This window comes from Hyalangium sp., from assembly GCF_045802625.1.
GTDB lineage: Bacteria > Myxococcota > Myxococcia > Myxococcales > Myxococcaceae > Hyalangium.
Genome location: NZ_JBJMQP010000007.1, coordinates 1 through 115,343, shown reverse-complemented (window position 1 = coordinate 115,343; position 115,343 = coordinate 1). Strand labels below are relative to the sequence as shown.

At 68.1% G+C, this 115,343-nt stretch carries 85 protein-coding genes, 2 tRNA genes and 3 pseudogenes (1 of these 90 running past the window's edge); 58 read left to right on the top strand and 32 right to left on the bottom strand.

Features of this window, described 5'->3' with window-relative positions:
* Positions 1-394 carry the 5' portion of a serine/threonine protein kinase gene (locus tag ACJ8AT_RS01240; RefSeq protein WP_407735667.1) on the bottom strand. The gene continues 623 nt to the left of window position 1, outside the view, so only the first 394 of its 1,017 coding nucleotides appear in the window; it begins with the start codon at positions 392-394; its stop codon lies off the left edge, out of view.
* 181 nt (positions 395-575) lie between these two features.
* Here ACJ8AT_RS01240 and ACJ8AT_RS01235 point away from each other — a divergent pair, with 181 nt between their 5' ends.
* Entirely contained in the window at positions 576-1,661 is a 1,086-nt protein-coding gene (locus ACJ8AT_RS01235) for a hypothetical protein (protein WP_407735666.1), read from the top strand.
* An 18-nt stretch (positions 1,662-1,679) separates the two neighbouring features.
* On the opposite strand, the gene ACJ8AT_RS01230 is transcribed toward ACJ8AT_RS01235, so the two are convergent.
* The 3 genes from ACJ8AT_RS01230 to ACJ8AT_RS01220 all read right to left on the bottom strand — a co-directional run bounded on the left by ACJ8AT_RS01230 (position 1,680) and on the right by ACJ8AT_RS01220 (position 4,458).
* The gene (locus ACJ8AT_RS01230) at positions 1,680-2,708 is read right to left on the bottom strand and encodes a methyltransferase (RefSeq protein WP_407735665.1); all 1,029 of its coding nucleotides are present in this window, start codon (positions 2,706-2,708) and stop codon (positions 1,680-1,682) included.
* A 24-nt stretch (positions 2,709-2,732) separates the two neighbouring features.
* Positions 2,733-3,122 carry a hypothetical protein gene (locus tag ACJ8AT_RS01225; protein WP_407735664.1) on the bottom strand — a complete coding sequence of 130 codons (390 nt, stop codon included), beginning with the start codon at positions 3,120-3,122 and terminating at the stop codon, positions 2,733-2,735.
* A gap of 235 nt (positions 3,123-3,357) precedes the next feature.
* Positions 3,358-4,458, bottom strand: coding sequence for a hypothetical protein (locus tag ACJ8AT_RS01220; RefSeq protein ID WP_407735663.1), 1,101 nt, complete (start codon positions 4,456-4,458; stop codon positions 3,358-3,360).
* Positions 4,459-4,627: 169 nt separating this feature from the next.
* On the opposite strand from ACJ8AT_RS01220, the gene ACJ8AT_RS01215 reads away from it, so the two are divergent.
* The 5 genes from ACJ8AT_RS01215 (at position 4,628) to ACJ8AT_RS01195 (ending at position 14,941) form a co-directional block, all read left to right on the top strand.
* Entirely contained in the window at positions 4,628-6,487 is a 1,860-nt protein-coding gene (locus tag ACJ8AT_RS01215) for a M2 family metallopeptidase (protein WP_407735662.1), read from the top strand.
* Positions 6,488-6,607: 120 nt separating this feature from the next.
* The gene (locus ACJ8AT_RS01210) at positions 6,608-6,811 is read left to right on the top strand and encodes a cold-shock protein (RefSeq protein ID WP_321550266.1); all 204 of its coding nucleotides are present in this window, start codon (positions 6,608-6,610) and stop codon (positions 6,809-6,811) included.
* A 218-nt stretch (positions 6,812-7,029) separates the two neighbouring features.
* Positions 7,030-9,048 carry a hypothetical protein gene (locus tag ACJ8AT_RS01205; protein WP_407735661.1) on the top strand — a complete coding sequence of 673 codons (2,019 nt, stop codon included), beginning with the start codon at positions 7,030-7,032 and terminating at the stop codon, positions 9,046-9,048.
* Positions 9,049-9,155: 107 nt separating this feature from the next.
* Positions 9,156-12,161 (top strand): hypothetical protein, encoded by a 3,006-nt coding sequence (locus tag ACJ8AT_RS01200; RefSeq protein WP_407735660.1) that lies wholly within the window; start codon positions 9,156-9,158, stop codon positions 12,159-12,161.
* 32 nt (positions 12,162-12,193) lie between these two features.
* Positions 12,194-14,941, top strand: coding sequence for a hypothetical protein (locus tag ACJ8AT_RS01195; RefSeq protein WP_407735659.1), 2,748 nt, complete (start codon positions 12,194-12,196; stop codon positions 14,939-14,941).
* Between the two features lie 76 nt (positions 14,942-15,017).
* Here ACJ8AT_RS01195 and ACJ8AT_RS01190 read toward each other — a convergent pair whose 3' ends face one another.
* Complete coding sequence (locus tag ACJ8AT_RS01190; protein ID WP_407735658.1) at positions 15,018-15,767, bottom strand: hypothetical protein; 750 nt, start codon at positions 15,765-15,767, stop codon at positions 15,018-15,020.
* Between the two features lie 91 nt (positions 15,768-15,858).
* On the bottom strand, positions 15,859-16,581 hold the full coding sequence (locus tag ACJ8AT_RS01185) for an FKBP-type peptidyl-prolyl cis-trans isomerase (protein WP_407735657.1): 723 nt from the start codon (positions 16,579-16,581) through the stop codon (positions 15,859-15,861).
* 146 nt (positions 16,582-16,727) lie between these two features.
* Between ACJ8AT_RS01185 and ACJ8AT_RS01180 the strand changes: the two genes are divergently transcribed.
* The 18 genes and pseudogenes from ACJ8AT_RS01180 (at position 16,728) to ACJ8AT_RS01095 (ending at position 37,183) form a co-directional block, all read left to right on the top strand.
* A complete protein-coding gene (locus ACJ8AT_RS01180) occupies positions 16,728-17,066 on the top strand; it encodes a PilZ domain-containing protein (protein WP_407735656.1) in 339 nt (112 codons plus the stop codon).
* A gap of 156 nt (positions 17,067-17,222) precedes the next feature.
* Positions 17,223-18,032: an LPP20 family lipoprotein gene (locus ACJ8AT_RS01175; protein WP_407735655.1), complete on the top strand. Its 810-nt coding sequence runs from the start codon at positions 17,223-17,225 to the stop codon at positions 18,030-18,032.
* Positions 18,033-18,045: 13 nt separating this feature from the next.
* Positions 18,046-19,209 (top strand): flagellar assembly protein T N-terminal domain-containing protein, encoded by a 1,164-nt coding sequence (locus ACJ8AT_RS01170; protein ID WP_407735654.1) that lies wholly within the window; start codon positions 18,046-18,048, stop codon positions 19,207-19,209.
* A complete protein-coding gene (locus tag ACJ8AT_RS01165) occupies positions 19,209-19,583 on the top strand; it encodes a PEGA domain-containing protein (protein WP_407735653.1) in 375 nt (124 codons plus the stop codon). The genes ACJ8AT_RS01170 and ACJ8AT_RS01165 overlap by 1 nt, the downstream gene beginning before the upstream one ends.
* Positions 19,580-20,335 carry a FecR domain-containing protein gene (locus tag ACJ8AT_RS01160; protein ID WP_407735652.1) on the top strand — a complete coding sequence of 252 codons (756 nt, stop codon included), beginning with the start codon at positions 19,580-19,582 and terminating at the stop codon, positions 20,333-20,335. The genes ACJ8AT_RS01165 and ACJ8AT_RS01160 overlap by 4 nt, the downstream gene beginning before the upstream one ends.
* A 94-nt stretch (positions 20,336-20,429) precedes the next feature.
* Entirely contained in the window at positions 20,430-21,578 is a 1,149-nt protein-coding gene (locus tag ACJ8AT_RS01155) for an AI-2E family transporter (protein ID WP_407735651.1), read from the top strand.
* A gap of 82 nt (positions 21,579-21,660) precedes the next feature.
* Positions 21,661-22,350 carry a uracil-DNA glycosylase gene (locus ACJ8AT_RS01150; protein ID WP_407735650.1) on the top strand — a complete coding sequence of 230 codons (690 nt, stop codon included), beginning with the start codon at positions 21,661-21,663 and terminating at the stop codon, positions 22,348-22,350.
* A gap of 93 nt (positions 22,351-22,443) precedes the next feature.
* Positions 22,444-22,515, top strand: a tRNA-Val gene (locus tag ACJ8AT_RS01145).
* A gap of 74 nt (positions 22,516-22,589) precedes the next feature.
* Positions 22,590-24,518, top strand: coding sequence for a threonine--tRNA ligase (thrS, locus tag ACJ8AT_RS01140; protein WP_407735649.1), 1,929 nt, complete (start codon positions 22,590-22,592; stop codon positions 24,516-24,518).
* 116 nt (positions 24,519-24,634) lie between these two features.
* Positions 24,635-25,429: a translation initiation factor IF-3 gene (gene infC / locus ACJ8AT_RS01135; RefSeq protein WP_407735648.1), complete on the top strand. Its 795-nt coding sequence runs from the start codon at positions 24,635-24,637 to the stop codon at positions 25,427-25,429.
* 93 nt (positions 25,430-25,522) lie between these two features.
* Entirely contained in the window at positions 25,523-25,732 is a 210-nt protein-coding gene (rpmI, locus tag ACJ8AT_RS01130) for a 50S ribosomal protein L35 (protein WP_407735647.1), read from the top strand.
* 82 nt (positions 25,733-25,814) lie between these two features.
* Entirely contained in the window at positions 25,815-26,162 is a 348-nt protein-coding gene (gene rplT, locus ACJ8AT_RS01125; protein WP_407735646.1) for a 50S ribosomal protein L20, read from the top strand.
* A gap of 156 nt (positions 26,163-26,318) precedes the next feature.
* Complete coding sequence (pheS, locus tag ACJ8AT_RS01120; protein WP_407735645.1) at positions 26,319-27,368, top strand: phenylalanine--tRNA ligase subunit alpha; 1,050 nt, start codon at positions 26,319-26,321, stop codon at positions 27,366-27,368.
* A gap of 75 nt (positions 27,369-27,443) precedes the next feature.
* The gene (gene pheT / locus ACJ8AT_RS01115) at positions 27,444-29,855 is read left to right on the top strand and encodes a phenylalanine--tRNA ligase subunit beta (RefSeq protein WP_407735644.1); all 2,412 of its coding nucleotides are present in this window, start codon (positions 27,444-27,446) and stop codon (positions 29,853-29,855) included.
* A 93-nt stretch (positions 29,856-29,948) separates the two neighbouring features.
* Positions 29,949-30,227, top strand: a pseudogene (locus tag ACJ8AT_RS01110) (integration host factor subunit alpha); the annotation flags it as partial.
* Between the two features lie 204 nt (positions 30,228-30,431).
* A tRNA-Pro gene (locus tag ACJ8AT_RS01105) sits at positions 30,432-30,508 on the top strand.
* 83 nt (positions 30,509-30,591) lie between these two features.
* Positions 30,592-31,716, top strand: a complete 1,125-nt coding sequence (locus tag ACJ8AT_RS01100) for a hypothetical protein (protein WP_407735643.1) — start codon at positions 30,592-30,594, stop codon at positions 31,714-31,716.
* 172 nt (positions 31,717-31,888) lie between these two features.
* Positions 31,889-37,183, top strand: a complete 5,295-nt coding sequence (locus ACJ8AT_RS01095; protein WP_407735642.1) for an AAA family ATPase — start codon at positions 31,889-31,891, stop codon at positions 37,181-37,183.
* Between the two features lie 4 nt (positions 37,184-37,187).
* Here the strand turns inward: ACJ8AT_RS01095 and ACJ8AT_RS01090 are convergent, their stop codons facing one another.
* A complete protein-coding gene (locus ACJ8AT_RS01090) occupies positions 37,188-39,254 on the bottom strand; it encodes an OPT family oligopeptide transporter (protein ID WP_407735641.1) in 2,067 nt (688 codons plus the stop codon).
* Positions 39,255-39,373: 119 nt separating this feature from the next.
* Between ACJ8AT_RS01090 and ACJ8AT_RS01085 the strand changes: the two genes are divergently transcribed.
* Together ACJ8AT_RS01085 and ACJ8AT_RS01080 are read left to right on the top strand one after the other, a co-directional pair.
* A complete protein-coding gene (locus ACJ8AT_RS01085) occupies positions 39,374-40,126 on the top strand; it encodes a hypothetical protein (protein ID WP_407735640.1) in 753 nt (250 codons plus the stop codon).
* Between the two features lie 186 nt (positions 40,127-40,312).
* Positions 40,313-41,848: a methyl-accepting chemotaxis protein gene (locus tag ACJ8AT_RS01080; protein WP_407735639.1), complete on the top strand. Its 1,536-nt coding sequence runs from the start codon at positions 40,313-40,315 to the stop codon at positions 41,846-41,848.
* A 33-nt stretch (positions 41,849-41,881) separates the two neighbouring features.
* Here the strand turns inward: ACJ8AT_RS01080 and ACJ8AT_RS01075 are convergent, their stop codons facing one another.
* Positions 41,882-43,390, bottom strand: coding sequence for an MFS transporter (locus ACJ8AT_RS01075; RefSeq protein WP_407735638.1), 1,509 nt, complete (start codon positions 43,388-43,390; stop codon positions 41,882-41,884).
* Between the two features lie 244 nt (positions 43,391-43,634).
* Here ACJ8AT_RS01075 and ACJ8AT_RS01070 point away from each other — a divergent pair, with 244 nt between their 5' ends.
* Positions 43,635-44,633 carry a polyprenyl synthetase family protein gene (locus ACJ8AT_RS01070; RefSeq protein ID WP_407735637.1) on the top strand — a complete coding sequence of 333 codons (999 nt, stop codon included), beginning with the start codon at positions 43,635-43,637 and terminating at the stop codon, positions 44,631-44,633.
* Complete coding sequence (locus ACJ8AT_RS01065) at positions 44,630-45,226, top strand: GbsR/MarR family transcriptional regulator (protein ID WP_407735636.1); 597 nt, start codon at positions 44,630-44,632, stop codon at positions 45,224-45,226. Before ACJ8AT_RS01070 ends, ACJ8AT_RS01065 begins: the two co-directional genes overlap by 4 nt.
* 13 nt (positions 45,227-45,239) lie before the next feature.
* On the opposite strand, the gene ACJ8AT_RS01060 is transcribed toward ACJ8AT_RS01065, so the two are convergent.
* A complete protein-coding gene (locus ACJ8AT_RS01060) occupies positions 45,240-46,946 on the bottom strand; it encodes a serine/threonine-protein kinase (protein ID WP_407735635.1) in 1,707 nt (568 codons plus the stop codon).
* Positions 46,947-47,139: 193 nt separating this feature from the next.
* Positions 47,140-53,082: a S8 family serine peptidase gene (locus ACJ8AT_RS01055; RefSeq protein WP_407735634.1), complete on the bottom strand. Its 5,943-nt coding sequence runs from the start codon at positions 53,080-53,082 to the stop codon at positions 47,140-47,142.
* 285 nt (positions 53,083-53,367) lie between these two features.
* Here ACJ8AT_RS01055 and ACJ8AT_RS01050 point away from each other — a divergent pair, with 285 nt between their 5' ends.
* Positions 53,368-53,889, top strand: a complete 522-nt coding sequence (locus ACJ8AT_RS01050; protein ID WP_407735633.1) for a gamma-glutamylcyclotransferase — start codon at positions 53,368-53,370, stop codon at positions 53,887-53,889.
* A gap of 9 nt (positions 53,890-53,898) precedes the next feature.
* On the opposite strand, the gene glgB is transcribed toward ACJ8AT_RS01050, so the two are convergent.
* Genes glgB through ACJ8AT_RS01030 form a run of 4 tightly spaced genes read right to left on the bottom strand, consistent with a single transcriptional unit; the run spans position 53,899 to position 61,102 of the window.
* Positions 53,899-56,100 carry a 1,4-alpha-glucan branching protein GlgB gene (gene glgB, locus ACJ8AT_RS01045; protein WP_407735632.1) on the bottom strand — a complete coding sequence of 734 codons (2,202 nt, stop codon included), beginning with the start codon at positions 56,098-56,100 and terminating at the stop codon, positions 53,899-53,901.
* Positions 56,097-57,440 (bottom strand): phosphotransferase, encoded by a 1,344-nt coding sequence (locus tag ACJ8AT_RS01040; protein ID WP_407735631.1) that lies wholly within the window; start codon positions 57,438-57,440, stop codon positions 56,097-56,099. The genes glgB and ACJ8AT_RS01040 overlap by 4 nt, the downstream gene beginning before the upstream one ends.
* Positions 57,437-59,092 carry a maltose alpha-D-glucosyltransferase gene (gene treS / locus ACJ8AT_RS01035; RefSeq protein WP_407735630.1) on the bottom strand — a complete coding sequence of 552 codons (1,656 nt, stop codon included), beginning with the start codon at positions 59,090-59,092 and terminating at the stop codon, positions 57,437-57,439. Before treS ends, ACJ8AT_RS01040 begins: the two co-directional genes overlap by 4 nt.
* Before the next feature lie 15 nt (positions 59,093-59,107).
* On the bottom strand, positions 59,108-61,102 hold the full coding sequence (locus ACJ8AT_RS01030; protein ID WP_407735629.1) for an alpha-1,4-glucan--maltose-1-phosphate maltosyltransferase: 1,995 nt from the start codon (positions 61,100-61,102) through the stop codon (positions 59,108-59,110).
* A gap of 208 nt (positions 61,103-61,310) precedes the next feature.
* On the opposite strand from ACJ8AT_RS01030, the gene ACJ8AT_RS01025 reads away from it, so the two are divergent.
* Positions 61,311-61,916, top strand: coding sequence for a sigma-70 family RNA polymerase sigma factor (locus tag ACJ8AT_RS01025; protein WP_407735628.1), 606 nt, complete (start codon positions 61,311-61,313; stop codon positions 61,914-61,916).
* 51 nt (positions 61,917-61,967) lie between these two features.
* Here the strand turns inward: ACJ8AT_RS01025 and ACJ8AT_RS01020 are convergent, their stop codons facing one another.
* On the bottom strand, positions 61,968-64,316 hold the full coding sequence (locus tag ACJ8AT_RS01020) for an RTX toxin (RefSeq protein ID WP_407735627.1): 2,349 nt from the start codon (positions 64,314-64,316) through the stop codon (positions 61,968-61,970).
* Positions 64,317-64,814: 498 nt separating this feature from the next.
* Between ACJ8AT_RS01020 and ACJ8AT_RS01015 the strand changes: the two genes are divergently transcribed.
* Genes ACJ8AT_RS01015 through ACJ8AT_RS01005 form a run of 3 tightly spaced genes read left to right on the top strand, consistent with a single transcriptional unit; the run spans position 64,815 to position 70,012 of the window.
* The gene (locus ACJ8AT_RS01015) at positions 64,815-67,778 is read left to right on the top strand and encodes a sigma 54-interacting transcriptional regulator (protein ID WP_407735626.1); all 2,964 of its coding nucleotides are present in this window, start codon (positions 64,815-64,817) and stop codon (positions 67,776-67,778) included.
* Positions 67,779-67,826: 48 nt separating this feature from the next.
* Complete coding sequence (locus ACJ8AT_RS01010) at positions 67,827-68,696, top strand: RnfABCDGE type electron transport complex subunit D (RefSeq protein ID WP_407735625.1); 870 nt, start codon at positions 67,827-67,829, stop codon at positions 68,694-68,696.
* Positions 68,660-70,012, top strand: coding sequence for a DUF2330 domain-containing protein (locus tag ACJ8AT_RS01005; RefSeq protein WP_407735624.1), 1,353 nt, complete (start codon positions 68,660-68,662; stop codon positions 70,010-70,012). Before ACJ8AT_RS01010 ends, ACJ8AT_RS01005 begins: the two co-directional genes overlap by 37 nt.
* On the opposite strand, the gene ACJ8AT_RS01000 is transcribed toward ACJ8AT_RS01005, so the two are convergent.
* Both ACJ8AT_RS01000 and ACJ8AT_RS00995 read right to left on the bottom strand, forming a co-directional pair.
* On the bottom strand, positions 70,001-71,158 hold the full coding sequence (locus ACJ8AT_RS01000; protein WP_407735623.1) for a pyridoxal phosphate-dependent aminotransferase: 1,158 nt from the start codon (positions 71,156-71,158) through the stop codon (positions 70,001-70,003). The genes ACJ8AT_RS01005 and ACJ8AT_RS01000 overlap by 12 nt on opposite strands.
* Before the next feature lie 332 nt (positions 71,159-71,490).
* Positions 71,491-71,646 (bottom strand): hypothetical protein, encoded by a 156-nt coding sequence (locus ACJ8AT_RS00995; protein ID WP_407735622.1) that lies wholly within the window; start codon positions 71,644-71,646, stop codon positions 71,491-71,493.
* Positions 71,647-71,851: 205 nt separating this feature from the next.
* On the opposite strand from ACJ8AT_RS00995, the gene ACJ8AT_RS00990 reads away from it, so the two are divergent.
* Together ACJ8AT_RS00990 and ACJ8AT_RS00985 are read left to right on the top strand one after the other, a co-directional pair.
* Entirely contained in the window at positions 71,852-72,391 is a 540-nt protein-coding gene (locus ACJ8AT_RS00990; RefSeq protein WP_407735621.1) for a hypothetical protein, read from the top strand.
* 34 nt (positions 72,392-72,425) lie between these two features.
* Complete coding sequence (locus ACJ8AT_RS00985; protein ID WP_407735620.1) at positions 72,426-73,376, top strand: hypothetical protein; 951 nt, start codon at positions 72,426-72,428, stop codon at positions 73,374-73,376.
* Positions 73,377-73,385: 9 nt separating this feature from the next.
* On the opposite strand, the gene ACJ8AT_RS00980 is transcribed toward ACJ8AT_RS00985, so the two are convergent.
* The 5 genes from ACJ8AT_RS00980 to ACJ8AT_RS00960 are packed head-to-tail and all read right to left on the bottom strand — an operon-like array spanning position 73,386 to position 79,180.
* Positions 73,386-73,736 (bottom strand): hypothetical protein, encoded by a 351-nt coding sequence (locus tag ACJ8AT_RS00980; protein WP_407735619.1) that lies wholly within the window; start codon positions 73,734-73,736, stop codon positions 73,386-73,388.
* 8 nt (positions 73,737-73,744) lie between these two features.
* Positions 73,745-74,524: a hypothetical protein gene (locus ACJ8AT_RS00975; protein WP_407735618.1), complete on the bottom strand. Its 780-nt coding sequence runs from the start codon at positions 74,522-74,524 to the stop codon at positions 73,745-73,747.
* A gap of 25 nt (positions 74,525-74,549) precedes the next feature.
* Positions 74,550-75,854, bottom strand: a complete 1,305-nt coding sequence (locus ACJ8AT_RS00970) for a hypothetical protein (RefSeq protein WP_407735617.1) — start codon at positions 75,852-75,854, stop codon at positions 74,550-74,552.
* Positions 75,855-75,862: 8 nt separating this feature from the next.
* On the bottom strand, positions 75,863-77,125 hold the full coding sequence (locus ACJ8AT_RS00965; protein ID WP_407735616.1) for a hypothetical protein: 1,263 nt from the start codon (positions 77,123-77,125) through the stop codon (positions 75,863-75,865).
* A gap of 51 nt (positions 77,126-77,176) precedes the next feature.
* On the bottom strand, positions 77,177-79,180 hold the full coding sequence (locus ACJ8AT_RS00960; protein WP_407735615.1) for a serine/threonine-protein kinase: 2,004 nt from the start codon (positions 79,178-79,180) through the stop codon (positions 77,177-77,179).
* A 290-nt stretch (positions 79,181-79,470) separates the two neighbouring features.
* Here ACJ8AT_RS00960 and ACJ8AT_RS00955 point away from each other — a divergent pair, with 290 nt between their 5' ends.
* Positions 79,471-80,796 (top strand): hypothetical protein, encoded by a 1,326-nt coding sequence (locus ACJ8AT_RS00955; RefSeq protein ID WP_407735614.1) that lies wholly within the window; start codon positions 79,471-79,473, stop codon positions 80,794-80,796.
* Between the two features lie 79 nt (positions 80,797-80,875).
* On the opposite strand, the gene ACJ8AT_RS00950 is transcribed toward ACJ8AT_RS00955, so the two are convergent.
* Positions 80,876-81,070: a hypothetical protein gene (locus tag ACJ8AT_RS00950; RefSeq protein ID WP_407735613.1), complete on the bottom strand. Its 195-nt coding sequence runs from the start codon at positions 81,068-81,070 to the stop codon at positions 80,876-80,878.
* A 194-nt stretch (positions 81,071-81,264) separates the two neighbouring features.
* Here ACJ8AT_RS00950 and ACJ8AT_RS00945 point away from each other — a divergent pair, with 194 nt between their 5' ends.
* Both ACJ8AT_RS00945 and ACJ8AT_RS00940 read left to right on the top strand, forming a co-directional pair.
* Complete coding sequence (locus tag ACJ8AT_RS00945; RefSeq protein WP_407735612.1) at positions 81,265-81,540, top strand: hypothetical protein; 276 nt, start codon at positions 81,265-81,267, stop codon at positions 81,538-81,540.
* 63 nt (positions 81,541-81,603) lie between these two features.
* The gene (locus ACJ8AT_RS00940) at positions 81,604-82,335 is read left to right on the top strand and encodes a PHP-associated domain-containing protein (RefSeq protein WP_407735611.1); all 732 of its coding nucleotides are present in this window, start codon (positions 81,604-81,606) and stop codon (positions 82,333-82,335) included.
* A gap of 3 nt (positions 82,336-82,338) precedes the next feature.
* Here the strand turns inward: ACJ8AT_RS00940 and ACJ8AT_RS00935 are convergent, their stop codons facing one another.
* From ACJ8AT_RS00935 to ACJ8AT_RS00925, 3 genes are all read right to left on the bottom strand, one after another.
* Positions 82,339-83,085 carry a hypothetical protein gene (locus ACJ8AT_RS00935; protein WP_407735610.1) on the bottom strand — a complete coding sequence of 249 codons (747 nt, stop codon included), beginning with the start codon at positions 83,083-83,085 and terminating at the stop codon, positions 82,339-82,341.
* A 283-nt stretch (positions 83,086-83,368) separates the two neighbouring features.
* Positions 83,369-83,728: an FmdB family zinc ribbon protein gene (locus ACJ8AT_RS00930; RefSeq protein ID WP_407735609.1), complete on the bottom strand. Its 360-nt coding sequence runs from the start codon at positions 83,726-83,728 to the stop codon at positions 83,369-83,371.
* 12 nt (positions 83,729-83,740) lie between these two features.
* Positions 83,741-84,880: a hypothetical protein gene (locus ACJ8AT_RS00925; protein ID WP_407735608.1), complete on the bottom strand. Its 1,140-nt coding sequence runs from the start codon at positions 84,878-84,880 to the stop codon at positions 83,741-83,743.
* 377 nt (positions 84,881-85,257) lie between these two features.
* Here ACJ8AT_RS00925 and ACJ8AT_RS00920 point away from each other — a divergent pair, with 377 nt between their 5' ends.
* The gene (locus ACJ8AT_RS00920; RefSeq protein ID WP_407735734.1) at positions 85,258-85,680 is read left to right on the top strand and encodes a Fur family transcriptional regulator; all 423 of its coding nucleotides are present in this window, start codon (positions 85,258-85,260) and stop codon (positions 85,678-85,680) included.
* 2 nt (positions 85,681-85,682) lie between these two features.
* Entirely contained in the window at positions 85,683-86,192 is a 510-nt protein-coding gene (locus ACJ8AT_RS00915) for a TlpA family protein disulfide reductase (protein ID WP_407735607.1), read from the top strand.
* A gap of 6 nt (positions 86,193-86,198) precedes the next feature.
* Here the strand turns inward: ACJ8AT_RS00915 and ACJ8AT_RS00910 are convergent, their stop codons facing one another.
* Complete coding sequence (locus tag ACJ8AT_RS00910; RefSeq protein WP_407735606.1) at positions 86,199-86,894, bottom strand: RNA polymerase sigma factor; 696 nt, start codon at positions 86,892-86,894, stop codon at positions 86,199-86,201.
* 279 nt (positions 86,895-87,173) lie between these two features.
* Between ACJ8AT_RS00910 and ACJ8AT_RS00905 the strand changes: the two genes are divergently transcribed.
* From ACJ8AT_RS00905 to ACJ8AT_RS00860, 10 genes are all read left to right on the top strand, one after another.
* Positions 87,174-90,092, top strand: a complete 2,919-nt coding sequence (locus ACJ8AT_RS00905) for a YncE family protein (protein ID WP_407735605.1) — start codon at positions 87,174-87,176, stop codon at positions 90,090-90,092.
* A gap of 119 nt (positions 90,093-90,211) precedes the next feature.
* Positions 90,212-90,499 carry an FtsB family cell division protein gene (locus ACJ8AT_RS00900; RefSeq protein WP_407735604.1) on the top strand — a complete coding sequence of 96 codons (288 nt, stop codon included), beginning with the start codon at positions 90,212-90,214 and terminating at the stop codon, positions 90,497-90,499.
* Positions 90,496-92,661 (top strand): diguanylate cyclase, encoded by a 2,166-nt coding sequence (locus tag ACJ8AT_RS00895; RefSeq protein WP_407735603.1) that lies wholly within the window; start codon positions 90,496-90,498, stop codon positions 92,659-92,661. Before ACJ8AT_RS00900 ends, ACJ8AT_RS00895 begins: the two co-directional genes overlap by 4 nt.
* Positions 92,662-92,762: 101 nt before the next feature.
* Positions 92,763-95,261, top strand: coding sequence for a WD40/YVTN/BNR-like repeat-containing protein (locus ACJ8AT_RS00890; protein WP_407735602.1), 2,499 nt, complete (start codon positions 92,763-92,765; stop codon positions 95,259-95,261).
* Positions 95,262-95,349: 88 nt separating this feature from the next.
* The gene (locus tag ACJ8AT_RS00885; RefSeq protein WP_407735601.1) at positions 95,350-96,123 is read left to right on the top strand and encodes a class I SAM-dependent methyltransferase; all 774 of its coding nucleotides are present in this window, start codon (positions 95,350-95,352) and stop codon (positions 96,121-96,123) included.
* An 852-nt stretch (positions 96,124-96,975) separates the two neighbouring features.
* Positions 96,976-97,449, top strand: a complete 474-nt coding sequence (locus ACJ8AT_RS00880; RefSeq protein WP_407735600.1) for an SMI1/KNR4 family protein — start codon at positions 96,976-96,978, stop codon at positions 97,447-97,449.
* Between the two features lie 29 nt (positions 97,450-97,478).
* Entirely contained in the window at positions 97,479-100,025 is a 2,547-nt protein-coding gene (locus tag ACJ8AT_RS00875; protein ID WP_407735599.1) for a fused MFS/spermidine synthase, read from the top strand.
* 81 nt (positions 100,026-100,106) lie between these two features.
* Entirely contained in the window at positions 100,107-101,048 is a 942-nt protein-coding gene (locus ACJ8AT_RS00870; protein WP_407735598.1) for a hypothetical protein, read from the top strand.
* 53 nt (positions 101,049-101,101) lie between these two features.
* Positions 101,102-101,461 carry a DUF1304 domain-containing protein gene (locus ACJ8AT_RS00865; RefSeq protein WP_407735597.1) on the top strand — a complete coding sequence of 120 codons (360 nt, stop codon included), beginning with the start codon at positions 101,102-101,104 and terminating at the stop codon, positions 101,459-101,461.
* A gap of 119 nt (positions 101,462-101,580) precedes the next feature.
* Complete coding sequence (locus ACJ8AT_RS00860; protein WP_407735596.1) at positions 101,581-102,144, top strand: regulatory protein RecX; 564 nt, start codon at positions 101,581-101,583, stop codon at positions 102,142-102,144.
* A 235-nt stretch (positions 102,145-102,379) separates the two neighbouring features.
* Here the strand turns inward: ACJ8AT_RS00860 and infC (ACJ8AT_RS00855) are convergent.
* From infC (ACJ8AT_RS00855) to ACJ8AT_RS00845, 3 genes and pseudogenes are all read right to left on the bottom strand, one after another.
* Positions 102,380-102,916, bottom strand: a pseudogene (infC, locus tag ACJ8AT_RS00855) (translation initiation factor IF-3); the annotation flags it as partial.
* 264 nt (positions 102,917-103,180) lie between these two features.
* A complete protein-coding gene (locus ACJ8AT_RS00850; RefSeq protein ID WP_407735595.1) occupies positions 103,181-103,459 on the bottom strand; it encodes a mersacidin/lichenicidin family type 2 lantibiotic in 279 nt (92 codons plus the stop codon).
* A gap of 107 nt (positions 103,460-103,566) precedes the next feature.
* Positions 103,567-104,154, bottom strand: coding sequence for a hypothetical protein (locus ACJ8AT_RS00845; protein WP_407735594.1), 588 nt, complete (start codon positions 104,152-104,154; stop codon positions 103,567-103,569).
* Positions 104,155-104,250: 96 nt separating this feature from the next.
* Here ACJ8AT_RS00845 and ACJ8AT_RS00840 point away from each other — a divergent pair, with 96 nt between their 5' ends.
* The 4 genes from ACJ8AT_RS00840 (at position 104,251) to ACJ8AT_RS00825 (ending at position 108,737) form a co-directional block, all read left to right on the top strand.
* A complete protein-coding gene (locus tag ACJ8AT_RS00840; RefSeq protein ID WP_407735593.1) occupies positions 104,251-104,712 on the top strand; it encodes a tetratricopeptide repeat protein in 462 nt (153 codons plus the stop codon).
* A 196-nt stretch (positions 104,713-104,908) separates the two neighbouring features.
* A complete protein-coding gene (locus ACJ8AT_RS00835; protein ID WP_407735592.1) occupies positions 104,909-105,991 on the top strand; it encodes a hypothetical protein in 1,083 nt (360 codons plus the stop codon).
* Positions 105,992-106,007: 16 nt separating this feature from the next.
* A complete protein-coding gene (locus ACJ8AT_RS00830) occupies positions 106,008-107,480 on the top strand; it encodes a PKD domain-containing protein (protein ID WP_407735591.1) in 1,473 nt (490 codons plus the stop codon).
* 9 nt (positions 107,481-107,489) lie between these two features.
* Positions 107,490-108,737 carry a hypothetical protein gene (locus ACJ8AT_RS00825; protein WP_407735590.1) on the top strand — a complete coding sequence of 416 codons (1,248 nt, stop codon included), beginning with the start codon at positions 107,490-107,492 and terminating at the stop codon, positions 108,735-108,737.
* 4 nt (positions 108,738-108,741) lie between these two features.
* Here ACJ8AT_RS00825 and ACJ8AT_RS00820 read toward each other — a convergent pair whose 3' ends face one another.
* Positions 108,742-109,473 (bottom strand): CsgG/HfaB family protein, encoded by a 732-nt coding sequence (locus ACJ8AT_RS00820; RefSeq protein WP_407735589.1) that lies wholly within the window; start codon positions 109,471-109,473, stop codon positions 108,742-108,744.
* A gap of 42 nt (positions 109,474-109,515) precedes the next feature.
* Here ACJ8AT_RS00820 and ACJ8AT_RS00815 point away from each other — a divergent pair, with 42 nt between their 5' ends.
* The 3 genes from ACJ8AT_RS00815 to ACJ8AT_RS00805 all read left to right on the top strand — a co-directional run bounded on the left by ACJ8AT_RS00815 (position 109,516) and on the right by ACJ8AT_RS00805 (position 113,020).
* The gene (locus ACJ8AT_RS00815) at positions 109,516-111,846 is read left to right on the top strand and encodes a hypothetical protein (protein WP_407735588.1); all 2,331 of its coding nucleotides are present in this window, start codon (positions 109,516-109,518) and stop codon (positions 111,844-111,846) included.
* 204 nt (positions 111,847-112,050) lie between these two features.
* Positions 112,051-112,443, top strand: a complete 393-nt coding sequence (locus ACJ8AT_RS00810) for a hypothetical protein (RefSeq protein WP_407735587.1) — start codon at positions 112,051-112,053, stop codon at positions 112,441-112,443.
* A 4-nt stretch (positions 112,444-112,447) separates the two neighbouring features.
* Positions 112,448-113,020, top strand: coding sequence for a hypothetical protein (locus ACJ8AT_RS00805; protein ID WP_407735586.1), 573 nt, complete (start codon positions 112,448-112,450; stop codon positions 113,018-113,020).
* Between the two features lie 721 nt (positions 113,021-113,741).
* Here ACJ8AT_RS00805 and ACJ8AT_RS00800 read toward each other — a convergent pair.
* A complete protein-coding gene (locus ACJ8AT_RS00800; RefSeq protein ID WP_407735585.1) occupies positions 113,742-115,127 on the bottom strand; it encodes a serine/threonine-protein kinase in 1,386 nt (461 codons plus the stop codon).
* Between the two features lie 97 nt (positions 115,128-115,224).
* Between ACJ8AT_RS00800 and ACJ8AT_RS00795 the strand changes: the two are divergent.
* Positions 115,225-115,343: pseudogene (locus tag ACJ8AT_RS00795) on the top strand (glutathione S-transferase family protein); the annotation flags it as partial.

Below are 115,343 nucleotides of genomic sequence, written 5' to 3'. Positions count from 1 at the left end.
ACATCCGCGAGATGCAGTAGCAGGCCAGCGGCAGCGGCACCGGCTCGGAGGCCCGGCGGAAGTGGGCCAGCAGATCGCCCAGGGACTTGCCCGGGATGTACTCCTGCGAGAGGAACGGGTAGGGGCCGATCTGTCCCAGCTCGAAGGCCTGCGCCACGTTCGTGTGCAGCAGCTGCAGGCCAATGCGCCCCTCGTCCAGGAACATGGAGACGAACTCATCGTCATCCGCGAAGTGCGGAAGGATCCGCTTCAAGGCCACCAGCCGTCCGAGCCCCTCCGCGCCGAACATCTTCGCGCGCCACACCTCGGCCATGCCGCCAATGCCTACACGGTCCAGCAGGAGGTAGTCGCCAAAGGGGAGAGGCTGCCGCTTCTGCGCTTGCATCATCGTCATTGGAGTCTTGCCGCGATGAAAAAATGCACCCTTGATATCCTCTTCTATCTTGGAAAACAGAGATTTCGCAAGAAGAGAGAATCATTTTCCAGCAGAGCTGTAACCCGAAACATCCCCCTCCCTTTTTCGCCACAGAGTCGCTCCGGGAAGCGGCTCGTCTACACTGGGTGAAGGAGGAGATATGCGCACATTGCTGGTCCTCGGAGTCCTGCTCGTGGCCCATTCAGCGCTGGCGCAGATCGAGCCGCCGGATGCGCCCAAGGTCCAGGACGACAATGGAGCCCCGCGCGTCTACTACGCCCACTCGTACTTCGAAGAGCACTGGACCACGGCCGGTCTGGATGACCTGTTCTCCGTGCACGTGCAGAACTTCCCGGCCCTGCTGAAGCAGGCGAACGACATGTGCAGCGGGATCGTCCTCTTCATCGATGGGATGGCGATCAAGGGGCTCCAGCCCAGCTCGTGCGACGCGGCGGGTGGCCATGTGCGGTATCGGTTGCTGCGGACGCAGCAGTCGGACGATGTCTGGCGCCTGCTCCTGGGCAGCCCCTCCCATTACTTGCGCCCGGTCAGCATCAGCGTCGGCGCCACCGATCAGTTCTCGGTCCCGAGCAACGTCACCGCTTTCCAGCTCGAGATCATCCCCCGCTCGCGGCTGTTCCTCTTCGTGGGGATCTCGGTCGGAGGGGCGCTGCTCTTCCTCTGGCTCTGCCGCAAGGGCGGGTTGATCCGCTCGGGGCCCGCGACGCTGCCTGTGTTGAAGCAGCCCTATAACCTCTCGCTGTTCCAGATGGCCTTCTGGTTCTTCCTCGTGGTCACGGCGTACCTCTTCATCTGGATGATCAACGACGAGCTGGACACGATCACCGACTCGGTGCTGGCACTGCTCGGGATCGGCGCGGGCACGGCGCTGGGGTCGGCGCTGATTGATCAGTCCAAGCAGACCGCGGGCGACCAGCCCTCGGCCGCTGTGCCCCCGGAGGCGGGCAAGCCGCTGGAGTCTCGTGGCTTCATCCGGGATCTGCTGACGGACGCCAGCGGCACGATCAGCCTGCACCGCTTCCAGCTCTTCGTGTGGACACTGGTGCTCGGCGTCATCTTCTGCGCCTCGGTCTACCGCCAGCTCGAGATGCCAAACTTCAGCGCCACGCTGCTGGGCCTGATGGGCATCAGCTCCGGGACGTACCTGGGCTTCAAGGTGCCGGAGGGCAAGAAGGCTCCCGAGCCGGCGCCCGCTCCCGCGAGCGGCGGCAGCGGAACGCCATAGGCCCTCACGGGAGGGCGCTCAGACCGGGGCTGCCTCCACGATGGACAGCGGCAGGCGGGTGTTCACCACGCGCACCAGGGAGAAGCCGCTGGCGGCCAGCAGCCCGCGGAACTCCTCTTCGGTGCGCTCGCGTCCTCCCACCAGCACGAGCATCTCCACGTCCAGCAGCCGCACCGGATCCGGCGCATTGCCGGGCTGCACGAGCTGCTCCACCAGCAGCAGCCGGGCCGAGGGCTTCATGGCGCGCCGGCAGCTCTGGAGGATGGCGCTGACGCGCGCGTCGTCCCAGTTATGGAGGACGTACTTGATCAGATAGGCATCGCCGCCGGAGGGGACGGACTCGAAGAAGTCTCCGCCCACGCGCTCGCAGCGCCCATCGAGGCCCCGCTCGCGGATGGCGTCCCGCGCGCCCGCGACGACCGAGGGCCTGTCGAAGAGGATGCCGCGCAGGCCGGGATGAGCGCCCAGCAGCTCCGCCAGCAGGTGCCCGCGTCCACCGCCCACGTCCACCAGCGTCCCCGAGGTGGTGAAGTCCCAGGCCTGACGGATAGCCTCGTGCTCCACGGAGGAGAAGCTCGTCATCGCCTGATCGAAGAGCTGCTCCTGCTCCGGGTTCTGCCCGAGGAAGGAGTAGAGGCTCTGGCCGCCCATGCCCTCCGTGGTTGGCTGGCCAGTGCGCACGCTGGAGAGGATCCCCTCGAAGGTGCGCCAGTGCCAGCTCGCCCCCATCATCCGGATGAAGGCGCGCATGGAGCCGGGCACGTTGCTGCGCAGGTACTCGCCCAGCGGGGCGAGGGCGAAGTGGCGCGGATCCGTCTCGGTGAAGAGGCCCAGGCCGGACAGGGCGCGCAGCACGCGGTACAGCGCCGAGGAGTCCGCTCCGCAGGCCGCCGCGAGCTCCTCACAGGAGCGAGGCCCCGAGGCGAGCTGGTCCGCGACGCCCAGCTCCGCGGCGACGTAGAGGGACCGCGTGGTCCAGAGTCCAAAGATCATGCGCCGCAGGACAGCAGGATCCGCGGGCGGGGAGCCGGTGGGGGGGACGGCCATGGTGACTGCTCCTGCGAGGGGGGTTCAGCGTTTGCCGGACAGCTCGCGGATCTCCTTGAGGACGGCGGCCGCGGTCTCGAGGTCCGGCATGATGTTGGAAGGGTACTGGTTGAGGCTGGCCTGCAGGCGGATGGCCGCGCGGGTCGTGTTCTCCGCGGAGCCGAAGCGGACCGTGCCCAGCGTGTAGCGGGTGACGATCTCCTTGGCGAGCGGGCCGTACGCGGGCGCCATCTGCGCCGAGAGGTGGAAGTCCCGGATGTCGATGGCCAGGTAGATCTTCTTCGGCAGGGGATTGAGCAGCTCGCGGATCTGAGTGGACCACTCCTGGAGCGACGTCACGCTGTCGATTCGCACTTCAACGCACGTCAGCAGGTAGATGTCGTTGGCCGCGTCGTACTGCAGGGTCATCTTCATGGTGCACCTTCTCTGCCGCTCGGCTCAGCGAAGGTGGGCACCATAACAGGTGACCGATCGCGCCCACGAGATGAGTCAGTCCCACTCCAGGAGCACGGCCTGACTCAGGTGGACAAAAGGGAAGAGCCCGGGACTCACTCCGAGGACTTCCTCGGAATCCAGGCTCTTCCTCTTGCAGGCCCGCGCCGATCTCTCCCGCGTCCACCTTGTCATTGCTGAAGTCGCGGTCAGCGGCTCAGCCTGGAGCGACGCCGCGCCGCTCCACGTCGTTCGCCTGGAGGCCTCGGAAGCCGAGCGCCTCGGTGAAGCGGAGGAACTCGCGCGCGGAGAGGCTCCCACCGGTGGCGTGGGCATGGCCGTGGGCGAACTCTCCCTGGAAGGGGGGCAGGTTGAGCCCTCGCAGGAACTCGATCAGATCCCTGGGCTCGCGGCTGCGCAGGGAGAAGTTCACGCGCCCGGGCAGGTAGCCCGCATTGGCGGCGACGACGATGTGCTCCGGCAGCCGCTGGGCCCAGCGGACGGCCACCAGCGGGTGGACCTGGGCGCCCGAGCTGAACAGCAGCAGCGCCACCTTGCCCGAGAAGCGGGGCGGCGCCTTCGCGCAGCGGGCCACCTCTCGCTGGACCTCGAGGCGGCAGTCTCGGAGCGCATCCACGCCAGGGATGCGGCCCTCGCTGATGTCCGAGGCGCTCCCGGCTCGCATCAGCACCTCGAGCGCCAGGGGCGCGGCGAAGCGGGAGGAGCGCCGAGCGGCGTTCAGCAGCGCCACGGCCTCGGTGATGGCCTTGCGGCCCGCGCGCCGCAGCGCGTCCTTGAGAGAGGGCAGGGCTGTCTCCGCGCCGAGATCCGCCACCGTCCCGAGCACCGCCAGCCACTCCAGCGGACCGGGGACGATCAGCGGTGAGACGAGCGCATAGGTCAGCAAGCTGGTGGGAGCGACGGGCTCATGGCCGGAGCTGGAGAGCACCAGCGCGCCCTCGGGGAACTCGGTGGACGGGTGGTGATCGACGACGAGCGTCGGCAGGCCCGGGACGATGGGAGCGGGACGGCTCCCCATATCAAGCACCACGAGCGCCTCGGCACCCGCGCCGCGCAGGCGCTCCTGAAAGGCGGGCGAGTGGGCATGCTCCCCCTTGCCGGGGAGCCGGGGCGTGGTGCGGGCCCCCAAGGTCCGGAGCGCCCGCAGGGCGAGCACACCGGAGGACAGGCCATCCACATCCGTGTGAGGGGCCACCACGACGTGCCGGTCCTTCTGGCGCTCGAGGAAGCAACGCGCCTCCACGAGGGCCTCGGCGGGCACGGGCCATCGGGGATCCCCTGTCAGTCCCAGCAGCATGACTCCAAGCTGCAACGCCGAGCAGTCCAGCGCGAGGGCGCCCGGATTGTGCCCGCCCGGCCTCCGAGCAGACATGTTGTAGAGCCGTGGGCTTTTCGCGCTGCGTCACCCATGGGGACCCAACGTTTCAGGGTGCCTTCGGGGAGCGGTTCCTCTAGGGTCGCGCGCCATGATTCGACACCTCTCCCCGCTGTCCACCCTGCGTGCGGCCTGTGCGGTCGCGCTGCTGTCCGCCCTGCCTGCGGCGGCTCAGGGGCAAGGCCCCGCGAGTCCTTCCAAGCAGGCGAAGCCCACCGTCGAAGAGGCGAAGAAGTTCGTGGAGCGCATCAACACCGAGCTCAAGCGCCTCATGGTGAAGCAGGCCACCGCCGAGTGGATCAAGTCCACGTACATCACCGACGACACCGAGCAGAACGCCGCTTGGATCAACGAGGACGTGCTGGCCTATATGAACCAGGCCATCAAGGACTCGCGCCGCTTCGACGGGCTGAAGCTGGATCCGGACACGGCTCGCACGCTGCACCTGCTGCGGGTCAACTCGTCCATCGCCGCGCCCTCGGATCCTCAGAAGCGCGCCGAGATGGCCTCCATCGCCGCCAAGCTCGAGGGCGCCTACGGTAAGGGCAAGTACTGCAAGAAGGATCAGGCCGGGAAGGAGACCTGCAAGGATCTCGGCGAGCTGGAGGATGTGATGGCCGCCAGCCGCGACTACAACGAGCTGCTCGACGCGTGGACCGGCTGGCACAGCATCTCTCCGCCCATGCGCCCGCTCTACGAGCGCTTCGTCACCCTGGGCAATGAGGGCTCCAAGGAGATCGGCTTCTCCAACACGGGCGACCTCTGGAAGTCCGCCTATGACATGTCCCCGGACGCCTTCGAGAAGGATGTCCAGCGCCTGTGGATGCAGGTGAAGCCGCTGTACGACGATCTCCACTGCTACGTGCGCGCCCGGCTCGCCCAGAAGTACGGCGCGGACAAGGTGCCCATGGGCAAGCCCATCCCGGCGCACCTGCTGGGCAACATGTGGGCCCAGGAGTGGAACAACATCTATCCCCTGGTGGAGCCGTACCCCGGGCAGGCGAACCTGGACGTGACGGCGTCGATCAAGGCGCAGAGCTATGACGCCATCAAGATGGTGAAGACGGGCGAGGGCTTCTTCACCTCGCTCGGGCTCAAGCCGCTGCCGGCCAGCTTCTGGGAGCACTCGATGCTCACCAAGCCGCGCGACCGCGAGGTCGTCTGCCACGCCAGCGCCTGGGACGTCACCTTCAACAACGATCTGCGCATCAAGATGTGCATCAAGCCCACCGAGGAGGATCTCGTCACCATCCACCACGAGCTCGGGCACGACTACTACTACACCTACTATTACAACCTCCCGGTGCTCTATCAGGCCGGTGCCAACGACGGCTTCCACGAGGCCATCGGTGACGCGATCACGCTCTCCATCACCCCGGCCTACCTCAAGCAGATCGGCCTGCTGAAGGACGTGGAGAAGAACGACAAGAACCTCATCAACCTGCAGATGAAGGACGCGCTGGACAAGGTGGCGTTCCTGCCCTTCGGTCTGCTGATCGATCAGTGGCGCTGGGACATCTTCGCGGGGAAGACCTCGCCCAAGGACTACAACAAGGCGTGGTGGGCGCTGCGCGAGAAGTACCAGGGCGTCTCCGCTCCGGTGGCGCGCTCCGAGCAGGACTTCGATCCGGGCGCCAAGTACCACGTGCCGGCCAACGTGCCGTACACGCGCTACTTCCTGGCCCGCATCCTCCAGTTCCAGTTCCACAAGGCCATGTGCGAGGCCGCGGGCTACAAGGGCCCGCTGCACGAGTGCTCCGTCTACGGGAACAAGGAGGCCGGCAAGCGGCTGCAGGCCATGCTGGAGCTGGGCGCCAGCAAGCCGTGGCAGGACGCGCTCTTCGTCATGACGGGCAAGCGCGAGATGGATGCCTCGCCCCTCATCGAGTACTTCGCTCCGCTCCACCAGTGGCTGAAGGCGCAGAACAAGGGCCAGACGTGTGGCTGGTAGCTTTCCCGTGTGGACACGGGTGGCGCGCCCGCTTACATTCTGAGGTGCTCTAACGGGTTTTCTCGTAGGGACCGGACGGCGATTTCCGCGTCCGTGAAGAACAAAGAAGAGAAGAGAGCAATGGCTACTGGAACTGTGAAGTGGTTCAACGATGCAAAGGGGTTCGGTTTCATCACTCAGGACGGCGGTGGCGAGGACGTGTTCTGCCACCACACCGCCATCAACATGGATGGCTTCCGCACCCTCCAGGAGGGGCAGAAGGTCCAGTTCGAGGTGACGCGAGGCCCCAAGGGCCTGCAGGCCCAGAACGTGCGCGCGGCCTAGCCAGCTCTCGTTCTTCGTTGCACTGGAGGGTCCGATCCGAGAGGGTCGGGCCCTCTTCGCTTTTCTGGAGGCTGTGCTTGCGTACGTTCCTGCCCCGCTCCGCTCGACTGCTCCCCCTGCTGACGATGCTCGGTTGTGCCACCGCGCAGACAGGCGCTCCCTCGGCGCCGACTGAGTCTTCGGCGCAGCCAGCGCCCGCTTCCCCGGAGGCCTCACCCATGACGTCCTCACCGAGCAAGGCTGCTCCCTCGCCCTCGCAGAAGCCGGACACCGGGGCGCTGAAGGCGGAGCTGGTGGTGAAGCACGGCGAGGCTCAGCGGGCGCGGATCGAGCGCGGCGTGGAGCAGGTGGCGGGGCTGTGGCGCCCGGAGGATGGGGATCTGGCGGCGTTTGCTCGCGAGAACTTCATCTCGGATCAGAAGGTCCTCGACGCCACTTTCGAGCGCTTCGAGCGGATCTTCGAGCAGCTCGATGGCCACTTCAACGAGCTGGGCCGTGAGCTGCGGTGGGCCTCGGACGTGGACGTGGGGCCGCTGCTGCCGGTGGACCCGGTGATGGCCGCGTACGATCCGAGCGCGCACCTCACCGATGACCTGTTCCAGTCGAAGCTCGGCTTCGTGGTGCTGCTGAACTTCCCGCTCACCACGCTGGCCGAGCGCACCGCGCACGCCCAGGACTACTCGCGCCGCCAGTGGGCCGAGATGCGGCTGGCCGGGCGCTTCTACCGGCGGGTCCCCGCCGACGTGCAGCAGGAGGTCTCCAGCGCGGGCGCGGCGGCGGATCTCTACATCGCCGAGTACAACATCTGGATGCACCACGTGCTGGACGGGAAGGAGCGGCGGCGGCCCTTCCCCAAGGGCCTGCGCCTCATCAGCCACTGGAACCTGCGCGACGAGCTCAAGGCGGACTACGCGGACAAGGAGCAGGGTCCCGCCAAGCAGCGGCTGATCATCAAGGTGATGGAGCGCATCGTCACCCAGACGATCCCGGCGATCGTCATCAACAACCCTCGGGTGGACTGGGATCCGTTCACCAACTCCGTCTCGGTGACTCCGCCGGAGGAGCTAGAGGCGGACGCCCCGGCGAAGCCGGCCACGGAGGAGCCCGCGCCCGAGCCGGACACGCGGTACGCGCGGCTGCTGGCGCACTTCCACGCCGCGCGCCACGTGGATCCCTACGTGCCGGTGGCGCCGACGCAGATCGCCCGCACCTTCGAGTTCCAGCGGGAGATCCCCGAGGAGCGGGTGAAGGCGCTGCTGACGCAGGTGCTCACCTCGCCGCTGGTGCCTCGGGTGGCGCAGCTGATCGAGCAGCGGCTGGGGCGCAAGCTGGAGCCGCAGGACTTGTGGTTCAACGGGTTCCGGCCGGGCTCCTCTCGCTCCGAGGCCGACCTGGACAAGCTGACCCGCCAGCGCTACCCGACGCCCGAGGCCTTCGCGAAGGACATCCCCCGCATCCTCCAGGGGCTGGGCTTCTCGAAGGAGCGGGCCTCGTACCTGGCCGAGCACATCCGGGTGGATCCCTCGCGCGGCGCGGGCCACGCCATGCAGGCGATGCGGCGCGGCGACTTCCCCCACCTGCGCACCCGGGTGGAGAAGGACGGGATGAACTACAAGGGCTACAACATCGCCGTGCACGAGCTGGGGCACAACGTGGAGCAGGTGTTCTCGCTCTACGACGTGGACCACACGCTGCTGTCCGGAGTGCCCAACAACGCCTTCACCGAGGCGCTGGCCTTCGTCTTCCAGGCGCGGGATCAGGAGCTGCTCGGGCTGGGCAAGCCGGACGCGGTGGCCGAGCGCGAGCGGGTGCTCAACGACTTCTGGTCCACGTGGGAGATCGCGGGCGTCGCTCTCGTGGACACCGCGGTGTGGCACTGGATGTATGACCATCCGGATGCCACGCCCGCGCAGCTCCGCGACGCGACGGCGGCGATCGCGAAGGAGATCTGGGATCGCTACTACGCGCCGGTGCTGGGAGGGCAGGGCACGCCGCTGCTGGGCATCTACAGCCACATGATCGCCTATCCCATGTACCTGCCGGACTACCCGCTGGGCCACCTGATCGCCTTCCAGATCGAGGAGCAGATGAGGCGCAAGGGCCCCCTGGGCGCGGAGTTCGAGCGCATGGCCCGCTACGGCTCGGTGACGCCGGACCAGTGGATGGTGAACGCCACGGGCTCGCCCGTGAGCGCCGAGCCGCTGCTGCGCGCCACCGAGGCCGCGCTCGGGAAATAACCGCAAGTCCGGACGGGCTGCGGGGTTTCGGCTCCGCTTTGCCATCCAGACAACGGATTCGTTACTCTGCCGGGCCTTCCCCCTCTGGATCTCCGAGGAGATTCGATTTGGCCCTGCAGAAACGAGTCCTGGTAGGAGCCATCATTGGTATTGGCCTCTCAGCCGCCCTGGTCCCCACGGGCGTGAGTGCCTACCGACGGTGGCGCAACGTCAACCACCGCGCGCAGCTCGCTGACTTCATCAAGACGGACGACAAGGAGAGCCCCTACGTCCTCACCCCGCAGGCCTCCGAGGAGCTCGAGGAGAACGAGGCCGAGGGCGCCGAGGACGAGGTCTGGGACGAGGCGATGCTGCGCAAGATGGCGCGGCGCAACTACTACGGCGAGACGACCTCCGAGTCGGCCGACGCGGTAGCCCGGATTGCTCGGCAGGAGGCGGCTCGGTGGCAGGACCTGATGCCGAAGAACCAGGCCGCGGGCCCCGATAAGAACCTGGTCTCGCCCTCGGCGATGAACGCGCCCGGCAAGACGTGGGTCAACCTGGGCCCGACGGACGCGCGCTACCAGTTCAACGGCACCGAGTACCTGCAGGTGGACTCCGGCCGCACCACGGGCATCGCGGTCAACCCCGCCAACCCGAACGTCGCCTACACCTCCACCTCGGGCGGCGGTATCTGGAAGACGTTCTCCTTCAACGAGAAGAACCCGATCTGGTACCCGATCACCGAGACGACGGGAAACCTGGCCGTCGGCGCGATCGCCATGGATCCGAACGATCCGGAGACGATCTACGCGGGCCTCGGTGACTTCACGGACTCGCCCAGCGGACACATGATGAAGAGCACCAACGGCGGCATCACCTGGTCGCCGATGGTGCGGCTGACCGGCACCTATCCCCCGGCGGGGGGCGGCGCCTCGGTGGAGGCGTTGAGCGTGCGCGCCATCGCGGTGGATCCCTCCAACTCCAACACGGTCCTGGTGGGCACCGACGTGGGCATGTTCCGCTCGGTGGATGGCGGGCAGACCTATGCGCTGGTGGACCTGCCCAACGCCACCCCGGCGATCGATGCCATCTGGTCGATTGTCTATGCTGGCACCGTCAATGGCATGAGCCGCTGGGTCGCCAGCGGCGAGGCGGGCCCGGGCGACATCTGGACCTCCAGTGACGCGGGCGCTACCTGGAGCTCGCGTGCGGTGGCCGGCGCGCTGCCCAGCACGAGCGTGGCGCGCATCGACATCGCGGGTGGCACCCCTGCCGCGGACGGGACGACGGTCATCTACGCCCAGGTGGCCGCCACCGACACGACGAGCGGCGCGGGCATCTGGCGCTCCACGGACTCCGGCGCCACGTTCGTGAGCGCCCTGGGGACGCTGCGCAACCCCACCACCTCCAGCACGAACTGCCGGAGCCAGAACGTGCAGACGGGCCAGGCCTGGTACGACCAGGTCGTCGCGGTGGATCCGGCCAACAGCAACAACGTGCTCATCGGCGGCTCGCTGTGCGCGATCCGGACGACTACTGGGACGAACTCCTCGCCCACCTGGGAGCTGGTCACCCACTGGCTGCCCTCCGGCAACGGCGGGCAGACGGCGGATGGGCGGCTGCCGTACGCGCATGCGGACTGGCATGTGCTGAAGATCGTGCGTCCGTCGACGGGTGGCTACATCGCCATCGCCGGCACGGACGGCGGCCTCTTCGTGTCGCGCAACGTCTTCACGACCAGCGCCCCCTCCGATCGCACCGTCCGGTGGGACTACCCCAACCGGGGCATCGTCTCCCATCTGTTCTACAACATCGCCTCGGGAGACGAGGCCACGGGCAACCCCTTCCTCGTCTACGGCGGCCTCCAGGACAACGGCACGCGCTACCGCGACAGCCCGGAGTTCCCGACGACGTTCAACCAGATCATCGGCGGTGACGGCATCGGCGCCGCGGCCGCGGAGTCCCCGGGCGACCGGATCTTGTATGGCTCCGTCTACAACGTGTCGATTCGCCTGTGCGATCCCGACACGATGGACTGCAACCGAGGCGAGAACTGGTTCCTCTACGGGCCCCCGCAGGACTACCCGACGCTGCCCTGCTCGGGTGACGGGACGGCCAACCAGTTCCTCACGCGCCTGCAGCCCATTCGCACCACCACGGCGGAGACCGGGCCCGCGGTCCTCACCGTCACGGACAAGGGCGTGTGGCGCTACGTGGGTGATCCGTTCTTCTCCAGCAACTCCTGGGAGATGCTCGGGGACCCGGCGGGCCCGCCCGATACCGGGGCGTGCTCCTCTGGCATCCACCGCAACCTCTTCCCGTCGACCGTGTGGGACGGTCTGATCGGCGTGGCCACCAGCGGCGGCCGCTTCCGCGTGACGAGCAACTGCACGCTGACCACTCCGGCCAGCCAGTGCACCTGGACGCGCAGCAATCTGCTCGGGGTTGACCTCAACAACGACGGTACGCTCTCCACGGACGAGCGGATGCTGAGCACCTCCAGCATCGACTTCCCGCCGGGCCCCTCGGGCAAGCCGCTGGGGGATGTCTTCGTCGTGGCGAGCGTGGCCACGACGACCAGCGCGGGCACTCCGATTCCGGACGCCCTGGGCCACCTGTTCATCACCCAGGATCGCGGCCAGACGTTCCAGCCGCTCAAGGGCAACGGCACCAGCGACCTGCCCAACCTGCCGGTGGACGTGGTCCGCTACGATCCCAGCGACACCACGAACCAGACGATCTACGTGGGCAACTTCATCGGCGTGTACCGCACCACGGACGGTGGCCAGACGTGGCAGCGCTTCGGCGCGGGCATGCCCATGGTCTGGGTGGATGACCTCTTCCTCAGCAAGACGGGCGCCTTCGTGCGCGCGGCCACCTTCGGCCGAGGCCTCTGGGAGATCTACCCGTCCGCCACGGCGGAGAAGGGTGTCAACGGCAACGGGGACTGGGATCGCAACCTGCAGATCGACTTCCAGGACATCCTGGCCACCTCCAGCCGCCTGGGCACTTCGCCGGCCACCACCGAGACTCCCTTCTACGAGTGGAACCAGGACATGACGGGCCAGGTAAACGGTATCGATGACGCTGACCTCTCCGCGCTGCTGCAGCACTTCGGAGGCCGGCCGTGAACAGCCACTCTCTTTTCTCGGAGCAGACGACCTTGCGGTTCAAGACACTCTTTTCCGTGCTCCTCGTCGGGCTGACGGTGCTCGCCGGGTGCGGGGAGGACACCTCCAAGCGGACGCTGGCCTTCACCACCCAGCCCTCGGACGGTACGGCGGATCAGGCGCTGAGCAGCTTCCAGATCACCCTGCGCAACGAGGACGGCAAGACCGTCACGGACGCCAAGGGTGAGGTGGAGCTGTCGCTCTACGCGGGGCCCGAGGGCGCGACGCTGGAGGGAACCCTCCGCCAGCCGCTCTCGAAGGGGCAGGCCACGTTCTCGGACATCTCGGTGCCCAAGGTGGGCAGCGGGTTCGTCCTCAAGGCCGCCTTCTCGGGCAAGGAGGCCGTCAGCACGCCGTTCGCGGTGTCGCACGGCGCCGCGAAGGGCCTCGAGATCGTCGTGGGCCCGAGCGAGGCGACGGTGGGGCAGCCCATCGCGCCGACCGTCCAGGTGCGCGTGGTGGATGCTCACGGCAACGCGGCGACTGGCGCCTCGGGTGAGGTGTCCGCCACGCTCGTGGATCCGGCGAACACGGGCGCGCAGATCCTGGGTGCTCGCACGGCGACGGTCTCCCAGGGGGTCGCCACGTTCAGCGATCTCATGGTCGACAAGGTGGGTGACTTCACCCTGAAGTTCAGCGCCGCGAGCCTCAAGGTGGCGGAGAGCACCCCCTTCAAGGTCAAGCCCGGCAACGGCTTGTGGCTGGCCTTCACCAGCCAGCCGGCCAGCGCCACCGCGGGCGAGCTGCTGGGCACGGTGAAGGTGGAGGCGCGTGACTCGCATGGCAACGTGGACGACAGGGCCACGGGCGAGGTGCTGGTGAAGCTCGGCAGTGCCAACGGCGCCAGCCTCTCCGGGACGCAGCATGCCTCGTTCACCCAGGGCGTGGCGACGTTCGCGGATCTCAAGGTGGTGAAGGCCGGCAGCGGCTACACCCTCGAGGCGTCCTCCGGGCAGCAGCGGATCCCCGCGACCAGCCAGGAGTTCGTCATCTCGCCGGCGGCCGCCGCGAAGGTGTCGTTCGCCGCGGCTCCCTCCGCCGCCACCGCGGGCGTGGGGTTCAGCCCGGCTCCCAGCGTGCATGTGGAGGATGCGTTCGGCAATGCGACCAGCGGCACGGTCCACGTCGATCTGGTCTCTCCGCCCGCGGGCGTGACGCTCCAGGGCACCACGCAGGCGGACGCCACCAGCGGGGATGTCACCTTCAGCGGCCTGAGCCTCCAGAAGGCGGGCAGCTACACCCTGCGGGCCACGGTGGGCGCCAGCGGGCCCAGCGCGACGAGCGGGGCGTTCAGCGTGACCGCGGCTGCGGCGTCCTCCGTGCAGTTCACGGCGTCGCCCACCTCCGCCGTGGCGGGCAAGGGCTTCTCGCCCGCGGTGAGCGTGCAGGTGACGGATGCGTTCGGCAACGCGGCTCAGGGCACCGTCCACGTGGGGTTGCTCTCCGCGCCCACGGGCGTGACGCTCCAGGGCCTCACGGATGTGGAGGCCACCAACGGTCAGGCCACCTTCAGCGGCCTGAGCCTCCAGAAGGCGGGCAGCTACACCCTGCAGGCCACGGTGGGCGCCAGCGGTCCCTCCGGGGCCAGCCAGTCTCTGAACGTGAGCGCCGCCCCCGCGGAGCATGTGTCGTTCACCGCCGGCCCCACCGCGGCCGTGGCGGGCTCGGCGTTCTCTCCCGCCGTGAGCGTGCAGGTGACGGATGCGTTCGGCAACCTGGCCGATGGCACCGTCCGGCTCGAGCTGGCCGCTGCGCCCACGAGCGCGGCGCTGCAGGGCACCACGGAGCTGGCGGTCACCAACGGCCTGGCCACCTTCGACGGGCTGAGCGCTCAGCGCGCGGGCTCGTACCGGCTGCGGTCCGTGGTCGTGGGAGGCGGCAGCGCGACGGGTGACGCCTTCACCGTGACGCACGCGGCCCCCGCGCAGCTGGCGTTCGCGACCCAGCCCCAGGGTGGACCGTCCAACCTGCCGCTGAGCCAGGCCCCCGTCGTCGAGGTCTCCGATGCCTACGGCAACCTGGCGTCCACGGCCTCGGGGACTGTCACGGTCGCCCTGGGCAACAACCCCGCCTCCGCGGCCCTGAAGGGCACGCTCTCGGTGCCGGTGGCGAACGGCCGGGCTGCCTTCAAGGACCTGGGCGTGGATCAGGCCGGTACGGGCTACACCCTGCGCGCCTCCCTGGATGTGATCACGGCGGACAGCGCGGGCTTCGACGTCGGGGCCGCCATCACGGCGCTCGTCTACACCGATCCCACGGGGGGCGATCTCCGCCTCGTGCGCAACCCGGCCTCGACCCCCACGCTGCTGGTCCTGGATCTGGTGGCGTCGAAGGAGCTGAAGGGCTTCGGCGTGGGCTTCAACCTGCCGGCGGATGCGTCCCGCGTGCGCCTGGCCACCGATGGGTTCGTGCCCGGCTCGGCGCTGCCTCCGGGGCATAACCCCATGGCCGCCAAGGCCGTGCTGCCCGCCAGCGGGCCGATGCAGGGCGTGCTCGTCACCGCTCAGAGCCAGAAGGCGGATGGGGCGGGCGCGGTGCCTACCGATTCGACCATCGCCCAGGGCACCGTGCTGTACACGCTGAAGCTCGAGCTGGCGCCGGGAGCCACGCCGGGCACCGTCTTTGACGGGACCACCGGCCCCATCGCCGCGTTCAACGGCGCGCTGCGCACCCGCGCCGGGGTGGACGTGGTGAGCCGCAACGGCTTCGGGATCGGCCGCCTCATCGTCATCGGGCCGTAATCGGCTCCGAGCGCGACGAGGCATGGAAGGACCTCGCCGCCCCAGCACCGGGGCGGCGAGGAGCAGCAGGGGAGCGCTAGAAGTTGACGCCCAGGCGCAGCATGGCCAGCGGCCCGCTGCTGTTGGAGGCGCGCGGCATGTACCAGCCTCCCATCAGCGACAGATCCACCACGTCCCAGGTGTAGCCCACCACGCCGCCGCTGAGCAGCTCGAACTCGCGGCCCGTGTGCCCCAGCTCTCCCTCCTCGTCCTCCACCTCCTGCTGGATGCGCGCGTTGGCGCCGACCATCAGGCGCTCGGTGAGCAGGTAGCCCACGCCCGCGTGGCCCTCGATGTCCATGCCGCCGTGGCTCAGCTCCCGGCCCGCCACCAGGTTGCCCGTGGCCAGCAGCTTGCCGAAGCGCCGCCCCACCGCGAAGAAGCTCTCCACCTCGCCGCCGTCGGACTGGAAGCCCACCTGCTTGTAGCGCAGGCCTCCCGAGGCGTTCAGCCCGTGCTCGCTCTGGCGCAGGAACTGGTACTTGCCCTGGGCGATCGGCGTGAAGCCATGGGAGCCATTGCGCAGCTCCGCGCCAGCCCGCAGGGCCAGGTGCTTCACCAGCACCACCTCCACCTGCTGAGTCACTCCGTAGCCCTGCTCCGAGTCGCTCGAGGTGGCCTGGCCCGTCGTCTCCGCGCGCACATCCGTGGGCGGAGTGGCCGCGCTCTCGGACAGCGGGAAGAAGCGGTCCATGCTGTCGAGGCGCTGCTCCAAGGGAGACGGCTCATCGGCGAAGGCCACGGGTGCCAGAAGCACCCCTGCGGCTACGAGGAGGGATTTGTTCATGGGGGGCGATATTACCGCCATCGCCCCGCCAGACCATGGCTGTTCCCAGGCCGCTCTGAAGCCCCTGCCTCTTTCCCGGGGGCCTTCCGGGCTAGTGCTTGGACGTGTCGCCGGGGAGGCTCACCAGCTCCACGTCGAACACGAGGACGGAGTTCGGGATGATCTTGGAGCTCGGGGGAGGGCGGTCGCCGTAGGCGGTCTTGGCGGGGCACACGAGCCTGGCCTGCCCGCCGACCTTCATCTTCTGGATGCCCTCCGTCCAGCAGGGGATGACCCCGTTGAGGGGGAACTCGGCGATCTGGCCGTGCTTGTACGAGCTGTCGAACTCATCACCACTGATGAGCGTGCCCCGGTAGTTGACGCCCACGGTGTCCGTGGACTTGGGGCTGGGACCGGTGCCCGCCTTCACCTCCTTGTAGACGACGCCCGAGGGGAGCTTCACCGCGCCCTTCTCCTGCGCGGCCCTCTGCAGGAAGGCCTCGTTGGCCTTGTCCTGCCTGCCCTGGGTCAGCGCCTGCATCGCGCGGGGAGCACCATAGCGATCCACGTCCACGGCGGGAGGGGCGCCAGTGTTGCCCTCCGTGAGGCCTCTCTTGAAGAGCTCCAGCTCGGAGGGGCTCATGCCGAGCAGGGTGAGGCTCTTTCCGTAGTTGTACCCAAATGAATAGAGGGTCTTCTCGTCATCCGTCTGCGGCTGGGCGGCGCTGGACGCCGGGGGCTGCGTCGCGGTGGACGCTGGCTTCGCCTTGCCCTGGGCTCGCGCCTGGGAGGCCATGAGGCCGATGACCATCGTCGCCAACAACATCGTTCGCATGCTGTCTCCTCTCGCAAGAGCGGCGAAACTATAGGGCTCCCCTCGAGCCAGCCGGCCGTTTTCTTGCCAGCGCTCTGTTTGCTTCTACCCTGCGCAACAGCCTGCTTCACGGTGGGAGCAGGTTGTTGCAACACGCGAGGGACCAGATGAGCGAACAGCGGAAGGCGAAGCGGGCTCCAATCGACATTTATCTGAACAAGTACATGGGCGGAGTGCCCTACCTGACCCGCGCCTCCGACATCAGCCAGGAGGGCCTCAGCCTGGCGCAGCTCATCGAGCCGCAGCACCACGCGCGGCGGGTGGGCCTCCAGTTCCAGCTGCCGGGCTCGGAAGAGGTCATCTACGCGGAGGGCGAGGTGGTGCGCGAGTGGGCCGAGCTGGATCTGGCTCGCCGCGAGCACTCCGGTATCCGCTTCACGCTCCTCACCGAGCGGCACCGCCGGATGATCGACGCCTACGTCAGCAAGAACGCCCAGGGAAACTGACGCGTCGCGTCGCGGTTTGGGGCTTCCAGAGCGGGGACTGGCAGCAAGCGGGCGTGCTCCGGTGGGAGCGCGCCTTGACTTGGTGGAGAGCCGGTCTGTTGAATGGCTCGCCATTCAGTCGCGTCGACTCACCGTATGTGAGGACGGAGGCCCCCCGTGAAGCGCTCGTTGTGGATGCTGGCCCTGGTCGTGCCGCTGTCGGCTGCCGCCCAGGGCAAGGATGCGAAGCCTGCTGCCCCCGTGGCCGCCCCCGCCGCGAAGCCCGAGGCGGGCGTCAACTGGGAGGGACAGATCCTCCGGGCCACCGGGGCGGGCGCTCCGGACCTGAAGGCCTCCAACCCGGCCCAGGCGCGGCTGGGCGCCGAGCGCGCGGCGAAGATGGACGCGTTCCGCAACCTGCTGGAGCAGGCCAAGGGCGTGCAGATCAGCGCCGGCCACACGGTAGGTGACGCCATGGCCAGCGACGAGGTTCGCGGCCGCGTCGAGGGCGTCGTCCGCGGCTTCAAGGTCGTCAACAAGCGCTACTACTCGGACAGCGGCGTGGAGATGGACGTGGAGGTGCCGCTGTCGGCGCTCACGTCCGCGCTCACGCCGGCGCCGGCCACGGACGCGGCCATTGCTGTGAACACGCAGGGCCCGCAGAAGTACACCGGGCTGGTGGTGGACGCTCGGGGGCTGGGCGCCAGGCCCGTGCTCGCGCCGCGCCTGCTGGATGCGGCCGGCAAGCCCGTCTACGGCCCGGAGGCCCTCTCCGCCGACGCCCGCAAGTCCTCGGCGGTGGCGGCCTGGTACAAGAGCCTCGAGGATGCGCAGAAGAGCGTGCTGGTGGGCGAGAAGCCCCTGGTCGTGAAGGCGTCACAGCTGCAGGGCTCGGATCTGGTGCTGACCGAGGACGCGCTGAAGAAGCTCACTGAAGCCAATGCCGCGTTCCTGGCCGAGGGCCGGGTGGCGATCGTCACGCAGTAACGTGAGGGCGGACATGAAGGCGCTGAAGCTGACGGTACTCTCTTGTCTGCTGGCCGCGGTGGCGCTGGCTGCCGACGCACAGCCTGAGCTCGTCACCCAGGAGGCCACGGGTGAGGCCGCCATCGTGGACAACAACCGCGACAAGGCCGTCCAGGACGCGAAGAACGCCGCGCTTCGGGAGGCGGTGGAGAAGGTGGCGGGGGTGATGCTGTCGTCGGACACGGTGACGGCCAACAACCAGCTCGTCAGCGACCGGATCTTCACGAACAGCGCGGGCTACGTCCGCAGGTACGACATCCTCGAGAAGAAGGAGGAGGGCGGGGTGATGAAGGTCACCGTCCGCGCGGAGGTGGGTACCGCCCAGCTCGACAAGGATCTGCAGGCGGTGAAGGCGCTCGTCCGCCGGCTGTCGAGCAGCCGCCTGCTCGTCGTGCTGCAGGAGCAGTCGGTGTCGTCCGACAAGGTCATCACCCAGACCAACGTCTTGTCACAGACCCTGGCGGAGACCTTCCAGAAGGACGGGTGGCGCATCATCGATCCGGCGTTCGCGGCCGGGAAGCTGGAGGTCTCCTCGGGCGTGTCGCTGCTCACGCCCGACAAGAAGGTCATCCAGGATCTGCGGAGCGCGGACTACATCGTCACGGGGACGGTGTCGATGCGCTACGAGTCGGCGAAGGCCGCCTTCGAGCTGAACAACTACTTCCCGGTGACGGGGGAGTTCGAGCTGGCGGTGTTCGCCACGGACTCGGGGACGCAGCTCGCGCACCTGAGCGACAAGTTCGACAGCCAGGGGGTGCCGGTCTCCGTGTCCTACGAGCGGACCGCGCACAGCATCGCGAAGACCCGCGGCCAGAAGATCGTCGAGGACGTGCGCAAGGCCGTGGTGGACTACCTGTCGAAGTCGGAGCAGAACGGCAACTCGGTGGTGGTGACGGTGACGGGGCTGGCGGACTACGCCTCGGTGAGCGAGTTCAAGAAGCTGCTCGCCCAGACGGTCACCGGCCTGAAGGACGTGAAGCAGGGAGACTTCACCAAGGGCAAGGCGACCTTCGACGCGCTCCTGGTGGGCACCACGGATGACTTCGCCGCGGCCCTGAGCAAGAAGACGTACAAGGGCAAGAAGGTCAGCGTGACGGGGATTACAGGCAACACGGTCGAGATCACCCTGGCACGCTGATGCGCGGCTGGGGCTGGGCCACGGTGGTGCTGGGGATGGTGGGCTGCGCCGGGCGCTCGGACGAGCCGGCGACGATGGCCCAGGCCCGGGAGCTGCTACGCAACGCCGAGGCGCCCAGCGGGGATGTCGTCCTCCGCTGCGAGCCACCGGATGGAGAAGTGTCGCTGGATGGAGTCACCCAGGGGTCCTGCACGGACTTCCAGGGCGCGCCCCGAGGGCTGCGCGTGGGCGAGGGGATGCATCAGATCGAGGTGAAGAAGGAAGGCTTCTGGCCGTACACCACGTACCTCGAACCCCATGGAGCCAAGACCGTGCTGAACGTACGGCTCCGGCCGATGGGGACCGAGGCGACTCCCAAGAGGGGTGCTCCGTGAAGGGATGGCTCAGTTCGACCGTTGGCGCGCGGGGGCTGCTGGTGGCCGCGCTGGTGTTGCCGGGGCTCGCGCTGGCGAGCATCGGGAAGGTCTCCTTGTTGGAGGGGACGGCGAAGCGCACGAACGGTGAGCAGTCGCAGGCGCTCCATGCCGACTCGGAGCTCGAGCTCAACGACACCATCGAGGTAGGCGCTGCCTCCAACGTGAAGATCACGCTGAACGACGAGAGCGTGCTCATGCTCGGGGAGCGCAGCCGGCTGGTGATCGACGAGGCCACGTTCGAGGGCCAGGAGCGCAAGGGGTTCATCGCCACGCTGGGGTTCGGCAAGGTCTGGGCTCACGTGAAGAAGGCGCTGGCGGGCTCGGACTCGAAGTTCGAGGTGAAGACCGAGCGCGCGGTGGCGGGTGTGCGAGGCACCATCTTCCGGGTGGACTACGGCGAGACGGCGAAGGCGACCCTGCCGGCGCAGAAGCTGCGCATGGTGGTGCGCGTGGTGGAGGGGCGCGTGATGGTGGCGGCCCAGGTGCCCAAGAAGGCGGAGGCCCCATCATCGTCCAGCCAGGGCGGGAAGAAGGGGGATCGCAAGCTGGTGGCCGGGCCCCAGCAGATCACCCAGCAGCAGTGGGAGCAGAAGTTCGTCGAGCTCCAGGCCCGCCAGCAGGTGGAGGTGGGTGAGGAGATGACCGCGAGGCCCCTGGACACGAACGCCATGAAGGATGCGTTTGGCCGCTTCGTGGATCGCAACCAGTAGGCTGCCGAAGAGGAGTCGTGTCATCGGACGTCGCAAGAAAGGCAGCGCTGGCGCGCTGAAGGCCCCCGAGGAGAGGCGAGCCGTCTCCCCGGCCTTGGCCTCCGAGGCCCCGGAGCCCCCGCTGCATGTCGTCCAGGCCGAGCCGCCCTTGGAGCTGTCCGAGGAGGAGGCGCGGCGGATCGATCTCACCTGGTCGCTGGTGATGGTGACGGGGCTCGCGCTGCTGTTCGGGCTGCTCTCGGTGTTTGGGGGAGTGGCGATCCCGGTGTTGCTGGGGCTCTCGGGCGCCTACGTGTTCAACCCGGTGGTCAGCTTCCTCGAGCGGCACAAGGTGAGCCGGACGTGGGGCACGACGATCGTGTTCGCGGGCTGCACGCTGGCGCTGGTGGGGGCGGTGCTCTACCTCATCCCGGTGTTCCAGGACGAGGCGGCCAAGCTGCCGGACTTCTTCCGCCGGGCGAGCACGCAGATCATCCCCCATGTGGAATCGCTGCTGGGCGTCTCGCTGCCGGAGTTCGTGAACCAGCGGACCGCGGAGCTGGGCGCCAAGGCCTCGGAGCTGCTCCAGAGCGCTGGACCCACGGCGGCGCGGCTGGCGGCGAGCTTCGCGGGCAACACGGCGCGGTTCGTGGCGACGCTGCTCGGGCTGGCGGTGGTGCCGGTGCTCGGGTTCTTCTTCCTGAAGGACTACCCGCGGTTGGTGGGGCTCGTGAGGGAGCTGATCCCTCTGCGTGCGGTGGGGCTGGTGAGCCGGCGCTTCTCCGAGGTGGATGACGTGCTCTCCGCCTTCGTGCGAGGCCAGCTCACGGTGGGCTCGATCCTCTCGATCATCTACAGCACGGGGTTGTCCATCGCCGGGATCGACATGGCGATCGTCATCGGCGTCGTCGCGGGCTTCGGGAACATGGTGCCCTACCTGGGGACGACGGTGGGGATCATGCTGGCGCTGCTCGGGCTGATGCTGTCCTGGCAAGGGCCGTGGCAGCTCGCGGTGGTAGCGGGGACGTTCCTGGTGGCGCAGTTGTCGGAAGGGCTCTTCATCACCCCGCGCATCGTGGGCGAGAAGGTGGGGCTGACGCCGGTCACCGTCATCATCGCGATCCTGGCGTTCGGCGAGCTGTTCGGGTTCGTGGGCATCCTGCTCGCGGTGCCCGTCGGTGCCATCCTCAAGGTGGTGCTGCGCGTGGTGGTGCTGCGGTATCAGAAGACGTCGCTGTACACCGGTGAGGCCTCCAGGCCGTGAGCGCCGTGGCAGGGGCCAGCGAACTGGAGCGGGCTCGGGCCTGGGTTCGGCGGCTGGAGGCTGCAGTGCGAGGTCGGAGCAGGTGACGAAGCTCGAACGAGTGCAAGCGGAGATCACCCAGTGCCGGGCCTGTCCGCGGCTGGTGGAGTGGCGGGAGGAAGTGGCTCGGGTGAAGCGCCGGGCCTACCGCGAGTGGACATACTGGGGCCGGCCCGTTCCCGGCTTCGGAGATCCCCGGGCCCGGCTGGTCATCGTGGGTCTGGCGCCAGCGGCCCATGGCGCGAACCGGACCGGGCGGATCTTCACGGGAGATCGCTCTGGAGACTTCCTCTACGCGGGGCTGCACCGCGCCGGGTTCGCCAACCAGGCTCGGAGCGAGCACCGGGACGACGGGCTGACGCTCAGCGGGGCTTACATCACTTGTCCGGTTCGCTGTGCACCTCCGGACAACAAGCCCCTCCCCGAGGAGTTGACTCGCTGTGCGCCCTTCTTCGATCGGGAGCTGGCGCTGCTGCCTGCCCGGGTATTCCTGGCGCTCGGAGCCATTGGGTGGAACGCCGCCCTGGTGGCCCTGTCCCGGTCGGGGGTGGAGCTGCCCGCGCCTCGGCCCGCCTTCGGACATGGGGCGGAGGTCCCCTTGCCTGGAGGGCGGACGCTCGTGGGCTGCTACCACGTCAGCCAGCAGAACACGCAAACGGGCCGGCTCACCCCTGCCATGTTCGACGCGGTCATGAGCCGGGTGCGTCGATTGTTGGATACCTCGCCGCCATGAACGCGCGCAGGTCAGGAAGAGGAGCAGCCCCCGTCCGTGTTTCCTTGACAGCCGCGGGAGCCCACTGCTATTCCCGCCGCGCTTTTCAGACACGGGTCGTTAGCTCAGCGGTAGAGCACTACCTTGACACGGTAGGGGTCAGTGGTTCGATCCCACTACGACCCATCCACAACGGAAGTCTCAAGCGGGCGGCAAGGCTTCCATCAAGCCTGCCGCCCGTGGCGTTTCGAGGGTTCGATATGTCCGACATGATCACCGTGACACTCCCCGATGGCAGCCAGAAGCAGACCGCTCGGGGAACCACCATCGCGGACTTCGTGCGCGACGGTATCGGCGCGGGGCTGGCCAAGGCAGCGCTCTTCGCGCGCGTCAACGGCCAGGACATGGATCTGGCCCGGCCGCTCACCGAGGACGCGAAGCTCCAGGTCTTCACCACCAAGAGCCCCGAGGCCCTGGAGCTCATCCGCCACGACGCCGCGCACGTGGTGGCCAGCGCCGTGCAGCGCCTCTTCCCCGGCACCCAGGTGACGATCGGTCCGGCGACGGAGGAGGGCTTCTACTACGACTTCTTCCGCGAGAAGCCCTTCACGCCCGAGGACCTGGAGAAGATCGAGGAGGAGGCCAACAAGGAAGTGGCCAAGAACCTGCCCTTCGTCCGCTCGGAGATCTCGATGGACGAGGCGGTGCGCCTCTTCGAGCAGAAGGGCGAGAAGTTCAAGGTCGAGATCGTCCAGGACATCGCCGCCAAGGGCGCCAAGACGCTGACGCTCTACAAGCACGGGGACTGGGTGGACTTCTGCCTCGGGCCCCACGGCCCCACCACGGGCCGCATCGGCGTCATCAAGATCCTGTCCTCGAGCGGCGCGTACTGGCGTGGCGATCACCGCAACCCGATGCTCCAGCGCGTCTACGGCACGGCCTTCTTCGACAAGAAGGCGCTGCAGGAGTACCTGACGCGCATCGAGGAGGCCAAGAAGCGCGATCACCGCAAGCTGGGCAAGGAGCTGGATCTGTTCCACTTCCACCCGTTCGCGCCGGGCTCGGCCTTCTGGACGCCCAAGGGCACCACGCTCTACCAGACGCTCTCCGGCTGGATGCGCCGCCTCACCGCCGAGCGCGGGTACGTGGAGATCAAGACGCCCCTGCTGTTCAACAAGGGGCTCTGGGAGATCAGCGGCCACTGGGGCAAGTACAAGGAGAACATGTTCCTGGTGCTCGACAACGAGTCCGGCGAGCACGACTTCTCCCTGAAGCCGATGAACTGCCCCTCGCACCACATCTACTTCGGCTTCAAGAAGCACAGCTACCGCGACCTGCCCATGCGGCTGCACACCCAGGACGTGCTCCATCGCAACGAGGCGGCCGGTTCGCTGGGCGGGCTCACCCGCGTGCGCCAGTTCGCCCAGGACGATGCTCACATCTACTGCATGGAGAGCCAGATCGGCGACGAGGTCCGCCGCTTCGTGCAGTTCCTGGATCACGTCTACAACGCCGTGGGGCTGAAGTACTCGGCCAAGTTCTCCACGCGCCCCGAGCAGCGGCTGGGCGAGGACTCCACCTGGGATCACGCGGAGGCCGCGCTGGAGGGCGTGCTCAAGACGCTCGGCGTGCCCTACGAGGTGAAGCCCGGCGAGGGCGCCTTCTACGGCCCGAAGATCGACTTCGACGTGTCCGACAGCATCGGCCGCAAGTGGCAGCTGGGCACCATTCAGCTTGACTACCTGGCCGCCCAGCGCTTCAGCCTCACCTACATCGGTGAGGACAACACCGAGCACAAGCCAGTCGTGCTGCACCGCGCCATCTTCGGGTCCTTCGAGCGCTTCATCGCCATCCTCACCGAGCACTACGCCGGCGCCTTCCCCGCCTGGCTCGCCCCGGTTCAGGCCGTCATCGTCACCGTGGCGGACCGCCAGCTCGAGTACGCCCGCAAGGTGCGCGACCAGCTGCGCGCCAAGGGCTACCGGGTGGACTTGGACGAGCGTGGGCAGACGCTCAACGCGAAGATCCGAGAGGCGCAGATCCAGAAGGTGCCCTTCACCCTGGTCATTGGAGACAACGAGGTGGAGGCGGCCGCCGTGGCTCCCCGCCGCTACGGCGGCGAGGATCTCAAGAGCATGAAACTCGAAGACTTCGAGGCCCTTTTGGGCAAGGAGGGCGTGCTCCCCTAGGGGGAGAGGCCGGGTGTCGTCAGAGGTCCGGAAGTCGCTGACCTCCCTTGACTCCCTGTGGGAGAAAAGTATGTTGCGCGTCTTCCGTGGGGGGTGGCAGGCCCAACCTCCCGTATGTGGAGGATTCTCCCATCGTCCGCGATCAGAGAACGAACCGCCGTATCCGTGCTCGTGAGGTCCGTGTCGTAGGACCGGCAGGCGAGCAGCTCGGTGTCCTGACCATCGAGCAGGCCTTGGATCGTGCCCAGTCCGAGGGGATGGACCTCGTCGAGGTCAACCCCATGGCCAAGCCGCCGGTCTGCAAGATCATGGACTACGGCAAGTTCAAGTACGAGGAGAAGAAGAAGGCCTCAGAAGCGAAGAAGAAGCAGGTCGTCGTCCACCTCAAGGAAGTAAAGCTCCGCCCGAAGACGGAGGAGCATGACTACGAGTTCAAGGTCCGCAACATCAAGCGGTTCCTCGAGGAGGGTAACAAGGCCAAGGTCACCATCGTGTTCCGCGGTCGCGAGATCACCCACAAGGAGCTGGGCAGCGCGATCCTGGAAGACGTGAACAAGGACCTGAAGGACACGGCCATCGTCGAGCAGGCGCCTCGCATGGAAGGGCGCCAGATGTTCATGATCCTCGCGCCCAACCCGAAGGTGGCGCAGCGGGCGCGCGATCAGGCCCGGCAGCAGGCGGAGGCGGCGGCGAAGGCGGAGGCGGCCGCCGGCAAGAAGCTGGAGAACAAGCTGGAGGGCAACAGGGTGGAGGGCAACAGGGTGGAGGGCAACAAGCCCGCGGGGGGCAGGCCGGAAGAGAGCCCAGCGCAGGCTCGGCCGGCCGCCAGGCCGGAGGAGGCCGCTCCCCCGGTGGCCCAGATGCAGGGCGGGCCAGCAGCCGGGGCCGTGGTATCGAGTGGGACGAAATAGAGAGATTTGGCTGTCGGCTTCGGCTGTCGGCCTGTAACCGAAGGCCGAAGGCTGGAGAGCTGACGGCGAACCGAGAAGGAAGGAACTGGGACAATGCCCAAGTTGAAGACCCGGAGTGCTGCGAAGAAGCGGTTGCAGGTGAAGAAGAGTGGCAAGGTCAAGCACGGCAAGGCCTACGCCAAGCACCTCTTCACCCATGCGAAGACGCCGTCCCAGAAGCGAGGCAACCGCGGCACGGGTCACCTTCGCGACATGGATGCCAAGAAGGTCATCAAGGAGCTGTTCCCCTACGGGGCGAACTAGCTACAAACGAACCCGGGCCCTGGCGGAGCGGCGTGAGGCCTGCGCCGCGGGGTTCCCTAGCTAAGCAGTCGAGGAGTGTGTCATGCGCGTCAAGAAGGGTTTCAAGGCCCGTCGTCGTCGTAATCGGATTTTGAAGCTGGCCAAGGGTTACCGTGGCCGCCGGAAGAACTGCTACAAGCGGGCCAACCAGGCCGTGGAGCGCGCGCTGGACTACGCCAGCCGTGACCGCGCGGTGAACAAGCGGATCTTCCGCTCGCTGTGGATCGTCCGCATCAACGCGGCGGCTCGCACCGTGGGCCTGTCCTACTCGAAGCTGATCGCCGGGCTGGCCAAGGCGAAGATCTCCCTGGACCGCAAGGTGCTGGCCGACATGGCCGTCGCGGATCCCGCGGGCTTTGCCGCCGTCGCCAACATCGCGAAGGCGGCCTGATCCCGCGCCCGGCCCGCGAGGCCGGAGCACAGAGCGCTCGGGAGGTTCCCCGGTAGGGGGCCTCTCGCGCTGGAATGAGTACACGGGCTGCCCTCGTCAGGGGCGGCCCTTTTTTTTGTCCGGCTCTTGAGGGAGTTCGGACAGGGGAGCGGAGTCATGCGGGATCGCTTGCAGGCCCTCGCGGAAGCGGCGCGGCGGGACATCACCGTCGCCTCCGAGGTGACGGCCGTCGAGGCGTTGAGGGTCCGGTACCTGGGCAAGAAGGGAGAGCTGTCCGGCGTGCTCGGGGGCATGGGCAAGCTGCCTCCCGAGGAGCGCAAGGCGCTGGGCGAGGTGGCCAACCAGGTCAAGGCGGAGATCGAGAAGCTCCTCGGAGAGGCGCTCCAGCGCGCCGAGGAGGCCGCGCTCGAGTCCGAGCTGAAGGGGCCCAAGCTGGACGTGACGCTGCCGGGCCGGGGCGTGGCTCCTGGTAGCCGGCACCCGGTGTCGCGGACGATGGAGGAGATCGTCCGGACGTTCGCGCGGCTCGGCTTCGAGGTGGCGGTGGGGCCGGAGATCGAGCTCGACTACTTCAACTTCGAGGCGCTCAACCTCCCCAAGGATCACCCCGCGCGGGACATGCAGGACACGTTCTACGTGGACGAGGCGACGCTGGGGCACGCGAAGAAGGCGGACAGCCCGGTGCTGCTGCGCACGCACACGTCCCCGGTGCAGGTGCGGCACATGCTGGCGCACAAGCCTCCCATCCGCGCGGTGATGCCGGGGCGTGTGTACCGGCGGGACTCGGACATCACCCACACGCCCATGTTCCACCAGGTGGAGGGGCTGCTGGTGGACAAGGACGTGAGCTTCGCCGAGCTGAAGGGCACGCTGGACGCGTTCGTGAAGGCGTTCTTCGGCTCGGAGACGCGCACGCGCTTCCGTCCGTCCTTCTTCCCGTTCACCGAGCCTTCGGCGGAGGTGGACATCTCCTGCACCTCGTGCGGCGGGAAGGGCTGCCGCGTGTGCAAGCAGACGGGCTGGCTGGAGGTGCTGGGCAGCGGCATGGTGCACCCCAACGTCTTCACCTCGGCCGGGTACGACCCGAAGGAGGTGACGGGCTATGCGTTCGGCATGGGCGTGGAGCGCATCGCCATGCTGCGCTACCGCATCGATGACTTGCGGATGATGTTCGAGAACGACGCGCGCTTCCTCGAGCAGTTCTGAGCGGCACGGTTCGACACCTCGATACCTCGACACATCCCTGCAACCTGCGTAACGAAGTCCGGAGAGGGCTGACCTGTGAAGATTTCGGTGAAGTGGCTCGGCGAGTACGTGGCGCTGCCGGCGTCGGTGGACGAGCTGGCGCGCAAGCTGACCGCGGCGGGGCTGGAGATTGAGGGCCTGGAGCGGCCCGGCGAGGGGCTGCGCGGCGTGGTGGTGGCGCAGATCCAGGAGTCCGTGCAGCACCCCAACGCGGACAAGCTGTCCGTGACGAAGGTGGACTCGGGCGGCCCGGCGCCTCTGCAGGTGGTATGCGGCGCGAAGAACTACAAGGTCGGCGACAAGGTGCCGCTGGCCACCGTGGGCACCAAGCTGCCCAATGGCACGGAGATCAAGCAGGCCGCACTGCGCGGCGTGGACAGCTTCGGGATGTTGTGCTCGGCGAAGGAGCTGGGGCTGACCGAGGACTCCTCTGGGCTGCTCATCCTGTCGCCGGATGCGAAGCCGGGCACTCCGATCGCCCAGGCCCTGGGGCTGGATGATGTGGTGCTGGAGGTGAACGTCACCCCGAACCGGCCGGATGCGCTCTCGCACCTGGGCGTGGCGCGCGAGGTGGGCATGGTGACGGGCGCCGCGTTCCGTCCTCCGGAGCCCAAGCCCGCGGAGAAGGGCGGCTCCACGGCCGAGAAGGTGAAGGTGCGGATCGAGGATCCGGCGCGGTGCCCGCGCTACGCGGCCCGTGTCGTGGAGAACGTCACGATCAAGCCCTCGCCCCAGTGGATGCAGGATCGGCTGAAGGCCTGCGGCGTGCGCGCCATCAACAACGTGGTGGACGTGACCAACTACGTCAACCTGGAGTACGGCCAGCCGCTGCACGCCTTTGATCTGGAGAAGCTGGCGGGCCGGGAGATCGTCGTTCGCACCGCGAAGCAGGGCGAGAAGATCCGCACGCTCGATGACAAGGAGCGCACCCTCGACGCGGATGACCTGGCGATCTGTGATCGGGATCGGCCCCAGGCCATCGCCGGGGTGATGGGCGGCGGGGACAGCGAAGTGGGGGAGGGGACCCAGCACATCGTCCTCGAGTCCGCGCACTTCCAGCCCTCCAGCGTGCGCCGCACGTCGAAGCGGCACGGCCTGCACACGGAGGCGTCTCACCGCTTCGAGCGCGGAGCGGACATCGACGCCGTGGTGCCGGCCATTGACCGCGCCGCGCAGCTCATCGCGGAGCTGTCCGGGGGCACGGTGGCCGCGGGCCGAGTGGATGTGTACCCGAGCCCCAAGCCGCCCCGGCGCGTGACGCTGCGCTACCCGCGGGTGGAGAAGTTCCTGGGAGCGGCCGTGCCGGAGGCCGAATGCCGGCGCATCCTCGGCGCGCTCGGGTTCAAGGCGGTGGAGGACGGCGCGGGGCAGACGACGTTCGAAGTTCCCCGGGCCCGCGTGGACGTGGAGCGCGAGGAGGATCTCCTGGAGGAGATCGCCCGCGTGTACGGCTACGACAACATCCCCGCCCGGCTGCCGCGTGGCATCGCGGAGCTGGCCCCCGAGCCTTCCTCCGCCGAGGCGGAGCGACGGCTGCGCCAGGCGCTCTCCGGAGCGGGGCTGAACGAGGTGGTGAACTACTCGTTCGTGGCGCCCAAGAGCCTGCAGGTGCTGGGGGGCAAAGAGGCTCCCGTGGCGCTCATCAACCCGCTCAGCGTGGAGCAGTCGGTGATGCGCACCAGCCTGCTGCCCGGGCTGCTGGAGAACCTCTCCCGCAGCGTGCGGCACCAGGTGGAGCGGGTGGCCATCTACGAGACAGGCCGCGCCTACTTCCGGGATCCCGAGGGCGGCCAGGGCCGGCGTCCGGCGACTCGCGAGGTGCACCGGATGGGCGGGCTCGTCTGGGGGCTGCGCTCCGGGCGCACCTGGACGCAGAAGGATGCCAAGATGGACTTCTACGATGCCAAGGGCGCCGTGGAGGCGGTGTTCCACGCCCTGCACGTGGAGGGTGTCCGCTTCGCACCGGCCGAGGCCCCCGCGTATCACCCTCGGGCCTGCGCCCAGGTGCTGCTCTCCGATGGGACGGCGCTGGGCTACGTGGGCGAGCTGCACCCGCGCGTGACCAAGGCCCTGGAGCTGCCGCAGGGCGTGTTCGCGTTCGAGCTGGACACCGGGCCCCTGTACGCCTCGGCCCGGCTCGTGCCCGAGTACCACTCGCTGCCGCGCTTCCCGGCCGTGCTGAGGGATCTGGCGGTGGTCGTCCCGGTGGAGCTGCGCAACGACCAGGTGCGCCAGGTCATCCTGGAGGTGGGCGGTGCGCTCGTGGAGGACGCCCTCATCTTCGACGTCTACACGGGCAAGCCCATCCCCGAGGGCAAGAAGAACCTGGCCTACGCCATCCGCTACCGCTCGCCCGAGCGCACGCTCACCGACGCGGAGGTCAGCGAGGCCCACCAGCGCATCATCGCCGAGGTGAACCAGCGCCTGGGCGCCGCGCTGCGTGCCTGAATTCCTGAATGAAGTCAGAGGGTTGACACGCCTGCGAGAAGGCTGTCAGCATCGGATGCATACACTGCGCTGAAGGGGTTTCCGAGGGAGCGTATGACGAAGGCGGACATCATCGAAGGCGTCTACGAGAAGGTCGGCTTCTCCAAGAAGGAGTCGGCCGAGATCGTCGAACTCGTCTTCGACACCCTGAAGGAGACGCTGGAGCGTGGGGATAAGATCAAGATCTCCGGGTTCGGCAACTTCCAGGTCCGGCAGAAGAAGGCTCGGGTGGGCCGCAACCCGCAGACGGGCAAGGAGATCGAGATCTCGGCCCGCCGGGTGCTCACCTTCCGGCCGAGCCAGGTGCTCAAGAGCGCCCTCAACGGGGAGGCGCCTCCGGAGAACCACGCGGAGATCGACGCTCGGGAGGAGGAGGCGGACGACAACGAGGAGTTCGACTCCGAGGACGAGTTTGGCGAGGAGTCGGACGGGAAGTAGTCCGGGCCTCTGAGGGTTTTCTCACGGCTGCCTGCGGCTCTTGCTTGACGCTGACGTCATGGAGGGGCATAAGGGCGGCCCGTTTCTGACGGGTAGTGCCGGGGCGTAGCGCAGCCTGGTAGCGCACTTGCTTGGGGTGCAAGTGGTCGCAGGTTCAAATCCTGTCGCCCCGACCATCGAAGGCCCTGGAGTTCCGGTGTCAAAGCCGGTGACTCCAGGGCCTTCACCTTTGGGGCTATCTCGGCCCAAGCTGCGCCCCATGGGTAGTCCTGAGGCACTGGTCATCCGCTCCTTGAAGGAGCACTTGGCTGATCAAGGCCTGCCGTTAGGGCGGTTCAACTCGATCCTCGTCGACGCACACCCGAGCTATGTGCACTCGGTGGCCAAGGGCGCCCTGGAGCCCTTCGCGCGATTGCGGATCGGCGGCGTTCGGGCAGATCTCGTGGGCAGCATCGGCACGCAAGACAGTTCCACGATTGTAGGGATCGAGGTCAAAGCCGACCTTCGCGATTGGCAGAAGGGACTGGCCCAGGCTCGCACCTATCGCGACGGCGTCCACTACGCCTACTTCGCAGCGCGCGTGAAGGGCCGCGAACCTGCGCGCAACGACGTCGAACGGTTCGCGCGCGAGTTCGGCGTTGGCGTCCTTCTGGCCGAGCGTGACGATTGGAAGCAGATCATCGCGCCGAATGATCCACTACCCCATCCAGCGCTTCTCCAATCCACCGCCAACCTACTCGAAGGCGTACCCGTTGCCCGACGGCTCCAGCTGAACCACCCGCTCAACTATCTCGTGGTTCCATACTTCGCGGCAGAATCAAGCTCGTCCCTGCTCGAGCACATGGCAGCGAGCTGGCCAGACCTTGGTTCGGATGCCACCCGGCGCCAAGCTATTGTCGGTGCCTCCACGTTGGGCCTTTTGGATCATGATGGGCGCCTCACGTTGGAAGGCCGGAACGTGGCGGATCTCCTGCGAGCCGTGGGCTTTGACCCAAGATCGAGCCGACTGAACAAACGAGCCAGGCTCCTAGACGTGGCACCAGGCTGTGCGGCCGTAGCCAGGACGGTCTTCTTGCGTCAACCCGCTGTGCGGTTGGTCCTCGACGTCCTGCAGTCCGTGCAGCGTCCCCTGACCGTCGTGGAACTTGCACGCGCTGCACTCGAGCAGGCCCCGGTTCTCGCTGCGTCCGTGTTCCTGGCAGATCCCGCGTCAACCTTGGCTGCCTCGCCGGGCGGCGACGCGTTCAACCCGTCCGCCGTCTTCAAGCTCAAGCAGAACCTTTGGCATGCGGGACTCCTCGCCACGGGCGCACATGAGTCGTCCGGCAAGCGGGCCATTGACTACCGACCTGATGAGGACTGCTGGGTCCTTGGCCATAGCTGAAGGCCTTGGAGTTTCGCGGGGTTCCCGTCACCCTTCAGGGCCTTCATCTTTTTCCCTTCAGTTCGCTCGCGGCAAGCCTTCCAGGGATCGGCGATGATACGCGCCTGTCAGGTTGCCGTGTCGGGCCGGCCTGCCGCGGGACCGCGCAGGCTTCGGCTCGTAGGGGGATTGGATGCTCGAACTTCCAGGCTACACACTTCTCGAACCGCTCCAGGTGACGGGCCCCCATCTCCTCTATCGCGCACTGCGCCGGGATGACCGGCAACCGGTGCTCCTCAAGCTGCCTCGCTCGGAGCACCCCGGAGCTCGCCAGCGTGCCCGCTTCGAGCACGAGTACAGCCTGCTGCGCCGCCTGGAGGGCACTCCCGGTGTCCTCGCCGCCATCGCCTTCGAGGTGAACCAGGACCGGCCCGTGCTCGTGCTCCAACATGTGGAGGGCTCGAGCCTCTCGGAGCAGGTGGGCGCGCCGCTGGATCCCCGCCGCTTTCTCCTGCTCGCCAGCGCCCTCGCCGCCACCCTGGCCGAGGTGCACCGGCGCGGCGTCATCCACAAGGATCTCCAGCCCGCTCACATCCTCCTCACCCCCACGGGCCAGCCCTGGCTCCTCGACTTTGGCAGCGCCACCTTGCAACAGATGCAGCACGTGCAGCCCGCGCCTCCGCAGCTCATGGAGGGCTCGCCGGCCTATATGTCCCCGGAGCAGTCGGGGCGGATGAGCCGCGCGCTCGACTACCGCACGGATCTCTACTCGCTGGGCATCACCTTCTATGAGCTGCTGACGGGCCGTCTCCCGTTCGAGGGGAAGGATGCGCTGGAGTGGAGCCACGCCCACTTGGCCCAGGCGCCCGTGTCGCCGCACCTTCGAGAGCCCTCTGTCCCGCCCATGCTGGCCGCCGTGGTGCTCAAGCTGATCGCCAAGATGCCCGAGGAGCGCTACCAGAGTTTCGAGGGGCTCCAGGCTGATCTGGAGACGTGCCGGAAGCGGCTCGCGCGAGGGGAGGAAGGGGAGTTTCCCCTCGGCAGCCAGGACTTTCCCGCCCGCTTCCAGCTCCCCCAGCGGCTGTATGGGCGCGAGGCCGAGGTGGAGACCCTGTTGGGCGCCTTCGAGCGCGTGACGCGCGAGGGACGCTCGGAGTGGCTCCTGGTGCGCGGCTACTCGGGCATCGGCAAGTCGTCCGTGGTGCACGCGCTGCATCAGCCGGTGTTGCAGCGGCGCGGCTTCTTCCTCAGCGGCAAGTTCGATCAGCTCCAGCGCGACGTGCCCTATGCCACGCTGGCGCAGGCCTTCAAAGGGCTGGTGCAGCAGCTGCTGGCCAGCAGCGACGCGGAGGTAGTGGTCTGGCGTCAGCGGCTGCTGGAGGCCTTCGAGGGCTTCGGGCAGGTGCTGGTGGAGCTGGTGCCCCCGCTGGAGTGGGTGGTGGGCCGGCAGCCCGCCGTCTCCGAGCTGCCTCCCCAGGAGGCGCAGAACCGCTTCCACCGCGTCTTCCAGCGCTTCCTCGGCGTCTTCGCCACGGCCGAGCGCCCGCTGGTGCTCTTCCTCGATGATCTGCAGTGGGCGGACCTCGCCAGCCTGGAGCTGCTGAAGTGCCTCGCCACGCACCCCGATACTCCGCCGATGCTGTGGGTGGGCGCCTACCGGGACAACGAGGTGAGCGCCTCCCATCCGCTCATGCTGTGTCTGGAGGAGATGCGCAAGGCGGGGGCCCGGCTGGGGGACATCTCCCTGGGGCCTCTGCTCCTGGAGCAGACCCGGCAGCTGGTGGCGGATGCGCTCTCAGGCACTCGGCCAGAGGTGGTGCAAGCCCTGACGGCCGTGTTGCAGGCGAAGACGGGAGGCAGCCCCTTCTTCCTGCTGCAGCTGCTGCAGATGCTCTACCAGGACGGCCTGCTGGCGCGCGCTCCGGAGGGAGGATGGCGCTGGGACGAGGCTGGCGTGAAGGCCAAGGGGTACTCGGACAACGTGGTGGACTTCATGGCCCGCCGGCTGCGGCAGCTGCCCGAGCCCACCCAGCAACTGCTGCGGCTGGCGGCCTGCGTGGGCAACGCGTTCTCCGTGCCCACCCTGGCGCTGCTCGGCAGCCTCGAGGCCTCGGAGCTGGAGCGGCGGCTGGAGCCCGCGCTGCGTGAGGACATGGTGGTGCAGACCGGCGCCGACCAGTATCGCTTCCTGCACGATCGCATCCAACAGGCGGCCCATGCCTTGATCCCCGAGGCGGATCGCAAGGCCGTCCACCTGAGGATCGGACGCCTCCTGCTGTCGAGCCTCTCTCCGGAGCAGCTGCGCGAGCGGCTCTTCGACGTGGTGGGCCAGCTCAACGCGGGCGCCGAGCTGATGGGGGACAGCCAAGAGCGTCTCCGGCTGGCGAGGCTCAACGCCGAGGCGGGAGGGCGGGCCAAGGCGTCCGCGGCGTGGCGCTCGGCGGTGGGCTACTTCAACGCCGTCTTCGCCCTGCTGCCCGGAGATCCCTGGCGGACGGAGCACGCGCTCGCGTTCAAGCTGCGGCTGGATCAGGCCAGCTGCGAGCTGATGGCGGGCCACCCCGCCGAGGCGCGCAGGCTCGTGGACGAGCTGCTACCTCGGGCGCTCTCGCGTCCCGAGCTGGCCGAGGCCTACCACCTCAAGAGCACCCTCCACCTCGCCGCCGGTCAGATCGAGGCCGCGGTGGCCTGCCTGCTCGAATGTCTGCAACGGTTCGGCATGGCCATGCCGCCCGCTCCCACCCAGGAGGAGATCAAGGCCGCCGACGCGGAGGTCTGGGCGCTCCTGGGAGGCAGGCCCATCGAGAGCCTCGCCGAGCTGCCGCCCATGTCGGATCCCGACATGAAGGCGGCCATGAGCATCCTGGCCGACCTGACCGTGCCGGCGCTCTACTCCGGCAGCAGCCTGTTGCCGTTCCACCTCTGCCGGATGGTGTCGCTGGCCATCCGTCACGGCAACACGGCGGCCGCCGCGCATGGCTATGCCTGGTACGGCCTGGTGTGCTGCGTCTCCGGAGCGGAGAAGTACCAGGAGGGCTATGCGTTCGGCCGGGCCGCCCAGCGGCTGGTGGAGCGGCCCGAGTTCTCCGCCCATCGCAGCGGAACCTTGTTCATCCTCGCGCACCTCAGCCGCTGGGTCCGGCCCTTCTCCGTGTCCCTCGGGCTCTTCCGCGAGACGTTCCGGCACGCGCTCCCGCGAGGAGATTTCCGCAACGCCTGCTACTGCTGCGACAACATCATCATCAACCGCCTGCTCATGGGGCACGAGCTGGGCGAGGTGTACCAGGAGTCCGTGGCGCGGCTCGAGTTCGTGCGCAAGGCGAACTACGAGGACGTCAGCACCTTCCTCACGCTCTTCCAGAGCCACGTGCAGCAACTGCGCGGGCTCTCGGCCTCGCCGGGCTTGCTCAATGGCGGCGGCTTCAACGAGGAGGAGTTCGAGGCCCGCGTGGAGAACCGGGGCCTGCAGTTCATGGCCTGCATCTACTTCATCACCAAGATGAAGGCGCGGTTCTTCGGTGGGGCCTATGAGGAGGCCCGCCAGGCCGCCGCCGCCGCCGAGAAGCTGCTGGGGCTGATCTCCGGCCTCATCATCCGGTTCGATTTCTACCTGTTCCGAGCGCTGACGCTCGCGGCCTGCTACCGGGACGCGTCCTCCGATCAGCGGGAGGAGTTCCTGGTGATCGTCCAGCAGCACCACCAGCAGCTCGAGGTCTGGGCCGGGCTCTGTCCGGAGAACTTCCGCGCCGCGGAGCGGATGGTGGCTGGTGAGCTCTCACGGCTGACCGGGATGAGCGGAGAGGCGATGCGGGCCTACGAGGAGGCCATGCAGCTCGGCCGCGAGAATGGCCTCATCCACCACACCGCCCTGGCCGCGGAGCTGGCCGCCCGGTTCTCGCAGGAGGTGGGGTGGAGCACGGCCTCGAATGCCTACGCGCGCGAGGCCTGGGAGTCCTACCGGCAGTGGGGCGCCGAGGCGAAGGTGCGGATGGTGGAGGCTCAGTGGCCGCGTGTGGCCGTGTCGCGTGAGGCAGGCAGCGGCACCACGGGCGCCTCGCAGCTCGATGCGCTGAGCGTGGTGAAGGCCCAGCAGGCCGTCTCCCGGGAGATCGTCCTGGACAAGCTGGTGGCCACCCTCATGAGTGTGGCGCTGCAGAGCGCGGGCGCCCAGCGCGGGGCGTTGCTCCTGCGCCAGGGCGAGATGCTGATGGTGGTGGCGCTCTCGGGCACCCAGGGGAGTCAGCCGTCCGACGCGAACCCCACGCTGCCGTGGACCCTGCTGTCCTACGTGCGGCGCACCGGCGAGCCCGTCGTCATCGACGACACGAGCCGCCCCCATGCCTTCACGAGCGACCGCGAGCTGCTGTGCCGGCATGCCCGCTCCGTGCTCTGTCTACCCCTGCGCCGCAAGGAGGAGTTCTACGGGGTGCTCTACCTGGAGAACTCCCTCGCCACGCAGGCGTTCTCTCCCGAGCGCCTGGCCCTGCTGGGCCACATCGCCTCGCAGGCGGCCATCTCCATCGAGAACGCGCGGCTGTACACGGAGGTGCAGCGCGCCGAGGCCGCGCTGCGCCAGGCCAACGAGGCGCTGGAGCAGCGAGTCGAAGCGCGCACGCGCGAGCTGATGCAGGCGCAGTCCCAGCTCGTGGACACCGCGCGCATGGTGGGCATGGCGGAGGTGGCCACCAACGTGCTGCACGACGTGGGCAATGTGCTCACCAGCATCGTGGTGGACACGGGGTTGATGAGCCAGACGGTGGCTGCCTCCCGGCTGAGCAAGATGAAGCACCTGGCGGCACTGCTCGAGGAGCAGCGAGACAACCTGGTGCACTTCCTCACCGAAGATCCCCGGGGCCGCCAACTGGGGGACTACCTCTCGGGCATCGCCCTGGAGCTGACCCACGAGCACGAGTCACTGCTGCGCACCCTGGAGGACCTGAACAAGAACGTGAACCGGATCCGCGCCATCGTCCAGATGCAGCAGACGTACGCGACCTCCACGCTCCTGCCGGAGGAGTGCGAGCTGGGCGAGCTGCTGGAGGATGCGCTGCGGCTCCAGCAGGGCATCCTGCGACAGGCGGGCGTTCAGGTGATGCGGGAGCTGCGCCCGCTGCCGCGGGTGAAGGTGGATCGGTACAAGGTGCTGCAGATCCTCCTCAACCTCATCAGCAACGCCTGCCACGCCATGGAGGACGTGCCCGAGGACGACCGGCGGCTGGTGGTCCGCCTGGAGCCCAGAGGCCCGTGGGCCCGGATCCAGGTGGTCGACAACGGCGCGGGGATCGCCCCGGAGCTGCGCGGGAGGCTGTTCTCCCAGGGGTTCACCACGCGCAAGCAGGGGCACGGCATCGGCCTGCACTCCAGCGCGCTGGCGGCCCAATTGCTGGGCGCTCGGCTGACGCTGGAGAGCGAGGGCCTCGCCAAGGGAGCCACGGCCACGCTGGAGCTGCCGGCCGCGCATCCCTTGGTGTCGGTGGCGGACGCCTGAGCGGCTACGCCTCCGAGGGCCGGCGGGAGATCCGGTACAGCACGAAGCTCATGATCGAGAAGCACAGCAGGCCCAGCAGCTGGTAGCCGCCATCGCCCAGGCTCTCGCCGAGCATCTTCTCCACGGAGAGGCTGTTCATCGCGTTGCTGACCCGGTCATTCACCGAGAGGAGCGCCACCAGCACGCCCGCCAGCGCGCCGCCGGCCACCAGGCCCGTGGCGAAGAGGTTGCCCGGCCCCAGCTCGGACTCCTCCACCTTCTCGCCCTTGCGCGTGGCCATGAAGTCCGACAGGCCCTTGATGGCGCCGCCCACGAAGATGGGCGCCGTGGTGGACAGCGGCAGGTACGCGCCCACCGCGAACGAGAGCGACTTGACGCCGCACAGCTCCATCGTGATGGAGAGGAACACGCCCACCAGCACGAACTGCCAGTCGAGGTTGAACGAGAGCAGGCCCTTGATGAGCGTGGCCATCAGCGTGCCCTGCGGCGCGGGGAACTTGTCCGAGCCGATCATGTGCTCGACGCCCGCGGCTCGCAGCGCCTCGGCAGGCGTGTCCAGCAGCTTCACGGTGATGCCGATGACCACCGCGGCGGCCACCGCGCCGATCATCAGGCCGATCTGCTGCGCCCGCGGCGTGGCTCCCACCAGGTAGCCCGTCTTGAGATCTTGCGAGGTCGCTCCGGCGTTGGCGGCCGCGATGCAGACCATGCCGCCCACGCACAGCGCCATGGGCTGATAGATGTCTCCCGTCCAGCCGATGCCGATGAAGATGAGGCAGGTGGCCATCAGCGTGGCGATCGTCATGCCCGAGATGGGGTTGGACGAGGAGCCGATGATGCCCACGATGCGCGAGGCCACCGTGACGAAGAAGAACCCGAAGATCACGATCAGGATGCCGAGGATCAACCGGCCCAGGACGCTGCCCGGGAGGAAGGGCAGGGCGGCCATGACCAGCACCAGCCCCGCACTGCCGAAGAGCACGAACGTCAGCGGCAGATCCCGCTCGGTGCGCTTCGGAGCGGCGGCGCCCGGGCCCTCACGCAGCGAGGAGAGGCTCTCCTTGAACGCCGAGATGATGGTGGGCAGCGTCTTGAGCAGGGTGATGAAGCCGCCCGCGGCCACGGCGCCCGCGCCGATCTGCCGCACGTAGGCACGGTAGATCGCGGTGGCCGTGTTGGCGAAGGTGTGTGTCGCCGGATTCCAGCCCCCCGGGCCACCCGCCTTGGCCAGATCCGTGATGTAGCCCAGCTTCAGCAGCTGCGCGGCGATGGTGTCCGCCGGAACCAGCGAGGCCAGCAGCGGGATGAGCCCCAGCCACGCGAGCACGCCACCGGCCACCAGCACGCCGCCAATCCTCGGGCCGATGATGTAGCCCACGCCCAGGTACTCGGGGGTGATGTCGCCGTCGAGCGTGGCCGAGGGGAAGTACTTGTTCTTCTGGCTGGACACCAGCGCCGGGCTCTCGGCGATCAGCCGGATGACCTTCTGGAGCAGCGCGTAGACGAATGAGAAGCCCACGCCCTGGAAGGCCAGCTTCGCCAGGTTGCCGCCCTTCTCGCCGGCGATGAGCACCGAGGCGCAGGCCGCACCCTCGGGGTAGGGCAGGTTGCCGTGCTCCTTGACGATCAGCGAGCGCCGCAGCGGCACCATCATCAGCGTGCCGAGCACGCCGCCCAGCAGCGCCAGGGTGAAGATGGTCCAATAGTCGAAGTAGCTGGAGCCGTGGCTGTTGGCGCTCAGGAAGAGGAAGCCGGGCAGGGTGAACACCACGCCCGAGGCGATGGACTCGCCCGCCGAGCCGATGGTCTGCACCACGTTGTTCTCGAGGATCGTCGAGCCCCCCAGCCGCTTGAGCACCGAGATGGCGAGCACCGCGATGGGGATGGAGGCCGACACGGTCAGGCCCGCCTTCAAGGCCAGGTACACGTTCGAGGCGCCGAAGATGATGCCGAAGATCACCCCAATGACGATGGCTTTCGGGGTGAGCTCGGCGATATCGCTTCGATCCGCGGAGATATAGGGCTGGAACTCGACTTCCTTCTTGGCGTCGGGTGAGGCGATTTCAGACATGGGTTACCCAGGAGGGAGGGCTTGCTTGGCCGCCATCTTCTACAGGGCCGGGCTCCATTAGCCAATCCCGGACGGTGGACTTGAACGCGGCGGGCCGATGACAGAGCCTCGCTCCGCCCATGCGACTCAAGGACGCCCAGGCCCTCGTGGACCGCTGCTTCGCCGGTGTGGCCGAGGGCGCCACGCGCCTCTACGAGCCCGCGGATCCACGCTTCGCGCGCCGTCCCAGCGCCGTCTGGCTGGAGTATCGCTGGTATGTGCTCGAGCGTGGGCTGGCCGAGGTGTTCCTCAAGTGGGGCCGGGTCAGCCCCGAGCAGAGCCCGGAGGCGGAGGCCTCGGTCGTCCGGGTCCATCTGATCGGCGACTCCTCCGGGCTCTCCGAGCGCGCGCAGGGGCTGCTCGAAGGTGGAGCGCCGAGCCCCGAGCGCATCCTGGGCGTGTTTGGAGACGACGGCGTGGGCCGCGAGTGCGTCTCGTTCGGAGGCACTAGCGTCACGCTGGAGCGCTGGCTGAAGAGCGGGCCTCGGGAGGTGCTGGACGAGGAGCGCTTCCAGGCGCTGGCGGGAGTGCTGGCGGATCCAGGCTCCACCCCCGAGGAGCGCCACGAGGCGGTGCAGCGGCTGTCCGCCGAGCGGAGCGAGCGGGTCGTGTCCACGCTGCTCGGGTTGCTGGCGGAGCGCTCGTCGATCATGGCGCTGCGGGTGCTCTCGGAATGGGGCGTGGTGCTGGCCCGCGAGCCGCTCCGGCGCGCGCTGGAGGCGCTGGATCCGGACAACACGGCGGACCTGTGGGCGCTCACCGCGCTGGATCGCCGGCTGGAGGCCTGGGACTTCATGGCCCGCGACACGGCGCGTGGGGCCAACGGGCCGTGAGCCGGGCGGAGTGCTGCCCGCCTGCCTCGCGGCCGGACATCCGGCTGATCACGCCAGGCAGCTTCAGTAGAGTTTTCCGCCGTGCTGCGTTCCGAGTCCGCATAGGACCTGCTAAGTCCCCTGGCAGAGCGGTGACGAGCAGAGTGATTGCATTGTCTTCCTCCCCGCTCTCACAATCCCCCATCGATGCGCATTTCCCTCTCACAGAAGCTCAGTCTGGGACCGCTGGGTGTGGCGGCTCTCTCCTGGCTCCTCACGTTCGGCTATCTCCTCCCGGGCATGCAGGCCGGCTTCGACGCGCAGACCGAGGAGATCGGCTCGGCGCTGCCCTCCGCGCTCGCCTCCACGCTCTCGGGGCCGCTGGCCGCCAACCAGACCCAGGCGGTCCAGACGGCCATCGATGAGGTCACCGCCAAGTCCAACGTCGCTTACATCGCGGTGGTGGGCCCGCAGGGAGAGCTTGTCGCCGTCTCGGGGAAGATGGCGACGGCACTCCAGGAGCAGTACCGCCAGCTCCTCACGCAAGACGAGTCGAACACCTTCCCGCTCCAGGATGCCCATATCCTCTCGCTGCGCGCTCTGGTGCGCGATGGATTGCTCGGCCAGGTCCACGTGGGGTTCGACCGCTCCTCCGTGCGCGCCAAGCTCCAGACGCTGACCCTGCGCTTCGCGACGGTGCTCCTGCTGGCCCTGCTGGGCTTCAGCCTCGTGGCCTATCTCTTCAGCCGGCGGCTGGTGGCGCCCTTGCTGCGGCTCACGGCGGTGGCCCGCCGCATCGCCGATCAGGGCGATCTGCGCGAGTCCATCCGCGTGGACTCCGAGGACGAGGTGGGGCAGCTGTCCCAGGCCTTCGCCTCCATGGTGAACCGGCTCAAGGAGGTGCTGCACGAGCTCCAGTTCTCCTCGGAGCTGATGACCCAGTCCGTGCGAGTGCTCAGCCACTCCGCCAGCGACCAGAACAAGATGGCGAGCCGGTACGCCAGCTCCCTGCACGAGACCCAGGCCACGGCGCAGGAGCTCCACCGCACCTCCAGCGATGCCAGCCAGACGGCCGAGTCCGTGCTCAAGGTGGCCGCCCGGGCCGACGAGCTGGGGAAGACGGGCAGCGCCGCCATCGGCGAGAGCATCAACGGGCTGGTGGAGATGCTCGATCAGGTGAAGCAGATCGCCGCGCAGATCACCTCGCTGGGCGAGCGCACCCGGCAGATCGGCGGGATTACGCAGACGGTGAAGGATCTGGCGGACCAGTCCCACATGCTGGCGCTCAACGCCGCCATCGAGGCGGTGCGCAGCGGCGAGCACGGCAAGGGCTTCGCCGTGGTGGCCCGAGAGATCCGCGCGCTGGCGGATCAGTCCATCCGGGCCACCTCGCAGGTGCGCGATCTGCTCGCGGATGTCAGCGAGGCGATCGTCACCACCGTGCGCATCACCGAGGAGGGCACCCACCGCATGGAGGAGGGGCTCTCGCAGATCCGGCAGTCCGGAGACAACCTGCAGGCCCTGTCCAACATCGTCCGGGACAGCTCCGCCTCCGTCCGGCAGATCGCCAGCACCGTCAGCCAGCAGACCAACGGCATCCAGCAGATCTCCACCGCCGTGAACGAGCTGAACGCGCTGATGAACGACACCCTGGAGCGCATCACCTCCACCACGGCCTCGGTGGACTCGCTCCAGGCGCTCTCGGAGCGCGTCTCCCAGGTGGTCCGCGGCTACCGCCTCTGAGCCTCCCAGCAGGGCAGGAGGCCTGGCGGCAACTCAGGATTTGCCGCTGCTCGTGTGGATCTCGACGAGCACCGGCTCGGGCTCGGGCCGGGAGCGCGGCCACAGCAGCTCCACGAGCGCGCCCAGCGAGCGGGCCGGGCGGGCATCCGGCTCGATGATGCGGGTGGCGAGGAAGGCCGCGCCCAGCCGGACCACCGCCGAGAGCGCGAAGAGCACCTGGAGGTTCACGTACGCGTGGCTGCCCAGGGTGAAGTGGGTGGGCAGGAGGCTCGCGAGGCCTCCTCCCAGCGCGGACGCCGCGGCGTAGGCCAGGCCTCCCGCGGTGGAGAAGGCCGCCAGGTAGAAGGGCCGGCCCTGACGAGGCGCCACCGCCAGCGGCAGCGCGAACACCGCGAGCCCATGGCCGCTCCAGAGCGCGCCCGCCATGAGCACATCGAACATCAGCGGCCACAGCATGTCCGCCGTGGGGAACAGCCAGATCAGCGGGATCAACGCAATCCCCAGCGAGCACGCCAGCACCACCGGCTGCGCGCCCACCCGATCGATGAGCCGCCCCCACACGGGCGCCAGCAGCACGCGCACCGCCGCCACGGCCGCGGAGTACAGCGCCATGACGACGAACGTCATCTTCAGGTTCTGGAGCATGTGCAGCGAGAAGTAGGGCGCCGAGAACCCCACGCCCGCGTTCCACGCCACCTGGTAGAGCAGCATCCGGCGCGCGTGAGGATCCCTCAGCGGCACCTGGGCCGCCTGGAAGTCCAGCTGGATCTTCGAGCCCCCCGGCGCCGGATCATGCTGCCGGGCCATCAGGGACGTGGTGACGATGCCCACCATGCACGCCAGCGCCGCGAGCACCGGCAGCGCCGCGCTCACCGCGCCAAGCTGCCGGGTCTGATCCAGGAAGAAGCCCGCCGCCAGCGCCGCCAGCGTGCCGGCGATGGTGCACATCGCGGTGCGCCGGCCGAAGAAGCGGCCTCGGAGCGGACGCGGGACGAGCTCGCCCATCCACGCCACCCAGGCGTTGTTGCCCACCACCCCCAGCACGGCCGAGGCGGCGGCGATCCCCACCAGCAGGCGCTGCTGTCCCGGCAGGCCCAGCGGCAGCCAGGGCACCAGGCACAGCGGCAGCATCACCAGCCGGGACATACACACCGCGGTGAGCGCCACGCGCCGGTGGCCGAAGGTGGAGGTGAGCCACGCCGCCGGGAACTGCACGAACTGGGCGAAGAAGGACATGGACGTCATCACGCCCACGAGGAACGGCCCCAGCTTCAGCGCGATGGCCCAGGCGGTGAGCACCGTAGCGCCCGCGCACGCGGTGAACACCTCCGCGAACATCCCCTCGGTGACGGAGGCCTTCAGCGACAGGCGCAGCCAGGGCTTCGTGCGCGTAGGGGCCGGGGAGGCCGCATCCAGCGGCGGGGCGCTGCTCAGCGGGGCGTTGGCGCCCGGCAAGGAGCTGCCCGGGCGGAACAGCGGAATGGCGTTGGCGAGCGAGGCGACGCTACGCAGGAAGGGGCGACGCGGTGCGGCGATAGACACGTGACTCGGGGGGAGGAGGGAGCCCGTCCTCTGTCGCACGGGCCGCACGGCGACTCAATCCGGTTTTCGACGCAGTGCGGTAGGACGGCTGGAGAGCAGCCGACTTGAGTGCTCCTACACCGACGTCACTCATCCCTCATCCCCCAGGTAGTTCCTCTGATGAGCGCCGTGAGGCCCTGAGAGGTTTCCGAGTGCGGTTCACGCGGTCTTGAACTATATGAACGTCCGAGGAAAGAGGTCTCTCATGGAACTGGCTCGCGAGCTGTCGGACTTTCTCGGGGTGGTGGAGCAGCGCATTGGCGGCGCGCTGGTGGACGGGGACGCTGGGCCGGGCGTGAAGGGGGACACCCTCATGGAGGCCGCTCGCCACCTGGTGCTGGGCGGTGGCGGCAAGCGCGCGCGCCCCATGCTCGTGCGCCTCTTCGGAGATGCGGTGGGCGTGCCCGGCGAGAAGCTCGTGGAGTGCGCCGTCTCCGCCGAGCTCATCCACTCCGCCAGCCTCCTGCATGATGACGTGGTGGACGCGGGCATGTTCCGCCGCGGCCGGCCCACGGTGAACGCTCGCTGGGGCAACATCGTCGCGGTGATGAGCGGCGACCTCATCCTGTCCACCACGCTGCTGCGGCTGGTGCAGCTCGACGCCCGCGTCGCCGAGAGCGCCCTGGCCGTGGTCTCCGAGATGACTCGCGCGGCCATCGCCGAGGTGGAGGCGCGCGGGGTGATGGATCTGCCCATGCCGCAGCTGCGCTACATCGCCGAGGGCAAGACGGGCTCGCTCTTCGGCTGGTGCGGCCGGGCCGCCGCCCTGATCGCCAACAACCCGGAGGCCGCGCAGCGCTTCGACGGCTTCGGCCGCCACCTGGGCGTCGCCTTCCAGATCGCCGACGACATCCGCGACATCCTCGGCACCGACGTGGGCAAGCCGCAGTACGCGGATCTGCACTCGCGCACGCCCTCCATGCCCATCCTCCTGGCCCTCGCCAAGGACGAGGCGCTGCGCCGCAAGCTGCGCGATGCCTGGGCCTTCTCCAGCATCTCCACCGAGCGCGCTCAGGAGCTGGGCGCCGGGATCATCGCCACGGGCGCGGTGGACATGTCCCTGGATCGGCTGAACTCGGAGCTCGAGGCGGCGCTGGATCGGCTCGGACCCTTCTCGAGCTCGGCGGGCGGCCAGGAGCTGGTGAGCTGGGCGCGCAAGCTGTCCGCCGGCATCACCGAGCAGGTCCGGAGCAAGGTCGCATGAAGGGCTATCTCTGGACAGGTGGCGTGACTCCGCCCGGCACGGAGCCGCTCACGGCCCCCGGCGCGCTGGCGCCCTGGGAGGCCATGGCCGTGGAGGCCGTGGGCAACGTCATCGAGTTCTGGGGGTTCAAGCGCAACCAGGGGCGAGTCTGGGCCCTGCTGTACCTGCGAGGCGAGCCGCTCACGGCCGGGGAGATCGAGCGCGAGCTGGATCTGTCCAAGGGCGGCGTGTCCATGCTCTTGAGAGATCTGGAGCGCTGGGGCGTGGTGCAGCGCGTGCGGCAGCCCCAGGACACCGTCTGGCGCTACGCGGCGGAGACGGATCTGGTCCGCATGGTGACGCACGTCATCGAGGAGCGCGAGGCGGGCTTCGTGTCACGCATCCGCGCGGATCTCTCGGAGGCGCGGCGGCTGGCGCAGGAGGCCGGTGAGGTGGCCTCCGAGCGGCTCCAGCGGCTGGAGAAGATGGCCACCCTGTCCGAGCACGTGGAGAAGGCCATCCGCCTGTTCATCAAGACGGCACGGCTGGACGTGGGCGGAGTGCTCGGCGCGTTCCGAGACGAGCCGGGCCCCTCCTCCAAGAAGTCTCGCTGAGCGGGCCCAACGCTCAGGGCTTGGGCAGGAACTTCTGCTCCCACGCGGCCAGCAGGCCCGCCAGCTTCGTGCGCTGATCCTCCGTGGTGGCGTCGTGGATCTGCTTCTCGAGATCCTTCAGCGCCGCGAACGCCGGAGACGAGTTCGTGCAGATCAGCGGGTTCACCTTGAGCATCCGCGACTCGGCATCCGAGATGCGCGCCAGCAGGCTCTTCGAGTCGGTGTGGCTGCCCGAGCTGGTGAGGGTGGCAGCGGCGGGGGTGGCCTCGGGCGCCGGATGGGCAGGGGTCTTGGGCGCCACCTCACGTGGAGGCTTGGCGGCCACGGCCTTCACGATCTTCTTCGGCTTGGGAGTCTCCACAGCCGGCGGCTTCGGAGCTTTCTCGGGCGCGGCAGAGGCCACCGCCGTGGGAGGAACCGATGGAGCCTCGGGCGCCATCGTCGGCGGTGGGAGGGGGCTCGGGGCCTGAGGAGCGGGAGCGGAGGCAGGGGTGGGGGCGCTCGGCGCGGGGGCCTCGGCCACCTTCGGCGGAGCCGGTGCCTTCTTGTGGAGCGCGGTGACGGCCACGACCGTGGTCGCCAGCACCAGGCCTGCCATCCCGGCCCCGAGGCGCCAGTAGGACTTCGCGGGCCGGGAGAGCGTCACATCCGTGAACGGCTCGATGGGAGCGGGCTCGGTCTCGTCCGAGGCATCGGCCATCATGGGCACTTCGATGGTGCGGGACCCGAGGCTCGTCGTCTTGCCCGAGGTGGTCTCCGGCTCCGGGGTAGGGGGCCGCTTCGCGCCCAGGGCGGCCAGCTCCTTGCGCACCGCCTCCGCCGACTGGAACCGCTTCGTGGCCTGCTTGGCGAGCAGCCGGAGCACGATGTTCTCGAGCGCAGGAGGCACCTCCGGCACGAGGCTGGAGGGGGCAGGGGGCTTCTCATCCACCTGCGCCAGGAGCACCCGCGTGGCCTCGCCGGTGAAAGGCAGCCGGCCCGTGAGCAGCTGGAACGCGATGATGCCCACCGCATAGAGATCCGTGGTGGGGCCCACGGCCTCTCCGCGCACCTGCTCGGGCGCCATGTACTCGGGAGTGCCCAGGATGTTGCCCTGGGCCGTCAGCGGCCGGGACGGGCGGAACTGCACCACCTTGGCGATCCCGAAGTCGAGCAGCTTGACGGAGCGCGCCCCCTCGCCGTTCTCCACGAGGAACACGTTGCCCGGCTTCAGGTCGCGGTGGATCACACCTTCCTTGTGCGCCGCCACCAGCGCCGAGAGGATCTCATCCAGGATCCCCACCGCCTCGTCCGCGCCGAGCTTCTTGCGCTTGCGGAGGAACGTGGACAGCGCGACTCCGTGCAGCAGCTCCATCACCACGTACGGCCGGCCATCCGCCAGCTGGCCGAACCCGAAGATGTCGATGATGCCGCGGTGCTGGATGGCGTTCACCACGCGCGCCTCCACCAGCAACCGCTGAACCACATCCGCGTCTCCGGCGTACTCCGCCTTCAGGATCTTGATGGCCACCTGCTTGCCAATCAGCGGCTGCACGGCCCGGTAGACGATGCCCATGCCGCCGGCGCCAATGCGCTCCTTGATGACGTACTCGCTGACGCGCGTCTCCAGCAGCGGATCCGGGCGCGGCGCGGAGCTGGGAGCGGGCGCCAGGGCGTGCCCATCCCACGGGCAGAATGCCATGTTGCCTGGCATCTGCTTGCCGCAGGACGGGCACTTCATGGACTGCGGCTCCATGGCGGTCTCTCCCAACAGGTTTTCCCACTTTAGCCCATTCGAGGGCGGCACCTCCAACGCTGGAAAAGAAATGCGCCGGCGGGAGATCTCCGCGCCGGCGCATTCCGGACGACTTGTCCGGTTTTGAAGCGATCAGCCCCGGGACGCCCGCTTCAAGCGCCCGGGGCCGTATTCCCGGCTAGGCCGCCTGTTTCGCCGAGCGGCGCCGGCCCTGCGCGTAATGCGCCAGGAGGAGCAGGCCCAGGTAGATGCCAGCGTCCGTGCCCGAGGTGGCACCGCAGCTACAGCCGCTGTCCTCCGCGGGCGCGATGGAGACGATGACCGGAGACGAGCTCACCACGTTGCCCGCGCCATCGGTGACGACGGCGGTGATGATGTGCGAGCCAGCCTGGGCCTTGCTGCTGTCCCAACTGCCGTTCACCGTGGCATCCGTGCCGCTGGCGATCTCGGAGCCATCCACGAGGATGGAGAGCTTCGTCAGCGTGGTGCCCGGGGCCACCGCGCCCTTGGCGGTGATGTTCACGGTGCCGGAGACGACCGTGCCACCCGCAGGATCGATCACCGACACAGTGGGCTGCGCGAAGGCGGTGACGTTGGTCTGCGAGAAGCTGCTCAGGCTGGAGTCCGAGGCGTCCGCGAAGGTGAGCGTCCTCAGGCCGTAGCCCTTGAACGTCACCTTGAAGTTGCTCAGCACGCCCTCCACGAAGGTCGCCGTGGAAGCGAACGTCGCGGTCGTGTCGGAGCTCGACACCTGCACCTTGCCCGAGTACGAGGTCGCCATGTTGCCGTAAGCGTCGAGCGCGGTGACGGTGAGCGCGGCCTCCTCACCGGCCGTCACGCTCGCGGGGAGCGAGACCGAGAAGCTGGCCAGCGGGCCCGGCGTCACCTTGAACGCCGCGCTCGTGCCATTCTCGAAGCCCTGGGCGGCCGCCACCAGCGAGTAGCCGTTGCCGGCCTTGCGCAGGGTGAGGCCCGTGAACGTCGCCACGCCGTTGATCGCGGAGACCGTGGTGGTCCCGTTCAGCTGGCCCCCCGTTGGGTTCTCGCCCAGGCTCAAGGTCACCGGATCGTTGTTGTCGGTGAGCACGTTGCCGTCCGCGTCCTGTAGCTCCACCTCGATCGAGGACAGCGCGTCGCTGGCCGCGAACTCAGTCGGATCCTTGCGGAAGACCAGCATGTCCTTGCCGCCGTGAGGATTGGCGGTCACGTTGAAGCCCACGCTGTTGTCCGAGAACAGGCCGCTCGAGCCCGCCACCAGGGTGTAGTTGAGGCCGCTCTTGGTCACCGACAGGTTGCTGAAGGTGGCCACGCCATTCACCGGGTTCACCGTGGTGAGCCCTCGGAGCTTGGCGCCGGGCGGGTTGTTGCCCAGCGACACCGTCACCGGGTTGGTGGCCTGCCCCGCCAGGTTCCCATACCTGTCGAAGATGGTGGCCCGGACAGGCTGGGTGAAGGTCACGCCAGCGAGCACGTCGGTCGGCTGCTGGGTGAACATGACCCGGTACGCAGCGGCCGCGCCGATGTCGAACGGGCTGCTGCTATTGCCAGTGAACGTCCCCGATCTGGCGCTCAGCGTGTAGCCCGCGCCCGCTTTGGTGATGAGCAGGTTGGTGAAGCTGGCCACGCCACCGACGGCGGCCACCGTGGTGGTGCCACCCAGCGTGGCGCCATCCGCGTTGGGGTTCATCGAGACGGTGACGTTGGCCGACGAGTTCGTGGTGTTACCGAACGCGTCCTGGATGGCCACCTGCACCGCCGGGGCCAGCGGCGCGCCCGCGATGCCGGTGGACGGCTGGGTGACGAAGGCCACCTTCGCCGCGGCGGCGGGGGTGATGTTGAAGGCCGAGCTGGTGGCGCTATCGAGCCCCGAGGCGCTGGCGACCAGCTTGTAGCCCGTGCCCGCCTTGCCGACGAACACGCCGCTGAAGGTGGCCACGCCGTTGACGGCGGCGACCGTGGTGGTGCCTCCAGCCGTGGCTCCGTTCGCGTTGGGGGCCAGAGAGAGGGTGATGTTGTAGCTGCCCTTCGTGACAGGGTTACCGGAGGCATCGACCAGGCCCACCTTCACCGCCGGGGTGAGGGAGGCTCCGGCCAAGGCCGTGGCGGGCGGCTGCACGGTGAAGACCAGGCCGACGGCGTCGGTGACGTCCGTGCTGGCGCTGCCCGTGATCGCCGCGTTCGCCGTGTCCGTCGCGATGACGGACTGCGGGCCCGCGGTGTTGAACGTGATGGAGACGTTGCTCGCCACGCCCGCGGTGAAGGCGGCGTTGGGCGGCAGCACCGCCGCCGCGTCCGTGCTCGTGAACGAGGCGCTCCCGGTGTAGCCGGTGGCCGTGACGCCCACGGCATCCACCGCGGTCACGGTGAACGTGGCCGGCTTGTTCACCTGGGCCGCGCTGGGCAGCCCGGTGATCCGGTAGGCGACCGCCGGGCCCGGAGGAGGCGTGTTGGTGGAGCAGCTCCCGTATGCATCCGCCTTGATGCGGACGTCATCCAGGTAGATACCCTCCTTGCTCACGGTGCTGTCGCTGGAGAACTTGAAGCCGAACCACACCGTCTGGCCCGCCAGGGCGGCCAGGTTGACGGTGACCGGCTTCAGCGAGCCGTTGCCGCCCGTGCTCTGGCTCGTCCAGATGCGCTGGGTCAAGTCGCTCTTGAGGGTGTTGTCGTAGCCACCGGCCGAGATGTACGGCGCCGTGCTGGAAGCCGCGTCGTTCACCGAGATCCAAGGACCGGACGCCGACGTGGTGCTGTAGACGAGCCAGGCTCCGTCATACTGGTTCTCCAGGTCGTACCAGAGGTTGAACGACAGCTGCGGGTCACGGGTGGTGGCCGGGATGGCGAAGCCGTTGACGCCAGTGATGGTGCCGTCACCGCCCAGCGCCAGGGTGGCCTGCGTGCTGATGGGGTAGGTACCGCCGCAGCTGGTGTTGGCCGCGCCGATGCGGAACGCGTTCGTGGCCGACTGGTAGTGGCAATCGCTGACGAGGTTGACCACGGCCGAGGCCGTGGTCCAGTACGCATCCGAGTCCGCCGGCCGGTTGCCGTCGAGATCGTCGAAGTAGTTGACGCCCGGCGTGATCACGCCAGTGGGCACGGCCGACTTCTGGGTGGTGTTGCTGTCCTCGTTGACGGCGTTGCTCGTCTCGGTGGCGCGGACCACGTAGTAGTAGGGCGTGCCGTTGCTCAGGTTCAGATCATCCGCGAAGCTGGTGCTCGTGAGGCCCGTGGCGATCCGGTTGGCCGCCGACGGGGTGAAGCCCGAGCTGGTGCTGCGGTAGACCGAGTAGGTCAGCGAGCCGCCGCAGATGGGCTTGGCCGCGAGCCAGCTGACGTTGGTGGCGCAGGTGGACCCCGCGCCGTTGTCCACCGCGGCGACGCCCGCGAAGGTGGGAGGCAGCGTGCACTGGCCGGTGGCGGTGACGGAGATCTCCTCGGACTTCGGAGACTCGGCGCACTGCGCCGCGCGAACCACGTAGTAGTAGGTGGTGCCGCCCGAGACGCCCTTGTCCTGGTACGGCGGGGCCGTCACCTTGGCCACGCGAGTGTACGGGCCGCCCGCGGTGGTGGAGCGGTAGATGCTGTACGAGAGGGCGCCGTTGGTCGTCCACGACACGTCAATCTGGTTGTTGCCGTTGACCACGGCGCTCACGCCGGTGGGCGTCGGGGCCGCGGTGGTGCAACTGTTGTAGGCAATCAGGGCGAAGTCCTGATCCAGCGCCGAGCTGTTGCCCGGCACGCCATCCGAGTTGATGTTCGCCGCCGTCACCGTGACGGTGTAGTCGCCCTCGGTGCCCGCGGGCAGGAACACGCTCTCCACGTTGTTGGAGGAGTCCTCCATGCCTCCGGTGACCGAGTTGCCGCCGGTGAAGACGTTGCCCTTGTAGGTGTTGCCGCCGACCGTGACGCTCAGGTCCAGGTTGTTCTTCCACGCGCTGCCGGTGGTGGAGCCCGGAGCGTCCGTCCACGCCAGGGTGACGCGGAAGGGCTTGCTCGAGTCCGAGATCGTACCCTCGAAGGTGCGGGTCTCGCCGGTGGCCGTGAGCAGGCTCTCCGGAGTCTGGTCATCCAGCAGGCGCGGGGTGCCGTCGAAGGCCATGCCCAGGTCCATCAGGCCCATGCCCTGGTTGTTGGAGAAGAGGTTGTCGTTGGCGCCCGAGCCCGTCATGTAGCGGGCCGAGTTCATCAGGTACGCCTTGGTCATCGCCGCGCTGGGCGGCGCCATGTTCTGGTTGATGAAGTACTGGCGCACCAGCGCCGTGCCACCGGCGACGGCCGGTGTCGAGTGGCTGGTACCGGAGGAGGCCGTGTACCACTGCTGTCCCGCCGGGAAGAAGTTGATGCCAGGGCCACCGCACACGCCGCCAGCGTCGAAGCACGAGAGCGCCTGGCCGTTGGGGTTGCCGGGATTGGGGTCGCGCTGCCCATCCACCTGGGCGACGCCGCCTGAGATATGCGTTCCAGGCGCCACGATGTCCGGCTTCTTGCGTCCGTCCGCGGTGGGGCCACGGCTGGAGAAGAACGCCATGTCATTGAGGCTGTCCGCGTCGGAGTCCTCCACGCCGCAGAGGTCCGCGGCGCCGAAGGGATGGACGTTCTCGGAGGCGCCCACGGTGATGATGTTCTTCGCGGTGCCAGGCGTCCCGACCGAGTTGGCGCCAGGACCGCCGTTGCCGGCCGCGAAGACGATGACCATCTCCTGGTTGCCTGCGGCGGGCTCCGCGGCGCCATCCTGCTGCGCGTCACGGACCAGCGAGTCGTAGTCCTGCGCGTCCGAGTCATAGCCGTTGAAGTTGGCGCCCCAGCTGTTGGTGCTGATGCGCATGCCGTCGCGGTACGCACGCGACTGCAGATCGTAATAGTCAGGGCTGGTGAAGGAGCTCGGGTCGAACACCACCGAGGAGCCCACCTTCACGAAGGGCGCCACGCCCAGGCCGTGGGTGAAGCCCGCGGTGTCCGTGAACGGCTCCGCCGTCAGGTTGGTGTAGCCCGCGACGATGTGCGTGTTCAGGTTGCCGTGGCCGTCGCAGCCCTGGATGGTGCTGCCGGAGTTCGCAAAGCCCTCGAGACGGTTGTAGACCACGCGGCTGGTGCCGGCGACGTTACCGCCCATGTACAGGCCGAAGTGGTTGGGCGCCTGCGTGCCGTTGTCCATGCCGCTGTCGCTCACGTCCACGCCGAAGCCGGACGCGGTGAACTGGGCCTGGGTGAAGCCCTTGGCCGCCAGCCACGCCAGGTAGCCCGGACCCTTGGGATCGTTGCCGTTGAGCTGGCCGGCGAGGATCATGTCCTGCCGCTCGTCGAGCTTCTTCGGCGTGGGGCGCGGCATGATGGACAGCACGTCCGGACGGGTGGCGATCTCGTAGAGATCCTTCACCGTCAGGTACGCCATCACATTCACATAGCCGTTCTTCTCGCGGATGAGGCCGTTGCGCGACTGCTTGGCGCGGATGAGCTCCAGCGTGGGGCCGTTGGCCTCCTCATCCTTGATCAGCTGGATGGAGTAGGTGGGCGTCTTGACGGTGCTGATGGCGGGGTTGAGCTTGTAGTCATCCAGGTAGGCGCCGTCCCACTGGATGGCCGCGGTGGCGGTGACGTGCTTCTGGAGGCTGCTCAGCGCGGCCACGTCGCCGTAGACGAGGTAGGCGTTGTTGGGGAGGTACGTGACCAGCTTGACGCCGGTGGCCTGCAGCCCCTTCACCCACTCGGGCTTGATGGGGCCTGTGAACTGCACGATGTGGAAGCGCTTGCCGGAGGCCTGCAGCTTCATGCCGCGCAGCGACTGCCCGTGATCGGACGCGGTGTCGATCACGCCCGCGTTGAGCAGGATCTGGTTGAAGTCATCGCGAGTCCGCGCACCCGCGGGCAGGGACGCCAGCGCCTTGTCATCGACCTGGACGACCTTGAAGGAGCCATAGTCGCCAAGCACCTGCATGTTGGCGCCACGCTGCTCGAGCTGCTGGGCCTGCTCCGCGCTGAGCTGCACCTTGTGGGCCTTCAGGTCCACGCGCACGCTCTCTCTCGCAGGCGGAGTCGGCGCGTTCTCCGCGCCTCCGCACGCCATCAGCGAGATCATCCCCACGAGCCCGAGCACATAAGTGCTCTTGGCTCGGAAGCCCATTGCGGGCCTCCGGGTTGCTGAGTTCTTCATGTTTTGCCCCGACGTTGCGAGCGCCTCGAGGGGACATGATCCGCACGCGCTCGATGCGGATCCGGAGGCGTGCGCCCATCCTCACAGCGGGACGTGACTCACTCCACCGTTGACCCGTAACACGTTTGCTCACAAACCTTCAAACGGGTAACACCGGTCCCCTGTTGACCTTCCGGCTTTCAGGGGGATCGGCGGCGATGACACGGTAGCGTGCGGGACAGCGTCTCATTCTTGGAGGCAGGGGAGAGAGGACTTATGGACTCGCATTACGATCAGGTGATGAAGGCTCGAGAGGCCGCAGGGCAGGCAGGCTCGCGGCTCTACTTCGCGTACTCGACGATCCTCGATCGCGCGGCGTTCGAGGAGTGGCGCGCCCAGCACAGCTACGACTTCTTCCAACTGCCGGAGGGGAAGCTGGCCGAGGCGCTGGAGGTGGATCTGGTCTACGACTTCCCGTCCCGGTGGTGGGGCGGGCGCGTGGCGGGGCTGGCGGATGCCCCCGGGCGCAGCGTGTTCGGGCGTCTCTTCGAGGTTGCGGGCAAGGACTGGCCCATCATCCAGCACAAGGAGGGCTTCGTGACGGGGATGTGCATCGAGCGCCCGGTGCGGGTGCGCGTGGACAGCCAGGAGGTGGAGGCCACGGCGTTCACCACCTCGCCGCGCCGCGCCTCGCAGGAGGGGCCAATCAGCCCCCGCTTCATCGAGGCGCTGGTGCGTGGCGCCGAGAGCGCGGGGCTCCCGGCCGCCTACGTGGAGCGGCTGCGCAGGGGAGAGTAGCCCCCTGGCTCAGCCCGGGATGAACCAGAGCACCGAGAGGGGCGGAAGCCTCAGCGCGGCGGAGGCCTCCTGCCCATCCCAGGGGTGGGCCTCCGTCTGGATCTGCCCCATGTTCCCGATGCCCGAGCCGCCGTACTCGCTGGCGTCGGTGTTGAGCACCTCCTGGTAGAGGCCCACGCGCGGGAAGCCGACGCGGTAGCCGTCGCGCGGCACGGGAGACAGGTTCGCCACACACACCACGTGCCGCCCGGGGGTGCGCGAGCGGCGGATGAACGCGAACACGTTGTCGGCCGCCGCGTCCGGCTGCAGCCACTGGAAGCCAATGGGCTCGCTGTCCGCATCGTGCAGCGCGGGCACCTCCCGGTACACGCGGTTGATGTCCGCCACCATGCTCTGGATGCCCTTGTGCCCCGGATCCTCCAGCAGGTGCCAGTCCAGGCTGCGATCGCTGCTCCACTCGGAGTGCTGACCGAACTCGCCGCCCATGAAGAGCAGCTTCTTGCCCGGGTGCGCCCACATCCACGCCAGCAGCGCGCGCAGGTTGGCCCGCTTCTGCCAGGGATCTCCCGGCAGCTTCCCGTACAGCGAGCCCTTGCCGTGCACCACCTCGTCATGGCTCAGCGGCAGCATGAAGTTCTCGCTGAACGCGTAGAGCAGGCCGAACGTCAGGTTGTTGTGGTGGTGCTGGCGGAAGATGGGGTCCTTCGAGAAGTACAGCAGCGTGTCGTGCATCCACCCCATGTTCCACTTGAAGTGGAAGCCCAGGCCGCCGTCCTTCACGGGCTGGCTCACCTTGGGCCACGCCGTGGACTCCTCGGCGATCATCACCACGCCCGGGTGCTTGCGGCGGACCGCCTCGTTCAGCTCGCGCAGGAAGGCAATGGCCTCCTCGTTCTCGCGGCCGCCCCAGCGGTTGGGGACCCACTCGCCCGGGCGCCGGCTGTAGTCGAGGTAGAGAATGGAGGCCACCGCGTCCACGCGCAGGCCGTCGATGTGGTACTCCTCGATCCAGAAGAGCGCGTTGGCGATGAGGAAGTTGCGCACCTCGTTGCGGCCGAAGTTGAAGACCAGCGTGCCCCAGTCCGGCTGCGTTCCCTGGCGCGGATCGGCGTGCTCGTAGAGCGCCGTGCCGTCGAACTTCGCCAGCGCGTGCGCGTCCTTCGGGAAGTGGCCCGGCACCCAGTCGACGATCACGCCGATGCCCTGCTCGTGCAGGTGGTTCACCAGGAAGCGGAAGTCGTCCGGGTGCCCGTAGCGCGCGGTGGGCGCGTAGTAGTTGCCCACCTGGTAGCCCCACGAGGGCCCATACGGGTGCTCCGACACGGGCAGGAACTCCACGTGCGTGAAGCCCATGCGCTTGACGTAGTCGCTCAGCGCGGGGGCCAGCTCCCGGTACGTCATGGGCCGGTCGCCGTCCTCCACCACGCGGCGCCACGAGCCCATGTGCACCTCGTACACGCTCCAGGGCTTCTGCGCGGGCTCGCCCTCGGCGCGCGTGGTCAGCCACTTCTCGTCCGACCAGGTGAAGCGGTGCAGATCATGCACCACGGACGCGGTGGCCGGTGGCACCTCGGTGCGGAAGGCGAACGGATCCGCCTTGAGCATCGCCGGGCCGCCTTGGCTGGGGCGGATCTCGAACTTGTACCGGGTGCCCTCGCCGACCTCGGGGATGAACAGCTCCCAGATGCCCGAGGCGCCCATGCGCCGCATGGCGTGCAGGCGGCCATCCCAGCTGTTGAAGTCGCCCACCACGGAGACGCCGGCCGCCGTGGGCGCCCACACCGCGAAGGACACGCCTGCCCCCCCGTTGTGGTGGATGAGGTGCGCGCCCATGCGCTCCCAGAGCTTCTCGTGCCGGCCCTCGCCCGCGTAGTACAGGTCCAGCTCTCCGAGCGTGGGCGTGAAGCTGTACGGATCCCTCAGGGTGAAGACCTTGCCGCCTGGGTACTCCACCTCGATCATGTAGGTGAAGACCTGGTCGCGTCCGTTGATCCGCGCCTCGAAGACGCCGCCCTTGCGGTGCTCCATGGCGATGCGCCCCCCGAAGCTGGGGAGCACGTGGATGGCGGCGGCGTCCGGGCGGAAGGCGCGCACCACCACCCCGTCCCCGTCCGGGTGGACACCGAGCACCCGGTGTGGATCCGGGTGACGCAGCTCGATGACCTGCTGGATCTCCGCGTCGATCTGCTGACGGTCTGCGGGCTTCTTCACGTCGGCTCCTCCATCCGCAAGAGGGCCTGGACGGGGATGCGGACCCAATCCGGGCGGTTCTGAAGCTCATACCGCACTTCGTAGAGCAGCTTCTCCAATTCGAACGCGCGCAGCATCCCCCAGAAGGTCGCGTCGTCCCCGGGCAGGAAGGCCGCGCCGCGCGTGGACTCCCGGTAGCCATCGAGGAACGCATCGCGCGAGGGGGCCATGCGGGGCGTGGGCGGGAGGCCCTCCAGCAGCACCGTGGCCTCGGCGTAGTCGAACGAGCGCAGCATCCCCGCCACGTCCCGCAGCGGCGAGTACTTCTCCCGCCGCTGGGTGAAGGAGCGGGACGGCTCGCCCTCGAAGTCGAAGATGAGCCACTGGCTCTCGGCCCGCAGCACCTGGCCCAGGTGCAGATCGCCGTGGATGCGGATCTTCTGTCCCGAGGGCGCCACGTGCGCCAGCCGCCGTGCGTGCTCCAGCAGCCGCTCGCGCTGCTTCTCCAGATCCGCGTGCAGCCGCCCCGCGTCCGCCAGCGTCACTCCCAGCTCGCCCATGATGGAGGCGCTCCAGCGCTGCAGATCCTCCTGGTGCAGCGGCTCCGGACTGAAGGCGGGATCCGTGTCATCCGACGCGAGGGCGCGGTGTAGCTCGCCCAGGCTTCGCCCCAGCTCGCGCATCTCCCGGAGGAATGCCGGATCCAGGGGGCCGGCCTTGCGGAAGCGATCCAGCGTGTACTTCCAGCCGTCCTCGGCGTTGGGGACGAAGCGGTGCACCAGGGCCAGGGTGGCGCCGGCGGGGCCTTCCAGGCTCAGCGCTCCCAGGAGCGTGGGCGTGGCCCGGAAGGAGGTGCGCGTGGCGAGGAAGCGCCCCATCTCGTGCTCCGGGTTCACTCCTCCCTCCAGCTTGCGGATGATCTTGAGGATCACCTTCTCGCCGAAGACGACCGAGGTGTTGCTCTGCTCCACCATGAGCCGGCGCACTGGCAGCGGATCGGGCAGGGAGAGGTGCCCCTCCGGGGTGCTCAGCCACTCGCCGTGGATGTGGCCGGAAGAGGAGGGGACAGTGCGCTGCTCGCGGATGAGCTGGAAGAGGGTGCGCAGACACTCCACGTCCTCGAGCGCATCGTAGATCCCTCCGGAGGTGCCGTCCGAGGAGGGCTTGACGGGCAGCAGGTAGCGCTCGGACTTGCCCAGCTCGTAGAGCACCTCCACGATGGCGAGACTGAACGAGCACGCGCCGAAGTCCATCGTCGCGTGATCCACCACCGAGGCGGATTTGATGGGCGACGCCTTGCCTGCGAACCAGCGCTGGTGTCTGAGGAAGTCGGGTAGCTTGGTGAGATCCACGGGTGTCACGAGATCGTCCTCCCGGGAAGGGGTTTCTCCAGCCGGAACCACAGGAACATGTAGGGGCCCAGCGAGAGTTGATAGGGCAGCGATGAGATGCGCGGGAAGACCGTGTCGCCCATGAGCTCCACGGGCACCTGGCCCTCCCACTCGCGCAGATCCAACATGGCCGGCTGCGCGTAGCGCGAGAGGTTGCAGAGGATCAGGATCGTCTGGCCCTCCCACTCGCGGGTGAAGGCCAGCACCTTGTGGTTCTCCTGATGGACGAAGCGCAGCTTTCCCAGCGCGAAGGCGGGGTAGCGCTGACGCACCTTGATCAGCCGCTTCATCCAGTGCAGCAGCGACGTCTTGAGCCGCTCCTGGGCCTCCACGTTGATGGCCTGGTAGCCGTACACCGGATCGGCGATCACCGGGGCATACAGCCGCGCGCCGTCCGACCGGCTGAAGCCCGCGTTGCGATCGCCCGTCCACTGCATGGGCGTGCGCACGCCGTTGCGATCGCCCAGGTAGATGTTGTCCCCCATGCCGATCTCATCGCCGTAGTACATGACGGGCGTGCCCGGCAGGGTGAAGAGCAGGCTGTGCATCAGCTCGATCCGGCGGCGGCCGTTGTCCATCAGCGGGGCCAGCCGGCGCCGGATGCCGAGGTTGATCCGCATCCGGGGGTCCATCGCGTATTCCCGGTACATGTAGTCGCGGTCCTCGTCCGTCACCATCTCCAGCGTCAGCTCGTCGTGGTTGCGCAGGAAGATGGCCCACTGGCAGTTGTCCGGGATGTCTGGCGTCTGCTGGAGGATCTCCACGATGGGTGTGCGGTCCTCCTTGCGCAGGGCCATGAAGAGGCGGGGCATCACCGGGAAGTGGAAGCCCATGTGGAACTCGTCACCGTCGCCGAAGTAGACGCGCACGTCCGCGGGCCACTGGTTGGCCTCGGCCAGCAGCATCTTGTTCGGGTACTCGGTGTCGATGGTCTTGCGCAGGCGCTTGAGGAAGGCGTGCGTCTCCGGGAGGTTCTCGCAGTTGGTGCCCTCGCGCTCGAAGAGGTAGGGCACCGCGTCGCAGCGGAACCCGTCCACGCCCATGTTCAGCCAGAAGCGCATCACGTCCAGCATGGCCTCTTGCACTTCCGGGTTGTCGTAGTTGAGGTCCGGCTGGTGGCTGAAGAAGCGGTGCCAGAAGTACTGCTTGGCCACCGGATCCCACGTCCAGTTGGAGCGCTCGGTGTCCAGGAAGATGATGCGCGTGCCCTTGTACTTGTCGTCCGTGTCGCTCCAGACGTACCAGTCGCGCTTGGGGCTCTTCGGATCGCGGCGGGACTCCTGGAACCAGGGGTGCTGATCGCTGGTGTGGTTGACGACCAGCTCGGTGATGATGCGGATGTCGCGAGCGTGGGCGGCCTCCACCAGGCGCTGGAAGTCCGCCAGCGTGCCGTAGTCCGGGTGGATCGCGTAGTAGTCCGCGATGTCGTAGCCGTCGTCGCGAAGCGGAGAGGGGTAGTGGGGCAGCAGCCAGAGGCAGTCCACTCCCAGGTCCTGCAGGTACGGCAGCTTCTCGATCAGTCCAGGGATGTCCCCGTGGCCATCCGCGTTCGAGTCATGGAACGCGCGGATGTGGAGCTCGTAGATGAGGGCCTTCTTGTACCAAAGCGGGTCCTGTTCCATACGCCTCTCGGGTGTCTACTCGTAGTAGTCGAACGCCTGCTCGCTGCGGCGGAAGCGGTACACCGCCCAGAGGGCCGCGGGTTGATCCGGCGTAAGGCGGACCTGGGTGGTGGGACCTTGCCAGAGCCGCCGCTCGTCCGTCATCAACTCGTGCACCTGGTACGTCTCATCGGGCTGGATGCCCAGCTCCTTGAGGGGCACGTGGAGCAGGGCCTCCTGGGGCGAGTGGGGATCCAGGCTCACCGCCACGAGCACCTGGCTGGCGCCGTCCGGCGAGCGCTTGCCGTAGAACACGACGTGCTCGTTGTCCGAGCGGTAGAAGCGCAGGTTGTCGTAGAGCTGGAGCGCGCGGTGCTGCTTGCGAGCGGTGTTGAGCTTGCGGATCCAGTCGCGGATGTGGCCGGGGCGCTCGAGATCCCACGCGACGAGCTGGTACTTCTCCGAGTCGAGGTACTCCTCCTTGCCGGGCAGGGCGCGGGCCTCGCACAGCTCGTAGCCGGAGTAGATGCCGTACGAGGAGGAGAGGGTGGCGGCCAGCGCCACGCGGAGGCGGAAGCCGCCGGGGCCGCTGCGCTGGAGCATCTCCGGGAGGATGTCCGGCGTGTTGGGCCAGAGGTTGCCGCGGAAGTAGTCGGACACGGGCGGGTGGGTGATCTCCTCCAGGTACTCCTGGAGCTCCTGCTTGAAGTTGCGCCAGGTGAAGTACGTGTACGACTGGGTGAAGCCGATCTTCGCCAGGGCCTTCATCACCTTGGGGCGGGTGAAGGCCTCCGAGAGGAAGAGCACCTCCGGGTGCTTGTCCTGCACGCGGCGGATGAGCCACTCCCAGAACTGGAGCGGCTTGGTGTGCGGGTTGTCCACGCGGAAGATGCGCACGCCTTGCTGCACCCAGTGGAGCACCACGGACTCGAGCTCTGGCCAGAGCGTCTCGCGGCCGGGGCCCATCCAGTCGAAGTTGACGATGTCCTCGTAGCGCTTGGGCGGGTTCTCGGCCGTCTTGATGGTGCCGTCCGGGCGGCGGAGGAACCACTCCGGGTGCTCCTTCACGTACGGGTGATCCGGCGAGCACTGGAAGGCCAGATCCAGCGCCACCTCGGCGCCGTGCTGCTCGGCGGCCTTGCAGAAGTGGCGGAAGTCCTCGAGCGTGCCGAGCGCCGGGTTCACCGCCTTGTGGCCGCCCTCGGCGGCGCCGATGGCCCACGGGCTGCCCACGTCATCGGGCTCGGCCCGGAGGCTGTTGTTCTTGCCCTTGCGCGCCGTGCGACCGATGGGGTGGATGGGCGGCAGATAGAGGGTGTCGAACCCGAGGGACTGGATGTACGGCAGCCACGCCTCGGCGTCCTTGAAGGTGCCGTGCGTCTTCCCGTCGCGCACGGCCGAGCGCGGAAAGAACTCGTACCAGGCGCTGTGGGTGGCGCGCTCGCGGTCGGCGAAGACCTCCAGCACGCGCGCATACTGCGTGGCCAGCGAGCGATCCGCGTACCGGCCCGCGAGCACCGCCAGATCCGGTGACAGCGCGACGACGATCAGCTCCGGCGAGGCGGGCTGCTTCAGCTTCTTCGCGGCGTCGGAGAGCGTCTGGGCGTGTCCGGCGCTGGAGGGGCGGGCCCGCTCGGCGGCGCCCTCGAGGAGCGCGGCGCCCTCGAGCAGCTCGCTGCGCACGTCCCGGCCCGCATCCACCTTGCGCTTGAGCTCCGAGGCCCAGGTGGCGAAGAGCTCCGGCCAGGCCTCCACGGTGTACTGGTAGCGCCCGTTGCGCGCGAGCGGGAACTCGGCCTTCCAGAGATCATTGCCGAGCGACTTCATGGGCACCTCGGCCCATTCGGTCTCCTGGCCAGCGGGGCTGATCTGCCTCCAGCGGACGACGGCGACGAGGACGTCGTGGCCCTCCTTGAAGAGATCCGCCTCGACGGTGCAGGACTCTCCGGCGATGCGTTTCACGGCGAAGCGTCCGGCCCCCAGCTCGGGGCGGACGCTCTCGATGACGACACTTCCGATTCGTGAGCTCATAAGGACAGGGCGGCCCTTATAGGGGCTGGGTTCGTGTCTTTCGGGGACCATGACGCGGGGACGTTGATCCCGAACGGCTTCGTGCATGGGGCCGTTTGCGAGTGAACGGTCGGGGCGCGCCGTCGGGCTGCCCCAGGTTTGGAGAAGGGCGCAGGCATCGGTGCTAAAAGGTGGGGCCCTACTTGGAGTTGCGGTATCCGGGAGCCAGATGGCGCCTTCTGATCCCCCCGCTACACAAGCGAGCGATCCAGCGGCTGACCGGGCCCTCTTGCAGCAGGTGGCCCTGGGCAGCGGCGCGGCGATGCGTGCGCTCTACACCCGGTGCTCGGGCCGGGCGTGGGCGGTGGTGCTGCGCGTGCTCGGCTCCAGGGCGGATGCCGAGGAGGTGCTCCAGGAGACGTTCCTGGAGGTGTGGCGCCGCGCCCGGGAGTTCGATCCGAGCCGGGGGGCGGTGGAGACGTGGGTGACGACGATCGCGCGGACGCGGGCGATCGATCGGAAGCGGGCGCTGGGCACGGTGGCGCGGACCGCGGAGGACGCGGCCCAGCAGCCACCGCCCATGAGCGCCACGCCAGTGGATCCCTCGAATGCGGCCGAGCAGGGGCAGGACCGGGCCCGGGTCGCCGCCGCGCTCAGGGAGCTACCTCCCGAGCAGCGCACGGTGGTGGAGCTGGCCTACTTCGAGGGCCTGTCCCAGCGGGAGATCGCGGACCGTACGGGAGATCCGCTGGGCACGGTGAAGACCCGCGCCCGGCTGGCACTGGAGAAACTCGCCGAGCTGTTGAGGGAACCCCCAGCTCGAGAACAGGGCTGACATGCCATGAGGCGAGGGCCTCTCAAGCCCTCGCCTCAGGACCGAAGCGGGCTACGGCGCGGTCAGCAGAACATCGTTGGTCACCAACGTGGTGGTGCCCACGTTCGTGGTGTTACCCAGGCCGAGCTGGCCGTTGGCGTTGCGGCCCCAGCAGCGGGCCTTGCCGTTCGACAACAAGGCGCAGCTGGACTGGGCGCCCGTGGTGATCTGGAAGGCACTGTTGCCATCCAGGTTCACCACCTTGACGGGGTCGGGCTTGTTCAAGCTGGTGGTGTTACCCAGGCCGAGCTGGCCGCTGGTGTTGAGACCCCAGCACTTCACATCGCCGGTGCTCAGGAGCGCGCAGGTGTGACCGTCGTCCGCCGCCATCTGCAGGACCTTGCTGCCCACGTCGATGGTGGGCACGGTGTTGGGCTGCTCGTTATCCCCGATGTTAGAGGGAAAGGTGGGGCCCAGACCGAGCTGGCCGTTGGCGTTGCTGCCCCAGCAGCGCATGTTGCCCGTGCTCATCAGCGCGCAGGTGTGGTACTTGCCGGCGGCAAGCTGCGTCACAGTACCGCCCAGGCTGACGACGGGCTTGACGGAGGGGTTCTCGTTGTCGCCAATGATGCCGTCCGAGAGGGTGTTGACGCCCAGACCGAGCTGGCCGTTGTCGTTGAGGCCCCAGCAGCGCACGTCTCCCGTGTCCAGCAGAGCGCAGGTGTGGTACCCGCCCGCGACGACGTCCTGGACGGTGCCACCGACCTGGACGTCTCCCGCCTGGTAGGGCGCCTCGTCGTCACCGACGTCGGAAATGTTCCCATAGCCCAGCTGCCCTTTATCGTTGTGGCCCCAGCAGCGCACCTTGCCGGTGTCCATCAGCGCGCAGGTGTGCTCGAAGCCCGCGGTGATCTTCACCGCGTTGCCGCCCAGGTTGACGTAGCCGTAGCCGTAGACGGGCTCGGCATCACCCACGTTGTAGAGGTTGGGGTTCGAGACGGGGGCAACACCGAGCTTGTAGCCGAGCTGGCCGTGGTCATTGAGGCCCCAGCAGCGCACGAAGCCGGAGTCGAAGAGGACGCAGGTATGGTTGCCACCCACGGCGAGCTTGGTGCCTTGGCCCACCATGTTCACGTCGGGCCGGCTGTAGGGGTAGGGGAAGGAGGTGGTGCTGCCTGCGCCGGTGGTGATCTGGTCGCCATAGCCCAGCTGCCCTTTATCGTTGAGGCCCCAGCAGCGGACATTCCCGTTGTTGAAGAGGACGCAGGTGTGGTCCGCGCCACCCCGGATGCTGTTGAGGCCCGTGGCGACCTGGAACTCGATGGGGTTGTCGAGGAACTGGTTGGGGATGATCTGATAATTCACCGTGGTGGTGCCCCCGTGGCTGTTGGTCACCGCCAGGTGCAGCGTGCCCTGGACCGAGGTGGTGTAGTTCTGCAGGGTGGTGGGGTTGGTGTTCCCCGTGAAGGCCAGGGCCGGCGTGTAGGTGCTGGCGGGGTCAAAGCTCCAAGCGTAGGTCAGCGGGGTGGTGGGCAGATCCGCATCCGCCACACTCGCCGTCCAGATGATGTTGCCAGTGCCTAGCACGCGCTGGGCGGTCAGGCTGTTGATGACCGGGTTGAAGATCACCACGACATTGGTGTCCTTGCCGCCATCGGTGCCACCGACGGGCTTGACCTTGATCTGGAAGGTGGTGGCGACAGAGTGGCCCGCCGCGCTGGTGACGGTAACGGTGTATTCAAAGTTCGTATCCGTCGTCACGGTGGGCGCGGTGTACTGGCTGACGAAGGTTCCGGCGGAGCCCAGCAGGGTGATGGTGCCGGTGTCCGGCGCGAAGGTGCCAGGAACGTTGCTGGCCTTGGTGATGGCATAGGTCAGCGTCTCACCGGTGGTAGCCTCGACGACGAAGCTGACGCTGCCGCTCTGGGTGGAGGTGACCGAGTTGGGGACGAGCACCTTGAGGATGCGGGGCAGCTTGATGGTGGCGTTGTTATTGACGGGCGCCAGGGCCATGGGGACCGTCTGGAAGTTTTCCGTCAAGGTCTGGTCGGTGCTGCCCGAGAAGAGCAGGGTGCCAGACTTGTACGCCGTCGCGGAGAAGGTCAGCGGCTTGTTCTTGGGAAGGAAGGGAATCTTGCCCGACCAGGAGGGGGCCGCAGCATCTTGGCCGAGGTCAAAGTTGACGAAGAGCGGCTGGTCCGGCTTGCCCTTCTCCCAGATGTTGATGCGGACCTGGTTGACGTCCGAGTAGCTGAACGCCATGGCGGACAGGGTGCGATCAACCGAGGCGCCACCCGTGGGGCTTTGGAGCAGATCCTGGCCGGAGATGGCGAACTGGGCGGTGGCGGTGCCGTCATCCTGTTGCGCGGGCGTGCTGCTGCAGCCCACTACGACCAGGGCCGCGGCTAGCAGCAGGGCCATGGGGGCGAATAACTGGGGGAGTCGTTGACGAGAGGGAATGGGGACTTCCATTTGTATCTCCTGGGTTCTGCTACGGAGCGTCCGGCCAAAGGCAGACACCGGGCGCGAGCGAACTGCGATCACTCGGTCCTGGCCTTGAGCAACATCCGGACCAGCCCTTCGGCGGCTCGGGCCCCGGACTCAGCCCTCTGAGGGGAGGGGGACGGGGCAGTGCCTCGCAGTTCAACTCTTGAACGGCCCGCGGGAGCGAGCACCGGGGCCCTCAGCCCCCAAGGCTCGAACAACACAGGGCGTCCGCTGCTGTTCAAGTCCTGAACACGAGAGGACAAAATCTATCCCTGGGAACGCTCGGGTTTTTCCTGGCTGAGCCCTCTTTCAGAGGCTGCGGCTCGTTCCGATGCAGATTTTCTGCATCCTTTTTCACCTCGCCGGCTCACTTCATTAGTGCCGGGAGCACCACCGCTCGCCCGGGCACGAGTCCATCCGGTTCAGGGGGGCATGGTGCGGAATCATCTTGGCAAAGCGGTCCCCTGGGTTCTTTCCACCCTGGCTGGGGAGATTCCCCTGGAGCTTCGGCGGGAAGAGGCGCGCGCGCGCCTTGAGCGGGGCCGTGGCGCAGGCCGGGCCACCGCCGCGCTGGAGGTGGCGCTCCTGGCCTCGCTCCTGGGAGAGCGGGCGGAGGCCGAGTCTTTCCTGCTGCGGAGCCGCTCCCTGGCTCCCATGGAGCTGGAGGGGCTGGTGGAGCTGGTCTCGGCCCTGGTGCTGCTCGAGGCCGGGTTCCCCGCTCGCGCCCAGGGCGTGCTGGAGCGGGCGGAGGCCTCGCCGGACGCCCAGTCGCAGCCCGAGGTCCGGGCGCTCTGCCTGGCCTTCCACGCCCAGGCCTTGCTGCTGGAGGGAATGGAACACCCCGCCGTGCGCGCGGCCCAGGAGGCGATCGAGGAGCTTCCGGGGGACGCGCAGGGCACGCCGCTGGCGGTCCATGCGCACCTCGTGGCCGTGGAGTGTCTGCTGGCCTCGGAGCAGACCGAAGAGGCCCTGGCGTTGCTCGATCGTGCCGTGCGCATGCCGGGGTGCTCGGGGCTGCTCGCCGCGCGCGGGGAGGTGCTGCAAGCAAGGGTGGGGCTGGCCCGGGCTCACCCCGGCCCGGTGGCGCTCCGCGCGATCCTGGATCGCGCCATCGAGCGGCTCGAGGTGCTGGGGGCGCTCCGGGAGCGCGGCCTGGCCTATTTGACGTACGCCCACGCCGTGGCGACGGACCAGGCGGATGGGCCCGCCCACTGGCTGGTCCGGGCCCAACCCCTGCTGCTCAAGGTCGGTACGGTGGGAGATCTGCGGCAGCTGCGCCAGGCCTTCCGGACCCTCAGCCCTTCCAAGAACGGGTGGAGGGGCGATGCGGATGTCTTCTCGGTGATGGAGCAGTTGCGGGGGAGCCGCGCAAGGCTGCGCGATATCCTCTCGGCCCAGCGAGAGGCCCGAGCCACCTCGCCGCGGATGACACCCGTCCCGGCACCTCTCGTGAAGGTCGCGGACGAGTCACTGGAGTCGGTCCATCTCGCGGAGGAGGCGCTCATCGGGACGCTGGAGCACACGCTCCTGGAGCGCGAGCGCCTGGGCCTGCTGGTGGTCGTCAGCCAGCAGCTCTTTGGCATTGAGGATCTGGAGGAGATGCTGGTGGCGATTCCCAAGCTGGCCATGGGGCTGATCCCCGCCGCGGCCGTCGGGCTCGTGGAGGCCGGCAGCGCGGGAGACCTGCAGTGGCTGCAGCGGGGAGTCCTCCCGCCCGAGGTGCCGCTGGAGCGGCTGCGCGAAGCGGTGGCGGCCGCGCTCCAGCAGAGCGCCCCTCAGCGCGTTCCGGACAAGAGCGGGGGGCTGGCCTTTCCGCGCTCCTTCGAACGCCAGGCGGGGAGTGGGCGCGCCGTCATTCCCCTGCCATGCCAGGAGCGGCGCCTGTGCCTGGTGCTCGAGCTGGCCGGGGGGCACGGGCCCTTCTCGGAGCGGGATCTGGAGCAGTTGGCGCTCTTCGGCTCCCTCTGCGGGGCGGCGATCTCTCGGACCATCTCCAGCCTCTCCTTGCGCCGGGCGGCGGCGCGCGATGCCGTGACGCTGGCGGCCATCCGGGACGGGCTGCTCACCTTGAGCAGGGACGGCACCCTCCACACCCTCAACCAGGCCGCCGCGCGGATGCTCCGGGTCCAGCAGGAGCAGGCTCTGGGCCGCCGCCTCTCGGAGCTGGCGGCACTGGCGCCCCTGGCGGAGGTGCTGGGCAGCGGCAAGATCCTCACGGGAGAGATCGTCACGTTCGCACATGGCGAGCTGCTGGTGCGCTCCCAGGCCTATGAGGCGGGCGTCGTCGTCACGCTCCAGGAGCTGGCCAGTGCGCAGCGGCTGGCCCAGAAGGTCGTCAGCTCGCAGGCCCGCTTCACCTTCGAGGATCTCGTGGGAGAGGATCCGGCGTTCCTCGCATGCCTGGAGGATGCGCGCCTGGCGGCCCGCTCGGACGTGCCCATCCTCATTACCGGCGAGAGTGGCACCGGCAAGGAGCTGCTCGCGCAGGCCATCCACCGCGCCTCGCCCACCACCCTGTTGCCCTTCGTGGGCATCAACGTGGCGGCCTTTCCCCGCGAGCTGCTGGAGAGCGAGCTGTTCGGCTATGAGCGCGGCGCCTTCACGGGGGCGCGGGCCGGGGGCAACCCCGGCAAGTTCGAGCTGGCGGATCGCGGCACGTTGCTGCTGGATGAGATCGGCGATCTGCCGCTGGAGATGCAGGTGAAGCTGCTGCGCGTCTTGCAGGAGCGCGTGTTCCACAGGCTGGGAGGCTCTCGGGACATTCCCCTCCAGGCGCGCGTGGTGGCCACCACGCACCGGGATCTGGAGCGCGCGGTGGAGGAGGGGACCTTCCGGCTGGATCTCTTCCACCGTCTGCGGGTGGTCCACCTGCGCCTGCCCCCTCTGCGGGAGCGGCGAGGCGACATTCCACGGCTGGTGGAGCACCACCTGCGGCGCTATGCCTCGCGCCTTCACCGGCGCCCCATCCAGGTGGCGCCTCATGTCATGACCGCCCTCGAGGCGTATGACTGGCCAGGCAACGTTCGCGAGCTGGCCAATCTTCTGGAGGGCGCGGCCAGCCTGCTGCCTGAGGATCAGGACGTCATCCTACGCACCCCCGTGGTCGTCGAGCGGGCCCTGCAGCGCCACAACGGGGACCTGGGGCCAGCACACTCCTCCGAGTCCCTGCTGCAGGAGGGGCGGGTGCGCTCCATCGAAGAGCTCGAGCGCCACGCGTTCGCGCACGCCCTGCGGCACTGCGGTGGCAATGTGGCCAAGGCCGCCAAGGCCCTGGGGGTGGCCAAGGGGACCTTCTATAGCAAGATCAGACGCTATGGCCTGGTGGGGCAGAAGGAGCCGCATCTCACTCCCGCGCCGATAGAAAGCCGGGAGCCCTTCGGGAAGCTGCTGAGCTGAGGAGGGAATTAAACCCGGCGCGGAAGTCGTGCGTTAATGGCCCGCACGATGCTCGCCCGCCTCGCTCTGCCTGAAGTCCGGCTGCCCGCGCTCCCTCAGGATCCGCGCATCTTGCAGATCGCGTTCCTGGGGTCCTTTCTCCTCGCGGGGCTCACGTTCCTCGAGTTCGAACTGCGCCCGTGGCAGCCGCCCGTCATCCTCGCCACCGCGTGCGTAACGCAGTGGGCCATGACTCGGCTCTACCGCGTCCCGGATGCCGGCTACCGCTCCGCCATCATCAGCGCCCTGGGGCTCTCCCTGCTGCTGCGCAGCGATGTCCTCTGGGTGCCGCCGCTCGCCGCCTTCATCGCCATTGCCAGCAAGTTCGTCATCCGCGTGCGCGGCAAGCACGTCTTCAACCCCACCAACCTCGGGCTCGCCGCCTGCCTCTTCCTCACGCCCCACGCCTGGAGCTCGCCAAGCCAGTGGGGCGAGAGCGCCGGGCTCATCGCCTGGTTCGGAATCTTCGGCCTCTCCGTCGCGCACCGCGCCTTCCGCTCCGACGTGAGCCTCGCCTTCCTCGCGAGCTGGGTGGCCCTCAAGACAGCCCGGGTTCTCTACCTCGGCCAGCGCCCCGACGTGCTGCTCCATCAGCTCAACGTCGGCAGCCTGATCCTCTTCACCTTCTTCATGATCTCGGATCCGAAGACCACCCCGGATCGCCGCTCGGCGCGCATCGCCCTGGCCGTCGCCGTGGCCGGGCTCGCCTTCGTCCTGCAGCACGCCTTCTGGTGGTACAACGCCCTCATCTGGGCGCTGCTCCTCCTGTCCACTGCTGTCCCGCTGATCGACCGACTCCTGCCCGCGGACCGCTACCACTGGCCCGCTGAGAGGAAACCCGAATGCTCGCAACCGTCCGTACCCTTGCCGTCGCTTTGAGCGCGCTCGCGCTCCTGGCCGTCCCTCGCGCCGCTCACGCCTTCTGCGGCTTCTACGTCGCCAAGGCCGACGCCCAGCTCTTCAATCAGGCCAGTCAGGTGGTCCTCGTGCGCGACGGGGAGCGCACCGTCGTCACCATGTCCAACGACTACAAGGGCGAGCTCTCCGACTTCGCCGTCGTCGTCCCCGTGCCCGCCGTGCTCACCCGCGAGCAGATCCACGTGGGCGAGCGCAAGTACATCGAGCGGCTCGATGCCTACTCCTCGCCCCGCCTCGTCGAGTACCACGATGCGGATCCCTGCGAGCGGTATGTGATGAGGAAGATGGAGAAGAAGATGATGGCGCCCAGCGCCGCCGCGCCCGCGGGCCTGAGCGCCGAGCGCTCCCGGGCCCTCGGCGTGAAGATCGAGGCCCAGTACACCATCGGCGAGTACGACATCGTCATCCTCTCCGCCAAGCAGTCCGATGGCCTGGAGACCTGGCTGCGCGAGAGCGGCTACCGGATCCCTCCGCGCTCGGCCGCCGCCCTGCAGCCCTACATCAAGCAGGACATGAAGTTCTTCGTGGCCAAGGTGAACCTCGAGAACCAGAAGGCCGCCGGCTTCACCTACCTGCGCCCGCTGCAGATGGCCTACGAGTCCCAGAAGTTCATGCTCCCCATCCGCCTCGGCATGGCCAACGCCGACGGGCCGCAGGACCTGGTCATCTACACGCTCACCCGCAAGGGCCGCGTCGAGTCCACCAACTACAAGACCGTGAAGATGCCCTCCAACGTGGAGGTGCCCCTCTTCGTGAAGAACGAGTTCGGCTCCTTCTACAAGGCCACCTTCAACAAGGCCCACGAGCAGCAGGGCCGCCGCGCTCTGCTCACCGAGTATTTCTGGGACATGGGCTGGTGCGATCCGTGCGCCGCCGACCCGCTCAGCCCCGAGGAGCTGCGCCAGCTCGGCGTCTTCTGGATGGACGCCGGGCAGCAGTCGCCCCAGCGTGGGCGCTACGGAGGCGCTTCGCCCGTGGTCCTCACGCGCCTGCACGTGCGCTACGACAGCGAGCACTTCCCCGAGGATCTCGTCTTCCAGGAGACGGGCGACCGCGAGAACTTCCAGGGCCGCTACATCCTCCGCTACCCGTGGACCGGCGACAGCCAGTGCGAGGAGGCGGCGACGTACCGGCAGCAGCTCGACCAGCGCCACACCCAGGAGGCGAAGACTCTGGCCGAGCTCACCGGGTGGGATCTGTCCACCATCCGCGAGAAGATGGGGGCCGACGCGCCGAAGGGCTCGGACTCGAAGTGGTACGACAAGCTATGGAAGTAGCGACGTCTTCCGCAGCCGCTCGCGCAGTTGCTTGAGCCGGTCCTGGGGCTCGTAGCTGAACACGAGGCGGATGTAGCGCTCCGCCACCGACGAGCCCCAGTTCGTCATCGGCGTGGCCGCCACCTTCGCCTGTGACATCAGGATGGAGGCCGCGTCCGTGGCGCTGTAGCCCAGCGCGTGCGCGTCCATCAGCATGCTCCAGCCGCCCTCGGGGATGATCACCGGCAGGCCCTCGAGCTGCTGGAGCACCAGGTCGCGCCGGGCCTTCCACTCGGCCAGCGCCGCTGGCACGCCCGCATCCTCCGAGCGCAGCGCCACCTCGGCGCCCTTCTGGGCGATGCCCGGCGGAGCGATCACCAGGTAGCTGTGCGTGTAGAAGACGTCCGCCATCACCTTCGGCGGGCCGGCGATCCAGCCGATGCGCCAGCCGATCATCCGGTACTCCTTGGAGATCGAGCCGACGATCAGCGTGCGCTCCGGCATGCCCGTCAGCGTGGCCGGGTGGCGCAGGGGCAGCCCGTCATAGAGCACGTTCTCCAGCGCGGCGTCGTACAGCAGCCAGAGGTTGCGCGTGACGCACAGCTCGCGGATGGCCATCCACTCGGTCTCGGTGAACACATGGCCCGCGGGCATGTTCGGGTTGGAGAGCACCATCGCCCGGGTGCGGCTGGTGACCATGGCGCGCAGCATGTCCAGGTCCAGCCGCCACTTGCGATCCACCACCTTCATCGGCACGAACATGGGCACGCCACCCGCGAAGGTGACGCGGTGGATCATCCCCGCGTACGTCGGGTCCGTGAGCAGCACCTCGTCGCCGGGCTCGATGATGGCCAGCAGCGCCGAGATCAACCCCTGCGTGCCACCCGCCGTGATGACGATCTGCCGATCCGGATCATAGGAGAGGTTGCACTGGCGCTTGAGGCGCTGGGCCACCGCTTGACGCAGGCTGCCAGCGCCGGTGAAGGGCGTGTAGCTGTTGGCCTCGGCCGTTCCCACGGACTCCCGGGTCGCCGCGACGGCCTCGGGCGGCGGAGGCAGATCCGTACCGAAATTATCCAGGCGCAGGATCTCGGGATCCATGGCGGTTTCCGACACCACCCGGTCGACGTTGAACCCCACCACGCGCATCATTCTGGACGGACGCATCTCTCCTCCGGTGGGCTCGGACTATAGCCTTGGCAGGTAGGAGGAGTGGATTCGTGATGAGATCCTTCCTTGCTGCCTGCCTGCGGAGCGGCTCCTACATCTCCTTTCCTTGGAGCTCAAGGTGGCGCTGCGAGTAGGTGCCGGTACGCTCCCAGTGCGAATCCAGGAGGCTTCCCATGAAAGCGGCTTTTACCCTCAGTTGTCCGGTGTTCCCCGTGGGCAGGGCGTCGCTGGTGCAGTGATGACGAGGGCCAAGGAGCGAGGGGCGCTCGCTCCTCCTCCTTGACCCTCCCTCAGGCCAGAACGTGAATCCGCCTCGAATCAGCGAGGCGTCATGCGCGCAGGCGGCCGCGCGACATCGCGCCGCTTGCAAGGCTCGCGACGAAGAGCACGGCTGAGATGATCAGCATCCACTTCAGCCCCTCCACAGCGAGTCCCACTCCACCAAAGATCAGCGCCAGTACCAGTAGGATGACGAGAAGGTTCATGCCTCCAACGGTGGTGCTGGCTTTCTCGGAAGCAAGCGATTGGCGCAGGGCTCCACGGAGCTTGCATGCCTGCCCTGCGCATTGCTTGCCCGCCTGCTGTGCTGCTGGAAAAGGGAGAGTGTGAGTAAACCTGCGAGATGAGGGGAAGACATTCGAGCCGGGGGCCGATTGAGCGCGGGCCGGGCTGGGCCTACGCTGTGGGGCCATGATCACCGTCGTGTTCCTCTCTCTCCTCCTGGGCGCGGGGCCGAATGATGGCTCGCCGGCCTCCTCCCCCCAGTCCCTCGAGTCGCCTCCCATGGCGGATGACTCGCCCACCGCGTGGTCCTGCACCGCGGACACGCTGCGCTCCGGCAAGGAGTGCGTCTTCGAGGCCGAGCTGACGCCCTCCCAGCCCAACAAGGAGCAGGCCACCAGCAACGTGCGCACCATCCAGCAGCTGGGCCGCACGTTGTGCGCGGAGGCGGCGCGTCCCCGCTCGGAGGAGGCCAAGGGCGACGGGGGCAACCTGGCCGCCACCTGCGAGAAGAAGTACGCCGCCGCCGCCGAGCGCTGCGATCTGGAGGGCACCGTCGCGATCGTCGACGCCAAGGGGCGCTTCTCCCCGGCGGCCCGAGCCTGCTACCGCGCCATCTCGGGCGTGTTGCAGGAGACCCAGATGGCGGCCACCGTGAAGGCGACAGTGCCCACTCAGAAGTCCGACAAGTCCGAACCGCGCCCGGGCCATGGCTCGGCCTCCCTGTAACGCACGGGAAATGACGTCCATGCAACGAGACTCCTTGAACCTTTCGAAGAAGCCTGTGTCGCATCACGCCTGGGTCCTGCTCTGCGCGCTGACGGTGGTGGGATGCGCGGCCACCCCTACTCGCGCCACCGAGGAGGACGCGCGGGACACCCCTCCGTCCGGCGGCCAGGCGGCCACCGAGCTTCCTCCTGACCCATTTGATCCGCGGACCTTCACGTCCCAGTTCTCGAACCCCGGGGCGTGCGAGCGGCAGGCGCGGCGTTACCTGCCCATCTCCCACGATGAGGCGTGGGCGGCGCTGAAGGCCTGCGTCGAGGGCACCCCCTTCACCCAGCTCCAGGCGCTGATGAGCAGCGCGTGGCAGCACGAGCTCCGCACCCGCCCCGAGGGCGCCGCGCTGCTGGCCAAGGTGGTGGCCCAGCGAGGCGGCAGCGTGGAGGGAGACCTCCGGATGTTGAACGAGCAGCGGCTGCCCATCTTCTCGCTCTCCGCGGCGATGGCCCAGCCGGACACGTACAAGGGGCGCTACATCCTCGTCCGGGCCCAGGTGGGCGACGTGCGGAGCGAGGGGGACAAGCCCACCGTGTGGCTCGTCGAGCAGGGCCTGGGCTCGGTCGCCAGCGAGCGGCAGGTGAGCGTGACGCGCCGGAAGGACACCGTGTCCACCACCTCGGGCAACCTGGGCGGGGAGACGCCGCTGGGCAATGGCAACGTGGAAGGCTCGCTCTCGAAGGGAGAGACCACGCGCCGCACGATCACGGTTCCGCACTACGACAACGTCTCCACTGATACCGGGCGCGAGGCGCTCGGGCGGCTGGCCAAGCCGGATCCGTTCCTCACGCCGGGCCGGGACTTCGTGATCCTCGCGCGGTTCGATGGGATGCGGACCACCTCTGGCTCCGTGGACGAGGAAGACGAGAGTGCGCACATCCCCGTGCTGAGCATCGTCAGCTACTTCATCCCGCACCCGCTCGTCGTCTACTGAGCCAGCGGGTTACGGGAAGCGCCCGAGGAAGGCCGCCAGCAGGGGGCCTCCCTTGCGCGCCGCGTCCGGGATGCTTCGAGGTCCGCCCTCCGGGAGCTGGGACGCCAGCTCCACCAAGGCGGGCCGCATCTCATCGAACGCGGCGAACGCCTCGCTGGCACTGCCGAAGAACCGGGAGTGGACGAGCCACCCGGCGATGCCGCAGGTGATGGCGTAGAAGGAGCGGCTCTCGTCCTGCTCCAGCGTCAGCCGCAGCTGTCCGGCGTACTGCTCGTCCCAGGTGATCGTTCCGCCCTGAGAGCCCGGCAGGCCCAGGGTGCTGCCACCTTCGAAGGGCTGCCAGGATGCGTTCTCGCTCATGGGTGGGATCAATACCCGAGCTGCGTCTGGCGCGGGTGGCCTGCCTTGTCCGGGACGAAGGCAGTGCGCTCGGCGTCGTTGGTGACGGTGGCGGCCACGGAGACCAGCCCCTCGCTCATGGTGACGGGCTGGGTGCTCGGCTTCGCGGAGGTCTCGTGCCAGGCGTGCAGCACGTACTCGCCCGGAGGCACTCCGCGCAGCTCGAAGTGGCCCCGCTCGTCCGCCTGGGCGTACCAGGGCGAGTCCACCACGTAGACGAAGGCGGACATGGACGCGTGGATGTTGCAGAGCAGCCGCACCGGGCCGGGCTCGGTGAAGACCTTGTTGCGCGCTACGCCCTTCTCATAGAGCCCCAGGTCGAACTCGTTGGGTCTGCTGAGCGAGAAGACGTTGTGGAACATCTGGTCCTCGTTCAGGAAGGCCACCTCGGTTCCCTCGGGCACCACCAGCACGTGTGGCAAGAAGCGCTTGCCTCTCTGGAGGATGACCTGGCGTGGCGCGGGCCTGGGCTTCGGCGTGGTGCCCACCGCGCGAGTCAGCCACACCACCGCGCCCGCGGCCCCGGAAGCTTCTCCCTGCACCGTGCCCTTGATGGTGCCGGTGGCGCTCACCTTGGGGCGGCGCACCTCCTCGTGCGGAATGGGGATCAGCCAGTAGCCCGGAGGTGGGGGAGGCATGGGCAGCTCCGTCTCCAGCGAGTCTCTGTCCGAAGGCGCGGCGGACCAGGCCGGGAAGGCGAGCAGGAGCGCGACGGGCAGTGCCAGCGGGGCTCGGAGACGCGAGAGCATGGAGGATCCAGTCCAGGAAAGGGGCTCAGAAGACGTAGACGGCCGAGGCGGCGAACACGTCGTTGTCCACCCGGGGCGCGCCCGCGTTCTCGCGGTTGAAGAGGTACTCGGCCTTGAGCGCGAGCACGCTCCAGAAATCCAGCCGCGTGCCCACCGTGTAGCGCGACGTCAGGATGCCCCCGAAGCCGTGGAACTCGGCCGCGCGCCGATCGTATCGGCCATACACGGTGGCCGTGCGCAGGGCCTCGGCCTCCACCGGCACCGCGAGCGCCAGCGTCTCGTAGAGGCCATCCATCGCGAAGCCCGAGGCGTAGAAGTAGTCCCCCAGGCCGGTGTGCTTGCCGGGCGCCGTGCCCGCGCCATCGCGTGCGCGCACGTACTCGCCCGAGAGGCTGAACCATCCGGCGGTGAGCCTCGCGTCCGCCCCGAGCTGCGTCTGGTGCACGCGCGAGTCGTTCTGATCGTTGCGCGCCCCGGTCTGTCCGCTCGCGCCCAGCTTCACCTGCAGCCGCAGGAGCTGCAGCTCGTAGCCCAGCCGCGCGCTCACGAAGGGCAGCCCCGTCAGGCTGAGGTCCGGCGTCTGGAGGCTGTCCACCCGGCTGCTGCCGTTGGTCACCGCCACGTTCAAGGACACCGCCGAGGACAGCGGCGGAAGCTGCCGCCGGTAGAGGGCCTTCACTCCGAGCTGAGGCCCCGTGGTGTAGCGCGCAATCAGGGACGGAGTAATGCCCGTACGCAGCGGGGACTCGTTCTCCAGGTACTCAATGCCGAAGACGGAGTCGAAGCGGCCCAAGGTGATCATGAACTCGTGGCCCGAGAACGGAGTGACTCGGCCGAACGCCTGCTGGAGCAGGATCCTCGTGCCGCCGCTGCCTTGCTCGAAGCGGGGCAGGAACTGGGTCCGCGCGAAGACGAGCACCGGCGCCGATGAGGGTTCGTAGAAGAGATCCAGACTCGCCGTGTTGAGCAGGAAGGAACCGTGGCCGCCGATATCCACCGTGCGCGGCAGGAAGCCGTTGACGAAGCGCCCTCCGGCATCCAGGGAAGCGACTTCACCGCGCGAGTTCACCGCCGGGGCGAACGCGTCCACGCCGTAGTCCGCGGGAACGCGCGTGTCGTCGGGGACGAACGAGCTCCCGCTCCCCTGGGCCTTGGCGAAGCCCACGTCCACGTATCCAGAGATCCGGAACGGCGAGACGGACTCTTCCTCTGGCGTATAGCCGCTGGGCTTCGAGTCGGACGGGGCGTCAGGCTCTTCCCCAGTCCCCGAATCCGCGAGCGCGGGAAGCGCGGACGCCAGCAGCAGAACGAGCGCGGGAGGGAGGATCATGCGCGCTCTCATCGGCCCACCTTCTTTCCGTCGTAGAAGAGGACAGGGGAGGTGAAGAGCACGTCCTGCGGCTGCAGGCTCGAGGGCGCGAGGTTTGTCTCCACCGCCGCCTGCGAGTCCAGCCAGCGGCACGCCGCGGGGAACTTCGCTGGGTCCTTGAAGCAGTCTGGGTTGAGCGCCACTCGGAGGGCGTAGTCGCTGGCGTCTGGACGCGCCTCGATGTCCAGGTGGACGTCCACCACGGTGACGCTTCCCTGGGCGCGCAGCGTGTCCTTGAGCAGCCCCATCGTGCTCGGGATGAAGGGTCCGGCGGACGTGGGCAGCAGCGCGAGGTGCGGGCGGGTCAACGCTCCGAACTGAGGCACGCCGCTGGCGGACACCCTCGCCGCCCGGTTCGCTCCACGAGGCCCTGTGCCCACCACCGCCGGCAGCCCGAGGGGCGTCAGGCTCCCATCCGGCCCCGTGCCAGCAAAGAGGTAGAGCGCTGTCTCGTCGACGATGCCCGAGCTGCTCGCTTCGGTGTTCCAGGTGAAGTTGCTCGAGCCGAAGGTCAGATAGGAGATCTGCTGCCCGTGCAGCCACGCGTCGCCCTGGCGCGCGGTCCCCACCGCTTCACCGGTGAGTGGGCGGACGGGGCCAGTGCTCCCCTCGGCCGTGGCGGGCAGCACGTCCTTGGGTGCCAGCGGCGCGAGCAGCGCTCCTCCGTGGTGCATGGGCAGCCCCGCGGAGAGGATGGCCGTGGCGCTCGTGTAGCGATCCGGCGGCGTGTCCTCGGGGACGACGACGTAGAGGGTCTCCCAGAACGGGCTGTAGAAGAGGCTCTCCTCCTCGACATCCACCACCGGGATCGAGTCCTTCAGCCGGTAGGCGCTGGGGTTGGATGGCTCGTAAGCGGTGACGAGCACGTACCAGGGCTGCACCCAGACCTCGGGGACCCGCTCCCAGATCTCCGCGACCGAGAAGGCCGCGGGCTGCCCCTCGCTGAAGGCCGGCAGCACGTTCAATCCATCCAAGTCCTCCGTCTGGAGCAGCTGCGTGTCATGGAAGGGAGGTGACCATTGCGGGAGCGGATGGCCTCGGGGCGTGATCCACTCGGAGGCGGGGAAGCCCGCGATGGTTCCCTCGAAGAGCGACGACTCCCTCACCTGGCGCAGCGTCCACACGTGCGGAGCTGGCGCCGAGGGCTGTCCGGATGAGCTACAGGCCGCCGCGAGGAGCAACAGCCCCGGGACGAGCGCCAAGCGCGGGAGGGTGAAGGGGGTAGACGCCATGGGGGTCACTCTCGTGGGGAGAGACGGGGGCGACAGCGGGGAGGCTCGGCGTCAGCCGGTGAAGGCCTGACCGAGCAAGGAAGGAGAGGCCGCCGCGGCGGCCAGCGCGGAGCGGTAGGCGGACTCGGCGCGCAGCTCCTCGCCGAAGAGGCGCAGCATGGTGCACCCCAGGCTGGAGCTGTTCTCGGGCCTCACGGCGGGCAGCGCCGCGGCGAACTCCTCCGCCGAGCGGAAGCGATCCGCGGGGTGCGCTTGGAGGGCCCGGTGGAGGATGGAGGCCCAGGGCGAGGGCAGCTGGGCGATGCGATCCCAGTGCGCCTCGCAGGGGCCCTCGGCAGCCTGGATGATCCGATCGAAGTCGTTCTTTCCGTCGTAGAGCAGCTCGCCGGTGAGGCACCAGAAGAGCGTCAGGCCCAGGGAGAACAGATCCGCGCGGCCATCCACCTCGAGCCCTCGTGCCTGCTCGGGGGCCATGAAGTTCACGTTGCCCTTCACCAACCCCACGCGCGTCTGGGTGGAGCGATTCGCGCTCTTGGCGATGCCGAAGTCCAGCAGCTTCACCTCTCCGCGAGCGGAGGCCAGGATGTTCATCGGAGATACGTCGCGGTGGACGATCCCCAGGGGCTGGTCCTGCGCATCCTGGCGCGTGTGCGCGTACCCGAGCGCCTTGAGCACCTCCTGGGCCACGAAGAAGACCGTGGCGGGCTCCAGGGGGCCACCGTCTCGCTCGAAGGAGCGGCGCACCACCGTGTCGAGATCCCTCCCGAGGATGTACTCGGAGGCCATGTAGTACTCGCCGTCCACCTCGCCGAAGTCGTAGACGGGGACCACGTTGGAGTGGATGAGGCTGGCGCCCAGCCGCGCCTCGTCCATGAACTGGGCCACCGCTTCCGGCTGGCGGGCGAGCGGCTCGTGCAGCCGCTTGATCACGAACAGCCGCTCGAAGCCTCCCGCGCTCCGGGCGAGCGCCAGGTACACCCGCGCCATCCCGCCCTCACCGAGCGGCCGCAGCAGCTCATAGCGTCCGAAGGGCACGGGCGCCGCCAGTGACGGCTCGGCTCGCGGAGGCGGTGGAGGAGCCTCGGGAGAGGGCTGGACCGTGGGCAGCCGCATCGACAGGCGCTTGAGCTGAGCCTCCGCCGCGGCAAGCTTTTGCGTGGTCTGGGCGAGCAGCTCCGCCGTGGCCCTCTCCCGGTGGGGACGCAGGCCGAGCCAGAGCGCGATCCCCGAGGCCAGCAGGGCGGTGAGCCACACGGGCACCATCAGCGCTCGCGCCGCGCCGCGCGCCTGGGCCGCCTCCGCGCGGGTGTCCGCCTGGGCCCACAGGAACACGCCGGGCCCCATCTCAGCCCGAGCCATGGACCACTGGCCCGCCCGCCCCGTGAGCGGTGTGCCATCCCGAGGCGGTGAGGGGAGCTCCTGCGGCGCGCCCACTCCTGCGCGCATCAGAGGCGCTCCGCTTGCGTCGGTGAGGAGGAGCGTGGACTTGAACTCCTGCGCCATCGCCTCGAGCTCTGTCTTCTCCAGAGGCCGCGCGAGCACCAGCAGCGCCCGCCCAGTCCCCGAGGTCGCGGGGACCTGCACCTCCGCGCTGGCGGCCAGGTAGGGCGCTCCATTAACGAGGAGGACGCTCGAAGCCAGCGGGCGCCCCTTCGAGGCGGCCAGCAGGGCCGACAGCTCCACGGGACGAGAGATCCCATCCGGGGTGAAGTCGAAGCGCCGGCTCCCTTGGATCAGGGAGTGGAAGGAGAACTCGTCCCGGAACGCCTTCCACCACGGCTCCGTGCCGAAGGCATCCTGCAGGGTGGCCATGTCGACGTGATCCGCGGCGAGTGCCCGCACCGGATTCAAGGAGGCGCCTGCCGCGGCCCGGGCCTCCACCGCTCGGAGCCGGCTGGAGAGCGACTCCCGCGCACCGCTGACCGCCACGCCCGCAACCTGTCCCGCGCGCACCCGCGCCACCTGCTGGCCGCGTGCGTCGAGCTTGAGCGATCCGACCGTGGCCCCCATGAGGGCACAGGCAGTGATGAGGAACCCCAGGAGTCGTCGGTGCACAGGTCTCATGGTTGCGGCCCGAAGCCTGTACATGCGACCCGATGTCGCAAGGGCTACATGCCCTGCGGGGAGGGGGCTCCTTTCTGCCAGCCGACGCCGCTCGGGCTCCGCTGATCAATGGCTGAGAGTGGTGAACAGGGAGCTCCGCCCGAGCGCCCGTTTGCTCCGCATCGGCACGTGGCTACCTCTCTGCCCTGCTCGAGGGCAGGCGCGCTCAGGGAAGGGCGCGCATGAGTGCTCTGAGCCGTCGGGGAGAAGACATGCGCATCGCACGAAGGGGCATTGGAGCCATGGGGTCGTGGTTCGTGAGCAGCGCTGTGGCCATGCTGGCCGCGTGCGCTCCCCCCGTGGAGGAGGGGACCGCGGGGGACTCCATCATCACGCGCCGGGATGAAGTGGTGGCTCCGTCCTCCATCGATCCGGCGCGGGAGCTCCTCATCAACGACGTCAGCGTGGTGGATGACGCCCTGTACACCACGTGGGATCCGGCCCACTCGGGCACCGATCCCCAGGGGAGCTGGTCCTTCGGGCGGCTCATCGACAACATGGTGCCCGAGCTGCTGCGCAACCCGTACGGGCGCTCCCTGTTCATCATGTCCTGGCTGAAGACGTGGGAGCACGATCAGACGGTGAATGGCCTGGTCATTCCCGCGCGCCCCCTGATCCGGACCCAGATCATCGATCCCTGGCGCACGGCCAGCGGTTGCAGCCCTACGACCGCCGACGAGCGCTGCGTGCTGGATCTCTCCAAGGCGCCCTTCCGGCTGCTGGCCATCGTGAACCGGCCGGATCTGCGCCGGGTGCCCATGGGGACGGATCCCGGCCACGCGGGCCAGGGGCGCTTCGTCTTCGGCGTGCTGGGGCCCACCGGCCAGCGGCTGCCCTTCACCGTCATCTTCGAGTACCAGCTCCCCATCTCGCGCAGGGTGGACATGCTCACCTGGGCGCAGCGCTGGCACGCGCTGAGCAGCGTCCCGTTCGGCCCGGCCTACAACGCGCGGCTGCAGGCCGTGACGCGCGAGTTCACCAAGCGCAGCGCGGCGCCCCTCCAGGTGAACGGCAGCGCGCTGCTGCAGCTCCGCACCGATGAGGTGGCCCTCTCGGCCACGGATCCCAAGCTCTGGGAGCTGCGCGAGTTCGTCCTCAGCCGCAGGTGGGGGCTGCTCAAGCCCACCACGGTGAAGCAGGAGGTGAACGCCGCGCTCAACGGCAGCGCCGCGCTGGGGGCCTGGGCGAGCCAGAACTCCGCGGCGATCCTCGCTGGGCAGCACGAGGTGCCTCCCACGTGGCAGGGGCAGCCATTCCTCGCCGCCGCCGCGCCTGTGCCCTCGACGCTGGCCTGGGTGGTGCCCGGCGTCTCCGAGGACGTGCGCCACGCCTTCGCCGGGGCCATGTGCAGTGGGTGTCACAAGTCCGAGACGGGGACGAACTTCCTCCACGTGCGCACGCGCGAGGTGGGCAGCCCCGCGCAGATCTCCGCCTTCCTCACCGAGCAACTCAGCCCCGGCGGCCCGCGCTTGACGGACTTCTCCCAGCTGCTCAGCACAGGGGACGCGGACAGCGTGGGGAATGGAAGAGGGAAGGACCACCCAGAGGACGGCCCTGACGAGGACTGAGCCGCGGCCCGCGAGGCAGGCGCTCGCTCACTCTGGCACGAGGCGGCCACCCGGACAGCCGGGGGCCGCGCCTCTCGCGCTACGGCTGGGACTTCGTGTGCTTGTAGAACAAAATCAGGGTGTAGCAGTGGAACTCGTTGTCGCTCGACTGGCGGACCACGCGGTCAACAATCTCCAGATCCGCGTTGCTCTTCATCCAGCGGGTGACGTTCTCGCCGAGTTCTTCCCGCTCCTTGGCCTTGGTCGCCGAGAAAACCTTCACGCCCGTGAACATCGCCGTCCCCTCCTATTGATTCGACGTCGCGTGAACCCCTTATCGCACATGCTTTTACAGAGTGTCAAAAACCCGGCCGCCCTGCCGCCGGGGGTTTGCAGGTGGGAGAACGTGCCTAGATTTTCCAGGTCGCATCAAGGTCCGAGCCTGGGAAACGGGTCCTGGGGAGGGTGGGGGCGACGGGGGATGGGTACGTGGACGTGAAGACCAAGAAGGATCTGGCCGTAGACTTCATCAATGCGATCCGGACAATGGATCCGGCCGCGCTCAACGCGCTGATCGTCAAGGAGGCAGGCGAGGACCTGGCTCAGTTCTTCCTCAACTACAGCGCCAACCTCATCTCCAAGGATCCTTCGCGGGTGCTGGAGAACACCTCCTCGCTGATGCTGATGGGCTACCTCATCCGCACCTATGAGGAGAAGAACGGCAGCACCCAGAAGGGGCTCTTCCAGTCCTACGCGTACGCCTGACGAGCGAAAGCCGGGGCGGCGAGACTCGACAGGCTCAACCGAGCCTGTTAGGGAGCGGCGCCCATGCTGATCGACCTGCACGCGCACTCACATCTGTCGAAGGGTTGCGACCTGGATCCGCGCGCCGTGCTCGAGCGCGCGGCCCTGTTCGGCCTGGACGCCGTCGCCTTCACGGAGACCAACACCCAGGACGGCTGCGACGAGCTGTTCGACATGGGCGCCAAGTCCAAGGTCAAGGTCTTCGTCGGCCTGGAGCTGATCACGGACAAGGGCCAGTACCTGTGCTTCTTCCCGAAGCCGGAGCTGGCGCCCGAGCCGGTGCAGCTGTGGGGCAGCAACCGGGAGAAGCCCTGGAGCGCCGCCGAGTGTCTGCCCAAGGTGAAGTCCCTGGGGGCGGCCATCATCGCCGCGCGGCCGTATGATCGCGATCAGCCCAACGCGCCCATGGACTTCATCCGCTCGCTCAACCTGCTGAGCGCGGTGGAGGGCTACAACGCCAAGGTGAAGCAGACGGCCAATGATCTGGCCGTGGAGGCGGCCGAGGCGCTGAAGCTGCCTTGCATCGGAGGCAGCGATGCGCGCGGCTCGCTGGACGAGGTGGGGCGCGGGGCCACGCTCTTCAAGAACCCGATCACCACCCAGGCGCAGCTCGTGGCGGAGATCCTGAAGGGCGAGTTCTGGCCGGTGATGGCCGGCGAGCTGCCTCGGCTGACGCGCCCGGGCGAGGCCCAGGCGAGCAAGGGTGGCGGCAAGGGCCGGGGCGGTGGGGGTGGAAACCGCCGCCGCCGCCGCTGAGCTCTACTTCGAGCCCGGGGCGAGCGTCGAAGCGGGCGCCGCGGCCTCCTCGACGCGGACGAGCCGTCCCTCGGTGAGGAAGGCGTGGCGCCGGCCTCCCGGGTAGATCCACTCCTCGTTGTGCGCGGTGCCCTCGAGCGTGCGCTTGATCGTCTCCGGGTAGCCCCAGGCCATCTCCAGGGCCTCGGCGGGCATCTCGGGCACGGTCTTCTTCTGGCGGATGGCCTCGCGCACGGGCTCGCTGAAGGCGCTGATCTGCGCGGCGGGATCCTGCGAGGACAGGTAGCGATCCACCTCCGCGAGGAACTCCTCGCGCGTCTTGAGGTGGGGCCGCAGCACGAGCACCAGCGGCGGCCCCTTGGGCGCGCCCTCCACCTCCACGTAGACCCAGGGCCAGGTGCGCGGGGTGTAGAGGATGCGCTCGGTCACCACCCACGCGGTGGGGAACTCCACCTTGCGGATGTGCGCCTTGGCGCCCGTGGGCAGCGTGGCCTCGATGGCGCCCGGGTTGACCGTCTTCCCCGAGGTGTCGTTCAGCAGGAGCACGTCCTCGGGCGGATAGGGCGTGAGCAGCCGCTTGGAGGCATCCCCGAAGAACGGGGTGGTGTACATGGACAGGCGCAGGTACCGGTCTGCTTCGGGCCCGGTGAGCGTGTGCTCCAGCGAGGCGCGATCTTCTGGCGCGATCTGCGTGTGGGACTTGCAGCCGGCTGCCACCAGCGCGACCAGAACGACGAGCAGTCTCTTCACGAAGGCCTCCCGAGGCGTGAGCGCGTGAGAGGCCCTGCTTAGCTCAGCGGGCGGCCTGCGTCAGCGACTCGGTGCGGGCGAGCGCCTGGCATCCACGCTGAGGTGGACACACCGGGCCGCGCCCGTCGGGATCGGGGACCAGCAGGAACCGGCCCAGGCCGCGAGCGTCCGTCAGCTCCGGATGGCCACACAGAGCACAGCGGCGGGGAGGACGCTTGGAAGGTGGGAAGGGCACGAGGCGGAGTGTGTGCCGCGCTCATGCCCTCCGCCAGTTTCCGGTCAGCTAGGTCTTGCTCGCGGAAGCCGCCGCGGGTGCCGGCGTGCTGCTGGAAGAAGAAGCCGTGCTGGACGAGGAGGTGCTGCTCGACGAAGCCGTGCTGCTCGACGAAGCCGGGCTGCTGGCCGACGCGCTGGAAGAGGAGCTCGAGTCCGAGCTGCCGCTGGAGCCGTCCTTCTTGGTGGAGCTGTAGAGATCGGAGTACCAGCCGCCTCCCTTGAGCACGAAGCTGGAGCGGCTGACGAGCTTGGACAGCGTGCCCGTGGCGCCACACTCGGTGCAGGCCTCGGGGGTCGGGTCACTCACCTTCTGCAGCACGTCGATGACCTTGCCGCAGCTCTGACAGGAATACTCGTAGATGGGCATGATTGAACCTCGTCAGGGCGAAGAGAAATCGGAGTGGGCCGCGAGCTGCTCCCTCAGCGCGCCAGTCAGTCCCAGTCGTTCAATGGCGCGCAGGACCAGCTCCTGGGGAGCGCCATGCTTTCGAGCCACGGCCAGCGAGAGCCCCTGGAGATCCCGCGCGCCCGGCAGCTCGTCCCGGACGAGCCCCTCCAGCTCCTTGCGGAGCGCGTCCGTGAAGCGCTTCTTGATCCCCAGATCCGCCAGGTACTTGTCCCGGCCGAGCAGATCCAACCGCTGCGTGAGGTGACGCGCGCCGAGCGCCTCGCGCCGGAAGCGCTCGCGAATCTCCTCCACCTCCTGCTGGAGCCCGAGCGAGGTGATCAGCCGCTGCAGCTCGGAGGGGCTGAGGCCCAGGGCCCAACCCACGCGGCCCGCCGCGCCTCGATGATCGGTGTACGCGGAGAGGATGCCTTGCCGCTCCTTCGCGGTCAGCGTCTCCATCAGCTCATGGCGGTCCAGCGCGCTCTCCACATCGAACAGGGTCAGCTCGCCCTTGGCGCCGCTGTACTGCTCGGACAGCGCCTTCAGGAGCGAGAAGCGGTGCTCGTTCTGCGACAGCGCCGACTCCAGGAGCTCCTTGCCCTCGGCGCGCAGCAGTTGGTGGTAGTTGCCCTTGGGGGCCGCCACCTGGGTGAAGCGGCCTCGCGGCTTCGGCAGATCCCGCTTGAGGAAGCGCGGCTCGGACTCGGGCGTCTGCTCCGGCTCGAGCTCGGCCGCCGCGGCGCGCTTGCGAGGAGCGATGCGCTCCTGGACGGACTCGGCCTCCTGGCGAGCGGCCTTGCCGCCCTTGCCTCGGCTGGCCTCCTCCGCGTCTCCAGCCGGGGCCGGACGGGGCGGGGGCGCCGCGAAGGCCGGAGCCTCCGGCGTGAGGGGTGCAGGCTTCAGGGGCGCCTTCTCCTCGCGCGCCCGGGCCAGCTCCTGGACGAGCTCGTAATAGCCGCACGCCTGCCGCTGAGCGGCCAGGGAGGCTGCCGTTCCCCGCAGAACATCCACCACCGCGAAGGGGCCGAGCGGCGAGGCCTCCGGCTCGGCATCCGTCAAGGTGCGCACCCGAAAGTCTTCGTCCTCGGACAGCAGCGCGAGCGCTTCGCGGACTTCGGTCGGGGAGGCCATGGCCTTGGCCCGCCGACAGAAATCGGAGACGGCTACCGCCACCGGGGTCGGCACATCATCGGGCTGCCGTCTTCTCTGCCATTGGCTATTCATGAGGAAACTTGCCGAAAAATGCTCGTTTACGAGGGCGGATGCCTCTATCTTCCATAGCGGACGGGTGTCAATGAGCCTGACGGTCTCCAATGTAAACAGCCAGGGGAGAGTGCAAGTCCCTGGGGCTCGCTGGCCGCAGTGCGAGCAGACGACCCGTCACTCGCCGGGTAGGGGAAGGTAGTGTGATGGCGATTCGGACTCGTCAGGTATTGGAAGCATACCTGCCTGAGGGAGGTGCTTTACCCGTGAGCGAGCAGTCGAGAGAGTCGGTGCTCAACCGCTACATGGCGCAGCGCGGGCTGAAGAGCACTCGCCAGCGCAGCCTCATCATCGAGACGTTCTTCTCGGTCGGGGGGCACCTGTCCGTCGAGGAGCTGTGGAGCAAGGTCCGCGAGCAGGACGCCAAGGTGTCGGTGGCCACGGTGTACCGGACGATGAAGCTGCTCAACGACTGCGGGCTGGCCCACGCGCGCAACTTCGGAGACGGGCAGACGCGCTACGAGGCAGCGGCCGGGCGCGAGCACCACGATCACCTCATCTGCACCCGCTGCGGCCGGATCGTCGAGTTCGAGAACGATCGGATCGAGGCCATGCAGGAGGCGGTGGCGCGCAAGCACGGCTTCACGGTGACCTCGCACAAGATGGAGCTGTACGGGCTGTGCAAGGACTGTCAGCGGCTGGGCTCCGAGCGCCCCTCCGAGGCCTGAGCGTGCGCCGCTCCGTGCTCGCAGGCGTGCTGTTGCTGGGGCTGGTGGCGTGCAAGAGCGCTCCAGAGGCCGTGGAGGCTCCGGGCGAGGGCTTCCTGGGAGCGCTCGCGCTGCCGGCGGTGGGGCCGCAGCGGCAGGCGGCGGAGGAGCTGTCCGGGCGCGTGGTGCTGGTGAACTTCCTGGCCACCTGGTGCTTCCCGTGCATGGCGGAGCTGCCCACGCTCGAGGCGCTCCAGCGAGACTACGGCCCGCAGGGCTTCCAGGTGGTGGGCGTGGGCATGGATCTGGAGGGGGAGCAGGTGCTGGTGCCGTTCGCCGAGCACTACGCGCTGCGCTTCCCGGTGCTGGTGGCGGACCAGCGCATCCACCTGGGGCAGAGCCCCTTCGGGGTGATTGATGCGCTGCCCACCTCGTTCATCCTCGATCGGCAGGGGCGGGTGGTGGCCGCCTGGCAGGGCGTGGCCCCGCACGAGGAGATGGCCAAGGCCATCGAGAAGGTGCTGAAGAAGTAGCCGCGCTCAGCTCGGCGTGAGGCGGGCCATCACCGCCGCCACCACGCGGTCGCACCTCGTGGCGTGGAAGGAGAACGCCTCGTGGAGCTGGCCACCGATCCGGGCGTCCAGCTCCTCACGCAAGAACGCTCGGGCCCGGTGGAGCCGGGTCCTCACCGTCTCCTCGTTGGTCGACAGCACCTCGGCGGTCTCCGCCGTGGACAGCCCATCCACCTCCCGCAGCATGAGCACCACCTTGTGGGGCGCTGGCAGCGCGTCGATGGCGGACTCCAGGAACCGGACGAGCTCGCGATCATAGGCCCGCCGTTCGGGATCGGGCGTGTTTCGTCCCTCCAGCTTCATGTCTCCCTCCGAGTCCACGTCTGAGCCTTCGCGTTCATCGAGCGCCACCAGCCGGTTCCGCTGCCGGAGGCGAAGCAGCGCCTCGTTCACCGCGATGCGGATGAGCCACGTCGAGAACTTCGAGTGGCCCTCGAACTGCCCCAGGTGCGAGAACGCGAGGAGGTAGGCCTGCTGCATCACGTCCTCGACCTCGGCCTCATCCGACACCAGCGCACGCACAGCCCGGTACACGCGCACGTTGAGCCGGCGCATCAGCACCTCGAACAGGGCCGTCTCGCCCTTTTTCACGCGGTCGGCCAACTCCTCATCCGAAGGAGAGCCCGTCTCCACCGCCTTACCTGGGTCTCTTGCTGTCTCCATACCCTTCAGATGCAGCAGGCGGTGGGAGCGTGACAGTCCCCCATAGTCTCACCTCCGACGACCCACAGTGAAATCCCAGAAAAAATAAAATCCCTGTTTGTCACGCATTGCTCGCTCCGATCTCCAAAGAGGCATCGGGGCAGGCTGGTGCCTGCCCCTGGAGCCACGAAGAGGAGTGTTATGCGGAGTGAGTCGATGGGCAGGAAGCACCCGGGGCAGGGCCACCGGGGACCTTGGAGAGGCTTTTTCCTGGGCGCCGTCACGGTGGGGAGCCTGGGGTTGGCGTGCTGGAGTGGGCTGTCGAAGCCGGAGAGCGGCCAAGGGACCGAGCATCGGGCCCTGTCGAGCGCCTTCACCCCCCAGGTGCTGACGCCACCGGGCGAGGCGCCCCTGGCCCTGCGCTTCTTCGTCACCCCGGTGAAGACGGACTCCCAGGGACAGATCCGCACGGGTGGCTCGGCGGATCCGGTGGCGAAGCTGGTAGGGGCCGAGCCTGCTGGCGAGCGCGGCGGTCTGGAGCGCTTCACGCGGATCACCTTCGGCAACGACTACATGACGGGCAAGCCGGACCCGGGCAGCCGGGTGGACCCGAACAACCCCATCCTCAGCAAGGGCAACCAGTTCTGGCCGTTCCGGCCCCAGCCGTTCCGGAGCTGGCCGACCTCGCTGGCGATCACCCCGGGCGGTGACAAGGTCTACGTGGCGCTGCCAGGACGCGAGGGCTATCCGGACTGGCGGGTGGCGGTGGTGGATACCGCGAGCAAGACGGTTCGCAAGTGGGTGGATCTGCGGCCGGGCGGGCAGGGGCTCGGCACTCGCCCCACGGGCGTGGAGGTGTCCCCCGTCAACACGGCCATCTACCCGCATGCCTACGCGGTGGTGCTCAACCAGTACGCCAACTTCGCCAGCGTGATCGACACCGTGACTGACTCGGTCATCGGCGACTTCCAGACGGGCTTCTACGGGGAGGACCTGGCCTTCAACGCGAGCGGCACGAGGCTGTACGTCACCGACCGCTTCAAGGACGAGATCCGCGCGTTCCGCATCGATCCGGGTCCCGCCTTCACGCAGATCGCCGAGATCCCCACCGGCGCGAACGATCTGGACCGCGCCAACCCGCGCGATCTGGCGCTCAGCGCGGATGGCAAGACGCTCTACGTGGCCAACACCCTGGGCCACACGCTGGCCGTCATCAACGTGGAGAACGACGCCAACACGCTGGTGCGCAACATGGTGGTCGGCGGGCTGGCCACGGATGTGAAGATCGCCGGGCGGTGGGGCATCGTCGCCGGACACGCCACCAACAACGCGCTCAACGGCCCCGAGGGCGCGCATGGCGTGGCGGCCCGGGACGCCAGCGGCACGTTCCGCCGCAACAACGGCACTCCGCTCGGCTACACGCCGGTGATGGCGGACGCCACCAAGGCCACCACCTTCGATGACCTGGGCAGCGAGCTCAACGTCTTCGACACCACCAACAACAGCTTCATCTATCGCTACGTCGACGCCGGGCGAGACCAGTCGATGATGGCCGTCCCCGGCCAGCTCGTGGACCTGGGAGACTTCGCCGCCAGCCAGAAGATCATCCAGGGCAGCGGCCCGGAGCAGATCTTCGTCAAGGGCGATCTGCTGTTCGCCGCGATGATGCACTCGGACAAGGTGGAGGTCTTCCGGATCAACCAGAACCCGGCGGATCCCTCGGGCATCCTGACCGAGCTGGGCATCCAGTTCACCGGAGGCATCACCCCGCAGGGCCTGGCCGTCTCGCCCGACGGGCACACCCTGTACGTGGCCAACATGAACACGGAGGACATCTCGTTCCTGACCGTGAACCCGAACGGCACCCTCACTCGGGGCGGCTATGTGACGGTGGGCGTCACCGACAAGACGCCGGATCCCACCACGGGCGGCAACGGCAGCCACCTCTTCGCGACCGATGAGGAGACGGGCCTGCGCTGGCTGTTCAGCTCGGCCTACTCGGACGATGGGCAGAAGTCCTGCGGGTTCTGCCACTGGCAGAGCCGCAGCGATGGCAGCCAGTGGAACGTGGGAGCCAACGCCCTCGGCGGGGTGAAGAACTGCCCGCAGAACAAGGACGTCTCCGACAACTGGCCCGAGTGGTACGAGGGGCTGAACAACGACATGATGGCCTACGCCTCCGCCTGCACCGGCGAGCTGACCATCGCCGAGCGGAAGACGACGCTCTTCCCCCAGGACAACGAGCTGGATCGCTACCAGGCCCGTGACCAGTACGTGCTGCGCAAGACCGCGGAGAACTCGGCCGCCATCGGCCGGCCCGAGCTGAACGGCAAGGCGTACCAGGCCAACTACAACGACATCTCCTACCTGGAGATCCTCTGGACGCAGAACGAGACCCGCCGCATGCCCAACCCGCTCACGCAGTTCCCGGCCTCGGACGAGGCGGCGAAGATTGCGCGCGGCAAGTGGCTGTTCACCACCAAGGTGGCCGATGGCGGCTCGGGCTGCGCCGACTGCCACCACAACGGCAACAAGATCACCAACGGCGTGGTGGACAACACCTTCCAGGACTTCAACATCCATGAGCCGGGCGTCATCAGCGAGACCACCATTGACGGCAACGGTCCCTTCCTGCGGCTGAAGAACGACTACGTCTTCACCCCGAATGGCGCGCCGCAGGACGAGGGCTCGCGGCAGAACATCAGCGCCCGGAACACCAAGCACCTGCGCTCGTTCTGGGACAGCACGCCGCGCTGGCTGCACCATGGCGACGCACACTCGGTGCGGGAGATCCTGCTGACCCCGGACTCCCCGCTGCTCCGGCCCGGCGAGCGTGGCTTCAACTTCCGCACGGTGCGCACCGATCACCAGCGCGCGGTGGACGATGACTACCTGGGTGCTTCGCCCGTCGTCCTGCCCACCGAGGTGCCCATCACCTTCGCCGACAGCAGCGGCGCGCTGGCCGGCGATGGCAAGGGCCCCCTCTACGTGAGCCTCGACAGCCCGTTCGTCACCCAGCCGGATGGGAGCCTGCAGATCGATCGGCTCGGCTCGTCCAACATGGCGCCGCTGATCGTGACGGTGAACGGCCAGCGGCAGATCAACCCGGAGCTGGCTGCCAACCACATCCAGGTCATCAAGGACACGCACGGCAAGACGTCTCAACTGTCCGAGAGCGACATCGATGCGCTGACGCTCTACCTGCTGTCGCTGGAGTAGAGCCCTAGGCCGCCGGGGGCGTGACGGTCCACGCTCCCGGCGTGCCTTTTGACAGGGTGCTACATACCTGGAGCAGTTTTCTTGCCCGCTCGGCGGCTGCTGGTAATTTCCGCAGGCTCATGACGGCGCGGAAAAAGTTCCTGGTGGTGGCGGCGGTGCTGGCGGGGGGACTGTCCCTGGCCTCCGTGGCCGATGCTCGGGGCTTCCGGCGCTACCTCACGCTACGCCAGGACGTGAAGTCCCTGCAGGAGCGCAACCGCGTGCTCGCCGAGCAGAACGAGGCCCTCCTGAAAGAGATCAACGCGCTGCGTAAGGATCCCGCCGCCCTCGAGCGCGCCGCTCGCGAGGAGCTCGGCTACGTGAAGCCCGGCGAGCTCGTCTTCCATCTGGAGGAGGAAGAGCCATGAACGCGCTCTCGTCCATCCCGTTGATGCCCAAGGTCGTCCGCAAGGCGGGGCGCTCGGTGCCCGCGGCGTCGATCCTGCTGGTCTTCATGCACCTGGCGCGCAACGGCTTCCACGGCCTGAGCCGGCTCGGGTGGACCGAGGCGTTCCTGGTGCTGTTCCTGCTCGTGGGCCTGGGGCTGTCGGCCTGGCGGCGCCTGCGGCGCAACGCGCTGGGCGCGCTGGTGGAGCTGCGGGACGATCTCGAGCTGGGCGGAGGGCTCATCGCCACCGCCTTCATCGTGGTGGCCATCGGCGGCGGGGTGCTCTTCCCCATCGTCTACCTGCTGATGGCGTTCCTGGTGGCCTTCCTGCCTCGCAACGCCGGGCTGACGCTGCTGGGCGCGGCGCTGGTGTTCGACGGGCTCGTCACGCTGGGCTCGGTGAAGGGAGGCGCCTGGGCCGCGTTCACCATGCACGCCTTCTTCCTGGCGCTGTTCGCGGGCCTGTACCACGCGGTGCTGGCCGCTCGGATGGCCGCCGCCCGCCACGCCGAGAACGACGCGGTGCAGAAGCGCATCAAGGAGGTGGAGGAGCGCGCCCGCACCTTCCGCCTCATCAGCTCCGGCACCCAGGACAGCTTCTCGGGGATGAACCAGGACGAGAAGTGGCTGGTGGCCTCGGTGAAGGAGATCGAGGGCGCGGTGGGCGCGGCGCTGGAAGTGGCGGAGACGGCCTTGCGCACCCACACCTGCGCGGCGTTCCTGCTCACCTCGGATGACCGGAGCCTGAAGCTCTACGACTGCCGCTCCACCTCCGAGCGCATCCAGCGCGAGCGCTTCGCCGCGGGCGAGGGGATCATCGGCGGGGTGCTCAAGCGCCAGGCGCCGGTGCGGATGAACTCGCCGCACGGGCTCAAGGGCATCACCTACTACGACGGGGGCGCGCCGCAGGTGTCGGCGGTGCTGGCGGTGCCCATCATCGAGGCGGGCGGGCTGGTGCGCGGCGTGCTGGTGGCGGACCGCGTCATGCACGAGCCGTTCTCCGATCAGGACGAGCGGCTGCTCACCGTGATCGCCGGAGAGGTGCTGCGCGCGATGGAGGTGGAGCGGGTGATGACGTACATCCGCAAGAGCCGGGACGAGAAGGATCGGTTCTTCCGCGCCATCGAGGAGCTCAACCGCGCCGGCAGCCCGGAGCAGGTGTTCGTCGCGGTGCTGGAGAGCGCGCGGCAGATCGCCAGCCTGGACTTCTGCGCGGTGACGCTGGTGAGCGAGGTGGACGGCAAGCGCATGCACAAGGTGGCGCGGATGACGGGCGTCACCGCGGCGGGCAAGGCGCTGGAGGGTCAGTCGTTCGCGGACAACAACGGGCTGGTAGCCAACGTGGTGCGCTACGGCGCGCCGCTGCCGGGCCGGGACATCAAGGCGATGGACCGGCAGGTCATCTTCGACGAGGAGACGCAGATCCGCGGCCTGGGGGCGCTGAAGATCTTCCCGCTCACGGCGGGTGATCGGATCCTCGGGACGCTGGTGGCGGGCTCCCGGAAGAAGGCGCTGGATCAGGACGTGCTGCGGATGCTGGAGGTGATGGCGATCCAGGCGGCGCAGGCGGTGCTGCGCGCGCAGCTCTTCGAGCAGATGGAGCGCATGGCCACCACGGACGGCCTCACGGGGCTGCTCAACCACCGCACCTTCCAGAGCAAGGCGGACGAGTACCTGGCGCAGTCCAAGCGCTACGGGCGCAAGGTGTCGCTCATCCTCACGGACATCGACCACTTCAAGAGCGTCAACGACACCTACGGCCACCCCACGGGCGACGCGGTGCTCAGGGGCGTGGCGAAGATCCTCCGCGACAAGGCGCGCGACACGGACATCGTGGCGCGCTACGGCGGCGAGGAGTTCGCCATCATCATGCCGGAGACGGACGCCAAGGGCGCGCTGGTGATCGCCGAGCGCATCCGCGAGGCGGTGAAGGCCGAGGTCTTCCAGACGGAGATGGGCCCGCTGAAGGTGACGCTCTCGCTGGGCATCTCCACCGGGCCGGACTACGGCTACGAGAAGCAGCAGCTCATCGATCTGTCCGACCAGTGCCTGTACCACGCGAAGCGTCACGGCAGGAACCAGTCGGTGACGGTGGTGCAGATGCAGGGCGGCAGGAAGCTCCAGGTGGCCGAAGCGGGCTAGAGAGAGTCAGCACTCCAGGGCAACACCTGATTCCCATATCAGCCATGATTCCTTGAATTATGGCTGATATGGGAATCTTCCATGATCCCTGGAGGATTCGGATGCGGAGCACACCGAAGTGGTCCGTGCTGGCGGCGGCTTTGGCCATGGCCACCTGCACGGATAAGACGAGCAACCTGGACGTAGATCGGGATGAAGTCGAGCGAGACGGCTCACGGCTGGCGGGAGGTCTGCACCTCGGTGCGGGCGATGAGTCGGCCAAGGTCTACAAGGCGGCCCTGGCGCGCTTCGAGGCCCGAGCCGCCCCCGCCACCACCGTGCCCGCGGCGGCCTGGCCGGCGGCGGTGGCGTACACGCGCGGCGTGAAGGGCTCCAGCAGCGCTGCATGGAGCGAGCTCGGCCCGAAGAACTACAACAGTGACAACCCGCTCTACGCGGACCCGTACTTCAGCAACACCGGCGGCGGCGCGGGCATGAACAGCGGCCGCATCACCGCTCTGGCGGCCCTCGAGGATGGCCAGACGGTGTTCGCCGGTGGCGCGGGCGGCGGCCTCTGGAAGAGCACTGACGGCGGCGTGCACTGGACCCCCGTGGGAGACTCCTTGGAGTCCCTCTCCATCGGCGCCCTCGCCATCGACGAGCAGCCGGGTGGCTACACCGTCTATGCGGGCACCGGCGAGGCCAATACGAACTCGGACGCGTTCGCGGGCGTGGGCGTGCTGCGCTCCACCGACGGCGGCAAGACGTGGGCGCGCATGGGCGGGGACGAGCTGCTCGGCGCGTTCGTGGGCCGCATCATCGTCGACTCGGTGGACCACACCCGGCTGTACGCGGCGACCTCGCACGGCGTGTACCGCTGGACGGCGGGCGCCACCGCGTGGCAGCGGATCCTCGGCTCGGGCACCAGCCCCGTGGCCAACATCGTCACGGACCTGGTGGTGAAGCCCGGCACCGGCGGCACCACGGGTGATCTCGTGGCGGTGATCGGTTGGCGCAACGGCGCGGACACCAACGGCATCTTCGAGTCCCAGGATGGCGGCAATACCTGGACCGGGCCCTTCAACCCCCAGGGCTACGTGGCGCCCATCGCGCAGGGGCGCGTGTCGCTGGCGTACTCGGCGGATGGCGGCAAGCTGTACGCCGTCGTCCAGGACCCTTCGTCCATGGACAACCTGAGCGCCAGTACCGTGCTCCAGGGCGTCTACGTGTCGAACACGGGCGATGCCCACGGCCCGTTCAACAAGATCGCGAGCGCGTCGAAGCTGCAGGGCGACAGCGACTCGGCGATGAAGACAGGCAGCATGGGCCACGCATACCAGCCCGGCATCCAGGCCTGGTACAACCAGTTCCTCGTGGTGGATCCGGCGGACGCCAACCACCTCTACCTGGGGCTCGAGGAGGTCTACGAGTCCACCAACGGCGGCACGAGCTGGGAGACGCTGGGCGCCTACTGGAACTTCACGCTGTCGTGCTTCGCCTACAACCCGCTGGGCGGCACCTGCGTGGCGACCACGCACTCGGATCAGCACGCGGCATTCATCGCCCATGGCACGCTGTGGGTGGGCAATGACGGCGGCGTCTGGTCCCGCTCGCTGGCCAACCACGCGCCGGGCGGCTGGAGCAACCTCAACGCCACGCTCGGGACGCTGCAGTTCTACTACGCGGGCGCGGGCAAGACGGCCACGGGGCCGCTGACGTACTACGGCGGCCTCCAGGACAACGGCACCGCGAAGGTCGTCGTCGGCCAGGAGCCGGCCGAGCCCTTTGGGGGTGACGGTGGAGACGTCGTGGTGGATCCCACCAACCCGGACAACGTGATGACCGAGTACACCAACCTGGACGTCGCGAAGTCGCGGGACGGTGGCAAGACCTGGACGGACATCGCCCCGAGGGATCCGAGCGCGCGCTTCATCGCGCCGTTCATGATGGACCCGAACAACAAGAACCACCTGGTGGCTGGCGGCCAGTACGTCTGGGAGTCCACCAAGGGCTTCGACACGCTGTGCGACAGCAACGGGTGCGACTGGAAGGTCAGCTACGATCTGGGCAGCGGCCGAGCGGCCACGGCCGTGGGAGCCTCTGGGAGCACCGTCTTCGCGAGCTGGTGCGGCCCGTGCAGCCCGAGCCTGATCACGGGCACCGGGTTCAAGAACGGCATCGCCACCAACTACGGTGGCACCTGGCATCAGGTCACTTCGCCGCTGGGCACGCGGTACATCTCGGCCGTCACGGTGGATCCGGCCAACGCGGCGCACGTGTACGTGACGTACTCGGGTTACTCGCGGCGGTGGTTGGTGGGCCCGGATGACCCGGGCGTGGGCCACGTCTTCGAGTCGAACAACGGTGGCGCCACGTGGACGGACATCACCGGAGACCTGGTGGACGTGGCGGCGAACGACGTGGTGATCACGAGCCGGGGCCTCGCGGTGGCCACCGACGTGGGCGTGTTCTCCTCGGGGCTGCACGGCGGCACGTGGAAGCGCGCTGGCACAGGGCTGCCGCTCGTGTCGGTCAGCGACCTGAGCGTCGCGCCGGGTGACATCCTCATCGCCGCGACCTACGGCCGCGGCCTGTGGACGCTGCCGGTCTCCGCGCTGTAGCCCGCGCCTGAGCGCAGGGAAGTACGGAGGCGGAGAGGGGAAACCTTCTCCGCCTTCGCGTTGGAGGTAGAGTCCGCGCCACGATCTCATGCGCGTTCCGCTCGCCGTCACCACCAGCGCCAAGCCGAACGAGCAGCTCGTCTCCCAGGCGCAGTCTGCGGCCCGGCAGTGGGGCGTGCCGTTCTTCTCACGACACCCTAAGGAGAGCATCACTCCCTGGTTCGACTCGCGCGCCGAGGCCCTGATCGTCTTCGGGCATGACGGGGTGACGCTCTGGGACCGCGAGGGCCACCACGGCTTCCACGCCGGCATGGCCCACCTGCGACGGCTCCGGCTGGCGGAGGGCGAGCCGGACACGTTCGTGCGAGTGGCGGAGCTGCGCAAAGGAGACGCCGTGCTCGACTGCACGCTGGGGCTGGGACAGGACGCGCTAGTGGCCTCTCTCGCGGTGGGCCCCGAGGGCAGGGTGGTGGGCGTGGAGAAGAGCCTGGCTCTGTACGCCATCGTCTCGGAGGGCCTGAAGACGTACGAACTCGGGCCGGACTCGTGTCGCGTGGAGGTGGTGCACGCGGATACGCACGAGTATCTGCGTACGCTCCCGTCCCGCTCCTTCGACGTCGTCTATTTCGATCCGATGTTCGCTCGGCCGACGAAGTCCCAGCCCGGGTTCGACGTGCTGCGCCGGTTCGCCGACCACGCCCCGCTCACCCCCGAGGCGCTTCAGGAGGGCCGGCGCGTGGCGCGGCGCTGGGTGGTGGTGAAGGGCTCAAGGCACTCGGATGACCTGAGGAAGCTGGGGCTCTCTCCGGAGCCGGGTTCCCGCTATACTGATGTTGTTTGGGGCCGCGTCGCGTCCCTTTAGTACTACAGGAGTATCTCACCCCAAGCGGCTTACACGCTGCATAGGTGTTTCATGTCTCAGAGCAACTCTAAAGTGCACGAGTATGCTGGATGGCTGATAAAAAGTGCTCTGAAGGCCGAGAAGAGGTCGGCAATAAAGTATGAGGCATGAAGCCCTCTTGAAGTCTCAGTGCCTTCATGGTCATGACGAGAACTCCGAAACACCATATGAGGTATTGTGAGACGGTATTGGCGCTGTTTCTGCTTGTCGGTTGCGAAACGCCTAACACCGTCTCGACGCCAAGTCCGGCAGCGCTCCCTCCTGCATCCCGAAAATGGGTGGCACCTTGGGTGCCGGGTCCAACAGGGACACAGATCCAGAGAACCTTCTACTACGGACCTTGGCAATGCAACCGCAGGCTGATGGACGCGTGCCAGGAAAAATGCACCGTGCAGGGCTACAACCTCATGGGGTGTATCTGGATCGCGGACATCAAAATCGATACGCGCGGCAGCCTGGGGCCAGTGGATTACGCCGCAGGCGGCCGACTGGCCATGACTCACTGCTGCTGTGACTACCCCCGGGTGTCAGATACCGCTGCACGGCGTGCAACCTGGGACAACGCCCGCGATAAATTTCGCAAGGAATGGAGTGGGGAGTTCGGCGCCTGGCCTGCGGATGAGGAGGGAGTTTCTTGGCCAGGACATCACCTGCGGGATCTGGGGCATGGAGGAGATCCCACTGCCAAACCCAATGTCCTGCCAACGCCTCAAGACACCCATGCAGTGCTTAATAAGATCTATCCGCAGTGCTACGCGGGTTCGGGGCCATGGAACACGGTAGGGCCGGACCTTCCTTACTCGGATTGACACCATGACCATCTCCGCCCTGCTTGGAGAGATTTCAAGCCGCCATTTCCCCAATCCTCCCGCTTCGCCTCAAGAGATCGAGGAGTTCGAGAAGCGGATGGGCTGGAAATTGGATCCCGACCTACGGGCCTTCTATCTGCACTGCAATGGGGCGAAGTTATTCACCCAGCCCGACGCTCCTTTTCGCTTTCTTCCCCTAGCCAAGGTCGTTCGTGCTCGGGTGGCTTTCTACCGTGATGACACGGACGCCGAAGGGCCGGCCACTTGGTATGTGATCTGCGCGCTGCATGATGGCGACTACATCATCGTAGACGTTGGCATGCAGAAGAGCAGCCGGTATCCCATCATCGATGGTTGGCATGAGTCGTTCCCCGACCCCACACAATGCAGGCAGATCGCGAGTTCATTCGCTGAATTCCTCGACGGTGCTCTGCGTAGCGGCGGGCGCCAGTTCTGGCTGACTCAGGCGGCCACGTGAATCGCGTTCCCGCCAGAATCTTCGCCGTCGTGGGCCTGCTGTTCGTGGCCTCGGGGATGAGCGGGCTCGTCTTCGAGGTGCTCTGGGTCCGCTACCTCACACTGGTGGTCGGCCACACCACGTTCGCCGTAAGCCTCGTGGTGTCCTCGTTCCTCGCGGGCCTCGTGCTGGGCAGCTTGTGGATTGGCCGGATCGCGGATCGGCTCCAGCGCCCGCTGCTCGTCTACGGGCTGCTGGAGGGCGCCACGGCAGTCCTGGCCCTGAGCATCAGCTGGATCCTCGCGAGGCTGCCGGAGCTGCTGTCCTCGGTGGGGCTCCCCGGTGGCGGACCCCTGGCCGTGCGCGGCGTGCTGTCCTTCCTGGCCGTGCTGCCGCCTACCTTCGCCATGGGCGGCACGCTGCCCGTCCTCACGCGCTTCATCGCTCGCGAGCTGGAGGGCCTGGGCCGCTCCTTCGGTGTCCTCTATGCGCTCAACACGCTGGGCGCGGTGCTCGGCTGCGGCGCGGCTGGCTTCTACCTCATTGGCGCGCTGGGGCTGTGGCGTACGGCCATCATCGCCGCGGCGGTGAACGGGCTCATCGGGCTCGTGGTGACGGGGCTGCACTTCCGGCTGCCGTCCCAGGCCCTGCCGGCCATCGCGCCCACCCAGGCCGTCGAGGCTCCTTCCGCATTCACCGGATCGCGGCGCCGGTTGCTGGTGGCTGCCTTCGCGCTGTGCGGCTTCGGCTCCATCTCCTACGAGGTGCTCTGGTTCCGAGTGCTCTCCACGGTGCTCGACTCCTCCACCTACGCCTTCACGATCCTGCTCGTCACGTTCCTGCTCGGGCTGGTGATCGGCGGGCTCGTCTATTCGCTGAAGCTGTCGGGGCGGGGGAGAGAGCTGGAGCTCTTCGTCTCCGTCGAGGCCCTGCTGGCGTTCACCGGGCTGGTATCCATGGCGCTGCTCGGCTTGTCCCGGCCGGTGGGGAAGATCCTCGCCGTGCAGCTGGCCGGCTGGGGCGCCAATGCCACCTACGTGGGAATGCTGCTCCACGCGGGGCTCATCATCCTCGTGCCGGCCTCGCTCATCGGCATCATCTTCCCGCTCGTGGTGCAGCTCACCACGCGGCATGTGGCCTCGGCCGCCAGCAACGTGGGAATGCTGTACTCGGTGAACACCCTGGGCGGCATCGTCGGCTCGCTGCTCATGGGCTTCGTGCTCGTGCCCACCGTGGGCACCCAGTGGAGCTTCGTCCTCGTCTGCGTGCTCAACATGGCGCTCGCGCTCGGAGTCCAGGCGTTGGATCCGGACGTCCGGCCCCGGGCTCGCCGGAGCATGTGGGCCGGCGCGGTGCTGCTCGCGGTCGGCGTGCTCCTGGTGCCTCGGGATCTGCTGATCCGGGCCTTCGCCGAGCACGTGGACTCCCGAGTCCTCTTCGTCAAGGAAGGCACGGACGGCTCGCTGGCGGTGCTCGAGTACGACAATCAGACCATCTGCGACTCGGGGCGCTACGCCTGTGGGCCCGGCTGCCGCGAGCGCCCCTTCCACCACCAGCAGCTGCTCTTCGGCTCGGTGAGCTACGCGAACACGGTGCTGCCTCGGAAGCGGTACATGGCCACGCTGGCCCATCTGCCCATGCTGCTGCACCCGGGGCCGCAGGATGTGCTCCAGGTGTGCTTCGGCACGGGCAGCACGGCGGGCTCGTTCGCCAGCTATCCGGAGCTGCGCTCGCTCACCATCGTGGACACCAACCCGGACGTGCTGCTGGCCGCGCCTCACTTCGCCGAGCACAACCACCACGTAGAGAAGGATCCGCGCACCCACGTCATCTTCAACGATGGGCGCCACTTCCTGCTCGCGGCCTCCGGAAAGTACGACGTCATCTCGTTCGAGCCCCCGCCGCCGCGCTCAGCTGGCGTGGTGAACCTCTACACCACCGAGTTCTACCGGCTGGTGAAGCAGCGGCTCGCGCCGGGGGGCGTGCTCTCCCAGTGGATCCCCCTGGAGCAGCAGCCGGACAACCTCACCCGAGGCATGATCGCCTCGCTGCTGGAGGCCTTCTCCGAGGTGACGCTGTGGATCCCCTCCGACTACGAGGCGATCCTCGTGGCGTCGGATCGGCCGCTCACGGTGGATTGGGAGCGCTGGCAGCACGAGTGGGCAGAGCCGCGAGTGGCGCGCTCGCTCACGGACGTGGGCTTCACCAGTCCGTACGGGCTGCTGGGCACCTACGTGGCGGGCACCGAGGCGTTGCGGCGCTACGTCCAGGGCTATCCGGCGATGACGGATGACCACCCGCGAGTGGAGTACTTCCTGTTCAACGCGGACCGCCCCTTCCACCCGGAAGATCTGCTGGCGCTCTCCGAGTCACCCACGCCGCGGCTGGCGCGAGCCGAGGGGCTGGAAGCACAGCAGCTCACCCGCGAGCTGGAAGCGAACCAGCGCGTCCTGGAGTCCACCCGCTTCAAGATGGACCGGGACTGGGCCTCGGCGCGAGCCTCCGTCGAGCGGGCCCGCGCGGCGGTAGGGGACAACGCCTTCCTCTCGTTCCTGAGGGACTTGGAGTTGGACTGCCTGCGGCCCGCGGATCGATGATTCCGGCCGAGACGCAACTTTGGACTCCCTCATTCCGAGAATGGGGGAAGCGGTATTCCCTCTTTCTGATCTCCAGAGCCCATGAACATCCTCAAGAGCGGCCTGAACCTCCTCCACCGAGTCGAGAGCGACGTCCAGCGCACCGTGAACAAGGCGGAGAACGCCGTCGGCACCGCCGCCAATGCGGTGCGTCAAGGAGTGGAGAAGGGCGAGCAGAAGCTCGGGCAGTTCGTGGACGGCTTCGAGCACCAGGTCCAGCAGAAGGCCGGGCTGCTGGGCGGCCTGTTCGGCGGGGACAAGGCGGACCTCCCGAATGACGGGAAGCTGGTGGGGGCAGGGGGCCAGACGTTCGCTCCGGGCACGCCGCTGAGCCAGATCCCCGGCGTGACGCCGAAGAACAACCCGAACCCGTCCGAGACGATCCTCTACGTCAACGGCATCGGCGACAACAAGGACAAGCAGGCCAACAGCCTGCAGACGATCGCGGACACCACGGGCGCGAAGATCATCGGCGTGCACAACGCCACCGAGGGCATGGCGGCCGACGTGCTCCAGTGCGTGAAGGACAAGCTGGACAAGGGCACCAACCCCGCCGTGGACACGCTGGCGGACACGATCTACTCGGAGCTGAAGGCGGGCCACTCGGTGCACCTGATGGGGCACAGCCAGGGCGGGCTCATCACCAGCCGCGCGCTGAGCCATGTGGCCAACCGGCTGCGCCTGGAGGATGGGCTCTCGAAGGCGGACACGGAGAAGCTGCTGAGCAACGTGAAGGCGGAGACGTTCGGCGCGGCGGCCTGGTCGTACCCGGACGGGCCCAAGTACGTGCACTACGTGAACGACAAGGATCTGGTCCCCGGGCTGTTCGGTCTGGGCAAGGACAACTTCCTGGATCACGCGGGCAAGGACGCCGTGGTGCGACGCTTCGACTACGGCAGCAACCCGGGCGATGCGCACGGGCTGGGTTCGGCGTACCTGCCGGCCCGGGTCCCGTTCGACGAGGCCCGCGCGGGCAAGCCGTAACGCAGTAGAGTCACCTCCATTCGGCGCTTTGCCGATGCGGGAGGTGCGGCACGATGCACGGTATTGGTACGGCGCTCTGCGTTTTCATCGTCGCCGAACACGTGGCTTTCATGATCCTGGAGATGGTCTTCTGGCAGAAGCCGCTGGGCCGCTCCATCTTCAGAAGGTCCGTCGAGGACGCGCGAACCTCCGCGAGCCTCGCCGCCAATCAGGGGCTCTACAACGGCTTTCTCGCCGCCGGGCTCGCGCTGGCGCTCTACCTGGGGGAAGGACGCTTCACCGCGTTCTTCCTCGCATGCGTCGCGGTGGCCGGAATCTTCGCGGGTGTCACGGTGAGCCGCCGCATCTTCTTCGTCCAGGCGTTGCCGGCCCTTCTCGCGGGCCTCCTGCTGTTTGTCTCGAAAGGCGCGTGAGCAGTCGAAGGTGACCACCGCTCCTGCCAGAGGACGCTCGGATGCTCGCCCAGCGCCTACTCGGCGCTCGCGTACGAAGAAGGCGTAGCGTCGGACTCCGGTGTTACACGGGCCTCTCCATGGACGAGCCAAAGGGTGAACAGGGTGGCAAGCTTCAGGGGGCGCGGAAGAAGCCTCGGAAGGCGTCTCCGCGCTACCTGGAGAATGCCGCGCTCCATTACCTGAAGCGGTACGCGGCCACAGTGAGCCAGCTCAAGCGCGTGCTCGTGCGCAAGGTGGACCGCTCCCTCCGCTTCCACGGGGGCGACCGCGCCGAGGCGCTCGGCTGGGTGGAGGCGCTCGCGGACAAGCTCATCCGCAACGGGCTTATCAATGACAAGGCCTACGCGGAGCAGAAGGCCCAGTCCTTGCGCGCCTCGGGCCGCAGCGCTCGGGTCATTGTCCAGAAGCTGCGGATGAAGGGCGTGGCTCCGGACGTCGTCACGCAGAAGCTGGCCGAGGCCACCGCCGAGGTCTCCGAGGACGCGGCCGCGCGCATCTGGGCTCGCAAGAAGCGGCTGGGGCCCTTCCGCCGCGATGCCCAAACCCGGCGGGAGAACCGGCAGAGGGATCTCGCCGCGCTGGCTCGGGCGGGCTTCTCGTTCTCCACGGCGAAGAAGATCATCGACGAAGCACCCGAGTAGCGCTCGTCAGCTGTGGAAGGCTCCTCCATGCCCCACGCGGTGGAGGGCCTCCACCGCGTGTGAGCCTCCTGCCTCAGGGAGCCGCTGTGGGCTCTGCCTGGGGACTGGCCTCGGAGGCCGGGCTCTCCTCGGAGGTCTTGCTCTCCTCGGAGGCCTTGGCGGGCTCCTCCTTCTCGTCCTTCTGGGCGCTCGCGGTGCGCTTGGCGCGCGCCAGCTCGCGGGCCTTCTGGGCGACCTTGGGCGTGGGCGCCAGGATCATGAACATCAGGCGGCCTTCCATGCGCGGCGGCTGCTCCACCACGGCAATGTCCTTCAGATCCTTCGCCACGTCCTCGAGGATCGCGGTGCCCTGCTGCCGGTAGGTGATCTCTCGGCCTCGGAACTGGATGACGACCTTCGCCTTGTCTCCATCCTCGATGAACCGGCGCATGTTGCGGACCTTGAACTCGTAGTCGTGCTCCTCCGTCTTCGGACGGAGCTTCACTTCCTTGAGGTGGACCACGACTTGCGCGCGCTTGGACTCGGCGGCCTTCTTCTTCTCCTCGTACTTGAACTTGCCGTAGTCCATGATCTTGCAGACTGGCGGCGTGGCCATGGGGCTGATCTCGACCAGATCGAGTCCCTCGGTCCGAGCGCGATCGAGCGCTGCCTCGAGCGGCATGATCCCAAGCTGCGAGCCATCAGACCCCACGACGCGGACCTCGCGTGCGCGGATGCGGCGGTTGGTTCTCTGGTCGCGGCTCCCGCCGCGGCTGCTTCTCTGTTCGCGAATGATGTGACGCTCCTTCGAAGTGGGTTCCAAGCCCGTCCCCCCAAAGGTGGGACAGGCCCCTTCAGGATGACAGGGGTGCTGCGATACGGATATGGGGCAGCCCTTCTCGCGTCCTGCGCCTGCCAGGCAGGCGTCCGGAGGCAGGATTGCTCCCATGGGCCTGCTCGCCGGAGAGGAGAGGGGGCTTGCGGCCACCCTCCCATGATCGGCGGCGAGAACGCCAGAGATAACGCCCGGTCTTGGCTCCTGCAGGACACTCGGTGACTAGAGATCTTTGAGGGTCAGGGTAGGGCAGCCCCAGGCGCTCGGGCACGCATCATACGCGCTGCCCCGCGTGGAGCAGAAGCGCTGCTGAGTAAAGAAGATGGGGGGCGTGGGGCGGATGACCGCCGCGCCCCCCACGACGTCCGACAGATCTCCCTCGTCAAGCTCGGTCAAAGGCCTGCCGGAAGGGCTCTCGGGGAGCGCCTGCCGCTGCTCCAAGGTGAGGCTGGCGCGAAACTCCGGATCCTTCCAGGCCCGGACAATGGTCTCTCGGTTCATGGTCTTCCTCGCGGCTCAGAGGCTCTCCGGGGTGGAGAGTCTCAACGGGTGGAGTCCGTGCGCGTGAGGTGTGACGAGAGGCGCGGGGTCCCGGCGGCTGGCTTTCCTTACGGGGGGCCGTAGTTCTGACGGCGCGAGTTCAGCTCCACCGCGGTGGCGAAGATCTGCGCCCACGTCCGGTACTTCCAGCGATCCCCCAGGCCCTTCTGATCGTTGGCGTAGTGGAAGATGTCCTCGCGGAACTGCGCGTCCGCCGTCTTGCGCGCCTCGGGCGCCAGCGGCGTGCCCTTCTTCGCGTAGTACCGGAGCATGTCGTAGCCGTAGTCGTGCGTCTTGGCCGCCGTGTCGAACTCCTTCACCGGGCCAATCTTTCCCGGCGAGGACGCGTCACCGTAGGGATCCTGCATCCGAGGGCCATGCGCCGTCTGCTTCAGGAACGGCTTGTAGCCCATCACCTGCTCGAAGTCGGCCGGAGGAGGACGCGCGCCGGTGAGGTACTCGTGCATCAGCTGGCCGTCATCGCCAGCGGGGGCCTCGGCGACCTGCGCCGTGCGCTGTACGTTAGCGGTTCCCTCGAACGCATCCTGGGCGAAGGGGCGCACCGTCTCGGCCGCCGCGGGCTTGTTCGTGGGAGCCGCCTCCGAGCTGGAGGTCAGCGGAAGACGAGGGGAGACGCGATCATTGCGGACGATCATGGGGGCTCGGGGGAAGGCTTTCTTATATTGTCGTAAAATGTAGGCGTCAGTTGCTTCAGGCTCGCCGGGCACGGCCAGCGGGCGGAGGAAACCCTTGTGAAGACAGAGGCTTATCGGGACGCGATGGCTCGGCTGGAGCGGGGCGAGGTGGAGGAGGCCCGCAGGCTGCTGGAGGCGGCATGGCGGGAGGCGCCCCAGTCCGTGGAGCTGATGCACGGCCTGGCCCGAGCGCTGGATCTGGCGGGCGATCGCCCCCGGGCCCTGGAGTTGCTGGAGCGCGCCCACGCGGCGGCTCCCACGGAGCCGGAGCCCGCGTGCGATCTGGCCATGCTGTACCTGGAGCACGAGCAGGAGGCTCGGGCGGAGCGCGTCCTCGCCCCCGTGCTGCTGGCTCAGCCGGATCACCCGCGCGCCAACCTCTGTCTGGCCCTGGCCCTGGCGAAGACGGATCCGCTCCGCGCGCGCGGCTGCGCTGCGAAGGCGACGCGGGACGCCGATCCCCAGAGGCGCCAGCAAGCCGAGACCCTCCAGCGCATGCTCGCGGCCGGAGCTCCATGAGCCTCGTGGGCGAGCACGAGTCCGCGCTGAGACAATGAAGGCAGAAAAGTGAACGCTTCCGAGAGCCCATGAGTCTTCATGACTCCGCGCGGCGGACTTCCCCGCTTGCCTCGGAGTGTGTCAAGAGTACACAATCCGCGTTCTTCGATTTTCTTCTAGTGCTCGGTTTTCCCCTGTCCCCGTGAAGGGAGGACTCATGTCGAATCGTGTTGTGAAAACCATTCGTTCGGCCGCGTTCGTGGTGGCCGCCATCGCCGCGCCGACGGCGCTCGCCGGTGCCACCAGCACCTCGGACGTGTCGTGCGGCAGCTCCTCGTCCGGTTGGAACGTCCCCAACGGCGCCATCGTCCTGAGCCGTAGCAGCGGAGGCGGCCCGGTGACGGCGGTGCTCGACGCGGTCGGCGAGTACCGGACGCACTCCATGTTCTCCCACGGCCCCGGCGGGCAGGTGACGCACGAGACCATGTACACCCCCGGCACCACCGGCTGGCCCACCTACTGCAGCACGCCCATCAATCCGGGCGAGCTGACGAGCGGCTACCCGGGCGCCGGCCGCATCAACCAGGGTGGCATCTATCAGTATCTTTATGGTGGCGGCGGCTCCCTCGAGTACATCGCCTACCAGCGCAGCCGCACCTCCGCGGGCTACGACACCAAGGGCGAGACGGTCTCCAACTGGCTGCTGAACTCCATGCCCACGGTCGCGACGGCTTCCAGGCAGGACGGCGGGCAGACCTTCTACCGGTACAAGGGGCCCAACGGCTACCCGCTCAACTACGTGCTCTACCAGTACCGCGATCTCGAGACGGTGAACACGGGCGGCGCCGGCTGGAACAACGGCATGGTGTGCTCGACGCTGATCTCGCACGCGCAGTACCGCGCGGGCTTCCCGGCCATCGACGCGTACACGTACAACCACTCCCTGCTGCAGACGGCGGGCAACTCGCTCGAGAGCTCCGTGGAGAACGAGTGCAACACGGGCCTCGGCTTCTGGAAGGGGATCGGCTCGACGATCACCTGCTTCGAGAACATCTGTGACGACGCCGGCCGCCAGGTCCGCAACTGTATGTCGGCGGGCCGCTGCGACACCGACGACGGGAGCATCTGGAGCAACATCTACAACAACGCGGCCACCGTCTCCCGGTCGATCAGCCCGGATCGGCTGGGCGGCTGGAGCGGCCACCCATACACGGGCTCGGGCGTGAGCCTGTGGGCCTATGACACCTCGAACACGATCCAGTGGAACTCGGGCGGCAACGTCTACGGGTGCTGGTTCTAAGGACTGAGCAGTGAGCGTGAGCAGGAGAAGGAAGACGGGAATCGCCGCGTTGGGCGCGGGCTTGCTGGTGGTGCTGGTGGCCTGCTTGTGGAGGAATGACACTCCTCCCTCCACACCGCCGCCACCTCCCCCGGCCATGCCCGGGCCCACCCGCGTCGAAGCCGTCCCGGCTCCTGCTCCGCCACCCGTGCCCGCCGCCGAGGCGCCGCCCACGCCCGCCGAGGCCAAGGCGGACCCGGCCGCCCCGATCATCGACGACGTCACCGTCGAGAAGACCGAGGTGTGCGAGGGCGAGGAGAACCTGGTCTCCGTCCGGGCCCACACCCCGGACGGGACCGATGCCTTCCTGCACTACGCGATCGGCGGGCGGCTGGGGCCGCGGGTGCCCCTGCGCTCGTGGATCGCGGATGACGGCGAGTCGCCGAAGCTGCAGATCCAGGTGTTCGGCAAGAACAACGTGATGACGATGGTGGACGTGCCGCCCTTCACGGTGAAGCAGTGCAAGCCCCAGCGCATGGCGCTGATCACCTCGCACCTCCGGGCGAACACCTGGAGCGAGTTCGACTTCGAGGTGAAGCTGATGGAGAACCCCACGCCGGGCAACGCCTCGTTCGTCCCGTTCCAGCCGCGCAAGTACGAGTGGACCTTCGGAGACGGCGAGACGGCCACCACCGAGCTTCCCTCCGTCACCCACAACTTCGAGGCCCGCAAGCAGGACGCGATGTTCTCCAACCTGCTCGTCGAGGTGAAGGTGTACGGCAACGCGGACGAGCCGGTGCTGGGGCGCGCCTCGCTGCAGCTGATGAACCCCGCCTTCGAGGATCTGGCGACCAAGGGCGTGGTGACGCTGCTGGTGCAGTTCACGCCGCGCTTCCCGGAGCTGGGCAGCGACGGGGTGGTGCGGCAGAAGGTCCGGCTGTTCCACATGCGGGACAAGCCGGTGTTCATCCACAACGCGCAGGTGTTCAAGCACCTGGTGAACCCGACGGGGCCCTCGCCGCAGCAGGTGGTGGATCCCTCGTCGCTGCTGGGCACCAGCATCATCCCGCCGGGCCGGGGCATCGAGTTCGAGGCGAAGCTGGACACGAACAAGGATCCGGACGTGTTCTCGATGGAGTTCACGCTGGAGGGCAAGGACTCGGAGGGGCTGCCGGTGCGGGGCGCGTACTCGGTGATGCGCCCGCCGCCCAAGCCCACGAAGGAGAAGAGCGATCCGGTGCTGGATCCGATGCTCAAGGAGAAGATCCTCGCGGCGCGGAAGCTCCTCAACAAGCCCTACGTGACGGACGAGGATCTCTGGGCGCTGGAGCGCCAGGGCAAGTTCGCGGAGATCAACGCGCGCTTCGCCAACGAGCAAGCCGCGGCCAAGCCGAGTGATCCCCGGGACGCGCCTCCGAAGCCGGGACCGCCGCCCGAGGGGCCCACGGCCGCGCCGGGCACTGGCGGCGAGCACAGGCCGCACACGCCACCGAAGCCGGGCTCGCGCTAGATTCGCGGGATGACCGAGCTGGAACCGCTGCTCCAGCGCATCGAGCAGCTCACTCCCTACTTTGGCAGGGCGCGGGAGGATCTGACGGCGCTCTCCGCCCGGGCGCGGAATCAGGACTACAAGGGAGTGCTGCAGAACGCTCGGCTGGTGGTCGAGATGCTCCTGCGCTCCCTGGTCACCACGGAGCTGAAGCAGACGCCGGGCAAGGCGATGCTCGACGAGCTCCTCAACAAGTTCCGGCAGCAGGCCCACGCCTCAGTCATCCCCACCAACATCCTGGCGCACATGGGGACGGTGCAGGCGTGGGGCAACCTCAGCTCGCATGACCACGCGGGAGGGCTCCACGAGGCCGGGGTGAAGGTGGGGCTCGAGGAGGCGGTGACGAGCCTCAACTCCCTCGTGGCGATCCTCACCTGGTACAAGGAGCATTACGCCCAGGAGCCGGCTGCTCCTGCGCTGGGCTCGGCCTCCGGGACGGGTGCGGGCGCGTCGAGTGGCAGGCGCACGGCGCTCGTGGGGGGAGTCCTCCTCGCGGGGCTCGTGGTGGGCCTGGGCTTCCTGGCTCGCCGCTCCGATCAGACTCCGGAGTTTCGCGGCAGGCTGGACGCGCTCTACGCCGAGAATGGTGAGCCTCCGCCTCCCGCGGAGTGTCAGGAGCAGGATCCTCGGGCGCTCAAGCCGCTGCTCGAGGTGGCGCCCCGGCTCTCGGAGCGCGTCCCCGAGGACTCACGGGCACAGGCGGCCACCACGGCCCTCGACGCCTTGAGAGCGCGGCAGGACTGGCGCCCCGAGGGGTGGTACCACGTGGCCCGGGCCAGCCTCCTGGCGGGCCATCCCGATGTGGCGGCCATGAGCAAGGCGCTCGAGTGCCCCCAGGGCTTCGCGGCGGCGGAGAACCTGGCGGGGAGGATGGCGGCGAAGGCCCAGGACTGGAAGGAGAGCGCGGCGCACTACTCGCGCGCCGCCGAGCTGGACGCTCGCTTCTGGAAGCCGCGGTTCAACCTGGGGATCGTCCAGTTGCAGGAGAAGCGCGTGGACGAGGCCGTGCCCCAACTGGAGCGCGCGGCGAAGATGGCTCCCGGCGTCGCGGATGTCTCCCTGGTCCTGGGGCATGCCTACGCGGCGCGGGCCGCGGCCGCCCAGGCGTCGGGAAAGGAGCAGGAGGCCACGGCGGATCGAGAGCGCGCCAAGGCGGCCTGGTGCCGCGCTCGGGATCTGGGGTCCTCGCAGGCCCAGGCGCTCTGCAAGCAGCCGTGAGCCGTCACTTCATCAAGCTGGCCAGATCCATGGAGGCGAGCACGAAGTCCGGCTGCTCCTTGAGCACCTCGGTCAGCTCCTTCTTCGCCGTCTCCACGTCCTTGCGATCCTTCGCGTCGAGGGCGCGGGAGTAGCGCAGCGCGATCTTCGTGGGCAGCTTCCGCGCCTTGCGCGAAGGCGAGGGCGAGCCGGGAGCCCCCGTGGGCTCGGGAGTGGGGGACTGGGTCTTCTCGGGGCTCGGGGAGGCGATGCCCGCCAGCACCTGGTTGAGGTCCTGCGCGAGCTTCTGCTCGATCGCGAGGAACTCCTCGGGGGTGCCAGTGCCCCTGCGAGAGCCGAGGATGGTGCCCGTCTCGACCTTGACGACCTTGGCGTCCACGACCAGGGTGTTCATCAGATCGAAGTAGCTGCCCAGCACGAGGTAGTGGGCGCCCGCCAGCTTGCCGATCTTCGCCACGGTGGCCGAGTCGAACTTGTCGCTCTGGCCCATCTGCAGCTCGTCCAGGAGCTCCTGGAGCCGGTCGCGCTCCACGAGCTTCACGGTGCCGAAGCCGGCCAGATCCGTGATGAGCATCTGGGCGAGGCCCTTCTTGAGGACCTTCATCTCGGGGTTCTCGCCCGAGTAGCCGAAGTAGAGCACCGCGACGGTGGGCTTGTCGGCGGCGGAGGAGGGCAGGGCGAGCAGCCCGAGCAGCAGGCAGCAGAGGCGCAGGGGAACAGCGAAGAGGGAACGCACGGAACAGGATTCTGTCACGGAGGCGCCTGTAAGCTGCAACCCATGGATGCCAAGCTGCGCCAGGTGGTCGAGGCCCTGTGCCGAGAAGGCCAAGTCGAGTGGACCACCGAGAAGCCCGCTCCCGGAGTCGAGCCCGGTGTGCGGGAGCTGTTCCTCAGCGTAGGGGCGAGAGGCGAGGCCCTGCCTGCTCACCCGCGCATGCTGTCGTGGAAGCTGCCGCAGTGGGTGCGGCGCTCGGCGCACTCGACGACGGGCGTGGTGCTCCAGGCCGAGGCGGAGCTGGAGGCCCTCGCTCAGGAGCTGCGGCGCCCGGAGTCCGAGGGAGGCTTGGGGCCTCTGCTGCTGCGCGTCCACGAGCCGACCCTCGATGTGATCGCCGCGGCCCTGCTGGTCATGTACCGGACCCTCCACGGCCACTTCCCACCGGGGGCCGAGGCGGTCAGCGAGTACGTGGGAGAGTGGGAGCAGGGCCACACCGAGCGGGCCGGAGAGTACGAGCGCGCTCTGGGCACGGTGTTCTACGCGGGGCTGAGGCTGTGGCCTTCCTCACTGCTCGGCCGGCCTTCCCGCGAGGTGCTGGAGCTGATGGCCTGCGTGCTGGACACGGTGCGGACCTCCGAGGAGCTGAGAGCCCTCCCCGAGACACTCATCCCCTTGCAGATCTCCCGGCGGCTCAAGGCGGATGCGCTGCTGTACAAGGCCGAGCTCTCACGGGCCCAGCGCGTGCAACTCGACATCCCGCTGAGCGAGGCGAAGGAAGCGGGCATGCGGCGCGTGGACGCGCTCTTCCTCTCCTCGTTCCAGGACGTCACCGTGCTGAAGCTGCTGGCCCGCACGGACAGCGAGCACACCCACTATGGCCAGGGCTTCGACTTCATGGCCGTGCACGTGCCGGAGGCGGAGAAGACCTATGTCCGGCACACCCTCTCGCTGGCTCCGGAGCGCGCCGGCACCCTGGCGGATCTGGCGGGGTGGCTGGACACGCTGGAGGGGGAGCGGCTGCCGGATGGCAGTGCCCGGGCGCGAGGCACGCGGCGCTTCGAGCACCAGCCCAACGACTACTCCGATCCCTGGTACTCGGATGGCTATACCAGCGCGAGGCGGCGCTCCACGCTGGTGGCGCCTCCGTACTCCGGCACTCGCCTGACCCGCCGCGAGCTCTGGGAGGCGCTCTGGAGCCGGTTCAACGTCGGCCGCCATGTCCATGTCCTCCGGGCGCACACCGTCTACGCGCGGCCGTTCCTGTGGAAGGGGAAGGCGCCGCATGAGGTCCTCCTGGCCCGAGGCTTCCACCGCCGCTCCCTCTCGGATCAGGCCGTGTCCTTCCACCCGGCGGTGGCCGATTCGTTCCTCGGGGACTCTCCGGCGGCGGACGTGGCGCACTACGAACAGCCGGCGGACGGGCGGACCGTCCATGTCTCCGTCTATCCGAACCGCCTCGTGGTGATCTGGATCGAGCAGCCCCGGATGGCCGAGATCTCCATGTACGAGCTGGCCCAGGAGCAGGCGCGGCTCGCGGAGGGACGGGCGCTGTGGGAGCTCGCGCCCCTGCGCGACATGAGCCCCGAGCTGGAGCCGCTGGGGCCGGAGCGGTGGCTCGTCTACGGCGCCTACCGCATCTCCCGGGGGCGCTCGTCGATGCTGGATGACTCACGCTCGATGCAGGGGCTGTTCCACGCGCTGGCCTCGGGGACGGCGCCGACGCTGGAGCGGCTGCCCTCGAAGGCCGCCGCGGAGAGCCGCCGGGTGCTGAAGGACGCGGCCGGGGAGACGGAGCACTGGTTGACGTCGACGGGAGGCGCTCGGCTCGAGCTGCTGATCGAGGCGGAGGAGGGGGCCCCGCTGCGGTGCGATCAAGACTTCCTGCTGTTCCTGCTGACGACGGGGCAGCGGTACTCGGCCTTCGAGATCAGCCGGAGGATGGCGGAGGTGGAGCAGCGCTACCGCACCTCGCGGTGGCAGAGCCTGAGGCCTGCGCGCAGCGTGCGCTCGGACGTGATGCTGTTCACCAACTCGCTGTGGCACTCGCGGGTGGGCGAGGATCCGGACTTCAACGCGCGCTATCTGGCGTGGCACTCGCTCCACGGGCTGCAGGAGACGGTGGGAGCGATGAAGGACCAGGCCTCGGAGCTGGATCAGTACAAGCGAGACCAGTTCGACCGGATGGTGGGGCTGCTGGTGTTCGTCTTCCTGCCGGTGAGCCTGGCGTGCGGCTTCTTCTCGGGGGCTCAGTTCCAGGATCTCAGCCCCTCGGTGGGCATCCCCGGGACGACCACGGGCTGGTTCGTCTTTCTGGGCTACACCGCCGCGTTCACGGTGCTCGTCTTTGGAACCGTGGCGCTGGCCCGCCTGCTGAGCTGGCGCAGGCGCTGACGGAACTGACGCCCCGTGTTCAGCACCAGACTTGCCAACCTGGCCAATCACTTCTTGCCAACTTGACAGCCACCCCACGGCATAACAGGCTGGCCTTCTCAGGCAGTGCCATTCACCTAAAGAGGTGCGGCCATGTCTACCTGTCGCTTACGGTTCTTGAGACAGGTCGCGCAGTTCTGTCTGAGCGCCCTCCTTCTTCCCCTTGTGTCGGGCTGCATCGGAGCGCAGCTGAAGTTTCAAACAGTCGTTCAGAGGGCCGAGACCGGCCCAAGCGGCTGGCAAGAGGCATGTCTCGAGGCGCTCTTCACGAACATGACGACACAGGATTCCCATGTGTGTCTGATCGGCATCGGAATGCCGATAGAGAATCGCGAGAATGGCTATATCGCTCCGTGGGAGGCAGCAGAAATTGCTACGGATTGCATCAATGAGGCCGTGCAGTTGGTCGTGCAGCCAGCCCCACCCTCTAGTCCTTCCGCCCTCGTGTGCGCGAACTTCAAGGATGCCTTCAACCAGATCCTGGCCAAGCGGGTGCGCGGCTCACGCGTCAAATTGGGATGTGGGGAGGACATCCCGCACACACGAGTCGGTTTCTAAACCCATGATCTTTTCAGCAGAGCAGTTGCTCTCCATCGCTCGTGAATACTGGCCCGCCGATCAAGAGTCTTATGTCAGGCCAGACAAGAGCCCTCAGGCCGCGCGACTCCAGAAGCGATGGAAGGAAGAGCTTGAGAAGGTGGATCCGTGGCGGGCGTTTCTTCGAGATCTCACCGGCGAGCTCCCTGGCTTCACGATCGGAGATGCCACGACCACGTTTGACGCATGCCTCCGTTGTGCAGCGTATCCAGAAAGGGAAAGTACTCCACCCCATGTTGACTGGGCTGTCGTCGGCTGTATCAGCATTCTGGCTCCGGTCTACACGGTTTATGGCGTGCAATACGAATACAGTGGCAAGGAACGAATCAGCCATCGGGTGTTTCTTGAGCCACTTCCGCCCGAGATGCGGGGGCCTGCAACCACGATTGCCAGAAAAATTGAGTCAACATTCGGCGCCAGTCTCCTTCCGCGCGAGGTGGGGGAGGTTCCCATCCCTCTTTTCGTGGATCCGCAGCAGCCGCCGAACACCACACTTTTTCATGCGCTCTTTGTCAGTCAGCCTGAGAGGGTGCCCTGAACGTCCTGTTCCCGTGAGTACGGGCGCGGATGATGCACGCCGTCGTCCATCCGTAGGAGCGTTCATGCGCATCGTCGCAGGGGCAGGGCTACAGACGACCCGCAGCGCTGAGCCGCGTCCCGCGAGCCCCGCTTCGCAGGACGGTTAATACGCACTGTTCTCCTGAAAGTTGCGCCGCTTGCATGACGGAGGAGGGATCCGCCGGAAGCGCGACGCCAACTCGGCGGGGACACACTCCGAGGCGAAGGGAACGGGCGAGAGCAGAGAGGCAGAGGAGGGCTGCTGACGAGTGCCGGAGGGCCGAGTGCCACGTCGGCGTGCCCACCCCGCAGCCCTGTAGGGAACACGCCTGCTCAAGCCGCCCTCCCATGAAGAGGCGGCAGGCGACGGGCCACTGCTGCTGATGCCGCTTCGCGGAGAATCTCCGCCAGCCCTCGCAAGCGCAAACCGCCTCATGCATCTCTTTGTTCAACCCTGCTCTCGCTTGAGATACGCTGCCCTCGCCTACTCAAGGAGGGATGAATGCATCGTGTTGTGCTTGCCGGATTGATTGGCCTATGCGCCTGCACCCAAGCTGATACTTTTGATGAAAGGTCCCCGTCCAGCTTGCATGAGAATTCGCAACACGTGTCAACTTAGACTAAGGGCAGTGTTGAAGGGAACGGGTGGACTCGGCCGGGCCCAGTTCCAGAGTGTGAAGGGTCGCTCGGTTCTGAGGGCCTCACGGAGTCTTCGGGGGACCGGAGGTGGGGGGATGCTTGCGGCCGGGAGGGATGAAGGGCACGTAGCAGGTGCCCTTGAACATCTGACCGCCGAGTTCCTGGCATTTCTCAGGCTCCCACGCGGTCTCCTCCCAGCATCCCCCGTTGAGAGCAACCGCTCCCTTGCGAGGGCAACGCCCCTTCTCATCGGGCCGCATCTGTCCGGGCTGCGGTTCGGGCAGGGTGTCCTCGATCATCGCCTCATTCATGGAGCCCGAGGGTGGCGGCTCCAAAGCCGCGACCGTTGCGGCGTCCCCGAGCCCGGCGGTGCCTGCATCCGGGGAGTCGTGCCTCATGGGCTCTGCACGGGCCACGGAGGGCTGCTCCGGGGAATCATGGGAAGCCGTTTGCCCCCGCCAGAGGGCCAAAGCCAGCCCCGCCGCTGTTGCCGGCAGCAAGAGCCACGCGTGTCTCCAAGGCGCTCGAGTTTTGACGGATGGCGGGGAGGACCTCACGGGTGAGACAGGCTCCAACTCCTGCGCCAGTTGCGCCGCGGTGCCGCGCTGCTCGGGCTGCACCGAGAGCAGGCGCAGAATCAGAGGGCGTAGAGAAGGATCCACGACGAGGCTGTTGCGCAGCGAGCGAGGAAGCCGCACGCCCTTCAAGTGCCAGGTGCCGTGCTCATCGCGGAAGGGCTCGGAGAGCTCCGGGTACTCGCCGGTCAGCAGCCGGCACGCGGTGACGCCCAAGGCGTAGAGATCATCGGCTGAGGAGGGCCGGTAGAGCGCGGTGGTGCTGCCGTGGAACTGAATCTCGAAGAGCCAGGACTCGGGAGAGCGATAAAGCGGAGTGCCCGGAAAACCCATCGCTGGGGTGAGCGAAGCAGTGCCCGGGTAGAGGCCGGTGCCGAAGTCCATGAGCATGGCTCGGTCATCCAAGCGGCGCACCAAGACGTTGTCGCCTTTGAAGTCTCGGTGGACGGCGCCTTGAGCATGAAGGACTGCCAGCGCCTGAGCCAATTGGGCCAGCCACAGCCGCACCCGCGCAGGAGCCGGAGGATGAAGCCGGGCTTGTTCGTACAAGGGCCCGCCGTTCACCCACTCCATGACCAAAAAAGGGTGGGCTGTCCCCGAAGGAGACTGCCAGGCCCCATGATCCACCAAGCGAGGAATGCTGGGGTGGAAGCAGCGGGAGAGCAGCTCCCGCTCGCGGGTAAAGCGGGGGTCCCCTGGGAGCAGTGCCAGCTTCAGGGCCACGGGGCAGGCATGTTCGTCGTGGCAGGGCACGGCGCGGTAGACGGCGCCATGGGCTCCGCCGCCGGCCAAGGCCTCCACGCGCCAGTTTCCGAGCACCGTGCCTGGAGTTAGCAGGGCGGGGTGGAGTGCGATGGGGGAGGGGCTGTCCATGGCGTACCTGGGGATGCGGGAGAAACCAGCGCGGTCTCCCCCGCACAGCCTACCTCAGGCGTTGTCTTGAACGTCACGTCCGTACCGGTCGTACCGGCGGCTGAACCCCTTCACTCAGGTGCCGGTGCTCGAGGACGATGGCTTCGTGCTCACCGAGACGGGCGCGATCCTGCTGTACCTGGGGGAGAAGACGGGCAAATTGATGCCCGCGGATCT

What these genes read in the sequence shown, in the direction of transcription:
- ACJ8AT_RS01235 (WP_407735666.1), top strand. Translation starts at nt 576, where the DNA reads ATGCGCACATTGCTGGTCCTCGGAGTCCTGCTCGTGGCCCATTCAGCG.
- ACJ8AT_RS01230 (WP_407735665.1), bottom strand. Translation starts at nt 2,708, where the DNA reads ATGGCCGTCCCCCCCACCGGCTCCCCGCCCGCGGATCCTGCTGTCCTG.
- ACJ8AT_RS01225 (WP_407735664.1), bottom strand. Translation starts at nt 3,122, where the DNA reads ATGAAGATGACCCTGCAGTACGACGCGGCCAACGACATCTACCTGCTG.
- ACJ8AT_RS01220 (WP_407735663.1), bottom strand. Translation starts at nt 4,458, where the DNA reads ATGCTGCTGGGACTGACAGGGGATCCCCGATGGCCCGTGCCCGCCGAG.
- ACJ8AT_RS01215 (WP_407735662.1), top strand. Translation starts at nt 4,628, where the DNA reads ATGATTCGACACCTCTCCCCGCTGTCCACCCTGCGTGCGGCCTGTGCG.
- ACJ8AT_RS01210 (WP_321550266.1), top strand. Translation starts at nt 6,608, where the DNA reads ATGGCTACTGGAACTGTGAAGTGGTTCAACGATGCAAAGGGGTTCGGT.
- ACJ8AT_RS01205 (WP_407735661.1), top strand. Translation starts at nt 7,030, where the DNA reads ATGACGTCCTCACCGAGCAAGGCTGCTCCCTCGCCCTCGCAGAAGCCG.
- ACJ8AT_RS01190 (WP_407735658.1), bottom strand. Translation starts at nt 15,767, where the DNA reads ATGAACAAATCCCTCCTCGTAGCCGCAGGGGTGCTTCTGGCACCCGTG.
- ACJ8AT_RS01185 (WP_407735657.1), bottom strand. Translation starts at nt 16,581, where the DNA reads ATGCGAACGATGTTGTTGGCGACGATGGTCATCGGCCTCATGGCCTCC.
- ACJ8AT_RS01180 (WP_407735656.1), top strand. Translation starts at nt 16,728, where the DNA reads ATGAGCGAACAGCGGAAGGCGAAGCGGGCTCCAATCGACATTTATCTG.
- ACJ8AT_RS01170 (WP_407735654.1), top strand. Translation starts at nt 18,046, where the DNA reads ATGAAGGCGCTGAAGCTGACGGTACTCTCTTGTCTGCTGGCCGCGGTG.
- ACJ8AT_RS01165 (WP_407735653.1), top strand. Translation starts at nt 19,209, where the DNA reads ATGCGCGGCTGGGGCTGGGCCACGGTGGTGCTGGGGATGGTGGGCTGC.
- thrS (WP_407735649.1), top strand. Translation starts at nt 22,590, where the DNA reads ATGTCCGACATGATCACCGTGACACTCCCCGATGGCAGCCAGAAGCAG.
- rpmI (WP_407735647.1), top strand. Translation starts at nt 25,523, where the DNA reads ATGCCCAAGTTGAAGACCCGGAGTGCTGCGAAGAAGCGGTTGCAGGTG.
- rplT (WP_407735646.1), top strand. Translation starts at nt 25,815, where the DNA reads ATGCGCGTCAAGAAGGGTTTCAAGGCCCGTCGTCGTCGTAATCGGATT.
- pheS (WP_407735645.1), top strand. Translation starts at nt 26,319, where the DNA reads ATGCGGGATCGCTTGCAGGCCCTCGCGGAAGCGGCGCGGCGGGACATC.
- ACJ8AT_RS01100 (WP_407735643.1), top strand. Translation starts at nt 30,592, where the DNA reads ATGGGTAGTCCTGAGGCACTGGTCATCCGCTCCTTGAAGGAGCACTTG.
- ACJ8AT_RS01095 (WP_407735642.1), top strand. Translation starts at nt 31,889, where the DNA reads ATGCTCGAACTTCCAGGCTACACACTTCTCGAACCGCTCCAGGTGACG.
- ACJ8AT_RS01090 (WP_407735641.1), bottom strand. Translation starts at nt 39,254, where the DNA reads ATGTCTGAAATCGCCTCACCCGACGCCAAGAAGGAAGTCGAGTTCCAG.
- ACJ8AT_RS01085 (WP_407735640.1), top strand. Translation starts at nt 39,374, where the DNA reads ATGCGACTCAAGGACGCCCAGGCCCTCGTGGACCGCTGCTTCGCCGGT.
- ACJ8AT_RS01080 (WP_407735639.1), top strand. Translation starts at nt 40,313, where the DNA reads ATGCGCATTTCCCTCTCACAGAAGCTCAGTCTGGGACCGCTGGGTGTG.
- ACJ8AT_RS01070 (WP_407735637.1), top strand. Translation starts at nt 43,635, where the DNA reads ATGGAACTGGCTCGCGAGCTGTCGGACTTTCTCGGGGTGGTGGAGCAG.
- ACJ8AT_RS01065 (WP_407735636.1), top strand. Translation starts at nt 44,630, where the DNA reads ATGAAGGGCTATCTCTGGACAGGTGGCGTGACTCCGCCCGGCACGGAG.
- ACJ8AT_RS01060 (WP_407735635.1), bottom strand. Translation starts at nt 46,946, where the DNA reads ATGAAGTGCCCGTCCTGCGGCAAGCAGATGCCAGGCAACATGGCATTC.
- ACJ8AT_RS01055 (WP_407735634.1), bottom strand. Translation starts at nt 53,082, where the DNA reads ATGGGCTTCCGAGCCAAGAGCACTTATGTGCTCGGGCTCGTGGGGATG.
- ACJ8AT_RS01050 (WP_407735633.1), top strand. Translation starts at nt 53,368, where the DNA reads ATGGACTCGCATTACGATCAGGTGATGAAGGCTCGAGAGGCCGCAGGG.
- treS (WP_407735630.1), bottom strand. Translation starts at nt 59,092, where the DNA reads ATGGAACAGGACCCGCTTTGGTACAAGAAGGCCCTCATCTACGAGCTC.
- ACJ8AT_RS01030 (WP_407735629.1), bottom strand. Translation starts at nt 61,102, where the DNA reads ATGAGCTCACGAATCGGAAGTGTCGTCATCGAGAGCGTCCGCCCCGAG.
- ACJ8AT_RS01025 (WP_407735628.1), top strand. Translation starts at nt 61,311, where the DNA reads ATGGCGCCTTCTGATCCCCCCGCTACACAAGCGAGCGATCCAGCGGCT.
- ACJ8AT_RS01020 (WP_407735627.1), bottom strand. Translation starts at nt 64,316, where the DNA reads ATGGCCCTGCTGCTAGCCGCGGCCCTGGTCGTAGTGGGCTGCAGCAGC.
- ACJ8AT_RS01015 (WP_407735626.1), top strand. Translation starts at nt 64,815, where the DNA reads ATGGTGCGGAATCATCTTGGCAAAGCGGTCCCCTGGGTTCTTTCCACC.
- ACJ8AT_RS01010 (WP_407735625.1), top strand. Translation starts at nt 67,827, where the DNA reads ATGCTCGCCCGCCTCGCTCTGCCTGAAGTCCGGCTGCCCGCGCTCCCT.
- ACJ8AT_RS01005 (WP_407735624.1), top strand. Translation starts at nt 68,660, where the DNA reads ATGCTCGCAACCGTCCGTACCCTTGCCGTCGCTTTGAGCGCGCTCGCG.
- ACJ8AT_RS01000 (WP_407735623.1), bottom strand. Translation starts at nt 71,158, where the DNA reads ATGCGTCCGTCCAGAATGATGCGCGTGGTGGGGTTCAACGTCGACCGG.
- ACJ8AT_RS00995 (WP_407735622.1), bottom strand. Translation starts at nt 71,646, where the DNA reads ATGAACCTTCTCGTCATCCTACTGGTACTGGCGCTGATCTTTGGTGGA.
- ACJ8AT_RS00990 (WP_407735621.1), top strand. Translation starts at nt 71,852, where the DNA reads ATGATCACCGTCGTGTTCCTCTCTCTCCTCCTGGGCGCGGGGCCGAAT.
- ACJ8AT_RS00980 (WP_407735619.1), bottom strand. Translation starts at nt 73,736, where the DNA reads ATGAGCGAGAACGCATCCTGGCAGCCCTTCGAAGGTGGCAGCACCCTG.
- ACJ8AT_RS00975 (WP_407735618.1), bottom strand. Translation starts at nt 74,524, where the DNA reads ATGCTCTCGCGTCTCCGAGCCCCGCTGGCACTGCCCGTCGCGCTCCTG.
- ACJ8AT_RS00970 (WP_407735617.1), bottom strand. Translation starts at nt 75,854, where the DNA reads ATGATCCTCCCTCCCGCGCTCGTTCTGCTGCTGGCGTCCGCGCTTCCC.
- ACJ8AT_RS00965 (WP_407735616.1), bottom strand. Translation starts at nt 77,125, where the DNA reads ATGGCGTCTACCCCCTTCACCCTCCCGCGCTTGGCGCTCGTCCCGGGG.
- ACJ8AT_RS00955 (WP_407735614.1), top strand. Translation starts at nt 79,471, where the DNA reads ATGGGGTCGTGGTTCGTGAGCAGCGCTGTGGCCATGCTGGCCGCGTGC.
- ACJ8AT_RS00950 (WP_407735613.1), bottom strand. Translation starts at nt 81,070, where the DNA reads ATGTTCACGGGCGTGAAGGTTTTCTCGGCGACCAAGGCCAAGGAGCGG.
- ACJ8AT_RS00940 (WP_407735611.1), top strand. Translation starts at nt 81,604, where the DNA reads ATGCTGATCGACCTGCACGCGCACTCACATCTGTCGAAGGGTTGCGAC.
- ACJ8AT_RS00930 (WP_407735609.1), bottom strand. Translation starts at nt 83,728, where the DNA reads ATGCCCATCTACGAGTATTCCTGTCAGAGCTGCGGCAAGGTCATCGAC.
- ACJ8AT_RS00925 (WP_407735608.1), bottom strand. Translation starts at nt 84,880, where the DNA reads ATGGCCTCCCCGACCGAAGTCCGCGAAGCGCTCGCGCTGCTGTCCGAG.
- ACJ8AT_RS00920 (WP_407735734.1), top strand. Translation starts at nt 85,258, where the DNA reads ATGGCGCAGCGCGGGCTGAAGAGCACTCGCCAGCGCAGCCTCATCATC.
- ACJ8AT_RS00910 (WP_407735606.1), bottom strand. Translation starts at nt 86,894, where the DNA reads ATGGAGACAGCAAGAGACCCAGGTAAGGCGGTGGAGACGGGCTCTCCT.
- ACJ8AT_RS00900 (WP_407735604.1), top strand. Translation starts at nt 90,212, where the DNA reads ATGACGGCGCGGAAAAAGTTCCTGGTGGTGGCGGCGGTGCTGGCGGGG.
- ACJ8AT_RS00895 (WP_407735603.1), top strand. Translation starts at nt 90,496, where the DNA reads ATGAACGCGCTCTCGTCCATCCCGTTGATGCCCAAGGTCGTCCGCAAG.
- ACJ8AT_RS00890 (WP_407735602.1), top strand. Translation starts at nt 92,763, where the DNA reads ATGCGGAGCACACCGAAGTGGTCCGTGCTGGCGGCGGCTTTGGCCATG.
- ACJ8AT_RS00885 (WP_407735601.1), top strand. Translation starts at nt 95,350, where the DNA reads ATGCGCGTTCCGCTCGCCGTCACCACCAGCGCCAAGCCGAACGAGCAG.
- ACJ8AT_RS00880 (WP_407735600.1), top strand. Translation starts at nt 96,976, where the DNA reads ATGACCATCTCCGCCCTGCTTGGAGAGATTTCAAGCCGCCATTTCCCC.
- ACJ8AT_RS00870 (WP_407735598.1), top strand. Translation starts at nt 100,107, where the DNA reads ATGAACATCCTCAAGAGCGGCCTGAACCTCCTCCACCGAGTCGAGAGC.
- ACJ8AT_RS00865 (WP_407735597.1), top strand. Translation starts at nt 101,102, where the DNA reads ATGCACGGTATTGGTACGGCGCTCTGCGTTTTCATCGTCGCCGAACAC.
- ACJ8AT_RS00860 (WP_407735596.1), top strand. Translation starts at nt 101,581, where the DNA reads ATGGACGAGCCAAAGGGTGAACAGGGTGGCAAGCTTCAGGGGGCGCGG.
- ACJ8AT_RS00850 (WP_407735595.1), bottom strand. Translation starts at nt 103,459, where the DNA reads ATGAACCGAGAGACCATTGTCCGGGCCTGGAAGGATCCGGAGTTTCGC.
- ACJ8AT_RS00845 (WP_407735594.1), bottom strand. Translation starts at nt 104,154, where the DNA reads ATGATCGTCCGCAATGATCGCGTCTCCCCTCGTCTTCCGCTGACCTCC.
- ACJ8AT_RS00835 (WP_407735592.1), top strand. Translation starts at nt 104,909, where the DNA reads ATGTCGAATCGTGTTGTGAAAACCATTCGTTCGGCCGCGTTCGTGGTG.
- ACJ8AT_RS00825 (WP_407735590.1), top strand. Translation starts at nt 107,490, where the DNA reads ATGACCGAGCTGGAACCGCTGCTCCAGCGCATCGAGCAGCTCACTCCC.
- ACJ8AT_RS00815 (WP_407735588.1), top strand. Translation starts at nt 109,516, where the DNA reads ATGGATGCCAAGCTGCGCCAGGTGGTCGAGGCCCTGTGCCGAGAAGGC.
- ACJ8AT_RS00805 (WP_407735586.1), top strand. Translation starts at nt 112,448, where the DNA reads ATGATCTTTTCAGCAGAGCAGTTGCTCTCCATCGCTCGTGAATACTGG.
- ACJ8AT_RS00800 (WP_407735585.1), bottom strand. Translation starts at nt 115,127, where the DNA reads ATGGACAGCCCCTCCCCCATCGCACTCCACCCCGCCCTGCTAACTCCA.